This is a genomic window from Myxococcus sp. MISCRS1 (genome assembly GCF_026626605.1).
Classification (GTDB): domain Bacteria; phylum Myxococcota; class Myxococcia; order Myxococcales; family Myxococcaceae; genus Myxococcus; species Myxococcus fulvus.
Window position 1 is genome coordinate 4,889,629 of the sequence record NZ_JAPNKB010000001.1, and the last position, 113,370, is coordinate 5,002,998.

Sequence of the window (113,370 nt, forward strand, 5' to 3'; positions counted from 1 at the left end):
CGTCCACGCGGGCGCGGACGCGCCCACCGTCGCGCTGGACGTGGGCGACGACGGCAGCTCTGAAATCACCAGCCTGGCGCGCTTCCAGGACACGGGGGCCGCGGGCGTGGAGCTGCCCTCCGGACAGTCGCTCCAGGTGGGCGTGCGCACGACCGACAACCAGAAGGTGACGTCCTTCACCGTGCCCGCCCTGCCCTCGCGCGGCGAGGTGTTCGTCATCGCCACGGGCAGGCTGTCCGAGAAGGCGCACGCGCCCGCGGGCTTCGGGCTGCTCGCCGCGGGCGTCGGGCTGGTCCGCCAGAACCCCGTCGTCTACGCGCTGCACGCCTCGCCGGACGCGCCCTCCGTGGACGTCTTCGTCGGCAACGCGGAGCTGGTGGATGACCTGAACTTCGGCGAGCTGTCCGCGCCCATCCAGGTGCCGCCGGGCAGCTACACCCTGGACTTCTTCGCCAGCGCCTCCGGGAGCACGCGCCCCTCGGGCGCCCCCGCCGCCAGCCGGCCCACGCCCGCGCTGGTCGCCGGTGAGCGCTACCTGGTCCTCGCCTCCGGCTTCCTGAGCCCCGCGGCGGACGACCCGGCGGACTCCACCTTCGAGCTGCTCGCCTTCACGGAGGGCTTCACGCCCGACACCGACAGCCTGCGGCTGCGCGTGGTGCACGCCTCGCCGGACGCGCCCGTGGTGGACGTGTCACCGGTGGAGAACGGCGTCGTCCCGGCCAGCGCCGCCTTCGATGACCTCCCCTACCGGCTGGCCACCTCGGTGGAGGGCCGGGAGCTGCCCGGCGCCCAGCTGCTGGTGGGCGTGGCGGCGGCCAACTCCGCCGACCGCTCGCCGGTGGCGCGGTTCCAGTTGGACACCAGCGCGTTCCTGGGCCGGGGCGTCTTCGCGGTGGCCGCGGGCGCGCTGTCGCCCTCGACGGGGAGCGAGGCGGCCTTCCGGTTGGTGCTGGTGGACACGAGCACCACGCCCTGGAGCGCGCTCAACGTGCATCCGCAGCCGTAACGCATTTTCCCGCCGTCCGTCTGCGAGGACATCCAGGCCAGCAAGCTGGCGCCGCGCAAGCCTCGTGCCCGCGGCGCCAGTCGTTCGTTCTGCCGTCGGGAGGGAGGCTCCATGAAGCGCCGCGTCGCGCCCATCCTGCTGCTCCTCACCGCGCTGACGGGCGCGTGCCTGGACCCCATCCGGAGCGCTCCGACGGATGCGTGCGAGGAGGACACCGAGGAGTGTCCGGAACCGGACTCCGAGCCGAGGGGCGTGGCGGAAAAAGTCACGGTGGGACGGCAGCACGCGTGCGCGCTGTTGGAGAGCGGCGGCGTGCGGTGCTGGGGCGGCACGGGACTGGTGGGCGACGGCACACGCGCGCTGCGGGCCTCCGCCGTGGCGGTGAAGGGCCTGTCCACCGGCGTGCTCGGTATCTCCGCGGGCGCGGACCACACCTGCGCGGTGCTGGAGGGCGGCACCGTGCGCTGCTGGGGAGACAACACGTCGGGGCAGCTGGGTCAGGCCTCGCTGTCGTCGTCGCTGGAGCCCCTGGATGTCGGCGGCGTGGGCTCCAACGTGCTGACGGTCGCCTCGGGTGAAGCGCACACCTGCGCGCTGCACGCGGGGGGACAGGTGACGTGCTGGGGCGACAACTCACGACTCCAATTGGGCGCGTCGGAGGTGAGCGAGCGGAGCTACACGCCCGTCGAGGTGCGGGGCCTGCCCGCGAACCTCACGGTGCTCGCGGCGGGCGCGTACCACACCTGCGCGGCCACCACGGCGGGCGAGGCGTGGTGCTGGGGCGACAACGCCTACGGCGAGCTGGGAGATGGGCTCGCGGGCGTGGGACTGAAGTCGCCGCCCGTCCGGGCGCGGAGCCTGGCCCTGCCCGTGAGGGCGCTGACGGCGGGCAAGGGACACACCTGCGCGCGCGTGGGCGACGGGGCAGTGGAGTGCTGGGGCTTCAATGCCTCGGGAGCGCTGGGGGATGACACCGCGCTCGACAGCACGGTGCCGGTGCGCCCGGTGGGGCTGACGGCGGACATGCGCCAGGTGCGCGCGGGCACGGGCTTCACCTGCGCGCTGAGCGCCGAGGGACGGGTGCGCTGCTGGGGCCTGAACGAGGCCGGGCAGCTCGGCGACGGGACGCGGGTGCATCGCGCGGCGCCGGTGGACGTGTCGGGCCTGGCGAACGAGGTGGTGGACCTGGGCACGGGTGTGACGAGCACGTGCACGGTGCTGAGGGATGGGCGCGTGCAGTGCTGGGGCGCCAACGCCGCCGGGCAGCTGGGTGACGGGACACAGACGGAGCGCGCCGGGCCCGTCGAGGTCCAGGGGCTCGAGGCCCCTTGAGGGGAGGACGGCATGTCACTGTTGAGGGACGACCCGCGGTTGCTGCAGGCCTTCCGCCGAGGAGAACCGGAGGCGCTCGCGCGTGTCTATCGGGCCTACTCCGCGCACGTGGCGCGGTTCCTGTCGCGCACGTACATGTCTCATGGGCCCGGGGGCCTGGGACGCGTGGGTCCGTTGGACCTGGAGGCCGCGCACCAGGAGACCTTCGTGCGCGCCTTCCGTGAGCAGGCGCGGCTGGCGTACGACGGCGTGCGTCCGTATTCGACGTGGCTCAACGCGGTGGCGAAGCAGGCGGCGGTGGACGTGCTGCGCTCGGCGGGTCGCATCGCGCGCGAGGCGGTGGCGCTGGATGACACGCCGATGGCGGAGCGGCTGGCGAGCACGTCGCCTTCTCCCGAGGACCGGGCGCTCGAGGGGGAGCTGCGGGAGCTGGTGAGGCGCTTCCTCGCGGGGCTCGACGAGGGGACGCGGAGGTTGGCGGACCTGCGCTTCGTGCAGGGGTTGTCCCAGGAGCGCGCGGGGCTGCTGTTGGGGTGGTCCCGACAGGAGCTGAGGACGCGCGAGATGAAGCTGCGGCGCGCGATGACGGCGTTCCTCGTGGAGGAGGGCTGGCTGATGGCGGAGTCGCCCGATGGGCTGCCTTCCGCCGCGGCCACGGCCGCGATGGTGGCCCTGCTCTTCCCCCTCTTCGTGCCCTGACGAGAGTGAGTTGCCCATGGCCTTGTTCACTCCCCACGTGGACCGACAGCTCGTCCACCTCGCCAACGACGGCACCCTGCCTCCGCGACAGTGGAGCCGGGTGCTGAGCCATGCGCGAGGCTGCGAGCGCTGTGGCGCCCGCTATGCGCAGGTGATGAACCTGCGCCGCGTGTTCTCGCGGGACACCGTCACCGAGCCGACCCCGGGCGAGCTGGAGCGGCTGTCCACCCACGGCCTGCAGGCGGTGCTGGGGGCGCTGGAGCGGCGTGAGGTCTCGGCGTCCGTGGACGTGACGAAGGGCCCGTGGGCGCGCGTGCTCGAGTGGGTGCGCGGGGCGTGGGACATGCCGACGCTCGGGCACGTGGGCACGGCGTGGGTGCTGGCGCTGATGGTGTCCGCCGGGGTGCTGTGGACGGGCGTGCCTGAAGACACGGGAGAGTGGGCGGCGCGCGGCGAGGGCCCCGGCACCGCGGTGCTGCGGCTGTTCTGCGTGCCGTCGGACGCGGAGCTGCGTGAAGTGCGCGGACAGGGCACGTGTCCTTCGGGAGCATCCCTCGCGTTCGCGGCGGGCGTGCGGGCGCCGTACACGCATGTCGCGGTGGTGGTGCGCACGGAGCAGGGCTCGCGCGTGGAGGGGCCGTTCGAGGTGAAGGCGGCTCCGGGCGCGGAGACCGCGCTGGACATCACGCCACGGCTGCCCGCGTCGGGCGAGGTGGAGCTCACCGCGGTCTTCGCGTCGAGCGCGAGCGTCGCGCTCTCGGCCGCGCGCGGAGAGACGGTGCAAGGCGAAGTGGTCCAGGTGCGGCACAGGGTTCGAGTGGGGGGCGGCAAGCCATGACGCACTGGATGGAAGGGGAGCGTGGAGGCGCGCACGAAGGGCCCGGGAGGGAGTCGCCGGGCACGAGGCGGCTCGGGGCATCGCGGCGCATGCGGGAGTCTCGGCGCGGGAGATGGCGCGAAGCATCGCGCCCCCTCCATGAGTGCACCGTCACATCGCAGCGCGTGACGCGCACCTCAGGCCGCATCGAGGTGTGGCAACTCGAAGCCTCATCCATCCAAGAGCGCATCGACACGGAACGAATCGGCACGTCGAGCTGCGTGACGCGCACTCCATGCAGCATGGTGATTCGCTCCCTCTCCAGGTCCCGGGGGCTGCGATGAGTCGAGAGCGCTACGCACTCCTCGGGCGGTCATGGGCGCTGCTGCTCCTGTGCACGGCGACGATGAGCGCCGCGCAGGCCGAGAATCCGGCCTCGCCGGAGCCGTCTCCCGTGCGACGCGCCTTGGTGGTCGCATACAACGGCAGCGACACCCCGGGCATGCCGCCGCTGCGCTACGCGGATGACGACGGCGTGCGCTGGGCCGAGACGCTGCGCCGGCTCGGCGTGGACGTGGTCCTGCTCACCGTCCCCGACGCCGAGACCGCCCAGGCCGAGCGCGAGCGGCTGACCGACGCCCGCCTCCCCACGCTCACGGTGCTCGATGAGACCGTGGACCAGCTCGCGCGTCGCAACGCCGAGGACCGCGCCGCCGGGCGCGCCGTGGACTTCCTCTTCATCTACGTGGGCCATGGCCGCACCGGCGAGTCGGGCCGCGCCTACCTCACGCTCGCCGACGGACAGCTGGACCAGGAGGGCCTCTACTCGCGCGTGGTGGAGAAGCTCGACGCGGACTACGTGCACCTGCTCGTCGACGCGTGCCACGCGGCGGGTGTCGTCGGCAGTCGCGGCGGAGACCCGCTCGTGCTGCGCAGGCTGCGACGCGCGCTGGAACAGGAGCAGCTCGCCGGCCACCCCCGCGTGGGCGCCATCTTCGCGGAGAGCACCGAGGGCGAGACGCACGAATGGTCCCGCATCCGCGCGGGCGTCTTCAGTCACGCGGCGCGCTCGGCGCTGCTCGGCGGCGCGGACGTCAACGGCGATGGTCGCGTCGAGTACAGCGAACTGGACGCCTTCGTCGCCGCCGCCATCCGCGGCGTGAAGTCCCCCCAGGCCCGGCTCGCGGTGCGCACCTTCCCTCCCGCCCTCAGCCCCTCGCGCGCGCTCGTCGGCCCCGCCCCGGAAGGCGCTCGCCTCGACCTCCCCCCAGCCCCCCGAGGCGCACGCATCTCCGTGGAGGACACCTCCGGCGTGCGACTCGTGGACGCGCACCAGGCGGCGGGAGAACCCCTGACGCTCGCGTTGCCGGAGCGCTCGGCGTACTGGCTGCGAACGCCCGGCGGCGAGGCACGCGTGCGTCGCTCGGACCTCAGGTCCGGAGAGCTCCCGCCCTCCTCGCCACCCGAGGTCGCCTCTCGCGGCGCCGCCGAGGAGAGCCTCCTCCAGGGTCTCTTCGCCCTGCCCTTCGGCCGCGACTTCTACGAGGGCTATGTCGCCTCCACCGGCGTGCCCGCCGTCGACTTCTCCACCGCCCTCTCTCCCGGCGAACCCTCCGGCGTCCCGCGCTCACTGGGCCTCGAGGTCGGACTCACGCTGGGCGCGCCACCCCTGGGAGGACGCGGCGTCGCGCGCGGCCTCGCCCTGTCCTGGCGCGCCCCCGGCCCGGGCCTCACCCGATTCGGCGCGCGCGCCACCTACGCGCTGGCCCCCGACGCCTGGGCGGACGACGCCACGCTCCAGCGCATGTCCGTGCTCGCGATGGCGGGCCTGGGAGGACGCGGCACCCTGGCCCCCTTCGCCGAGGTGGGCGCTGGCTGGCTGATGACCGTGGTGGACCGACCGGGCCGCCGCGAAGGTGACGCTCTGGGCCTCTCCGCGCGCGCCGCCGCGGGCCTGCGCTGGAAGACGGGTGACTTCGCGCTGAGGGGCACCCTCGGGCTGGACTGGGACTCGGTCCGCGTGGACGGACACCGGCGGGGACGGTGGATGCCCGGCGTCGAGCTGGGCCTGGAGCGCTGAGCCACCGCCGTCCACCCGGTGCACGGCCGCTGTGAACGGCGTTGACAGTCCTGCCCGCTCGCCCGCCCAAGCTCCTGGAATCAGGCCCGCCCCGCGCTGGCAGGGCGCTTGCGATGGCCCCCTCCCGAAAGGGACGGGCCATGGACACGAGCGACACACGGTGGGGCGAGGCGCGGTGGGACACGGGGAAGCTCGTCCGGTGGAGCGTCCTCCACGTGGCGGCCCTGCTCGGCGGCGCGCGGTACCTCGAGTGGAGCGCCGTGGCGGTGTGGGCCGCACTCACGGGCCTGACGATGTGCCTGGGCGTCTCGGTGGGCATCCACCGCGGCCTCATCCACCGGGCCTTCCGCGCGCCGCTCGCGGTGGAGCGCGCGCTCGGACTGCTGGGCACCCTGGCGGGCCTGGGCGGCGTCCTCGCGATGAGCCGCATGCACCACCTGCGCGACTTCCACCAGAACCAGCCGGAGGCGGACTGCCCCGAGTACTTCGGCTACCGCGACGGCTTCCTGAGCGCGATGAGCCACGCCCTCTTCCGCACGTGGCACCCGAAGAGGCCCACCGCCGCGGCCCCGGTGGAGCCCGCGGTGGCGGACGACGCCTTCTTCCTCGCGCTGGAGCGCTGGGGCCTGTGGCTCCAGGTGCCGCTGGCGCTCGGGCTGTACGCGCTCGGCGGCCCCGCGTGGGTGGCGTGGGGCGTGTTCGTGCGACTGGCGCTCACGCAGGACGGCTTCTGGTTCGTCCACTACGTGAGCCACGTCGAGGGCGAGCAACCCTACGAGCTGCCCGGCTGCGCGGAGCAGGGCCGCAACGCGGGCTGGCTCGCCTTCGTCAGCATGGGGGAGTCGTGGCACAACAACCACCACGCGTGGCCACGCTCGGCGCGGATGGGCCTCGGCTGGCGCCAGCCGGACCCGGGATGGTGGATGGTGCGAGGGCTCGCCGCGCTGGGACTGGTGCACGACGTCAAGACGCCCGCGAACCTCCCGCCGCGCCCCGGCGTGAAGGAGCACCCCGCGCCCCCACGCGGACAGGGCCCCTGCCCCCGAGGCGCGCACGGCGTCGCGCTGTAGCGCCACCGTGTCAGAAGGCCCAGCCCAGGGACACTTGCAGTCGCTCATCGAAGGTCCAGCTCCGCCCCTTCGTGGTGCTGCTCACCTCGCCGCTTGGCAGCACCGGCTGGCGGCTCTCATACCGGTCCGAGGAATGACGTGCACCCACGCCGACCCCCGCCTGCACCGCGAGCCCCTGTCCCAGGATGGCGGTGTAGCCCACCAGGGCCGCGCCCCCGAGCTGCAGGGAGCGGATGCTGCTCTCATTGCCCTCGTCCTCGACGACGAACTGCTCGTACTCGCGCCACTGGTGGATGACCTCCAGCTGCGGTGACACCCAGAGCCCCTCGGGCGCCGTCCCGGACAGGAAGAACCGGGCGCGCGGTACGACGCCCAGTTGGAAGAGGGAGTCCCTCGTCTCCAGTCGCTGCTCCGTCCGCTCCAGGTCCCTGCTGCCATTCGAGACATGGAATCCGACGAGCAGCCCCAACCCCACGCTGACGCGCGGGGCCACCACCCGCTCCCCCTCCAACACCAGCTGTCCCCAGTCCGTGGGATTGACGGCGAGCCCCAGCACCGTCTTGCGAGGCACGGCCTCGGTCGACCCGGTGCTCGACGAATCGGCATGGGCGACGGCGGACGACAGCAACACCAGACACAGCGACGACATGACGCTCATGTGCGGAACTCCCCCTGTGCATGCAACACCCCGGGAGGGTCCTCCCTGGGCATCACGCGCCCACTGCAACGCGCGTGCACAACCCATTTCGAGAGGGAGCCGCGCTCGACGAGGACCGACGCCGAGGACAACCTGTCAGCACTCCGCGTTCCAGGGCCGGACATGCTGACAGCGATTCCGGGATTCGACGCAAGGCATTGCGCAGGAAACCCGCGGCCAGGGTTCTTCCCCGCGTTGACTCTCTCGTATGGGAATGGAGCCCTTCGATGTCGCGTTCGCGTGTGCTGTGGGTGGTGGGGTTGTTGGCGCTTGGCGCGTGTGGGGGTGAGGACCGCGAGCCCCAGGAGGAGCCGGGGAACAGGCCGCCGCCGGGCGGGTCCAATCCTCCCGTCACATATCAGCGCTCCAACGTGACGGGCACCTACGCCGTCACGGGCACGCTGCAGAGCAACGCTCCGGACGGGAGCGGGCACAACATCGCCAACCTCCGGGACTCCATCACCGTCTCGGAGAACACGAGTGGTCTCAACCTGCTGAGCATCAACATCGCCAGCATGAGCTGCGGCGGCGGCATCCGCGCGGCGATGAACGGGGAGCGCACGTTCGACGTCAGCGGAGGCACGTGCCCGGTGGACGTGGAGTCGGGCTGCACCGCGAGCATGAAGGTCAACGACGGGAGCGGCAGCCGTGACGCGGGCGGCGCCTTCCAGCTCGAGCTGCGCGGCGAAGTCTCGATGACGTGCGGGCCGGTCTCCAGCCGCCGGATGTTCGTCATGAGACTGGCGGGCACGTCCTCCGGGCTGTCCGCCCCGGACACGACGTTCGAGAAGCTGTCGCTCGGGACGAGCATCTCCGACACGTTGGAGCTGCTGTCGACGGAAACCGGACACACGCCGTGACACGGACGGACGACGCGCCGTCGCCGTGAATTGCGTGACCGAGACGTCGTAAGAATACTCCGGCCCCAGGATTCCAGTCGGGAGCGGAGGATGTCGATGATGCGGATGCGCGTGGTGACGGCGGCGCTGTTGCTGGGGCTCGGAGCGTGTGGCGGAGGTGACGACGGCGGCGACGACGGCGGGACGGTGGACCATCGCCCCAACGTGACGGGCGCCTACGCCAGCACGGGGACGATGACCCTGGTCATCTTCGGCCAGTCGCAGACCAATGACTTCTCGGACACGATTCGCATCGCCGCGAGCGCGGGCTCCAACAAGTCGGCCCTGAACCTGCGCTCGGATGCCTTCGAGTGCGGAGACGGCTTCCCGGGCACCATGACCGGGGAGCGCGCGTTCTCCGTCCAGCAGACCGAGTGCCAGGTCCACCTGGACGAGCAGAACTGCGACGGGACGTTGACGGTGCGCTCGGGCACCGGCAACCGGGACGAGGCGGGCACGCTCCACCTCTCCATGAAGGGCGACTTCTCCTCGCGCAACTGCGCCCCCATCCCCGTCACCGGCCAGTTCACCATGGAGCTGACCGGCAACCGCACCGGCGAGTAGCCCTTGTGCCACCGCGCGCCCCGACGAGCTTCCGGGGCGCGCGTGGAGCCACGTGGCCAGGTTGCGCTGCCAGGAGTCCTTGGCGCGCTCCTCCGCCGCGTCCCCTGTCAGCCCTCGCCCACCCGCACCGCCGCCGCCACCACGGGCACCAACGCCCACGGCGCCAGCCGCCACGCCTCGCGCGCGAGCCCCCTGGGGCGCAGCTTCTCCAGCAGGCTCACCGAGTCCGCCGCGCTTCGTCCGCTCAGCCGCACCACGAGCGCCTGGGCGATGCCCAGCCGCTGCCGCATGCCTCCTGAACACTCCTTCACCTCGCGCTTCGCCGCGAACGCGAGGTCCAACCGCTCGAGCAGCTCCGCGCACACCTTGGCGGACGATGTCCACGCCCTCCAGCGTCACCTCACCCGACGTGGGCTCCAGCAGGCCGAACATCCCGAGCGGAATCTCCAGGTCCACGCCACGCAGCGCGGACACCGGCCCCGGATACACCTTCACCCGCATGCGAGGGAGAGCATCGCTCCCTCCACGCAGACGACCTCCCGCCATTTCCCCGCCCTGAGGCGAACCGCGACGACGAAGGTCTTCATCTGAAAGGCAATCGGCTGGCGTTGAATCCCCGCTCGGCCCGAAAGCCAGACATCACCTCACGGCGCCGAGCGCACCAGCCGCAATGGCACGCGCGCCCCCGAGGCCGCCGCGGCCGAGGCCGCCAGCAGGGGCACCTCCGGCGACAGCGTCTCCGGCTTGCCGTGCGTGAGGAACTCCACCGCCGGCGCCACCACCTCCGGCGCATACAGGATGCGGTGGTGCCCCAGTCCCTGCGTGCGCGTCAGCCTCGCGCCCGGCCACGCCCTCGCCACCGCCTCCCCCGCGACGAGCGGCACCTCCCGGTCCCCCACGTCGTGGAACACGTGCAGCGGCACCTGCCCCAGCAGCGGCACGAAGTTCGGCAGCGCCAGGTCCTTGAGCCGCACGTGGAAGCGCCGCTCGATGCGCTCCTCCATCCGCATCCACACCCCGTCCGTCAGCCCGAAGGCGCGCGCGAAGGCCTGGATGCCCCCACGCGGGTCCGCTGGCGGCGACACGAACACCGCGCGCCCCACCTTCAGCCCATCCCGCATCGCCACCGCCGTGGCCGCCGCCCCCAGCGAGTGCGCCACCACCGCGTACGGCCCCCCCGTCGCCCTCGCCACGTCCGCCACCACCTCCGCCATCTCCGGCAGCGAGCTGGTCCGCCCCGACGAGCGCCCATGCCCCGGCGCGTCGTACGTCACCACCGAGAACCCCGCCGCCACCAACGGGTCCACGAACGCCGTGAGCTGCCCGCCGTACCCGCTCCACCCATGCACCAGCAGCACCCGCGGCCCCTCGCCCCAGCTCCACACCGCCACCTCCTCGCCACCGAGCGTCAGCATCCTCGGCTGCCCCCGCGCCAGCACCGCCTCCGCCGTCCGGGAGCGGTGCGGCCGCCACGGCGTGCGGAACCGCTCGTCCGCCCACGCCGCCGTCAAGCCGGGCGCCACCGTCCCCGCCCCCAACGCCGCCGCACGCATTCCCCACTTCGCCAGTTTAACGCGAACGTTCGTGCTATTTTCCGCCATGACGAGGTCCTCCTCGGAGGGACACAGAGCCTTTGAAGAAGTCAGGAGCCCGCGGGACGGGCGGCGCGCAGCAGGGCCTCGAAGCCGCGGCGGGCCCAGGTCTCCGCGCGGGGCTCCTTCAGGAGCCGGGCGGCGTGGTGGAAGCCCAACAGCAGGGCGTTCTCGTCGTGGGCGAACTGCTCCACGTCCACGTCCTTGTGGAAGTGCCCCTCGGCCACGGCGATGCGCGCGGCCTGGGCCAGGCAGTCCATCCAGTCGCGCTGCGTCTGCACCAGCCTGTCGCGCGCGGGGCCCGGGGCGTCATCCAGCTCCGTCGCCGCCGCCACGAAGATGCACCCGCCCTCCGGCACCAGCTCCCGCTCCCACGTCAGCCAGTTCTCGAAGAGCGCCCGCACCCGGGGCTCGCCGCGCGGCTGCATCAGCGCCGGACGGATGACCCGCTCGGTGAACAGCGCCGTGGCCGCCTCGAGGATCTCCACCTGGAGCGACGTCTTGGAACGGAAGTGCGCGAACAGGCCGCTCTTGGAGAGCTGCAGCTCCTCCGCCAGCCCGCCGATGCTCAGCCCCTGCAGGCCCACCCGGCTGGCGAGCTGGATGGCCCGCTCGAGAATCGCCTGATGGGTGAGCTCGCCCTTGCGCATGGCGCCTTTCTAAACGCCCGTGCTTTTTTCCGCAAGTCGACGGCGATGCGGAGGCTCAGCCCTCGGTGTTGCGCAGGAAGTCGGCCACCTGGGCGAAGCGCTCGTCCAGGAAGCGGCGCAGGCCGCCCGTCACGCCCCGGGCATCCATGGCGCGCTGCATGGCCCGAAGCCAGGCATCCCGCATGGACAAATCCACCGGCACATGGCCATGGCGCATGCGCAGCCGCGGATGCCCATGGCGCTCCGCGTAATGCTGAGGCCCTCCCAGCCAACCCATGAGGAACAGGCCGAAGCGCTCACGCGTGCCAGGGTTCACCCGGCCGTCCGCATCCAACTCATGCAGCTTCGCCAGGGCGGGCTCGTGGGCATCCATCGCGTCATAGAACGCGCCCGCCAGCGCCATCGCCGCCTCCGCGCCGCCCAGGCGCTGGTACGGCGTGTCCTCCAGCGAGGGAACCCAGTCATCCGAGGCAGGAGCGTTGAGCTCCAAGGGCTTCAAATCAACAGACATGACTTCCTTCAACGGCACGCGGGGCCCGGCGGCTTCCCTCTCGTACTGCTCGTCACGAGCGCTCGCACCGCCGCCATCAGAGGTGTCGAGCGGGCGACAGGTTGGCAGTCCCGCCGTGCGTTGCCCATCGAAGAATTGACCGAGGCGAGAATCGATTGCTAGAGCCTCGCTCCACCCGTGCCCCCCACCGACCCCCGCCTGCCGGACCCGATGCAGGCCGCGCCCCTGGTGTGGGTGCTCGACGACAGCGCCGGAGAGACGGAGGCCATCCTCCGCGCGCTCACGCCCATCTGCCAGGTGGTGACCTTCACGGATGGCGCCGCGCTGCTGGAGGCGCTGGGTCAGGGCCGCACGCCGGACGTGCTCGTGCTGGACTGGTACCTGCCAGGGATGACGGGCCTGGAGGTGTGCCGCTTCGTGCGCCAGGGCTCCACCACCGCGCTGCTGCCGGTGTTGCTGCTCACCGTCAACACCCGCGCGGCCGACGTGGTGGAGGCGATGGCCGCGGGCGCCAATGACTATGTCTTCAAGCCCTTCCGCCCGCTGGAGCTCCAGGCGCGCGTCACGGCCCTGGCCAGCCACGAGCGCAAGCGGCGTCAGCAATTGGAGGACGAGCGCGCGCGGCGGCTGCTCGCGGAGGGCACGCTGACGGAGATGCAGGCGGCCGAGGAGCGCGCGTGGCGCAGCGAGCTGCGCTTCCGGCTGGCCGCCCGGGCCACGCGGGACGCCGTCTGGGAATGGGACCCGCGCACGGGCGCGGTGGATTGGACGAGCGGCCTGCACGAGCAGTTCGGCTACGCCTCCTCCCTCATCCGGGACACGCGTGCCTGGTGGGAGGAGCGGCTGCACCCCGAGGACCGCGAGCGCGTGGTGCGAGGCCTGCGCCTGGCGGTGTCCAGCCAGAGCCACGAGTGGCAGGAGAACTACCGCTTCCAGCGCGGCGACGGCACCTGGGCGCACGTGGTGGACCGCTGCCACATCGTCCGCGACACCGAGGGCATCGCGGTGCAGGTCGTCGGCGCCATGCAGGACGTCACCGAGATGCAGCAGACGGAGTCGGAGCGCCTGCGCCTGCTCGCGGAGGTGCACGCCCAGGCGGACTTCGAGCGGCAGCTCATCGGCATCGTCAGCCACGACTTGCGCAACCCCCTGGGGGCCATCACGCTGGCGGCGTCGCTGCTGGCGCAGACGCCGGACGCGGACGAGCGGCAGCAGCGCAACGTGCAGCGCATCCAGCGCGCGGCGGACCGGGCCACGCGGATGATTCGCGACCTGCTCGACTTCACGCGCGCGCGCCAGGGCCGGGGCCTGCCGGTGTACCCGCGGCTGATGGACCTGCACGAGGTGGTGCACGCGGCGCTGGACGAGTTGCAGGTGGCGTGGCCGGACCGGCGCATCCTCTCCGAGTACACGGGCAACGGCGTGGGCCAGTGGGACCCGGACCGCGTGGCGCAGGTGCTCGGCAACCTGGTGGGCAACGCCATGCAGTACAGCGCGCCGGACACGGTGGTGCGCGTCGTCGCACGGGGCGAGGACTCGGGCGGCGTGGTGCTGGAGGTCCACAACCAGGGCCTGCCCATCCCCCTGGAGCTCAAGTCGCGCATCTTCGAGCCGCTCGAGCGCGGCCTGGAGCGGCCCGAGGACCGGGGCATGCGCAGCATCGGCCTGGGGCTCTACATCGTGCGCAGCATCGTCGTGGCGCACGGCGGGACGGTGGACGTGCGCTCCACGCAGGACGACGGCACCACCTTCACCGTGCGCCTGCCGCGACAGGCGCCCGTCGCCCTCGTGCCCCAGGACGACCGGGGCGACAAGGCCGCGGGCTAGTCCACCCAGCGCTTCGGTCGGCGCTTGAGCGTGGTGACGCCCAGCCTGTCGCAGAGCGCCTCGAACCGCTGGCGAGGCACGCCCGCCCAGGCCACGTCCGCGAGCGTCTTCGTCCCGGGCAGCGGCGCGTCCTCCACCAGCGTGGCGAGCTTGCGGTACAACAGCGCGTCCTCACGGTGGGCGCGCAGCGTGGCGGCCAGCTTGTCCGCGCCGCGCGGCCGCACGGACCAGGTGGAGGCGTCGTCCGGAATCGCCTCCAGCCGGCCATACGCGGACACGAGCGCGGACGCGCCCTTCTCCCCGAAGCCGTCCAGCCCGGGGATTCCGTCGGCGACATCGCCCATCAGCGCCAGGAGGTCCGGCACGCTCGCGGGCGGCACGCCCAGCTTCGCGCGCACCGCGTCCTCGTCCAGCACCTTCTCCTGTCGCCGGTCCACCTGCACCACGCGCTGGCCGCGCACGCACTGGCCCAGGTCCTTGTCCGGCGTGCAGATGCGCACCTGCTCCACCTCGCCGCCAAAGCGCGCCGCCGCCGTGGCCAGCGCGTCGTCCGCCTCGTGCTCCTTCATGGACCACACGCGCACGCCCAGCGACGCCACCGCCTCCTCGGCCAGGTCGAACTGCGCGCGCAACTCCGGCGGCACGCCCTCGTCCCCCTTGTAGTCGGCGAACAGCCTGTTGCGGAACGAGCGGATGGGGTTGTCGAACGCCACCGCCACGTGCGTCACCGCCTCGTCCGCGTCGTGCAGCAGCATGAGCAGCGACGACATCAACCCCACCGTCGCCTTCACGTCCTGGCCATCCGGCGCGGCGTGGCCCGGCCGGGGCGAGAAGTGGGCGCGGTACAGCTCATACGTGCCATCCACCAGGTGCAGACGCATAGGCCCCACGTCCTATCGCTTGCGACGACGGGCGGCCAGCGCGCGCTGCGGCACCGTCACGCGGCTTGGCGAGCGCAACCCCTGCCCGCCCCACCCCGGGGATGCCCGGTCCCTCCCCATGCGGCCTGTGCCCTCGTGGATTGCCGCGCTGTCGGCCCGAGCACACTTCTGGACCTGGGGCGCGACACCCGCGCTCCGTGGACCGACGGCTGGAGGTAGACCGTGCGCCCGAAGCTGCTTGCCGCGATGCTGTGCGCCACCCTGTTGGGGTGCGCCAGTCAGAGCGTGAAACCCACCTCGAACACCCGACGGACGGAGGCGGTGGCCTCCATGCGCGCCGCGGAAGGAGCCGGCGCAGCGCGCATCCCGGAAGCCGCGCGCCATCTGGAGTTCGCCCGCCAGCAAGTCAACCATGGCGAGCAGCTGCTGTTGGACGATGACGCGGAAGGCGCGGAGCTGAGCTTCATGCAGGCGGACGCGGACGCGGACCTCGCGCTGGCGCTCGCACGCGCGCTGCCCATGGAGCAGCAGGCGAAGAGAACCACCCAGCAGGCCGAAGCGCTGCGGCGCGGCCTGCAGTGAGCCCCAGTCCGGGAGGAGACCGTCATGGCAGGCAGCAAACATGGTTGGAAGGCCCTCGTCGGAGCCTCGGCGCTCCTCGTGGCGGGGAGCGCGAGCGCGGCCGCGCCGAAGGAGCTGGTGGAGGCCCGCGCCGCCTATCAACAGCTCGCGGCGAGTCCGCAGGGACGTGAGCGTCCCCGCGACGTGGCCGAGGCCCGCGACGCCCTGCGCGCCGCCGAGCGCGAGTACCAGCGCGACGAGAAGTCCCAGCGCACGCGGGTGCTCTCCTACGTGGCCCTGCGCAAGGCGGAGACGGCGGGCGCCTGGGGCATGGCGGACATCGCCGCGCGCCAGCAGGCCCAGGCGGAGGTCGCGCTGAACCAGGCCCAGGCGCTCCAGGAGCAGCAGCGCCTGGCGCAGGCCCGTCAGCAGGAGGGCGAGCTGCGGCTGTCCGAGGAGGCCGCGCGGCGTCAGCAGGTGGAGCAGGAGGCGCAGCAGCTGCGCGCCCAGAACGAGGAGCTGCAGCGACAGGCGCAGCTGCTCCAGGGCCAGCAGCAGACGCAGAGCCAGGCGGACCAGCAGGCCGCGCAGCAATTGGAGGCCGAGCGTCAGGCGCGCGTGGAGGCCGAGCGACAGGCGGCCGAGGCCATCTCCAAGCTGGACCGGGCCAACAAGGACCTGAAGGTCCGCGAGGAGGCGCGAGGCACGGTGCTGACGTTGTCGGGCAGCGTGCTCTTCGCGTCCGGTGCCTCGGACCTGCTGCCGGTGGCGCGTGACAGGCTGGCGGACGTGGCCCAGGTGCTGAAGGAAGGGGACCGGCCGCTGCTCATCGAGGGACACACGGACTCGCAGGGCTCCGACGCCCTCAACGAGCGGCTGTCCTATCAGCGCGCCGAGCGGGTGAAGGAGTTCCTCATCAACCAGGGCGTGCCCGCCAACCGCATCGAGGCGCGCGGCATGGGTGAGTACCGGCCGGTGGCGTCCAACTCCACCGCGGAGGGCCGCGCGAACAACCGCCGCGTGGAGATCATCCTCGAGCGCGGAGGCTCGCGCGCCGTCGGCGGCAGCGGCCAGGAGCAGCCCGGCACGGGCGGCGGCTCCTCGAGCGGCAATGAGCAGCAGCAGGCGCCGGAGTCGGGCGCGGTGCATGACGAGGACTTGGGGGACGGCCAGCAGCCTGGCACGGGCGGCTCGGGCGACACCTCGGAGAGTGGCGGCCAGCAGGACACGTCCGACGACCACCACCAGTTCCATGGCTCGGGCGACGGTGCGAGTCAGGACGTGCGGCAGTAACGCCTCACCGCTCCCGCTCGGAGAAGACGCTCCGGGCGGGAGCTTTCTTTTCCGGGGGCGTGCGGGACAGCGCGTGGCGCGTTAGCTTCCGCGGCCGCCGACACGCCATGGACTCCGACAAGCCCATCGTCCTGCTCACCACCGAGCGCCTGCGCATCACCCAGCTCCCTCCGGACGGGGCCGCGCGCGTCGTCGCCTACCACGAGGCCAACCGCGAACACCTGGGCCTGGTGTCCCCCTCGCGGCCCGGCAACTTCTACACGCTGACGTACTGGCGCACGCGGCTGGCGCAGGACCTGGAGGACGCGCGCTTCGACCGCTCCCTGCGCCTCGTCGTGCTGCCTCGCGACGCGCCGCCCTCCTCCGCGCCCGTCATCGGCAACATCTCGCTCGCGCACATCCGCCGAGGGCCCTTGCAGGCCACGGACCTGGGCTACGGGCTGGACCATCGCCACGAGGGCAAGGGCTTGATGACGGAGGCCCTGCGCGCCGTCTGCGCCCACGCGTTCCACGGCATGGGCCTGCACCGCATCCAGGCCAACCACCTGCCGGAGAACCTGCGCAGCGCGGCGGTGCTGCGCCGGCTGGGCTTCGTGGTGGAGGGCTACGCCCGCGACTTCCTGGAGATCAACGGCCGCTGGAGGGACCACGTGCTCACCTCCCTCGTCGCCCCCGAGGACAGGCCCGCCGCCCGCTAGCCCCCCCCTCGCGAGACATTCGTCCGCGTCCACCGACCCACGGTCCCAGCCGGAGCGAGGACCCGCTGGCGACGTGGCCCCGGAGCGGCTACGGACAGCAGGGATTGGAGGTCGGCACATGGCGTATCTCTTCCTGCTCGGGGCCATCGCCTTCGAGGTGGCCGCGACGAGCCTGATGAAGTCCACCGAGGGCTTCACCCGGCCGTGGCCCACCGTGGCGTGCCTCACCGGCTACGGCGTGGCCTTCGCGCTGCTCTCGCAGGCGGTGAAGCAGGTGCCCATCGGCGTCGCGTACGCGATGTGGTCCGGGCTGGGTACCGCGGCCATCGTCGTCATCGGCGTCACCTTCCTCGGCGAGGCCATCAACGTCACCAAGGTGGCCGGCATCCTGCTCATCATCGGCGGCGTCGTGCTGCTCAACCTGCGCGGCGCCCACTGAGGCCACGGGCACCGTCTCAGCGGGGCAGGAGCGACGTCCTGGCCGCGCCGCCGGCCGAGCCGGAGGGCAGGTGCGCGTCCATCCACTCCACCGTGCGCCGCATCCGGTCCACCACGTGCTCGGGCTTGCGCAGGGTGTGGCCCTCGTCCGCGTAGACCACGAGCTGCGTCTTCACGCCCAGCTCCTTCAGCGCGCGGTGGAACTCGTGCCCTTGCGTCACGGGCACCTCCAGGTCCCGCTCGCCGTGCAGCACCAGCGTGGGCGTGCGCACGAGCTTCATGGAGTTGATGGGGGAGCTGCGCGTGTAGATTTCCGGCTCGTCGTACAGGGACGCGCCGAAGTACGGCTTCATCCACGCGTCGATGCGGTTGGTGCCGTAGTAGCTCTGCCAGTTGGAGATGCCCGCGCCCGCCACCGCCGCGCGGAAGCGCTGCGTCTGCGTCACCGCCCACATCGCCATGAAGCCGCCGTAGCTCCACCCCGTCACGCCCAGCCGTGCGGGGTCCACCGGCGCGCGCGCCAGCACCGCGTCCACGCCGGACAGGATGTCGCGCAAGTCTCCAAAGCCGAAGTCGCGCCGGTTGGCCTGCGCGAACTGCGCCCCCTGGCCGAAGCTGCCCCGGTAGTTGGGCAGGAACACGTAGTAGCCGCGCGCGGTGAACATCAGCACGTCCGGACGGAAGCCCGGCACGACGCCCGCCGCGGGCCCGCCGTGCACCATCGTCACCATGGGCGCCCGCACACCGGGGGGCGGCATCATCGACGGAGGCGGCGCCACCAGCCAGCCCTGCACCTCCACCCCGTCGCTCTTCCACGTCAAATCCCTCGCCTCGCCCACCAGCGCGCGCAGGTCCTCCTCGCGCCGCGTGACGCGCTCCCACTCCCCCACCGGCCCCACCCAGAGGTTCTGCGCCCTGGAGAACGACTCGCGCACCACCGCGCTCACCTTGCCGTCGCGCGACAGCGACAGCCCCACCTGACCGCGCGCGCTGATGCGCTCGGCCCCCTTCCACAGCACGCGCGGCTCACCCTGCTGCGTCGGGTCCACCGTGGCCACCGCCGACTCGCCCCGCACCTGCGCGCCGAACACCAGCGAGCGCGACGACACCCACTCGAGCGACATCGCCGTCGCCTTCATCCCCGCCGTGAGGTTGCGCGCCTTGCCGCCGTCCAGCGGCACCAGCATCACGTCCCCGCCGTTGGAGCCGTGGTCGCTCATCAGCCCCTCGATGACGGCCACCTGCTTGCCGTCGGGGCTCCAGGTCGGCTCGGTGAGCTGCCACTTCGGCGCGTACAGCACGCGCGAGCGCGCGCTCGCCGTCTCCACCACGTGCAGCTTCGCCAGCCACCAGCTCGCGTCCCCCGGCGGCGGCGCGCCGGTGTACGCCAGCCGCGCCGCGTCCGGGCTCCACGCGAACTCGTAGACGAAGGTCTGCTCCGGCGTGACGAAGCGGTGCGAGCCCTCCGCCACCGACACCACCGCCACCCGCTGCACCGGATGCGACTCGCGCACCACGCCCGTCTCTCGCGCGCCGGGACCGCGGGGCCCCAGGGCCTGCGCCGCGCCCTCGCCCTGCATCACCAGCACCCCCACCGACGCGCCGTCCGGCGACCACCGGGGCGAGGCGATGGGGCTCTCGAAGGACGTCAGCTTCGTCGCGACGCCCTCCTTCAAATCCGCCACGTACACCTGCGTCCTGCCGCGCTGGTGCCCGTCCGACAGGAACAGCAGCCGCCGCCCCTCCGGGCTCCACTGGATGGAGGACTCGTCGCACGTCTTGCCCTCGGGACAGGCGCTCACCAGCAGCGCCTTCGGCTCGCGCGCGCCCAGCTCCATCGCCTGGATGAGCGTGCCGCCCGTCGCCGCCACCTCCACCCACGCCAGCCACTCGCCGTCCGGAGACACCGCCACCTGCTTGAAGCGCGTGGTGCGTCCCATCACACCCAGCAGGCTCTCCACCGACGGCTTGCTCGACTTCGCCGCGCCCCCTCGCGGGACGCTCACCGCCAGGTCGAACGCGGACGGCGCGGGCGCCGACTCCTGCGCGACGACGGGCGCCGCGAATCCCAGCACGGCGACCAGGGCCAGCATTCTCGCCACCATCCGAATCAACACGTCCCCCCACGGGTCAGGAAGAGGGCACCAGACTACATGAGTGGGACGGCGCTTCGCGCCCATTCCCAGCCCCGCCGCATTCGTTGGACCTCGGAAATTTGGGCGTGCGAGCACAATCCCTCACGTCCATCCGCCAACGAAGCACCGGACATCTTCCGCGTCGCGCCCGCGCGGGCGTGGACACTGCCGGCCATGGCACGGACCGAGATGGAGAAGATGCTGGCCGGCGAGCTGTACAACGGCTGGGACGCGCAGCTCACGGCGGCGCGCTCCCGGGCGCGGCGGCTCTTGCGCGCCTACAACGACACGCTCATGGAGGACGAGGACCTGCGCAAGCAGCTGCTCGGACAGCTGCTGGGACAGGTGGGCGAGGGCGTCTACCTGGAGCCGCCGTTCCACTGCGACTACGGCACCTTCATCCAGCTGGGCAAGCGCGTGTACATGAACTTCCAGTGCGTCATCCTGGATTGCAACCGGGTGACGATTGGAGACGACGTGTCCTTCGGCCCCAACGTGCACATCTACGCGGCCACGCACCCGCTCGACGCGGACGAGCGCATCAAGGGCCCGGAGCTGTCCAAGCCCGTCACCATCGGCGCGAAGACGTGGGTGGGCGGCGGCACCCTCATCCTCCCCGGCGTCACCGTCGGGGAGGGCGTCACGCTGGGCGCCGGCAGCGTGGTGACGAAGGACGTGCCGCCCCATGTCCTCGCCGCGGGCAACCCCGCCCGCGTCATCCGCGCGCTGCGCTGACGGACTTCAGCGCTTCGTCATGTCGAACAGCGCGCGCGCCTGCGGCCCCAGGAAGCCGTCGAAGTCCGGCGCGCGCTGCGCAATCTCGAAGTACGCGTAGGGCCAGGGACGACGGCCTCCCTCGCGCAGGGCCACCGACAGCGGGGCCGCCTGGGTGGCCGTCTGCCTTAGCGACGTGCCCGGCGCGCCCTCGATGTCCGCCTTCATGGGCACGCCCGCCTCCCGCATGCGGTGCTGCCACGCCTCCACGTCATCCACGGAGCCGGTGAAGTGGTTCACCTTGCGGCCGAAGGCGAGCAGCCAGGCGCCGTACTGCGACTCCTTCTCCAGCTCCAGCAGCGCGGCCTCCGACGGCGGCGGCGGCGAGCAGAACCACGACGCCAGCGCGTCCACGTCCTCGGGCGGGGGCGGGTCGTCCGGCAGCGTGGCGAGCAGCTCCCGGGCGCGCGGCGACAGCTCCTCCGACTTCAGCTCGGAGATGAAGACGCGCGGCAGCCCCTCCGGGTGCGACAGGTAGATGGCGGACAGGTGCGCGTCGGGGAACGTGTACGCCCCCGCCGGCTTCCAGCCCAGCCGCTCGAAGGGCCGCGAGAACAGCGCGATGCCTCCGCCGGGCCGGGCCAGCGAGCGCAGCGCGACGTGGTCATTGCGGAAGCTGCCCCCGGAGAGCTGCACGAAGGTGCGCGCGTACGGCACCTCCGAGGCATAACGCTCCCAGAGGAGGTCCAACAGTCGGGTGGCCTGTGAGGTCGACATGGCGGAGCAGTCTAATCCGCCAGGAAAAGTGCGGCGGCGCGCGGCCCCGAGCCCTTGGAGGGGATTTCGTTCGGAGACGCGCGCCGCGCGCTAGAGACTCGCCTTGGAGTTTCGAGTCTCTGTGTCCTTGTCCTTGGTATGCATTGACTTCCGTACCGGCCCGCTCCGCACCACTTGAAGTCGTGCGGCCAAATAGGGTGTGACGTTGGAAAACGCCAGCGCGACGCAAGAGTGAGCATCAAAGTCCCATTGCGCCAGCCTGTAGCCCCACTAATTGACACAATTGTGAACGTAAAGTTTCGTCCCCGCTGTGCCCGCACCGCCGGATTGAAACGAAAACCCCCGAGCGAGCCCGCGTGCGCACCACCTTCCGAGAAGGAGAGCGGCGCGGATGACCTCGTCCCCTCTCGATTTCTCGCCGCTCGGAAGGCACATGGCGGCCTGCCCTCGGGGTTGACGCGCCGCTCCATGCGGCGTGGAGCAGGTCAGTGGAGGTGCTCGGGGTACATGGGCAGGCCGTGGAAGAAGCGGCGGCCGGACTCGAAGCGGCGGTGGAAAGAGACGCGGTCCTCCACGTAGAGGCGGGCCATGTCCTCCTCGCCGTAGGCGCGGAAGAAGGCGGCGCGAGCCTCGTCGCAGGCGCCCTCGTACTCGGCGAGCAGGGCCTCCCAGTCCTCGGGGGGCGGCTCGTCGGCGTCGTGCCACACGCCGTCCTCCATGCCGTACTCGCGCTCCATCAGGTCCAGCTCCAGCGCGAGCCGCTGGACGCGCGGCACCTCCGTCAGCGCCTCGTCCGCCATGGCGGTGAGGATGTGGGCCACCAGGAAGAAGCCGGCGTCCGGCGGTACGACGCCCTCCTCGCGCGCGGCGCGAAAGGCCACCAGCAGCTGCGCGTCCATCGCGTCGTCCCCGAGCTCCAGGAGCCGGGCGGCGAGTCCACGCCACTTCTCCTCTGTCTCGCGGGCCTCCTGGAGGGCCCGGCTCAGCTCGGGGTCTCGGGTCTTCTTCATCGCGTACTCCTATCGGGAATGCACCGAAGCTCTCATCCAGGTCTGACGTCCGGCCCCTCGCCTCGCGGACGTGGGGAGCCGGGGGTTGCTTCAATCCGCGTCGTCGGTTGGACGCGGGCGCCTGGCGGCGTGTCGGGTGGTGGACGCCCGGGTGTCCGCGCGTCCATGCTGCCTGGCACCGTGCCGCTCACCTCGCGTCCCCGCGCTCCCTCCGACGACGGCTTCCTCTTCGACCTGTACGCCAGCACGCGTGCGGGCGAGCTGGCGACGTGGGGTTGGACACCCGCGCAGCGCGAGGCGTTCCTGCGCATGCAGTGGTTGGCGCGCGGGCGCGACTGGGCCGTGCGCTATCCGACGGCCGAGGACCGGGTGGTGTTGGTAGCGGGTCAGCCCGCCGGCAGGCTGCTGGTGGACCGAGGTGCGCGGGAGTGGCGATTGGTGGAGATCGCCCTGCTTCCCTCCCACCAGGGCGGTGGACTGGGGACACGGCTCTTGCGTGAGCTGTTGGACGCGGCCACCGAGGCCCGGGTGCCCGTGCGGCTGCACGTGCTGCACGACAGTCCCGCGCGCGAGCTGTACGCCCGGCTGGGCTTCCAGGAGGAGCCTTCCTCACAGCCCCCGGACGCGGGGCCGCCGTATGTCGCCATGCAGTGGAGTCCCGCGCCGCGCGCGGGGTGAGGGCCAGGAGGGCCGTCTCGGGGGAAACGCGCCATGCCTCGAAGGACGAACGGGCCTCGCGCCGATTGCGCGCGAGGCAGCCCGTGCCCTGGAGGCAACGGACCGCCTCGCCTTCGTGGCCCGCGTGATTACCGCGGCCCCCCTCCGACACGAAGGCGAGTCGTTCCGCCCGGCTTCAGACCGCATCCACCGCGACGCCGCGTCATGGGCTCCGTGAGGAGCCGCGCGGCGCGCGCCGGGATGCACCGCCGCCCGGAGGTGGGCCGACCTTCCGGGGTGCAACCTCCGCGGGCGACACGAGGCACCCGCACACGAGGGCCGGGCGTCCTGTCGCTTCCGCGAAGTCCTGCCGAGGCGAAGCCCGCTCGGGCCGCCTCACCGTCAGCATGAACCGCGTGGCTCCGCGCGCCGCCGCGAGGTCCTCACGCCCCCCGAGGAGACCTCGGAGGATGCCGTGCTCCACCGCCGGTCCGGAGGGACCGACGATGGCCGCGACCCACGACCCTCGATGAGACCTCGCGGGAGGAGGCCGCGCACCACCGCCGGTCCGGAGGGACCGACGATGGCCGCAATCGACTCCCTCGAATCAGAGGAAGAGGTTCTCCGGGGTCGGCACCACCGTCTGGATGACGTAGCCATCCGCGCCCGCGCCGGGCTGGGTGGGGGCCGTGATGTTTCCGACACCACCCGAGCCGCCCGCGCCGCCCATGGCGCCACCACCACCGCCCGCCTGGATGACCTGGCTGGTGCCAGTGGGAAGCGCCGTCGTCCCAGCCGCGCCGCCGGTGACGACGAGGCCGCCGGTGATGGTGGGCGCAACGGAGGAGACGACCTGGATGATGCCGCCGCCACCACCGCCGCCGCCGCCCTTGCCCGCGCCGCCCAGGTTGTTGCCGTTCACGCCGGGGCCGCCCTGCGCGCGGACGAAGCCCTGCACGACCACGCCGGCCTTGCCGAGGATGACCACCACGCCACCCGCGCCGCCACCGGCGCCGGGGGTGTTGTCGAGCACATTGCCACCCGACGCGCCCGAGGCATTGATGACGCCCGAGCCCTGGATGCGCACGGTGCCCTGGGACAGGATGACCAGCGAGCCACCGCCGCCGCCGAACGGACCCGCCACGGTGCGCGCGCCCGAGCCGCCGCCCTTGTTGCCGGGCCGCAACAGCTGCGCCGCGTGGACGGGCGACACGCCGAGCCCACCCGAGGGCTCACCCGCCGGAGCGCGGGACAGGCCCGAATCCGCCCCGCCCGGGCCCGTGTCCAACGAGCCTGGGTCGACGATGATGGTGCCGCTGATGGTGACGTCGCCCGTGGCCCGGATGACGGTGCCGCTCGGGACGATGAGCGTGCCGGAGACGTTCACGGTGGTGAACTGCATGTGGTGCCGGCCCGCGAGGGTGGAGAACCCGCTCACCGTGGTCAGGTCGACCGTGTTCGAGACGGTGTACGCACCGGCCGAGCCATCACCGAACACCCCCGTCGAGCCCGCCGGCCCCTGAGGACCCGTGGCGCCCGTGGCACCCGTCGCGCCCGTGGCTCCCACAGGGCCCTGCGCGCCCGTGGCGCCGGTGGCACCCGTCGCGCCCGTCGCGCCAGGCACCCCCTGCGGCCCCTGGGCTCCGTTGCACACGTAGCGCGTCAGCGCCGCGTTGACCTCGCCCGCGTCAAGCACGCCGTTGCCGTTGGCGTCCTGGCCGAACTGCAGCCGCACGCCGCCCGTCGCGCAGTTGGCTCCAGCAGCCTCCGCGGCCGTGGCCGCGACCGAGTGGATGCCCGCGGCGCCCTGCGGCCCCGTCTCGCCGCGCAGGCCCTGAGGCCCCTGGGGACCCTGCGCCCCCGTCTCGCCGCGCGGGCCCTGCTCGCCCTGGGGACCCGTCTCACCTCGCGGGCCCACCGGGCCCACCGCGCCGGTGTCACCGCGAGGCCCCTGCTCACCCCGGGGACCCACCTCGCCTTGAGGACCCACGGGGCCCTGCGCGCCCGTCTCACCCCGCGCGCCCTGCGGACCCTGGGGGCCGTTGCACACGTAGCTGGTGGCATCCACCTCGGCTTCGTCCAGCGTCCCATCGCTGTCGTCGTCGACGCCGGTGTCGATTCTCACGCCGCCCGTCGCGCAGTTGGCGCCAGCGTCCTCCACGGACGTGCGGGCCAGGGATCGCTTGCCCTCGGGCCCTTGAGGACCGGCGGGACCACCCGCGGGGCCCTCTGGCCCCTGCGGCCCCTGCGGCCCCACCGGGCCGACAGCGCCCGTGTCACCCTTCGGTCCAACGTCCCCCTGCGCGCCCGCGGGACCCTGTGCCCCCGCGGGTCCCTGCTCACCGGCAGGCCCCGCGGGTCCTTGCGGTCCCTGCGGCCCCTGGGGCCCCTGCTGACCTTCGTCACAGCCGGTCAGCGACAGCAGCGCCACCACGGGTAGAGCCGTCAGCCACCGCGACCAGGTCGCGGCGCCTTGCCATTTCATCTGAGCCATTGATGCGTCTCCCCTCTTGTCGAACCTCGGCGCGCGAGCCAGAGCAAGTCACGAGCCAGGATGGATTATCGAGCCGTTCGCCACCGACCCACCAGGGCAGGCGTGCTTGTGATTCGAATCCCGTCCGTCAAAGAACGACCGTTCGCGTTCCCTCGGGACGCGGCGCCGTCACACCGGAACGCATGACGCACGCGGACGGGAAATCCCTTCGTGGGCGCCCCTCCTCGTGAAGCAGGGACCGACACACGGCCCTGATTCGTTCCCGACCCAGGAGGAAGGGCTGGCCGATGCTTTGCTCTGGTGTGTGTGACGCGTACTCATTGGCGCGTGAAACACACACACGAAAGGTGTACCCATGTCCGAGCCATACATTGGTGAAATCCGCATGTTCGCGGGCAACTTCGCGCCGCGCGGTTGGGCCTTCTGCCAGGGGCAGATCCTCGCCATCGCGCAGAACACCGCGCTGTTCTCGATTCTGGGCACGACGTATGGCGGCAACGGGCAGACGACGTTCGCGCTGCCGGACCTGCGCGGTCGCTATCCGATGCAGCCGGGCCAGGGGCCGGGGCTGTCGCCGCGGACGCTCGGCGAGCAGGGCGGCAGCGAGACGGTGACGCTGATTTCGAACCAGATGCCGCAGCACACCCACAGCCTCAACGTCAGCTCGCAGCAGGGTGACACGGAGACGCCGGTGGGCACGGTGCTCGCGGCGGACAACAACGGCACCATCTTCAACTACCGCGCGGCGCCCATCGACGGGACCATGAACCCGGCGGCCATCGGCATCGCGGGCGGCAGCCAGCCCCACAACAACATGTCGCCGTTCCTCTGCCTCAACTTCATCATCGCGCTGGAAGGCATCTTCCCCTCGCGCAACTGACGCCTCCCGCGTCACGGCCAGGCGCGTTCCCCTCACGCGCCAGCTGTCGACCCGTGGACAGGCCTCGTGATGGCCGGGCGTCGGGCTGGAGCCCACTCCACAGCCGGGCCGCTCCGGGCATGCGGGCACTGGCGCTCCTGCCCCATCGTGCTTACCGCGACACGGTGAACGGTGAGCCGGGGCCCGGGGGTACGGTGGCGGAGCAGGATGGAGCCAGACAGCGCTCTCAGGTGACACCGAAGACGGTGTTCACCGTGTGTTTCGCGGTGCTGGCGGTGGTGGCGCTCGTGGTGCTCGTGGTGCGCACGCGCGTGGCGCTCACGTTGACGGGCATCGCGGCGCTGATAGCGCTCGCGCTGGAGCACGGCGTGTCGCGGCTGGAGCGCTGGCGGGTGCCGCGCGCGCTGGCCATCGCGTTGATGCTGGCCGGCGCCCTGACGGTGCTGGCGACGCTGGCGCTGCTGGTGATTCCGGCGACGGCGGCGCAGGTGGACGCGCTCGTGGTGCAGTGGCCGCAGCTCTGGCAGGAGGTGCGCGACTCGCGCCCGTTCCGAGGGCTGAACCAGCGGCTCCACAACCTGGGCTGGATTCGCCCGCTCGAGGACGCGACGCCGGAGCTGGCGACGGGGACCTTGCCCTCGCTGCTCATGTACGCGCTGGGCAGCATGGTGGGGCTCGTCGGCGGCGCGCTGAGCGTCTTCTTCCTGGTCGTGTTCATGCTCGTCTTCGGCGGCGGCCTGCTCAAGCGGCTGCTCGACCTGCCCAAGCCCGAGCACCGGCTCCGCTACGTGCGCGTGATGCGCAACGTGTATCGGGCCACGGGCGGCTACCTGACGGGGCTCACGCTCATCTGCACGTTCAACGCGCTGCTCACCTCCGCGGTGCTCGCGGCCATGGGCGTGCCGTACTTCCTGCCGCTGGGCATCATGAGCGGCTTCTCCAGCATGGTGCCCTACGCGGGCCCCGTGGTGGCCGGCGGCTTCATCACCCTGCTGACGTGGGCCACGGGCGGCATGTGGATGGCGCTGGGCGTGCTCGCGTACTTCGTGCTGTACGGACAGCTGGAGGGCAACGTGCTGGCGCCGCTCGTCTTCCGCCGCACGGTGCACGTCAACCCGCTGCTCATCCTGCTCGCGGTGCTCTTCTGCGCGGAGCTGGGCGGCATCGTCGGCGCGGTGGTGGCGGTGCCCGTCGCGGCCACGGTGCAGATCATCTTCCGGGAAATCCTCCTCTTCCGGCAGGAGCGCCGCATCGCCAGGCCCGAGTCTCCACCACCGCCCTCCGTGCTGACCTGAGTCACCCAGGCTGACGCGAGACGGTGGCCGCTCCACGCGGCGGACCTCCGCAGGCACGGCCGCGAGCGACACGCGTCCCGGTGAGACCCGAAGCGGCGAGCGCCTCAGCCGCCCGCCACCTCGCGCAGCGACTCCTCCATGCCGCCCAGCAGTTCATCGAGCGCTGTGTCCGGGATGTTCAGCGCGGGGGCGATGTACACGGTGTCGCCGAGCGGGCGCAGGTACAGCCCCCGCTTGCGCGCGGCCTCGTACACACGCCATCCACCGCTGGCGAGATAACCACCGCCGCCCAGGTCCACCGCGCCCACCATGCCCACGGCGCGCGGGCGCACCAGGCCCGGAATCGTCGCGGCCATCCGCTCGAACGCGGCCTTCACCTTCGGCGCCTTGCGCGCCACCTGCCCCAGCACGTCCTCGTCCCGGTACACCGCGAGCACCTCGCGCGCGATGGCCGCGCCCAGCGGGTTGCCGCAGTACGAGTGCCCGTAATACAGCGCCCGCGACGACGCGCCGAGGAAGCCCGAGAAGATGCGCTCCGACGCGAGCGTCACCGCGAAGGGCATCAGCCCGCCCGACAGCGCCTTCGCGAGGCAGAGCAGGTCCGGCACCACGCCCGCCAGGTCCACCGCGAAGCGCGCGCCCGTGCGCCCCAGGCCGGTGAAGACCTCGTCCGCGATGAGGAACGTGTCCACCCGGCGGGTGGCCTCGCGCACCGCGCGCAGGAAGTCCGGCGAGTACATCTGCATGCCGGAGGCGCCCTGGATGACGGGCTCCACGATGACACCCGCGATGTCCTCCGGGTGCTCGCGCAGCGCGGCCTGCACCTGGGCGAAGGCGCGCTCCCAGCCGCCCTCCTCCGCCGGCGACGGCACGTGCACCACGTCGAACAGCAGCGGGCCGAAGATGTCGCGGAACTCGCGCACGCCGCCCACACTGGTGGAGCCCAGCGTCTCGCCGTGGAACGCGCCCGTCAGCGTGATGAAGCGCGTGCGCTTGGGCTGCCCGTTCTGCGCCCAGTACTGCGCGGCCATCTTGATGGCCACCTCCACCGCGGTGCTCCCGTTGTCCGAGTAGAAGACGCGCGACAGGCGCTCCCCCGAGGGGAGGTCCGCGCGCTGTGCGCCCGGGGCGATGGCGACCAGCTCGGCGGCGAGCGCGGCGGCGGGCTCGTGCGTGATTCCGGCGAGCGAGACATGGGGCAGCCGGCCCGCCTGCTCGACGAGGGTGCGCACCAGCCGAGGGTGACGGTGGCCCAGGGTGGACACCCACCAGGAGCCGTTGGCGTCCAGGTAGCGCCGCCCGTCGACGTCGAAGAGGTAGGCCCCCTCCGAGCGCGCGATGACCAGCGGGTTCGTCCCCGCGATGTACGCCTCCATGGCGGTGTACGGGTGCCAGACGTGCTGCTTGTCCAGCTTGACGATGTCGGCCCGCTCCATGGGTGTTCCCCTTCCCTGCGTGTGACGTGTAGGCGGAGCGCTCCGTACCGGAAACCGGGCCCCTTGCGCCGCGCGTCAACGCGGCGGGCCACACGTTGGACTGATGGGGGCCTGAAGCCGGGGGCCATCCGAGGGTCCACGGGAGGCATCTTCCGGCCCGGGATGACGTGGCCATGACATGGGCGGTGTTGGCTCTCCTGGACACCGAACCGGGAAAAGCGCCATGGCCGTCCTCATCTTCTTCGTCTCGCACTGGCTGCTCTGCGTGTTCTTCCAGAGCTTCTTCCAGCACCGGTACGCCGCGCACCGCATGTACACCATGGGTCCGCGCACGGAGCGGGTGATGCACCTGCTCACCTACCTGGTGCAGGGCTCGTCGTACCTGTCGCCCAAGGCCTACGCGATTCTTCACCGCGAGCACCACGCCTTCTCGGACACGGAGAAGGACCCGCACTCGCCGCACTTCTTCACGGACGTGTTCCGGATGATGCTGCACACGAAGACGCGCTACGACGACTTCGCGTCGGGCAAGGGTGAGACGGAGAAGCGCTTCCTCGGGGGCTATCCCGAGTGGCCGCTGGTGGACGACACGCTGCGCACCTCGTGGGTGGCGACGCTGGGCTGGGTGGCGTTCTATTCCTCGTTCTACGTGCTGTTCGCCACCTCGCCCTGGCAGTTCCTGCTGTTGCCGGTGCACTTCCTGATGGGGCCGGTGCACGGGGCCATCGTGAACTGGTGCGGCCACAAGTACGGCTACCGGAACTTCGACAGCAGCGACAAGTCGCGCAACACGCTGCCGGTGGAGGTGCTGTGCATGGGTGAGCTGTTCCAGAACAACCACCACAAGTACGGCAGCAGCCCGAACTTCGCGGCGCGCAGGTTCGAGGTGGACCCCACGTGGCAGGTGATGCGCGTGCTGGCGAAGCTGGGCGTCATCCGCATTGCCACGCCCCAGCGCGCGGTGTGGCCGGAGCCCCGCGAGGCGGCGCGTGAGGCAGGCGCCGCCCGGGCGGCCTGAGGCCTCTTCCAGATTTCGAAGGACACGTCGCGCCGAGGGGATGACCGTCCCCCCGGCGCGAGTCGTTTCCGGCCGTTACCTCCACCGGAGGCCGGGCGAGCGGGCGGGTGGGCGGCGCGGACGCGGGGCACGCGTTAGAACTGCTCCCCGTGCCTACAGAGACCCCGCTCCGCCTCCGTATCCTCGACGCAGTGACAGACGTCCCGGCCGCTGACTGGGACGCGCTGACCGGCCTGGACGCACCGCCCTTCATCAAGCACGCGTGGCTGGCGGCGATGGAGGAGAGCGGCAGCGCCACCGAGGAGACCGGGTGGGCGCCGCATCACCTGACGCTGTGGCGGGGCGAGAAGCTGGTGGCCGCGGCGCCCGCGTATCGCAAGTTCCACAGCATGGGCGAGTACATCTACGACTTCGGGTGGGCGGACGCGGCGGCCCGGCTCGGCGTGGAGTACTACCCGAAGCTCGTCGTCGGCGGGCCGCTGTCCCCGGCCACGGTGCCGCGCCTGCTGGTGGCCCAGGGCGAGGATGTGCCCGCGCTGCGCAAGGCGCTGCTCGCCGCGGCGGTGGAGAGCGCCGAGGAGGCGGGGTGCTCGTCGGTGCACTTCCTCTACCCGACGGACGACGAGGCGGACTTCCTGGAGGAGCAGGGGCTGGCGCGCCGGGTGACGCTCCAGTTCCATTGGAAGAACCCGGGGTACGGCGGGTACGACGACTATCTCTCGCGGTTCGACTCCAAGCGGCGGAACCAGCTCAAGCGCGAGCGGGCGGCGGCGGCCACGCAGGGAATCCTGCTGCGCACGGTGCGGACCACGGAGCTGACCCCGGCGCACGCGAAGCGCGCGTATGAGTTCTACACGGCCACGTGCGAGCGGCACGCGTGGGGGCAGATACAGCTCACGCCGGGGTTCTTCTCGCGGGTGTTCAAGGCGATGCCGGACCAGGTGGAGATGGTGGAGGCGGTGCGCGAGGGCCGGGTCATCGCGGGGGCCTTCAACCTGGCGACGAAGGAGCGGCTCTATGGCCGCTATTGGGGCAGCACGGAGGAGCACCCGTTCCTGCACTTCCACGTGTGCCTGTACCACTCGGTGGACGACTGCATCCGCGCGGGGCGCAAGGTGTTCGAGCCGGGCGCGGGCGGTGAGCACAAGGTGTCACGAGGCTTCGAGCCCACGGCGGTGCACAGCGCGCACGTCATCTTCGACCGCAGGCTGGACGGCGCGGTGCGCGACTACGTGCGGCGCGAGCGGGCGCGGCTGAACATGGCGGTGGAGGAGGCCGAGCAGATCTGCGGCCTCAAGCCCTGGCCCCTGAAGCCGGCCAGCGGCACCTGACCCAGGCTCGAGTCAGGCCTCAGCCTCCTGCCGCAAGTACGACTCGAGGTCGGGCCACTCCACCCATTCCTGGCTCTCGGCCCGCCGATTTACGACCTTGAAGCCCCGAGGGGTCATCCGGCCATGCCCGATGAGCACCAAGTCCTCGACACCCGGGGGATATCTCCAGTTCCCCTCGCTGGCGGACTTGCGAATCGCAGTGACGTATTCGGCGGTCCGCTCCAGGTTCTGGCAGTAGCCAATCATTACACGCAAGGGCGCATAGCCGACCATGAGCTTCCAGAAGTCCTCCATGAAGGCATCGACGCTCCAGGCATTCTCATGCTCGAGAATCACCTCGGGCTGCGTGTACGAGTCCCAGTCTCGAAACATCGTGTAGTCAAAAAGGAACTCGCGAGCATAGCCCGAATGCAGTGTGGTCTTGCTCCACTCACTGGGCGCCCCACTGCCCGTCGCGCAGACGCCCAGTTTCAGCTCACGCGCCGCCTCGACCAATCTGGCCGCCATGAACTGAGACCAGTTCTTCGTTCCCTCTTCAGGAACACCTCCATCCCAGTCCTTCGGAAGCGCATTGACGAGGGACTGGGCAAACCCCAAGGCATTCACGGCGTCAGGCATGTTCCCCCCACGAGCAGACTCTTCATCCGCGAAACGTGCGCAGGCCAATCGCGCACCCGTTCCGCGCTCAATACCAGAAGCACGCCCAGCCCATCACTCGGCACAGTCGGGTCTGAACAGCACCTGACATCCAGGCCGGTAGAGCCCCGGTTCACCGCACCGGATGCGTCGTCCAGCGCGTCCCATCCACGCTCGATGCGAGCACGTGGCTCCCGGCCAACCACAGCCGGTCCGCGCCGGCGATCAACCGCCCCACCTCCGGCACGTTCCTCGCCACGGACGACTCCGAGGGAACCGCGCGCCGCTCGAACCCCGAGGCCTCCACGCGGTACACCCCCTCCGCGTCCGCGACGTAGAACTCGCCGCCCCACCGCTCCGCCGAGTGGATGAGGCCGACCCGCGCGACCACGCGGCACCCCTCCGCCGTGCCCAGGATGACATCCCCCCGCGTCGTCCCCGCGACCACCTCCCCCGAGGGGAAACACCGCACGAACGACACCTCGCCACTCACGAAGGCGTGGACCTCGCGCCACCCGCCCTCCCCGTGCATCCAGAGGCCCTGGCCCCCCGCGTAGAGCACCCGCCGCCCATCCGCCCCCAGGCAGCTGTCCAGCGCGAGCACCCGCCCCGGCAGCGCCCCCAGGGACCGCGCCCAGCGCATCACTTCGCCCTCGCGAACGAGCAGCCCCACCTCCGCTGGCGAGTCGAGCCCGAACCCCCGGCTCCCCGCCAACACGACCTCTTCCCCACTGAAGCACGCCTGCGTCCCCACGAGCCCCGCGGGCACCCCCGCGTAATGCAGCGCCTCCCACACCCCACCCTCGCGCGCCCGCACGGCCAGGAACCAGGCCGAGCCCCCGTACGAGACCAGCGCACCATGGCGCCCCGCCCCCAACAGGCCCAGCGCCTCGACGGTCCCCGTTTGCGTCACCCGCTCCAGCGTCCACCCACCCGCCGTGCGCACCGCCACCGACTGGTACGAGTCCACCTCGAACGTGGCCTCCTCCCCGCCGTCCCCGTCCTCGTCGTCATCCGAGCCGGAGTCGACCAGGGCCGAGTACGCCTCCGAATCGACGGGCAGGTTCCAGTCCTCGACCGGCCCCGGCCCACCCCCGTGGTCACTGTCCGGATGGGGATGGCTGACCAGCAGCATCAGCTCCTGCTCATCCCGGATGCAGCCTGTCGACACGACGCCTCGAAACGCGTGCTCCACGAACCCCTCCCAGGACGAGGCCCGCTGCCTACACCACGGGAGGCAAGCCGGGCCAGCACCCCCTCCCCAGGCCCCTTTAGGAGGCCGCCCGCTGTCTCCCACCAGCCAGGCGCGCGCCCGGCCCCTCACGGGGAAGTTGAGAAACCGGGGTGACCCTCTAGAGTAGACGCGTCATGAAAGCCCCGGAGAAGGACGAAGACTTCATCCAGTGGTACGAGGACTGCTGGGCGGACCGCGATGAAGTCGAGTACCCCAAGCTGTTCGGCGCCATCGACGAAGGCGTCTTCACGCTCGACCAGACGGACGCCATCCAGGCCTGGATGGAGAGCGAAATCGCGCAGGTAGAAGGTGAACCGGACCCCAACTGGGGCCCCATGGGCGTGCGGGTGGCCAAGCCCAGCCCCGACTACCCCTACTGGACCTACGTCACCAGTGGCCTGTCCAACCCTTTCACCATCGCCCCCGGTGAGGAGATCGCCCCCGACGCCGCCAGCGGCATCGGCTACGAGATGGTCATCCACACGCCGGAGGAGGCCAAGTGGCCCGTGTTCCGGCTGCTGGACATGATGGCCTACAACCTCGTGTGCATGCGCGCGTTCGCGCTCAACCACCGCTACCCCGTCGAGGGCACGCTGGACGGCGGAGACTCCAAGCTCAGCGGCTTCGTCTTCGTCCGGGACCCGTCGCGCCCCGACCACTTCGCCCTGGAGAGCGGCAAGGTGCAGCTGCTCACGCTCGTCGGCGTCACCAAGAACGAGATGGCCTTCGCGCGCTCCAACGGCATGGACAAGCTGATGGAGAAGCTGGTCGCCGCGGGCTCGGGCTACATCACCCGGCCCGAGCGCGACGAAGTGAAGCTGTAGTCACCCTCTTCGCGCCACGCGCGGCAGCGGCTCCAGGGCCCTGTCGCGCGGGGGCGCGCCCTCCACCAGCGCCCTGAGCGTCCCCGGGTCGAACGGCTTCTCGATTCGCGGCAGCGGCACCGACTGGAGGAACGCCCGCGCCCGCTCCGTGAAGGCGCCGCCCGTCATGAAGACGAAGCGCGACAGCAGCTCCGGCCCGCGCGCCGTCAGCTCCGCGTGCAGGTCCATCCCCGTCAGGTCCGCCATCATCAAGTCACAGAAGACGCGGTCGAAGTCCGCGTCGCGCTCGAGCAGCGCCAGCGCCTCGCGGCCGCTGTGCGTCACCACCACCTCGTGGTGTCGTCCCAACAGCCGCCGCAGGAGCGACGCGAGCTGAGGCTCGTCGTCCACCACCAGCACCCGCTTGCGCTCCGGCACGTCCCTGGGCGCGCCCTGGGCCACCGCGTCCGCCACCACCGCCGTCACCGGCAGGCGCACGCGGAACATGCTCCCCGCGCCGGGCGTGGTGTCCACGCTCAGCTCGCCGCGCATGCTGCGCACCATGCCCAGGCTGGTGGACAAGCCCAGTCCGCTGCCCTCGCCCACCGCGCGCGTGGTGAAGAACGGCTCGAAGACGCGCTCGGCGACCTCGGGCGTCATGCCGTGGCCCGTGTCCGCCACCTCCACCACCACCCACGGGCCCTCCAGCCACGTGGACAGCGTGACGCGGTGCCGGGTGAAGTCGCCCTCGGGAATCGCGTGCGCGGCGTTGACGAGCAGGTGCAGGAACACCTGCCCCAGCCGCGCCTCGTGCGCCATCACCGTGGGCACCTGCGAGTATCTCCGCACCACCTCCGCCCGGTAGCGCAGGTGCGGCATCGCCATGGCCAGCCCGAACTCCAGCGCCGCGTGCACGTCCACCGGGGACAGGTGCGGCTCGTCCGCGCGGGCGAACGTCTGCAAATCACGCACGATGACGCGGATGCGCTCGGCGCCCTCGCGGGCCTCGCGCAGCGCATCCAGCGCCTCGGCCAGCGGACCGCCCTGCACCTGGCCCTGCAGCACCGTCTCCATCTGCTCCAGCGCGAACTGGAGGTTGCCGCTGACGTAGGAGAGCGGGTTGTTAATTTCGTGCCCCACGCCCTCGGCGAGCTGGCCCGCCATGGCCAGCTTCTCCGACTGCACCAGTCGCTCGCGCGCGGCCACCAGCTCCTGCGTGCGCTCGCGCACCAGGGCCTCGGCCTCCAGGCGCCCCGAGTGCTCACGCGTCAGGAGCGCGTCCCGCTCCGCCTCCGCGCGCTTCTTGCCGGTGATGTCGCGCGAGAAGACGGAGACGTTCTGCCCCGAGCACCACGCGTGCACCTCGTGCCAGCGCTCCGGCGAGGTGCGCACCTCGAAGATGGTGGACGAGCCCTCGGCCGCCACTCGCCGCAGCTCACGCTCGAACAGCGTGCCCACCAGCTCCGGGCACGCCTGCCACAGAATCTTGCGGAAGACCTGCTCCTGCGTGCGCCCGGTGATTTCAGCGGCCTGGCGGTTCACGTAGGTGATGCGCCACTCGGCGTCCACGGTGAAGAACGCCTCGGGGGTGCTCTCCAGCACGTCGCGCACCCAGTCCAGCGTGTCGCGAAGGCCCTCCTCCATCCGCAGCGCGCTGGTGACGTCGCGCAGGCGCAACAGCACACCGTCGCGCAGCGGCACCGCGGTGCCGAGCAGCCACGCATCACCTTCCGGGAAGCTGTCCGCGGCGGGGCGCCCTGACTCCACCACCTGCTTGAGGATGGCGAGCCGACCGCCGAGGCCCGCCACCGGCGAGATGTCGCCCAATCGCTTGCCGCGCAGCGAATCGGTGCCGTGCCCGAGCGCGCGTGAGGCGGCGGGGTTGGCCCACAGCCACTCGAAGTCGACGATGGCGCCGGACGCGTCGCGCACGGCGCTCAGCACCATGCACCCTTCCGAGTCATGGCGCTCCGCCTCTTCCAGCGCCTCCAAGAGCGTGTCCGCGCCCAGGGCCGGGACTGTCTGTCTCGTGTCCTTCGCCGACATGCCCCGCTCACTCCGGGCATCCGCGCCACCCGGAGGCCAAATCTCCGGAACCCTTCAGCAGGGCCGCAATTCCTGGAAACGTCCGGAGTCCCCGCATGTCGCCATGAAAGGCTCGCAGGCACAAGCCGAGGATGTGAGACCCACATCCGCCTCCCTGACACCTCGGAGCACCGGGTTGAATACGATGAGCCGACCTCTCGCGTGTCCCCTTCTATCCAGGGAGCGGACCAGGATGCCTTCCCGGACATGACGCCCACCCTCATCACCGCCGTCCACTTCGAGCCGTTGGACCTGCCGCTGACGGAGCCGTTCGGCATCGCCACGGGAGCGCAGCACGCGGCCGAGAACGTGTTGGTGAAGCTGACGCTCGCGGACGGCACGGTGGGGTTGGGCGAGGCGGCGCCGTTCCCCGCGGTGAGCGGGGAGACGCAGGCGAGCACGCTCGCGGCGCTGGAGGGGGTGCGTGCGGGACTCATGGGTCGGGACGTGCGCGCGTGGCGACCGTTGTCCGAGTGGCTCGGGGACACACTGGCGTTGGCGCCGGCGGGGCGGGCGGGCGTGGAGATGGCGGTGCTGGACGCGTTGGCGCGGCATCACCGCGTGCCGCTGTACGTGATGCTGGGTGGGGCGGGCACGGTGCTGGACATCGACATGACGGTGACGGTGGGGGACGTCACGCACGCGGCCGAGTCGGCGCGGTCCATCCTGAAGCGCGGCATCACCACGTTGAAGGTGAAGGTCGGCGCGCTCTCTCCGGACCAGGACGCGGCGCGGATGGTGGCCATCCACGAGGTGGCGCCGCGGGCGCGGCTGTTCGCGGATGCGAACGGGGGTTACGACGTGGCGGAGGCGCTCGCGTTCGTGAAGGAGCTGGAGCGGGCGGGGGTGCCGCTGGCGTTGCTGGAGCAGCCGGTGCCGGCGTCCGACGTGGCGGGGATGGCGGAGGTGGCGAGGCGCTCGAAGGTGCGGGTGTGCGCGGACGAGTCGGCGCGCTCGGCGAAGGACGTGCTGCGGCTCATCCGCGAGGGGGCGGCGCACGGCATCAACATCAAGACGATGAAGTGCGGGGTGGTGGAGGCGCTGACGATGTGGAGCCTGGCGCGGGCGGCGGGGTTGGAGTTGATGGTGGGAGGGATGGTGGAGAGCGTGCTGGCGATGAGCGCGTCGGCGCACCTGGCGGCGGGGCTGGGGGGCTTCACGTACGCGGATCTGGACACGCCGTTGTTCATCGCGCGGCATCCGTTCCGAAGCGGGATTCGGTACGAGGGCTCGCGGTTGCACCTGGATGAAGGGGCGATGGGGCACGGTGTCACATTGAGCTGACCCAAGAGGTGGCGCGCGCGCGTTAGGATGGGCGCATGGGTCTGGCCGTCTGTGTGGGTTGCGGCGAAACGAAGGAGGGCGCGTTCGACGTCTGCGACGGGTGCGGTCTGGACCCGGCGCGCGGCGGCACGGACCGGATGCTCCAGGCGCGCAGCCTGTGGTTGTCGGAGCGGTTCTTCTCGGAGCGGGAGCTGGTGGAGCTCGGGCGCAAGCTGAGCACGGGCGAGCCGGTGGCCTATGACACGGGGCAGCTGTCGCAGCTGGTGGACGAGCTGAAGACGCAGAAGCTGCCGGTCATCTCCCAGGCGTCACCGGGGTGCTCCATCGTGACGTGGAGCCTGTTGGGCATGTTGCTGGCATTGGCCGCGGGGCTCGCGTACCTGTATGGCACGTGGAGACACTGAGACTGTTGCATCAGGGTGACGGCGCTGCCGTGGCGGCGACGTCGAGGGCCTTGTCGAGCTGCGGGTCCTTGCCGGAGGCGTAGGGCAGAGTGTCGGGGACCTCGACGTCCACGGGGACGCCGACGCCCTCGAGCAGGACGCCCTCGACTTCGACGGCCTCGACAGCGAGGTAGAGCAGGTCACCGGTGGACAGGCGCAGTGGGGTGCCGGCGAGCACGGCGCCCGCGGTGTGCCCGCCCACGAGGGTGGCGAGCCCGAGTCGCTTCATGGTGAAGGCGACGACTTCCTTCCCGCTGCGGGAGTTGCCGTTGACGAGGAGGACGACGGGCTTTCGCCAGGTGGCGGACCACGGGTTGCGGCGGCCGTCTCGGCCGATGCCGACGAAGCGAGGGACGGCGCGGTTGAAGAGGTTGAGGAAGGTGGGATTGCAGCCGCCCCAGCCGTCGCGGAAGTCGATGACGACGGCGTCCGCCTGGGCGAAGTCGTCGGAGAGGGCGTCCTGGAGCTTCTGTTGATGCTCGGGGCCGGCGCACGAGTAGAGCTGCTGGTAGGCGACGCGGCGGCCCTGGTGGTCGATGACGCGGGTGCTGGCGTGCTGGGCGTCGAGCCACTCGGCCTTGGGGTTCACGAGGCGCGGGGTGATGGTGAGGACGGTGGGCTCGGCGCCAAGGGTGCGCTCGATGGTGAAGCGCGTGGGCTTGTTGACGCGTTGGGTGAGTGAGGCGACGGAGGTGAAGGATTTGCCTTCGACGGAGAGGAGGCGGTCTCCGCGCAGCAGGCCGGCCTTGGCGGCGGGGCCGTGGGCGAAGACGTGGCGGGCGAAGAAGCCTTGTGGGGTCTCCTGGATGTCGGCGCCGATGCTGGGGACCTCGACCTTGGGGAGCTTGAGGTGGCGCTGGAAGATGGCGGAGAGGTCGGCGTGACCGGTGGTACCTCGCGGGTAGAAGGCGGTGTGCGAGGCGTTGAGTTCGGAGAGTGCGGCCTGGGTGCGCCGGGCGAAGTCGTCCGCGCTCGTGGCCGCGGCGCCGTAGCCCTGATGCTTCGTGGCCCAGGCCTCGCCGCGCTTCGCGTCGTAGAAGCGCGTACGGACGTGGTCGACGACTTCGTCACCGGGCTTGAGGAACGGGCTGGCGGCGTGGGCGCTCGTGGCAAGCAGGGCGGCGGCCAGCAGGATGCGGGGATAGAGACGCTTCGACATGGCCGCGGGCTCCTCCTGGTGGACAGTATCAGGCGCGTCATTCCTGGGACGCCCCTGGGTCGTCTGTCAGCGTCGTCTGGTACTGCCTGGGTGTGCCCGCCTCACCGCGGGCCTCTTGCTGGGGACTACCATGACGCTTCGTTGGGTGGTGTTGCTGCTCCTGTCGATGGCCGTTACGGGGTGCGCGACGGGTCGCGTCGTGCGGCTGGAGACCGGGGAGGACACCTTCCTCGTCACCCCTCACGAGGAGCCTGATGCGGAAGTGAGTGCGGCTGAACTCGGAGACGACGAATTCGAGGAGGCCCTCACGGAGCTGGCGCGAGATGTTCCTCTCTCTCGCAACCCCATGCAGGCCGCGCGGGAGCGCTTCGGCGTTCCGTCCCGGAGCGGAGTGTATGGGTATGAGCGTGGTTCAGCGCGACTCATCCCTCAAAGTCGAGGGGATGCGGAGGGTCCCCGGCTGCTGGAGGACTACGCGGACGAGGCACTGACGCGCGCCTACGGCCAGTGGTGTGAACGGAAGGACCGACCTGGGGACTGCTTGCGGCTGCTGGACGAGGGCCCGCTGCTGGCCAGCGACGGCAAGTACACCTGGGCCCTGGCCATCGCCATGGACTCGGTGTTGGAGGAGACGGCCGAAGCCCTGGAGGACATGACGGACCCCCAGGCCGTCGTCGCTGGCATCACCGCCTCCGCGACGATGTACCTGCTCTTGTGGTCGCTGCCCGAACCGGTGAGCAAAGGCGTGGCGGCGACCCTGACAGCATGTCTCATCGCCTACCTGGGCGTGGACACGGTGTGGAGCATGCTGGACGGGTGGTTGACCCTGATGCGCCAGGTGGACCGGGCAACGAGCGTCGAGCAACTCCACGCGGCGGGCGAGGCGTACGGAGAGGTGCTCGGGGAGAACGCGGCGCGCGTCTTCGTGATGCTGGCCACGGTGGCCATCGGGAACACGGCGGGGCTCGCGGCGAAGTCAGTGGGGTTGCCGGGTTCCGCCCAGGCGGCCCTGGCCGTTGAGTCCCAAGTGGGCTTCCAGTACACGGCCGTGGGCAGCGTGAGCGCGGTCTCCTTGACGGCGGAGGGGTTCACCATCGCGCTCGCGCCGAACGCCGTGGCCATGGCGAGCCGGAGAGGGCGCAGCGAGCGTCATCACATCGCCACGAACAAGAACGACGTCTCCACCGCGCGCGGCGGGCCCTGGACGCCAAGGTTCAGGAAGCTATTCGCAGGAGCCGGGATGAAGCTGAAGGACCCCGAGAACGTTGTCGAGGTCGTAGGCCACAAGGGGCCACATCCGCGGAAGTATCACGAGTACGTCCATGATCGACTGGAGCAAGCCTTGGGGGAGTGCCGCAAGGTAGAAGACTGCCGGAAGGCTCTGACGGATACGCTCCGTATTCTCGCTAGAGAAGCGCAGACCCCAGGAACCAGAATCCACAGGCTTTTGACTCGCACCCAGTGAGGACTCTAGGAAGTCCACCATGCCGAATCCGTCCCGATACTTCAGGCTCAGAGAAGACGTTCAGGGTGGGAACTGGTTCCTTGGAGACCCGCTGGATGAGACAGGCAGCGAGGTCGAAGCCATCTGGCAGTTCACCCGCGGGCGGTCCATCCAGCTTGCAGGCCGACTGAAGTTTCCTATCGAGGAGCCCGGAAGGTGGTTGGACTACTGTACGGCCGGCGCCGGTGGCGCTCCTGTTGTCCACGTCCGGGTGGCCAACATCTTCGCCGAACTGGCGCCCGATGATGTGCAGTTGATACCCGTCGATGTCGAAGGTCGCCCGGAACAGCATGTCCTGCTCGTCGCCACGAAGCTGATCCGCTGCATCGATGACGAGGCCTCGGAAGAGGCGACGTACTACCAGCCCGAGGATGATGTGCCGGAGAAGCTCGGCCAGTACAAAGGCATCTACGGGATGCGAATCGACCGCACGAAGGTGGGCAACGCGAAGGTCTTTCGCACCTGGGGATGGGAGATCGCCCTCGTCATCTCCGAGGACATCAAGGTTGCCCTGGAGCGCGCGAAAATCACGGGGGCGAAGTTCGAGGAAGTCTGAGCCGACACACAAACTCCAGGCGTCCCCAGGTGAGACTGCCCCGGCTCCGTGAATCCCCCTGTTCGTGCCCTCTTCCGGCTCGGTGAATCCACCGCCTTCGCGTTCAGCCGTGAGCACTCACGGCGCCAACGCGGGCGGCGCGTGGAGCACCCCGTTATGGAAGAGGTTCCGTGCTGGATGCATCCCTCTCACCCTTGCGTCTCGCGTTGGTCGCGGAGGACCCGCTCGCTCGAGGTGCGCTCTCACGAGTGCTCGGGGACCAGGGGAGCGAGCTGCAACTGTTGGCCTCGGGCACGCAGGTGGAGTTGGAGACCACGCGGGGCGAAGCGCCTGACGTGGTCCTCTGGGACACCGGTCTGCGCCTCGCCGATACAGAGGCGAGAGTGGACGCGCCAGACCTGGGCGCACCGGTGCTCGCGCTGGTCGCGGACGACGCAGCGGGCGAGCTGGCACTCGGCGCGGGAGCCAAGGGACTGTTGTTCCGCGACGTAAGCCCAGGCCCACTCACAGCGGCGCTGTACGCAGTGGCGCGAGGGCTCGCGGTGTTCGACCCGGGGCTCTCCGAGCTGCGGGCCAGCGCGAAGACCACGGCCTCCGTGAGCACGAGCGCTCAAGGACCGGATGCCCTCACGCCAAGAGAGCGCGAGGTGCTCGCGTTGCTGGCGGAGGGCCTGTCGAACAAGGCCATCGCGGACCGACTCGGCATCAGCGAGCACACAGCCAAGTTCCACGTGAACGCGGTGCTCGCCAAGCTGGGTGTCCAGCGACGCACCGAGGCCGTCGTCCGCGCCGCGCGCATGGGCCTCGTCACGCTGTGAGCCAATCGCCTCGTCGATGCTAGGCTCCCCGCCGCATGGCGAACCAGGATTGGGTGTCGCGCCTGCTCTCCGGGCGCGCGTCGGTGGACAAGGGGCTCAACGTCCACCTCTCCGAGCGTGACGGCGGCAGCCTCCACGACAAGATGCGGCAGGCGTACTGGTGGATCACCAACAACGCCGTCATCTGCCCCTACTACGACATCGAGTTCGGCGGCTCCGCCTCTCTCAAGAGCAGCGCCGGGGACGAGCTCCACCTCCCCGAGGACATGAGCTACAGCTCCTTCGTCCTCATCCCCCTGCTCACCCTCTTCACCTGCCGCCGAGCCCTCCTCATCGGCGGACCCGGCCGCGGCAAGACCACCTCCGCCGTCCTCATGGCCCTGCTCTCCGGCATGTCCCGCGAGGACATCCACCGCTCCATCCAACGCGGCCACCCCCAGCTCTCCATCGCCGACCTGCTCGGCGCCCCCCTCCCCTCCGACATGCTCAAGGCGGAGGACCTCTCCGCCGTCAAGGTGAGCTGGCGCAAGTGGATCACCCAACGCGTCAAGATCATCGACGAGTACAACCGCATCCCCACCAAGACCCAGTCCGCCCTGCTCTCCCTCATGGCCGAGGGCTACGCGGAGATGATGGACCAGTACGTCTACGCGGGCCGCTCGTCCTGGTTCCTCACCGCCAATGACGACCAGGGCGGCGGCACCTTCCAGGTCATCGAGGCCCTCAAGGACCGCCTCGACGTCGTCGTGCGCGCCGTCCCCTTCAACTCGAACTTCATCGACACCCTCCTCCAGCGCATCGAAGCCGACAAGTCCCCCGAGGAGCTGCTCCCCAAGGACATCGTCTTCACCCCCGGCGAGCTGGAGCGCGCCTACACCTCCATCCTCGAGGTCGAGGTCCCCCGCGACGTCCTCGAGCGCGTGGCCTTCTTCCTCGGCCAGCTCGACTTCTGCCGCATGGCGTCCCCCCGCTTCGAGTTCAAGCACAAGGACACCCTCAAGCTCGCCGGGCAGACCGTGTCCGCCGTGTGCAACGAGCAGTGCCCGCTCGACAAGAAGGTGCACCTCTGCACGCAGACCGAGAACGGCGTCAGCGTGCGCGCCTACCAGACCATCCTCCACTACGCGAAGGCGCTCGCCTTCTTCCGCGGCCACTCCGTCGTGGAGCTGGAGGACTTCCGTCAAATCGCCCCGTGGGTGCTGCACGAGAAGCTGGTCCCCAACACCCGCAGCGCCTTCTTCGAGGCGAAGGGCCACAAGCTCCTCCTCCAGGACCGCGTCGCGTGGATTCGCCACATGTTCGACATGGCCATGGGGCACCACGAGAAACACGAGCCCATCCGCCGCAAGGTGGGCGTGCTGCGCGAGGAGCTGGACAAGGGCCTGTCCGGCATCGACCTGCGCACCACCGAGAAGCGCCTCACCGCCGTCACCGCGCTGATGAACGAGCTGCTCACCAAGCAGGAGCTCTCCGGCCCCATCTACGAGGACCTCATCCACCTGAAGTCCATGTACAGCCGCTACCGGAACTACGCGACGTGGCTCAAGGAGAACCCGGGCGGCGGAGGTCGACCGTGAGCAGCTACACCGACGAGCTCGAGTCCAGCGCCCGCGCCCGCTACGTCCGCTGGGACGCGGACCTGTGGCGCGAGCTGGTTCAAGGCCCCGCCAGAAAGCTCGGTGACGCCCTCACCCAGTCCGGCACCGCGCCGGAAGAAGCAGAGGAGCTGCTGCGCGCCTACCTGCGCCTGGGCGCCGAAGCCATCGGCCTGGGCTACCTCTACCCCGCCACCGCGGGACGCCAGAACTTCTTCACTCTCGCGTGGTCCGACCTGGTGCCCCGCCTGCTCACCGGCGTCCCCGCCCCCGAGCGCGCCGGGGTGCTCGCGCAGCTCTGGAACGTGGGCGAGAACCTGGAGTCCACGCCTCCGTGGGTGCAGCGCATCTTCTACCGCGTGAGCCAGCGGCTCGGCTCGCTCGCGGGCATCGAGGAGCGCCTGCGCGAGACGGCCGCGCTCGCGATGGAGCCTCCCGCCTCGAAGCTGGGCGACAAGGCCCAGCCCTTCCTCGTCGACCTGTCCCGCGAGGACAGCCGCTTCCTCCCCGGCGCGATGCACTTCCTCGCGCCCACCGTGCTGTGCGTGCACGACCGGCACCGTCACGCGGTGGCCGGACGCGAGGCCGCGACGCAGGGCCTGCTGCTCGCGGACACGCCGATTCCGCTCGGCGCCATGGGCTGCCGCGAGACGCCCGAGGTGACGCACCAGCACACGCCCCACCTGGGCGCCGTGTCGTGGAACGACCCGCGCGTGGACGCGTGGTACGCCACCCTCACCAACGACTGGCGCGCCGCCGGCACGCTGGACACGTCGCAGCACGTGCTGGTGCTCGTGCCCGCATGAGCCCGTCGCGCTTCACGCCCGAGCACATCGAGCAGTGCTGGCATCAAGCGCTGGCGCTGTGGGACGTGCAGGTGCGGCTGAGCCCGCCGGAGCCCCACGTCCCCTTCCAGCCGGACGCGGACCATGCGAACGAGCCGCTCGCGTACATCGACCTCGCCAGGCGACAGGTCTTCGTGCACTTCCAGCTGCTCCAATCCATGGGCGCGGCGGACAGTCTGTTGGCGGTGCTCGCGCATGAAATCGGCCACCACGCGAGGTTCCCCCACACGCTCGGCTGGGACGCGGAGCTGCGCGTCGTGGAGCAGCGGCTGGTCCCCGGACTGAAGCAGTCGCTCACCAACCTCTTCTACGATTTGCAGGTGAACGAGGTGGTGGGCCGCACCCACGCGGAGGACCTGTGCCGCGTGTACCGGGGCTTCCAGCGCACGCGCGGCGACACGCCGACGTCTCCGCTGTTCTTCTTCTACCTCGCCATCTACGAGGAGCTGTGGGGCCGCGCGCCCGGGGACCTGGTGCCCCCCGCGGCGATGGCGCCGATGGAGGCGCAGTTCCCCGGCCTGCGCGCGGAGGCGCGGATGTTCGCGCAGACGTTCTACGCGCTGCCGAACCCACGGCTGCAGTTCCTGTACTTCTGCGCCGCCTTCATCCGCTACCTCGGCAAGCCCGACGAGCTGTCCTACGTCCTGCCGCTCGGCGATGACGTGTCACAGCCGGACGTGGACGACTGGGACGCCGCGCTCCAGAGCGGAGGCCGCTGGGAGGACGTGCTCGACGAGGCGCGGGAGCGCGGGTGGCTCGACGCGGTGCCCGACACGACGGAGCCGGACCTGCTGGACCAGATTCGCCGCATCACCCACCACCTGCCGGGCGTGGGGGATGGGAAGCTGCGCCAGGCGCTCGTCGCGCGGCACTACCGGCGGCTCGTCGACCAGCACCTGGTGAAGCTGCCGTCCGCGCCGTCCCGCCCGGAGCCGTACCTGCGCACCACGCCCCAGGCCTGGGAGCATGGCGACGACCCGTCCGCCATCGACTGGACGTTGACGGTCCTCACGCAGGGACACCTGGCCGCGGTGTCGCCGCTGCGCCGCGAGCTGGAGGCCGACGTGCCGCCTCCGTCCGAGCTCGGCGTGCCCTCGGTGGAGCTCTACCTGGACACCAGCGGCTCCATGCCCGACCCCGCGCAGCAGCTCAACTCGATGACGCTGGCCGCGCAGGTGCTGTCCGCCTCCGCGCTGCGCAAGAAGGCGAAGGTGCGCGGCATCATCTACTCGCATCACGCGCCCGTGGTCTCGCCGTGGATGTACGACGAGGAGCGGGCGCGTGACTTCCTCCTGGGCTACATCGGCGGGGGGACGCAGTACCCCTTCGACATCCTGGATGCGCTGTCCGAGGAGGACCCGGACGCGCTGCGGGTCATCATCTCCGACAGCGACTTCCTGGCGAACGTGACGGAGAAGGGAGCGATGGAGGCGCTGGTGCGCGCGACGAGGCGCTCGCGGCTGCTCGTGGCGTTCCTCGCGTTGGGGGAGGACCTGCGCGCGCGGCAGGTGCTCGGGCCGGTGTTGAAGGAGCGCAACTTCCGCCTGGTGGTGGTGAAATGGCTGTCGGACTTCGGCCAGGCCGCCGCGGCCCTGTCCCAGGCCCTGCTGGAGAAGTGATGGTCTTCGACGTCAAGGACATCCAGAAGCAGCTCACCGCGGCGCCCATCGTGTCGCCGTATCCGCACGACCTGGCGATGGCCATCGTCTGCGACACGTTCCGGCTCGCGGGCCTGAGGCCGCCGTCGCGTGCGGACTGGGAGGACCTGGAGCGGCGCTCGAAGCAGGGGGCGCTCTTCCGGGAGCAGGTGGTGATGCTCGCGTACGCGCTGACGTCGTCCTCGCTGCGGGCGGACACGGTGGCGTCGCTGCGCAAGAACGTCGACACGCCGAGGCTCCTGCGCGGGTTCTTCCTGGAGGTGGAGCCGCTGACGGCGGAGATGATTCGCTCGAACGCGTTCCGCCAGGAGGAGTTCCTGCGCAAGTGGGTGCACGCGGTGGACGGGCAGGTGAAGGACGAGTCGCCGAAGGAGTCCGCCGCGCGGCGCAACCAGCTCGACTACCGCACCGCGCTCCGGGAGATGGAGCGGGCGGAGCAGGCGAGGAAGAAGGAAGCGGACCGGCGCGCGAAGGAACTCCAGGAGGCGGCCCAGCGGGCGACGGACGCGCGAGGGTGGCGCGAGTGACGTTGGGTCTCCCGTCGGACGCGCGCGTGGCGCCTCGCGCGAACATCCGTCGGGACACCGCCTCTCAGCGGCCCCATGTGCCCTGGGCGAAGGCAATCGCCCGCGAGCTGTCGCACTTCGCGTCGCTCGAGGATGAAGCCGAGGCGCGCGCGGCATTGGAGTCGCGCCTGGGTGCGCTGCGGGACACGCTGCTCGCCTCGCCGTACTACACGCGGCGACTGCGGGAGGCCGGGTTGCATCCGGGGGATTTGCAGACGCTCGCGGACCTGGAGCACTTCCCCCTGCTGGAGCGCGAGGTGCTCGCCAGGCACTGGGACGAGGTGCCGCGACCGCTGGAGCCAGCGGACGAGGGCGTGGTGGTGCGCAGCTCCGGCTCCACGGGCGAGCCCGTGAAGGTAGTGCGGGACAGGCGGGACTGCCTGCACATGTGGGCGGTGCTGCGCTTCTGGCTGGAGCGAGCGGGCGCGGTGTTGCCGCCGCGTCCGCGCGTGGTGTTGCTCGACGCGCTGCCTGGAGGGCTGGAGTACTCGGTGCGGCTGCGCCTCCTCGAGGAGGGGGCGCTGCATCGAATCTCGGTGCTGCGGGAGGATGCGAGAGCGCGGCTGTGTCGGGTGCGGCCGACGGTCCTCTTCTCGGACCCGGAGGGATTGCGTTGGTTGGCGGAGCAGCGCGAGGTGCCCACGCCCGCGCTGGTGCTCACATCGGCGCAGCACCTGCCCGAGGACACGCGCGAGGCGCTGGCGCGCGGGGTGCCGGCACCGGTGCTCAACTACTACGCCTCCACGGAGACAGGTCCGCTGGCGTGGGAGTGCCTGCGGGGCGTGGGGCGCTTCCACGTCCTCGCGCCGGATGTGTGGCTGGAGCCGGGGAAGGACGAGGTCGTGGTGACGCGGCTGCGGCCCAGCGTGTTGCCGCTGCTGCGCTATCGCCCCGGGGATTCGGGCTTCGTGCAACGGGATGCGTGTGCCTGCGGCTTCCACGGCTGGACGCTGGAGGGCTTCGGAGGACGAGGTGCCTGTCACTTCACGACACCCACGGGTCGGCGGGTGGACGCGTGGGCGCTGGCGTGGGTGTTCAAGCACCACGCGCTGCGCGCCTTCCGACTGACGCAGGTGGAGGGCACGCGCTTCGAGCTGGAGCTGGCCGACGCGCGAGCGCAGGACGTGCCCGCGCTGTGCGAGCGCCTCTCCGCCGCCCTGCGCAACCTCGGCTGGCGCGAGGCCCCGCGGATTGAAGTGCGTGCAGTGAGCGCCGAGTCCCTGGCCACCGGCACCAAGCCCCTGCCCTTCCGCGTCTTGTGAGCAGCCTCCGAAGCGCTGTCCGAGCGCCTCGGCATGACAGGCCGGGTCGTCAGGAATTGCGCCCCGTGTCAGGGCCTCATCCTCCGCGAGCTGCCAACGCTCCAAGCGAAGTAACCGTGTGCGCAGGTCCGCCGTAATGAGGACACACCGCCCACTTGGAGGTACACGCCATGCTCCAGAAGCTCTCGTCGGCCCTTGCGTCGACGTCCTCGCGCGCCCTCGCGCCGTCCGGTCCGGAGAAGAGCGGCGACTGCTGCCCCTCGAAGAAGGACTTGAAGGAGCGCCAACAGGGCGCCGCCCTGCCCCAGGACTCCTTCCAGCGCATGGACAGGACAGACGACCTGGACCTTCGTCGGATGCGCGCCATGCTGGATGCCCCCATGAATCCTCTCTGACTCATGCGCCGCCGCGCCATACACAAACAACACACCTGAAAGTCTTCATCGCCAGCGTCAGACAACTCCGGGTCAACGGCGCCCCGTCCGACTGGAATGCCGCCGTCCATTGAACACGTTCGTACGGGAGGCACCTCGGCGGAGCACCGAGCGTGTTCATTCAATCACTTGCATCATCTAGGGGAGCGGACACCCCGCCAGTCGTACCATCATGCGAGCCCTGCCTCTCACCGCGAGCGCTTCCCCATCGAGCGCCCACGGTGTCACCCCGTCGTGAGGAGGCCTCTCGCCTTGCCCACGCCCGTCTCGCATCTGGAACCCACGCGTCCGTCCGGCGCCATGCGCGCCCTGGCCCCGCTGTCTCCCGACCCCAGGAAGGCCTGGAGCTGGTTGCAGCGCTCCTGGCTCGGCCGCTACGGCGTCGCGCTGCTCTTCTTCTGCTTCGCGCTGCTGCTCCAACGGGAGCTGTGGCCGCTGATGTCCAACAGCCCCTTCCTCTTCTTCTACGGCGCCGTCATGGTCGCCGGCTGGTGGGGCGGCTGGGGCCCCTCCCTCCTGGTGACGACGCTGTCGCTCATCGCCGTGGACCACTTCTTCCTGCCGCCACGGCTCACCCTCCAGATGCGCTCCGCGGACGTGCTCGCCCTGGGCATCTTCGCCCTGCTCGCCATCTTCATCACCAAGCTCAACGTGTCGCTCAGCCGCGCGCTGGAGGAGCGCGCCAGCCTGCTCGAGCGCGAGCACCAGGCCCGCGCCGCGTCCGAGGCCGCCAGGACACGCCTGCACACCATCTTCATGCAGGCCCCCGCGCAGATCTTCTTCCTGCGCGGCGCCTCGCACGACTTCGACTTCTCCAACGCCCGCAACAGCTCGATGCTCAAGAACCGCGACACCCTGGGCAAGCCCTTCCAGGAGGGCGTGGTGAAGGTGGGCGAGGAGGACGCGCGCGACGTGCTGGACCGCGTCTACGCCACGGGCGAGCCCTTCGTGAGCGGCGCCGTCCCGCTGCGCTTCCTCCAGGCCGACGGCATGGAGAAGGAGACCTTCCACAACCTCGTCTACCAGCCCACGCGCGATGCCCAGGGCCAGGTGGACGGCATCGCCGGCTTCGGCTTCGACGTCACCGACCTGGTGCACGCCCGCCAGCGCGCCGAGGCCCTGGCCACCGAGCTGCGCCAGGCCGAGTTCCGCACCCGCGTGCTCGCCGAGGTCAGCACCGTGCTCGCCTCGTCGCTCGACTACGAGGGCACCATGCGCAACCTGGCGCGGCTGGTGGTGCCCGCGCTCGCGGACTGGTGCTTCGTGGACCTGGCCCAGCCCGACGGCACCTTCCGCCGCCTGGAGGTCGCCCACGCCCGGCCCGAGGACGCCCCCGTCGCCGCGGAGGTCCTCCACTTCAACCTCATGCCCGAGGGCAACCCGCGCCACCCCCCCCACCGCCGCGCTGCTGCGAGGCGAGGCCATCCTCCTGGAGGAGATGACGCCCGCGCACATCAAGCGCAGCGCGCACAACGAGAACCACGCCCGGGTGATGCTGGCCACGGGGCTGCGCTCGTTCATCGCCGTGCCGCTGGTGGTGCGCGGCCACACCATGGGCGTGTTCAGCTTCTTCACCTCGTTCTCCAACCGCCGCTACACGCAGGCGGACCTCGCCTTCGGGCTGGAGCTGGCCTACCGCGCCGCGCTCTCCATGGAGAACGCGCGGCTGTACCGCGAGGCCCAGGAGGCCATCCGCCTGCGCGACGAGTTCCTCTCCATCGCGAGCCACGAGCTGAAGACGCCGCTGACGCCGCTGAGCCTCAAGCTCCAGGCGCTCTCGCGCGAGCTGGAGCGGCACCCGGACAACATCCCCTACGCCGTGGTGAAGGGCTACGTGGACACCGGGGCCCGGCAGGTGAAGAAGCTGGCGGAGCTGGTGGGCGACTTGCTCGACGTGTCGCGCATCGCCGCGGGCAGGCTGGCGCTGGAGCTGGAGGACGTGGACCTGGGCGCGCTCATCCACGAGGTGGCGTCACGGTACGAGGCCCACGCGGCCAGGTCCGGCTCCTCGCTCCAGGTGGAGGGCGGCGAGGCGGGGCTCGTGGGCCGCTGGGACCGGCTGCGGCTGGAGCAGGTGGTCACCAACCTCATCGACAACGCGGTGAAGTACGGCGCGGGCAAGCCCATCGTGTTGAGTCTGGAACAGGGCCCCAGCCGCGCGCGCCTCAAGGTGCGCGACCAGGGCATCGGCATCGCGCCCGAGCACCTGCCCCGGCTGTTCGGCCGCTTCGAGCGCGCCGTGTCGGAGCGGCACTACGGAGGCCTGGGGCTGGGGCTCTACATCACGCGGACGCTGGTGGAGGCCATGGGGGGACGGGTGCGCGTGGAGAGCGAGCAGGGCCGAGGCTCCATCTTCACCGTGGACCTGCCGCGGGAGCGTGTCGTTCCTGTTGACGTGTCGGCGTCCCAGCCGCAGTAAAGGCCCCCTTGGACTCACGGGACGCCGCGCTGGCGGGAGGGATGTCGACATGGAGACACGGACACTCGGCAAGCAGGGCCTGAAGGTGTCGGCCCTGGGCCTGGGCTGCATGGGGATGTCGGACTTCTACGCGGGCCGGGACGACGCGGAGTCGGAGGCCACGCTGCTGCACGCGCTGGACAGGGGCGTCACCTTCTTCGACACCGCGGACATGTACGGCTCCGGCAGCAACGAGGAGCTGGTGGGCCGGGTGCTCAAGCCCCACCGCGCGAAGGTGGTGCTGGCCACCAAGTTCGGCATCGTCCGCGACCCGAACAATCCGCAGGCCCGCGGCATCAACGGCAAGCCCGAGTACGTGAAGCAGGCGTGCGAGGCCAGCCTGCGCCGGCTGGGCGTGGAGGTCATCGACCTGTACTACCTGCACCGCCTGGACGCGACGACGCCCATCGAGGACACGGTGGGCGCGATGGCGCAGTTGGTGCGCGAGGGCAAGGTGCGGCACCTGGGCCTGTCGGAGGTGGACGCGGACACGCTGCGGCGCGCGTCGAAGGTGCACCCCATCACCGCGCTGCAGAGCGAGTACTCGCTGTGGAGCCGCGAGCCGGAGGACGGCGTGCTGCGGGCGTGCCGCGAGCTGGGCATCGGCTTCGTGCCGTACAGCCCGCTGGGGCGCGGCTTCCTCACGGGGCAGCTCAAGCGCTTCGAGGACCTGGCCGCGGATGACTACCGCCGCAACTCGCCGCGCTTCCAGGGGGAGAACTTCACGCGCAACCTGGAGCTGGTGACGAAGGTGGAGGCGCTGGCGAAGCAGAAGGGGTGCTCACCGGCGCAGCTCGCGCTCGCGTGGGTGCTGGCCCAGGGGCAGGACCTGGTCCCCATCCCAGGCACCAAGCGCCGCAAGTACCTGGACGAGAACCTGGGGGCGCTCGCGGTGAAGCTCTCGGAGAAGGACTTGAAGGACATCGACGCCGTCGCGCCTCCGGGTGTCGCCGTGGGCGCGCGCTACCCGACGACGATGCAGAGCACGCTGCCGAAGTCCGGCAAGTAGCCTCAGGCCGGGGCGCCCGTGGGCCTCGCGCGAGGAAGCTGCGCGTGGGGCATCCACGGGCCGCTGGCGCCCAGGCAGTAGCGACAGGTGGCCAGGGGCGTGTCCCGCTCCAGCAGGCCGAGCATGCGCTCCAGCAGGTCCGGGGAGTCCAGGCGCACGCCGTCCACCTCGCCGAGCGCGGGCATCTGCGGATACGCGGGGCCGAGCACGGTGGCCACGTGGGGCGGACGGGTGCACGAGTAGAAGCGGCCCTGCTGGACCAGGTGGCAGCGGACCTTGAGCCAGCAGCGCGCGTGGACCTCGCGGACCTCGGCGTCGGTCGCGAGGGGCGCGTCCGGGGTGATTTGCTGGAAGGCGTCGATGCGCTTCACGGTGAGGTGGACGCGGTGACGCTCGCAGCGCTCGGTGATGCGGGCCAGGGACGCGTCCGTGAGCGGGGCCGAGGAGTAGACGGACAGGGTCATCCGGTCCAGTCGCTCGTAGACGGCGTCCGGGGCGCTCTGGGCGAGCAAGCCGTTGGTGGTGACGGAGAGCTGCTCGGAGATGCCGGAGGCGCGCGCGGCGTCGAGGACGCCTGCGAGGTCGGGGTGGAGGAAGGGCTCGCCGCCGGTGAGCTTGAAGACGTTGGGCTTGAGCACTCGCGCGAGGCGGGTGAGGTCGGCGCCGAGGGTGGCCGGGTCCACCGCCCACGCGGGCAGGTGCGGAGACATGGGGCAGCACTGCACGCAGCGCAGGTTGCAGTGGGTGACGACGTGCGTCTCCAGGGACCAGGTGAGGATTCGACCGTCGTGCAGCTCGTAACGCACGGAGGGGACTATAGCGGGGTTGCCGGCCAGCCCCGCGGCTTGCGACAGTCCCAGCGTGTCCGCGTCCCCCGGCGACCCGAGCGGCCCGCTCGCCATCCTGCCCTCCTACCAGGCCACGTCCGAGAGCACGGAGGACTCCGTGTGGAGGTTGCTCGCACGGCAGCGTGCGGACGCCACGGGTCAGCCTCGTGACGAGCTCGGAGGGCAGGAATCCGAGGTGGGCACCCCAAATGCGCCTCGGCGCGATGAAGGAGGGCTGGAGCCCGCCGCCGTCGCTGCGTTCCTGAACCACGCGCTCATGCCGCACCAGAGCCTGTTCAAGGGAGTCGGACGCGTGGCTCCGCCGCTGCCACGCGTTCATCGGGTTCATCTCCGACAAGAGGACGAGGAGCTCGCGGCAAGCGAGGGACAGGCCCGCGTCACCACGCATCGCGAGGCCCACCCTGAGGACGGACAGGCTCGCGTCGCCACGCATCATGAGGCCCACCAGCCTGAGGAAGGGCTCGCGAGCATCGCCACGCATCGCGAGGCCCAGCGACAGAATGACGGACAGGCCCGCATCGCCACGCATCACGCGGCCCACCGACCTGAGGAGGGACACGCGCGCATCGCCACGCATCACGCGGCCCACCGACCTGAGGAGGGACACGCGCGCATCGCCACGCATCGCGAGGCCCACCGACCTGAGGAGGGACACGCGCGCATCGCCACGCATCGCGAGGCCCACCGGCAGGATGACGGACAGGCCCGCATCGCCACGCATCACGCGGCCCACCGACCTGAGGAGGGACACGCGCGCATCGCCACGCATCGCGAGGCCCACCGGCAGGATGACGGACAGGCCCGCGCGCATCGCACGGCCCACCAACAAGAGGACGGACCGGCCCCTCCCGTTGCTCACGGTGACGACGAGCTCGCCGGGACGCTCCTTTCGGCATGCTCCGATGCCGTCTCCGCGAGGCTGGATGAAGGGGCACGGGACGTCAGCCTGAGCGGCGGCGTGGACAGCGCGGTGCTGTGCATGCTCGCGGCACGCCTCGCGCCGGGCCAGGTTCGCGCCTGGAGCATGGACGTCCACTTCGCCGATGAGACGGAGCGCCGCAACGCGCGCACGGTGGCTCGGCTCGCGGGCGTGGAGCATGTGGACGTGCCCATCCCGGACGCTGTGCTGCCCGAGTTGTTCGAGCAAGCCGTCCTCGCCACTGAGAGCCCCCTCCTCAACGCCCGAGCCATCGCGAGCTTCGCGTTCTACGCGGAGGCGCGACGACACGGCGCCTCGGTGATGCTGAGCGGCGCCGGCGCGGACGAGGTGCTGATGGGCAACCCCGGCGCGCTCGCGGCGGCCATGGCGCGCATCGAGGAGGACCGACGACTCGTTCAAACGGTGCTTCGCGCCTCTGTGGACAACTTGCGGATGGGCAACCCGCGCGCGTCCGCGCCCGGTGCGGCCAGCGTAGCGGAGGACCGACGGCTCGTTCGCACCTCTGTGGATAAGTCACAGATGAGCAGCCTTCGCGCGGCCCCGCCTGGCGGAGTGGAGGAACATCGCCGCCCCCGAACCGACGACGAATCACAGAAGGACAGTCCCCGCGTGTTCTCCCCGCCTCCGGCTCGTGCCGAGGAAGACGGTCGACACACGGGAACGAGGCATCGCGGCGCTGTGGACAACTTGGGGACGGCACCCTGGTCCGTCACGGAAACCTCCGCCTCCGAAGAGGTCCGTTACGCGGCCTGGGTCCTCCGTGAGCTGGTGTTGCCCCCCGAGCTGCGCGGTGCCCGGGCCCACGGCATCACCGTGCACACGCCCTATCTCGACACACGCTGCGCGGACGTGGCGCTCGCGCTCCCCGAGTCCTCACTCCGGCGAGAGGGTGTGGGCAAGTGGCTCTTCCGTCACGCGGTCCGTGGGCTCGTCCCCGATGAAGTCCGCCTCGCTCGCAAGACGCCCCGCTACGGACACACCGCGCTCTCCAGCCCCGTGCGAGCGCGCTGGCTCGAGCTCTATCGTGAGTGGCTGTCCCCCGCGCACATGGAGCCCCTCGGAGTCATCCTCCCGGGGGCTCCGCTCTCGCTCCTGGAGCGCTACATCCGCCTGGAACCCGAGGCGCCGGAGGCGAGCGTCGTGGACCGCCTGTTGATGCGCCTGTGCTCCCTCGCCATGCTCCACGCGCACGCCGTGCGACTCCGCCCATGTCCCGAATCCTGATCGCCACCTCCCCCGAGAAGGGCCACATCAACCCGATGATGGGCGTCGCGCAGTGGCTGCGCCGCCTGGGACACACCGTGGGATGGCTCTGCATCCCCGAGCCGTCGCCCCAGCTCTCCACGCTCGGCGTGGAGGTGCTCCACCTTCCCGCCGCCGCGCACGAAGCCCCCGGCATCGAGACCGGAGGCGAGGCCCTGGCGCGACTGGTGCGCGACGAAGCCACGCTCGGGAGGTGGATTCGCGGACTGCTGCTGGACGCGGTGCCCACGCTGCTCGAGCCCGTGAGCGCCGTCGTCCGGGCCTTCCGTCCGGACGTCATGGCCCTCGATGGAATGCAGTACGCGGCGGTGCTCGCCGCGCATCGCGAAGGCATTCCCTGGGCCGGAGTCTCCTCCGCGCTCTCCCTGCTCGAACCCATGGAGGACTACGGGCTGCGCCGCAACGTGCGAGCCCTCGCGTCCGAGCGCGCCGCGCTCTTCGCCCAGCACGGCTTCGACGCGCGCTTCCGCAACTGCGAGTGCCTCTCGCCGCGCCTCAACATCATCTTCGCCACCGAGGACTTCCTGGGACCCGACGCGGGCCTGCCCCCAGCCACACAGCTGGTCGGTCCGTCGACTCCACCCGAGCCCCGAGGCGACGAGGTGGACTTCCCCTGGGAGCGATTGGGCACGAGGCCCGTGGTGTACGTGTCCTTCGGTAGCCAGATTTCGTGGCAGCCCACGTTGTTCCGCACCATCGCCGAGGCCGCCGCGCCCCTCGGCGTCACCCTGGTCCTCAGCGCCGGAGAGCTGGCCGACACGGACTTCGCACGCTCGCTGCCCGGTGACGTGGTGGCGGTGCCCTACACGCCTCAACGTCAGCTCCTCCCACGCGCCTCCGCCTTCGTCTCGCACGGCGGCGCGAACTCCGTGATGGAAGCGCTCACCGCGGGCGTGCCCCTGTTGCTGCTGCCTGTCTGCAATGACCAGCCCATCCAGGCCCACTTCCTCCAGAAGTCTGGCGCGGGCCTCGCGCTGTCGCCCGACACCTTGAGCGTGGAGGAGTGCCGCGCCGCGCTCCGTCAGCTCCTCGATGCGGGGACGCCCCTGCGCGCGCAGGTGTCCGCCATCTCCAAGGCCTACCAGGCGCGCGACGGCGCGAAGGAAGCCGCCGAGCGCATCGCCGCCCTCGTCGCATGAGCGCACCGAAGCAAGGCTGGCGCCCACGCCGATATCACGCCCCCGGAGTGACTCCGCTGGAGGTGTGGAACCTCCCGGTGCTCGGCCACGAACTGTGGGAACTGCTCAGCACCCCGCGGGTCGAGGCGGACCGGAGCGCCAAAGTCCCCGAGCACGCGCTGGCGACACGCCTGATGCCCGCGCTCGCGAGCGCTCTCGAATCCCTGGTCCATCGGCACAAGGTGGACGCGGTGTGGCTCAGTGGCGGACTCGCGTGCCTCCAGGGTTTCGAGCAGGCCCTCACGACCGCGACGACGAAGCTCGGCCGTCCCGTGGTCCTCGCCGCGTCCCCGCGCTTCGCACCCGTGCATGCGGGCCTCCGGTTGCTGACGTCCTCAGGCTCCGCACACGAAGCGCTGTGCCTCGACGTGGGCCAGACGAGCCTCAAGTGCGCGAGCCCCGAGACCCTCCAGGTCTTCGAGCGGGACACCACGATGCTGCCTCGGCTCTTCATCGGCATGCCTCGCCCCGAGGACGGGCACCACATCATCGCGGCGGTGCGCTTCCTCGCGGGAGCGCTGCGCGCCCTGGCCCCAGACGCCTCGCTGGACGCACTGTGCCTCGCGCTCCCGTGTCCTCTCGATGAGGGACTCGTTCCGGGCGGCTGCACCTACGGCTGGGAGGGACACGCGACGCTCGTGGCCGACATCCTGGCGGAGGCGCGACTGACAGGAAGCGGAGAGGTGCTCGTGCTCAACGACGCGGAGCTCGCGGCGGAGGCCGCGCGCGGCGACGCCCGTCTCGCGAGTCATCGTCGCATCCTGTGCCTCACCCTCGGCTTCGGTCCGGGAGGCGCGCTGCTCCTGCGCGACTGACACATCACCCGGCTCCACGGTCCCTGGGACGACCAGCCCCTCGCGACCGGTCCGTAGCCCTCATCATGATACCGTCCCCCACGCCGCGCGCTCCGAGCACGGCACATGAGTCCCCGAGCAAGCGTCGGCGCTGCCCTTCCCCGGTCCTCGCCATCCAACCCGCCGCCTGCGCTCCGACATGAACCTCCCCTCCCCGCTCCGAGTCCTCACGCTGGCGGTCCTCGTCACCGCCTGCGCCACGTCGCCCAAGCCCCTCCCCGCGTCCAAGCCGGGCGAGCCTCGCTACGTCGTCGGCTTCCTCTCCCTGCGCCCCACCACCCCCGAGGCGGCCGAGGAGGCCCGCGCCCAGGAAGCACGACTCCTCACCGCGCTGACCGAGCTGAGCCGGAACACGCCCATCGACGTGGTGCGCCCCACCGTGGCGGTGCCGGCCTCGCTCGAACAGGCGCCCGGGCTCGCCCGCGAGGCGAAGGTGGACCTGCTGCTCTGGGGTGACGCCACGGTGGACGCGGGCAAGCTCACGGTGAAGCTGAGCGCCTTCGAGACACTGCTGTCCCTGCCCTCGTCGTTCTGGCCCATGGAGTACGCCGCCGGCGACGCGAAGCGACCCGAGGCCCTGTCACTGGACGCCCTGCGCCTCTCGCAGGCGGTGCTCCAGGAGACCCTGCTGCCGATGATGATGCTCGACCAGCCGGCGAACACGCGCGCCGTGCTGGACGCGCTCGTCGTGAATCAGACCAAGGACTGGGTCGACTGGAACATGGACATCATCCAGCGGCGCTGGGGCATGCTGGGTCGGCTCCTGCGTGACGGCGCGCTGACGGAGAAGGGCTACCGGGCCGCGCTCGACAGCGTCCTCGCCTGGCGCAAGGACCACGCGGCCACGCCGAGCTCCGACATCAAGGAAGCCTTCTACAGCGTCGGGCTCGCCCGGGGACTGCTGCTGCAAGGCAAGCCCCAGGCGGTGGTGGACCTGCTCGCGCCCATCGTCGAGCGCATGCCGAGAGACCTCGAGTCCCGCCTGCTGCTCGGCCGCGCCCTGCTCGCCCTGGGCCGCGCGAAGGACGCGGCGGACACCCTGGAGCCGCTCGCCCGCGAGGGCACGTCCATCGGCGCCACCCGCATCTACGTCGCGGCAGTCACTGAGTTGCCCGATGGCCCATCACGCGCGACCACGGCGCTCGACACGTTGGTGGAGAAGAACCCGGAGGACGCCATGGCCCATCTGCTCCGCCACCTCACGGCGCCGGGCACCCGGGACGCCTCCGCGCTGAAGGCCTTCACCGCCACGCATCCCGGCGAGGACTGGCCGCTCCCCCTGGCGCGCCACCTCACGGGCGAGGCCCCGACCTTCGGCGCCAACCCGGACGAGGAGGAGGCGACAGACCACGGCGTACGCCTGCGTCGCATCCAGCTCCACTACTACCTGGGCGAGGCCGCGCTCGCGGGTCGACTCCCAGGCAAGGCAGGCGTCGTCGACCCCACGCTGGCACGACAGCACTTCGAGGCCGCCCTGGCCACGCACGCCTTCCACCATCCCACGTACGACGTGGCGGACTTCCAGCTCGAGCAGCTCGCCCGGGCACCGTCGGCCGAGACGCCCTGAGCGCCGTTGCGCAAGAAGCACGGCTCCGGGGTGATTGCCGTGACGCGGGCTGCGAAGGGAGCACGGATGCGGCTGGGAACGATGGCGACACTCACCGGGCTGCTCTGTGCTTGCGGCACGGGCCTCCAGAGCGCTCCCCCGGACGCGGGGGCGGCTCCGAAGGAGGAGACCCTCCCGCCCATCACGCTGGAAGAAATCGCGGTGACGGACCATGAGGACGGCACCCTCACCGTTCGCGTGCGTGGCGAGGACTTCAGCACGGGCAGCCTCCTGGTGATGACGCGTCGGACACTCGCCACCCAGGTGACGAGCAGCACCGAGCTGCGGGCGACCCTCCCTCCCTCCTTCCTCGAGGAGCGCGAGGGCCTCTATCTCGAAGCGCTGACCGCCTCGCCCCAGTACCCGCATGGCGCCAGGTCCCCGCGGCTCGGGTTCAACCTCCCCGCCCCCGAGCTGACCACCGTGGAGCCCCCAAGCGTCCCCGCGGGCTCGTCCGAGCCCACCACCGTCCTCCTCTACGGAAAGAACTTCGTGAGGAACAGCGTGGTCACCTTTCGTGGGTTGACGTACCCGCTCCACGTGGTCAGCCCCACCAGCGGCGTGGTGAACCTGCCCCCCATGCTCCCCCCCGGCGAAGAGGAGTTCGAGCCCATCCACATCGGCGTCCCCGCGCCGATCTCCGCGGAGACGAACTCCGGATGGCTGACGGTGTCGGCGCCCTCTCCCTGAGGTGAGGGCGCCGGGTCTCACTCCTCCGAAAGGAGGGGTGACCTCCCCGAACAGGCAGGTCCCCTCCCTGCCCGGTCCGCCGATGTGGCGCGCCTTCGAGGCTTTTACCTTCCGCCTCGAAAGGAACACGCCATGTCCACCGACCTCTCCTCCCTCTCCCAATCCCTCGCCTCCGTGGTGGAGCGCACCGCGCGGAGCGTCGTCCGCGTGGACGCCCGCCGTCGTCGCTGCGCCACCGGCATCGTCTGGAGCGCCGACGGGCTCATCCTCACCACCAGCCAGGTCGCCGAGCACGGCAGCCACCTCCAGGTCGGCCTGGGCGACGGGCGCACCCTCCCCGCCGAGCTCATCGGCCGGGACGCCAGCACCGACGTCGCGCTGCTGAAGGTCGACGCCACCGGACTCAATCCGCTCACCCCCACGCCGCTGGACGGCGTGAAGGTGGGGCACCTCGTCGTCACCGTGGCGCGGCCGGGGCGCACGGCGAGGGCCACGCTCGGCATGGTGAGCGCGCACGGCGAGGGCTGGCGCACGCACGCGGGCGGACGCGTGGACCGCTACCTCGAGACGGACGCGGACCTGCCTCCCGGCTTCTCCGGGGGCGCGCTGGTGGATGCGACGGGACAGTTCATCGGAGTGCTCTCCGCGGCCTTCTCTCGCACGTCCGCGGTGGTCATCCCGCACGAGACACTGACGCGGGTGACGTCGTCGCTGCGAGAGCACGGCGGCATCCGCCGGAGCTACCTGGGCGTGGGCGCGTATCCCGTGAAGCTGCCGCAGCACCAGTGGGCGGCGGCCGGAACGGAGGCAGGGCTCATCTTCCTCTCCGTGGACCCTGAGGGCCCCGCGCAGAAGGCCGGGCTGCTGATTGGCGACGTGCTGGTGAGCCTGGATGGACAGTCACTGCACCGCGTGGAGGACCTGCTCGGCTATCTGGGCGACGCGAAGACGGACACCACCATCCAGGCGCGCGTGCTGCGAGCCGGCGAGGTGAAGGAAGTGCCCATCACCCTGGGCCGGCGCTCGTGAGGACGAGGAGCACACGATGAAACTCCTGCAACAGTTCTCGGACGACCTGGAGACGCTCGTCGCGCGCGCCTCGCCCGCGGTGGTGGGCGTGGAGCACGCGCGGGGCCATGGCACGGGGCTCTTCCTCACGCCGGATGGCTACGTGCTCACCAACCGCCACGTCGTCATGCGCGGCTCGCGGAAGCTGACGGTGCAGTTGTCGAACGGAGAGGAGCTGCGCGGCTCGCTGGTGGGAGGCGACGCGCCCACGGACCTGGCAGTGGTGCGAGCGGAGGGGACGGACTTCCCGACACTGCCGCTCGCCGCGCCGGAGACGGTGCGCGTGGGCCAGCTGGTGATGGCCATCGGAAATCCGTTCCGGTTGGAGCAGTCGGTGGCGCTCGGCGTGGTGAGCGCGGTGAACCGGAGCGTCACCCTGCCGGACGGCGTCATCCTGGAGGGCATGCTCCAGACGGACGCGGCCATCAACCCGGGCAACTCCGGCGGGCCGCTCATCAACACGCGGGGCGAGGTGGTCGGGCTCAACACGCTGGTGCTGCCGTACGCACAGGGCATCGGCTTCGCGGTGAGCGCCACCACGGCGGCGTGGGTGGCCAGTCTGCTCATCCAGCGTGGCAAGGTGGAGCGGCGCTTCCTGGGCATCGCGGCGGCGGCGGTGAACCTGGGCGCGGAGCACGTGAGAGACCTGGGGCAGCCCCGGGCCGTGCGGGTCATCAAGGTGCAGGGTGGAACACCGGCGGATGACGCGGGGCTCCAGCCGGAGGACCTGCTGCTCGCCATCAACCGACGGCCGGTGAGCAGCGTGGACGACCTCCAGCGACTGATGGCCCTGGCGACGGATGACGAGGTCTCGCTGGACGTGCTGCGCAAGGGACGGCGAAGGACGGTCGCGGCGCGCACGCGTCCACGCATCGAGCCGGTGGCCGCGTGAGCACAGTGTGGCTCCGGGGCCCTGTGCGCCTCGGAGCCACGGCTGTCATTCCGGCCGGTGCGGACCCGTGGCCTTGACGGGATGACAGACACCGAAGGACGCGAGTCGGTCGGAGCGAGGGGAGGGCCACCTCGGCACGTGGCTTGAAACGCGGGCGGCGATGACCGAATCCATCCCTCGTCGCCCGTTGTCACGAGCACTCCGCCAGGCGGGCCTCGCGCTGCTATGGGTCGCGGGGCTCGGCGTGCTGGTGTTGTTCGCGATGCTCGTGGTCGCATCGGAGGTCTGCGCCGAGGCCTCACGGCGCGACCGTGCGGCCATCGACCTGAGCGCCATCCAGGGGGCACTCCTCATCCACCAGGAGCAGCACCGTCGACTGCCCACGGAGACCGAAGGGCTCAGGCTGCTCGTCGAGCACCAGTCGCTCCAGGCCCTGCCGATGGACCCGTGGCACAACGCCTACGAGTACACGGTGCGCGACGGACAGGTGCGGCTGCGCAGCCTCGGCGCCGATGGAGACCTCGGCGGCGACGGCAGCGACGCGGACATCGAGCTGACCTTCCCCGTGGCGACAGCCCCCGAAGGCGGTCCGACACCATGAGCCCCTCTCCGCATCAGCTCATCACCGGCCTCTGGCTCCACCTCTCGGGCGTCCTGGCGGCGCTGCTGCTGGCGATGCTGCTGGTGGGCTGCTTCGCCAGCCTCTTCCGCGAGGACCGCGACACGCCCTAGACGCGAGAGCCCTCTTCCTGCTCGGGCCTGTCGTCCAGGAAGAGCCGGTCCTCGAAGCACCACACCCACGTCTCACCCGGCTCGAACGACTGCACCACCGGGTGCTTCGTCTGATGGAAGTGCTTCGTCGCGTGCTTGTTCGGCGACGAGTCGCAGCACCCCACGTGCCCGCACTCCAGGCAGCGGCGGAGGTGGACCCACTGGGCATTCATCTTCAGGCACTCCTCGCAGCCGTTGGTCCGCGGCTCGGGGTTGCCCGCCTGCTCGATGTGCTTGCACTCGGTCGCCATCGCTCGTCTCCATTCGAAACACGTTGTCCGCGGACAGGGTGTGCACGGGGCCTTCGCTCCACCATGTGCTGGGCATCCGGGCAGCCAGGCTCACGGCTCCTCGAAGCCCGCCGTGGCACGATGACGATGCACGTCCCACGCTGAAGCGTATGCCTTCCGACACCACGTCCGTGGCCTACGCCAGTCCGCGCGGGCGCGGGGTGCTGCTGGCCAGCGTGCTCGGCAGTGGCATGGCCTTCCTCGACTCCACGGCGGTCAATGTCGCGCTGCCCGCGCTCGGACGCGAGCTGAACACGGGCCTCGCGGGCCTCCAGTGGGCCGTGGATGCCTACCTGCTCACGCTCGGCTCGCTCGTGCTCACGGGCGGCGCGCTCGGTGACGCGTGGGGACAGCGGCGCGTCTTCGTGCTCGGCCTCGTGGCCTTCACGCTCATGTCCGTTCTCTGTGGACTCGCCCCCAACGCCTGGACGCTCGCTCTCTTCCGCGCGGCGCAAGGCATGGGCGCGGCGCTGCTGGTGCCCGCGAGCCTCGCGCTCCTGCGCACCTCCTTCCCCGAGGCGGACCGACAGCGCGCGGTGGCCGCGTGGGCGGGACTCTCGGGTGTCACCACGGCCCTGGGCCCGTTGCTCGGAGGCTGGCTGGTCGACGCCGCGTCCTGGCGCTGGGTGTTCTTCCTCAACATCCCCATCGCCGTGCTCGCCGTCTGGGCGGCCCTCCGCTACGTGCCGGATGACCGGCCCACACGAGACACACGAAGGCTGGACCTCGCCGGCTCCATCACCGCGGCGCTCGGCTTGGGCGGCGTCATCTACGCGCTCATCGAAGGTCCCTCGCGAGGCTGGTCCCTCGCGCCCGTGCTCGCCGCCGTGGGAGGCGTGGCACTCCTGGCCGCGTTCCTCGCCATCGAGGCCCGTGCGAAACATCCGATGCTCCCGCTCGGACTGTTCCGCTCGCGGACGTTCTCCGGCGCCAACCTCACCACGCTCGCGGTGTACTTCGCGCTGGGCGGCGTGAGCTTCCTGCTCATCCTCGCGCTGCAGCAACAGCTCGGCTACTCGGCGCTCGCCGCGGGTGCGTCCCTGCTGCCCATCACCGTGCTGTTGCTCACGCTGTCTCCGCTGGTGGGAAGGCTCGCGGGACGCATCGGCGCGCGTCCGTTGATGACGGCGGGGCCGCTGCTCGCGGGCCTCGGCATGGCGCTGCTCACGCGGCTGCACCGTGGCGGTGGCTACGTGGATACGGTGCTGCCAGGGGTCCTCGTGCTGGGCCTGGGATTGAGCCTCACCGTGGGGCCCCTGACGGCGGTGGTGCTCGGCGCGGTGGAGGACCGACACGCGGGCATCGCCTCGGGCGTGAACAACGCGGTGGCGCGCATCGCGGGCCTGCTCGCGGTGGCGCTGTTGCCGTTGCTCGGTGGGCTCGCGAGCAAGACAGGAGACGCGTTCCTCCAGGGGACACGCGAGGCCCTCTGGGTCTCCGCGGGCCTGTGTGGAGCGGGAGCGCTGTGCTCCCTGCTCCTGCTGCCTCGTGACGTGGGCCAGGTGGAGCCGCCTCAGCGGAAGTAAGGCGAGTTCGCCGCCTCGATGCGCCCCAACAGCTCCAGCGTCCCCCATCGCGCCTCACCGCTGAGCGTCGGCAGCCGCGCGGTCAGCTCGGCGTGCAGCTCCAGCAGCAACCCATAGGCCGCGAGCGTCTGGTGCGCCTTGAGCACCGCCACCATCTCCCGGCGCAGCGAGAAGGGCCTGTGCCCATCGACGTCGAGGAGGATGCCACGCACATCCGAGAACAGGGCCTCGGTATAGGCGGGCGTGCTGGGCGGCGGGTTCGGGAACGCCCAGTAGTAGGGGTCCAGCTCCAGGAAGTAGAAGTCCCCCAGGATGCGCAGGGCCATCGCGTTGGCTCGCGCCACATACGCAGCCCCCTGCCCCGGGGGCACCTGGAGCGGAGGCCGGACCTGCTCCATGAGGAGGTCATAGCCCCGGACCTGCTCCTGCGCCGTGCCTCCCCGCACGTAGTCCTCGACCGTCTGGCGGGAGACGATGAACGGGAACGATTGAGGCGCGCCCGCGAGCACGTCCGCCATCAGCTCGCGTATCACCGGCGTGTGGTAGCGCGTCAGCGGGTCGTCGAAGCGGTCCAGGCTCGCGCACGCTGGCTCCGCGAGGGCGCGTCCCCTCAGCCCCGACGTGCAGAACAGGTCCGTGGGCAGCGCCGAGGACAACCCATACAGATGACGCACGGCCGCCACGTCGAACGAGCCGGGCTTCACCATGTGAATGGTGTCGAGCTCGTGCAGGTGGTCCATGACCGAGCTCGAGCGAGGCGTGGCCGGCGTCCCGTCGTACGTCCGCGAGCCGTTGAGGTTGTGCCTCAGCCCCAGCGTGTGCCCCACCTCATGCACCACGATGTGCGTGAAGTGGCGCTCCATCTTCTCCTTCTTCGTCATCGAGGCCAGCGCGGCACGGTCCGGGTCCGTCAGCGCGGCGAGCGAGCCGTGCGCTCCCATCCGGGACGTATCGAGCTCACAGAGGCGCTCCTGCGCCTCCCCTCCCCAGGACAGCCTGGGACGAGGCGGACGCTCCACGGGCGTGGTGGAGGAGAGCAGCGCCGGGTCATCCGAGAAGAAGAGGTCGGCGTCACGGAACAGGCCCGCGTTGAACACGAAGTGCGCCCGGCGAAGCTCGCCCGTGTTCGGATTGGGCGCGACGTCGGCCCAGGCCCCGGGTGGCTCGAGGACGGGGTGGAAGATGGCGAAGTTCTTGTCGTCCTCGCCGAAGTCCACGGACGCGTCCGCCAGGACCGCCTCGAAGACGGGGAAGCCGAACACCTCGTTCCACGCCTCGATGCCCCGCTTCAGCGCGCCCACCAGGTCCAGGTCGCGGTAGCGTGGGTCCTTCTTCAGCTCCAGCAGGTTGGGCGTCATGTACCAGCGGATGGGCTTCATCCCGGGGTGGATGTTCCACTTGAGGGCCTCCTGCTCCACCTCGCCCGAGGCGGGCAGCAGTCGCCCCGAGTTGAGGAAGTAGTACGGGAGCTCCGGCGGAGGCGTCCGCGTGTAGCCGGGCCCCTCACGGTACTTGCGCAGCGCGAGCGACAGCGTCCCCACCCAACGCGTGTCGTTGTACTCGAGGTACGCGGTCCGGTCCTCGGGGATGGACAGGTGCCCGAGGAAGACCTGCTCGAACATCGCGCCGCCGTCCGAGGCCCGTCGGAAGCGCTGGGCGAAGCTCATCTCCATCCGGAACGTCGCGCCCCCGAACCACCGGTCTCCGACGATGCCGATGCTGTCGCCTCCCGCCGCCGGGTCGATGAGCACGTACTGCTCCGAGCCCGGCAGCCGGTTGAACGGCGCATGGTCCGTGACGATGGGATACGACTCCAACGGGAAGTCGAGCTTCTCGTTGCCCCCGAACAGCAGGCCGTCCTTGGCATTCATGAAGAACAGCCGCCCGTTCTTCTCCCGCATCGTCACCACGTACGTCCGCAGGTTGTGGGGAACGCCCCAGTAGGCGCCGTCCGGGAAGAAGTGTCTCAGCATCCCCGACCAGAACCAGCGCTGGGACAGCTCGCTGCGGCGGATGGCCAGGTAGAACGTCCGCTCGCCATTCCCCACCACGCCATCGACCTCGCCGCGCAGCTTCGACTGCGCCTCGGACAGCGCGCCTCGGGGCACCTCCACCACGTCGCCCTCCAGCACCACGTCCAACTCCAGAGGCTCCGCCACCCGCACGGTCTCCGGGGGCTCTGAACATCCCGAGCCTGGCACCCCGCACAGGATGAACATCACCGCCACGAGGCATCGCTTCGGCAGGCGTCCGCGTCTCACCATGGGTTCGCTCCCTCCGGACGGAAGAGACGCGCGAGTCCGCTTGCAGGGGACATCGACGGCATGGCCCAGAAAAAACGAAGGTCCTCCTCCCGCGAAGGGAAGAGGACCCTGGGGACCACAGGTGGCCAGCGTCTTCAGCTCTTGTACTTCACCGAGCAGCCGTAGGGCGTGGTGGTGGCCGCGGGCACGGGCTTGCCATTGAGCACCGCGTCCACGGCGGTCTGCACGTGGTTGACCTTCTTGTCGTTCTTGCCGCGCGGGTCATCATCGATGGCGCCCGCGTAGCGGACCACGCCCTCGGTGTCGATGATGTACATGTGCGGCGTTGTCTTGGCGCCGTACGCCTTGCCCGTGGCGCCGCTCGCGTCCTGGAGCACCGGGTAGGCGAAGCCCTCCGTCTTCTTCCAGGCCGCGGACTTCTCCGGCGTGTTGTGCGCCGTGGAGTCCACCGCCAGCCACACGACCTTCTGGGCGTCGAAGCCCTTGAGCGTCTTGGTCATCGTGTCCGCCTCGTAGTGGCGCTTCACGAAGGGGCACTCGGGGTTGGTCCACTCCAGCACCACCACCTTGCCCTTGTACTTCGACAGCGAGTGCTCCTTGCCGGCCTCGTCCTTCAGCGTGAAGGCCGGAGCGGGCTTGCCGACCTCGGCATCCGCGAGGGCGGGCATGCCCACGAACAGCGAGCCGAGCGCGAGCGCGGTGAAGACCTGCTTCATGGCGTTCCTCCAGGTTGGGGACTGCATCACATGACTGCGGATGACTTCAGCTGTCTCAAGGCCGCGGGAGCTGCGCGGCGCACAACACCTTCGAGCCGTCCGGACGCGGCGAGCACGCCGACGCGCGCTTCACCGAGTCCACCACCGAATCCACCGTGAGCAGCTCCGGCAGCACCTCCGGCTTGTCCGGCGCGCTCGGGCTCAGCACCAGGTACATGGGGACACCGGCGCGCCCATGGTCCGCCAGCCGCGCGGTGATGCGCGCGTCGCGGCGCGTCCAGTCCGCCACGAAGAAGGCCACCTGGTGCTCGGTGAACGCGGCGCGGACCTCCTCGCGCGACAGCACCGTGCGCTCGTTGAACTTGCAGGTGAGGCACCAGTCCGCGGTGAAGTCGATGAACACCGGCTGCCCCGCCGCCAGCGCGGAGGCCACCGCCTCATCGCTCCACGGCTGCGCCATCGCCACCGTGGAGGACGCCTTCGCCGCCGGCGCCGCCGCCTCGTCGAAGCGCAGCGCCGCGACGCCCGAGCCCACCAGCACCACCGCCGCGATGCCCAGCGACGCCCAGCGCTTGCCGCCCTCCTGCTGCTGCGACTGGCCATACACCCACGTGCCCAGGCCCACCGCCACGAGGAACGCGAGCAGCCGCGCCATGCCGTCCACACCGGCCAGCCCGCCCATCACCCACACCAGCCACACCGTGGTGCCCAGGAGCGCGAAGCCCAGCACCTGCTTGAAGCGCTCCATCCACGCGCCCGGCTTCGGCAGCTTCTGCGCGAGCCCCGGCACCAGCACCAGCAGGCAGAACGGCAGCGCGAGCCCCAGGCCCAGCGCGGTGAACACCGCGAGCACCGTCAGCGGCCCCGCCGCGAAGGCGAAGCCCACCGCCGTGCCCAGCAGCGGCGCCGAGCAGGGCGTGGCCAGCACCACCGCGAGCACACCCTCGCCCGCGCTGTGCATCAGCCCGTGGCTCCGGTCCACCTTGCCCGCGAGCGCCGTGCCATCCAGCCCCACGTTGAAGACCCCGAAGAGGTTGAGCGCGAACGCCACCAGCACCGCGCTCACCGCCGCGACGAAGAGCGGCTCCTGGAACTGGAAGCCCCAGCCCACGCCCGCGCCGCCCGCGCGCACCGCCAGCACCGCGCCCGCGAGCGCCAGCATGCTGGCGATGATTCCGCCCGCGTACGCCGCCGCGTGCGCGCCCACCCGCCCCTGCTCCTGGCGCACCATGCGCGTGAAGCCGTAGGCCTTGAGCGCCAGCACCGGGAACACACACGGCATCAGGTTGAGCAGCGCGCCGCCGAGGAACGCGAACAACAGCGCCATGCCCAGCCCCATGGACGCCTCCTGGGGCGCGGCCGGCGCGGCGCTCGTCACCGGCTTCACCGCCGCGAGCGAGTCCTTGATGGAGGGCGCCTTCGCCACCGCCGTCGGCGCCAGGCCCGGCGCCGCCGCCACGAAGGGCGCCAGGGCCAGGTCCACCTCGAGCGCCTGATAGCCCGTGGCCTTCGTGCCCAGCCGCAGCACGCCCTTGAGGCGCGGCTCGACCTCGGGCGCGTCCGGCTCCGCCTTGCCCTTCAACGCATAGCGGCCCGGGGCCGTCTGCGTGAGCGTCACCTTGTCCACGCCGGGGTTGCGCTCGGGGACGAAGAAGTCCTTCTCCGTCGCGGCTACGCCAGCGCCGCCCGTCAGCGTGACGGTGCCGGTGAACTCCTTGCCCGCGGTGAGCTCCTTCGTGTCCAGCGCGAGCACCGCGCTGTGCCCCGTGTCCTTCGTCGGGCGGGGGACCTGCGCCTTCGCCGCGTCGAATGTGGGCGCGGCCTCGGTGTCCGCCACCGTCGCGGGCCCCACCGGGATGGAGCGCGTGAGCATCAGGTCCGCGGGGATGCAGTGCACCTCGCACACCAGCGCGTTCACCGCGGCCGACAGGTTGAGAGAGCCCGAGGCCTGCTCGGAGGCGCGCGCCTGCGCGAACAGGAGCACCTCACCCTCGTAGCCGTGCGTGGTGATGAAGCCGTCCGGGGTGCGGAAGGTGCTCGGGAACGGCCACTGGAGCGCGCCCACGGTGGAGCCGGGCGTGTCCCACGCGATGTCCGTCTCCAGACCGGAGTCGCCCGGGTTCTTCCAGTAGACATGCCAGCCCGGGTCCAGCCGGAAGCGCACGCCCACGCGGAAGGTGTCGCCCGGCTTCACCTGGGTGGAGTCCACCAGCAGCGCCGCCTCGATGCGCGGGTCGCCCTCGTCGGGCGCGCCCGTGGCCACCGCGGACGGAGGCAGCGCCGCGTGCGCCACCGCCGCCGTCAGCCACAGACCGATACCGCCCACCAGGGCGAACCTCTTGGACACCGAGTGCTTCATGCGCCTCCCGTTAACCCAGCCGAGACGGGCCCGCCAGCATCGGCGCGGGGACCACGTCCGTGCCAGAACCTCCCAGGCGGGCGGACATTCCCCGCGCCCGGCTGTGGTCCAGGGAGGTAACGAGGCACACATTCCAGCGCCAACACGGGGGCGGCCCACCCGGGAGGGGCAGGCGGCCGAGCCTCAATCCTCCGACTTCCAGGGCGCCAGGGCGGGCAGGGGCAGCGCCGGACCGATGCGGCTCAGGGTGATGCGGGACGCCTCCGAGTGCGCGCGGCGCATCACCAGCGCCTGGGGCTGGGCCGCGCGACGCTCGACGATGCGGCGCAGGTCCGCCAGCCGCTCCAGGTGGCGCTGCGGGGGCACCTCGGGCGCGCCCAGCCGCGCGAGCTTGTAGAGGGCCAGGTCCGCGGACTCCAGCGCCTGCTCCGCGGCGGACTGCTGCTTGCGTCCCAGCGACTTCCAGGCGGCGGCCTCGGCGGCCACCAGCTCCAGCTCCGCGGACACCGCGCGCACGAAGCGGCCCGGGTCGCTGTCGGTGTCCACGCGCGTGACGGACACGGGCCCCCGGCGCGTGTCGCTGCCCTCCACGAAGGACGTCGTCACACCCAGGCTCCACTCGGTGGACACCGGACGTCCCGCGAAGAGCACGCGGCGCGGGAAGGACTGGGACACCGAGCCCAAGGACGCGCTCATCGCGTCCCCCTCCACCCGCGCGGGATAGCGGTGCCGGCAGCGCAGCTCCAGGAAGCCCGAGGGCAGCACGTACACGCGCGCGTCCGAGCCCACCTCGCCGAACAGCTCCGCGGACAGCGAGCCCACCGCGTCGGGCAGGCCCTCCGGGTCGTCCACGTGCACGAAGCCCGTGCCGGACGGACTGGTGAGCGCCTCCAGGATGTCGGGCAGGTAGTGGCGCCCCAGCCCCAGCGCGTGGAGGACGACGCCGGACTCGACGACGCGGGCGCCCAGCGTCTTGAACTCGGCGAGGTTCGACACGCCGACGGACGGCTCACCGTCGGTGAGCAGCAGCACCTGGGGCCGCGCGCCGGGGACGAGCACGCGGCGCACGGCGTCCGCGCCCCGCTCCACGGCCTCGTGCAGCGCGGTGCCCTCGCCGGACTCCAGGCGGGAGAGCGCCTTGAGCAGCGCCGCCTTCGCGGGCGCGTCCATCGCGCGCACGGGCAGCACCTGCTCCGGCTCCGCGTCGAAGGTGAGCAGGCCCAGGTAGTCACGGGGGCTGGCGCGCTCCACCAGCGCCTGCGCCGCCTGCACCGCCGCGAGCAGGGGGATGCCGCGCATGGAGGCGCTACGATCCAACACCAGGTTCACCGCCACGGGGGCGCGAGGCGCGTCGACGTCCGCCTCCAGCGTGACGAGCAGCAGCACTTCCCGGCCGTGCTCCGCGTCCCGCTCCACTGCCAAGGCCGTCTGCTTCATCCGCGCTCCCGTGCGAGCCCACGACCCGTCCCGCCCGCGAACCGTCCCAGGCAGACGGCGCCCGCCAAGGCCGGAAGTCTCATGGACCTTCAGGGGGCGCCTCGCGGGGGTGAGGCCAGCCCGTCGAGGATGTCGGCAGTCACACCCCGGACGCAAGAGGGGCCGTCCGCACCCCACGCGGAGCACGACACACGCCGTCGCGATTCGAGTCTTGTCCGGGAAATCCCACCGGCCCGGGAGCCACCAGCAAGGGGCCACCGCGCGAGCCGACCGACGTCTCAGCAATGCCCCCGCGCGTCCACGAGCCGCGGGGGCCGCGTGTCACTCCGCCGCGTTCCAGCCACCCCACGACTCCTCGGCGTAGCCCCACCTGCGGCCACCTGCGGAGCCATCCACGGGCGTCACGCTCTCGCACTCGCCATCTTCCGCGAGGTCCACATACGGCAGCCCCTCATCGTCCATGTACGTGGTGTCATCGTGAACCATGTCCGGCTCCTCCACGGGCGCTCCGCTCGACGAGGTGAACGGCCTTCCGGCTCGCCTCCTCGCAGACGCCCCTTTTTCGGTCCTCGTGGGCCCGCCCCATGCGGTACCCGGCTACGACTCGTTGACCGATTTACTAGCCATGGTGACCATGTCGCTTCGCGTTGTAAAGCCCTTGGGACGTCAAAGTTTCGGGCCCTGCCTCGCTCCGCTGCTCCCCTGCCTGCCCTACAGCCTCGGACTCAACAAATACAGCCAGTTGGAGCAGAATCCGGTGGCGGACAGTCTAGGGAGCCATCGTACAAGGTAGGGCCGACCCTGGCCGGATGGAAGCACACACCTGTCAACACTCGGCCGTTTTCAAGCGGGTGAGCGCTGAGTGCGGGTGTTGGTAAATCGGTGTAGCAAGCCAGCTTGCTCGCCCAGGGCACCGCGCCGTGCTTCAGTCCCGGACACGGCGCCCGCTCGATGCTTGATTCGAGAATCACCCCTGTTAGGGTTGACGGGCACTCAAGTTTTGCCGCATCGCGGCAACGGGCCTACCGCAACATCCCCTGAGAGGTCCCCCGAGTCCCAATGAGCCCCATCATCACCGGCCTTTTGCTCGCCATTGCCATCCCCATCTTCGTGATGACCATGTCCGGTCGCGTGGGCGTGCTGCTCGCGATGAAGAAGGAGGGGCGGCTCGACAACATCCCGTTGCGCATCAAGCGGCTCGTGTTCTTCGGACTCGGGCAGCGGCGCATGGTGGACCCGGAGGAGTTCACGCCCGGGTTGATGCACGTGCTCATCTTCGCGGCGTTCCTGGTGCTGCAGGTGCGCACCCTGATGATGTTCGCGATGGGCTTCTCCACGGGCGCGCTGGAGCTGTTCACCGACTTGAGCCACCCGTTCTGGCTGGAGAACGCCGGGCTGGGGATGCTCTACCGCGTCTACCTGCTGGTGAAGGACGTGGTGGCGGCGCTCGCGCTGGTGGGCTGCGGCTACTACGTGTGGACGCGCTGGAAGGTGAAGCCGGACCGCATGTCCCAGTCCTGGGAGGCGTACCTCATCCTGGGCTTCATCTCCGGGCTGATGGTGTCTGAGTTCCTGTTCGGCGGCAGCCACATGGTGGCCGCGAACGCCGCGGCGCAGGTGCCGGTGGGCGCCACCCAGGTGCCCGCGTCTCCGTCCGCGCTGGTGTGGTGGGAGCCGTTCACCAGCCTGACGGGCCTCTTGATGATGCCGCTGGGCGCCACCGCGGCGCACGTGCTGGGCGTGGCGGGGTTCTGGATCCACCTGGTCATCGTCCTGGCGTTCCTGAACTTCCTGCCCATCGGCAAGCACTTCCACATCATCACCGGCCTGCCCAACGTCTTCTTCCAGCGCACGCACTCCACCGGGAAGCTGTCCACGCCCAACCTCGAGAAGGAGGAGTTCGGCGCGGCGACGGTGACGGACCTGACGTGGAAGCAGGGCCTGGACCTGTACTCCTGCACCGAGTGCGGCCGCTGCCAGACGCACTGCCCCACGTACATCACGGGCAAGCCGCTCACTCACAAGGCCGTCAACCAGGACCTGAAGCACTGGCTCTGGGACCACGAGCAGTGGGTGGAGGAGGGCTACGGCCCCAACCACGTGAAGGAGGCCCTGCCGGAGATCGTCGGCAGCGCGCTCAAGTCGGAGACGGTGTGGGCCTGTACCAGCTGCGGCTGGTGCGAGCAGGCGTGTCCGGTCTTCATCGAGAACGTGCCGCGCCTCATCGACATGCGCCGCTACCAGGTGCAGGTGAAGGCGGACTTCCCGCCCGAAATCCAGCGCGTGTTCGAGGGCATCGAGCGCCAGGGCAACCCCTGGGGTCTGGGCCAGGACCGGCGCGACGAGTGGGCCGAGGACCTGGCGCTGCCCACGTGGGGTGACGACGGCGGCCCGTACGAGTACCTGTTCTTCGTGGGCTGCGCGGGCAGCTACGATGACAAGCAGAAGAAGGTCAGCCGCTCGCTGGTCAAAATCATGCGGGAGGCGGGCGTGAGCTTCGCCACGCTGTCCAAGCAGGAGATGTGCAACGGCGACTCCGCGCGCCGCATGGGCAACGAGTACCTGTACCAGACGATGGCGAAGACGAACGTCGAGTCGTGGAACTCGATGGGCGTCAAGGCGGTCATCACCCAGTGCCCGCACTGCTTCAACACCATCAAGAACGAGTACCCGGAGTTCGGCGGCGAGTACCGCGTCATCAACCACACGGAGCTCATCAACGAGCTGTTGCGTGAGAAGCGCATCAAGCTCTCCGCGGTGATGAACACGAAGCTCACCTACCACGACCCCTGCTACCTGGGCCGGCACAACGGCGTGTACGACGCGCCCCGCGAAGTGCTCAAGGCCATCCCCGGCCTGGAAGTGGTGGAGATGCAGCGCAGCAAGCGCGAGGGCTTCTGCTGCGGCGCCGGTGGCGGCCGCATGTGGATGGAGGAGCACATCGGCACGCGCATCAACCACAACCGGTTGAACGAGGCGGCGCTGACGCTCAAGCACGCGGAGGACCCCACGACGCCGTTCCCGGACGCCGCGGACAAGAAGAAGCCCGGCCAGGTGGGTGACTACAAGGAGAAGGGCGGCACGGGCATCGTCGCCGTCGCGTGTCCCTTCTGCTCCACCATGCTCGGCGACGCGGTCAACGACACCGGCCGCGAGGAGAACATCAAGGTCAAGGACATCACCGAGCTGGTCGCCGACGCGATGGAGACGCGCGGTGGCCCGGCCGGCGGTGTCACCCCTGGCGCCACGCTGAGCGCCAAGCCGGAGTAGCGCCGCAACCGCTTCGAGCGAGGGCCCGGAGGCTTCCTTCAAGGAGCCCCGGGCCTTCGTCGTTTCAAGCGCCCCACGGACGGCTCAGGGCTCCCACTCCAGGAGGTACGTGCAGGAGGGGCCCTCGCGGTGGAGGATGGCGACGCGGGGACCTCGCGCGCCGGAGAGCGTGAGCACCGACTCCAGCACCCCCGCGTAGTAGGTGGGCCGCTCGTTGATGTCGCTGAGCCACAGCTCCACGCGGCCCGGCGCGCTCGCCTTCACCTGGGACGTCACGTAGTTGTCCGCGCCGCGAAAGCCTCGGTTGAGCTGGAACAGCACGAACTGGGGACCCAGCGCGCGCACCCCCACGCCGAGCATCCGTCCCAACACCGTGCCCAACAGCCCCTGCATCACGGTGTGGCCCAGCTGGCGCCACGCCTCGTCCTCCGGGAGGTCCGGCCACACATCCGCGAGCACGATGCGCTGCCAGCACAGCCACTGCGACAGCGGATAGGTGGGCAGCAGGGGCTTGGACAGGTCCAGGCCCGCCTCGCGCAGCGCCTCCCAGCCGTCGGCGGAGAGGCGGTCCTTCAGCGCAATCTGGAACAGTCCGTGGACCGTCCCGCCCTGGACGAGCTTCGGTTCAGGGGTCTCCATGTGGCCGCTCCATAGAGGACCCGACGCGCGGGGTCTCGCTTCACACTTCCAGACCACCGTATGTCCCGCGGGCGGGGTCGGTGACAGCGTCCGGGCGCGCGTGGCCTCTGGTGAACGGCGCGACTGTCGCCGCGCCGACGCGCGCTCAGGGCTTGCGTTGCTTTTGCGAACGCAGCGCCCGCTCCAGCCGCGCGGTGGGGCCGTCATCGCCCAGCTTGCCGGCCACGTACGCGCTGGCCGACGCGAGCTTGTGACGAAACCCCTCGGGTTGGGTGGGCGCCATGGTGCCCGTCCGTCCGGTGGCCAGGTGCGCGCGGGCCATGTCCTGGTCGGCCTGGGAGCCGGAGTCCCACAGCAGGCGGACGCTGTCCGTGTTGCCGTAGGTGGCGGCCAGCACGAGGGCCGTCTCGCCCAGGGCGTTGGTGAGGATGGGGTCCCCGCCCGCCTCCAGCAGCAGCGCCACCAGCTCCGAGTGGCCCTCGCGCGCCGCGACCATCAGCGGCGTGAGCCCCTCGTCATCGAAGGGGTTGGGGTCGGCGCCCGCGGCGAGCTGGGCGCTCAGGGACCTGCTGTCGTTGGCGAGCACGGCGTCGAAGAGGGACATCTGGAAGCCTCCGTGCTCACGAGCATCGCGCCTTTGGGGGCGCGGATGCCACCCGCCCTGGGGACTACAGGGGGCCGTACGAGGGCTCGGCGGCGCTGGGCACCGCGAGCGTGACGGAGTTGGACGGCGCCGCGGCCACCGTGGCGCGGTAGATGCCCGGGTCGCTGCCCGCCGAGTCGGCGAAGAGGAAGCCCACCTGGCTTACGCCCGTCCACATGGGCCACGTCTCCTGGGCGCTCGCGCCGCCGTAGCTCGTCACGCGCCGCAGCGCGCCCAGCCGCCCGTTCGACAGCGACGTCACGTAGGTGCGCACGCTGCCCGAGCCCCCGCGTCCATCCAGCGCCACCTGCGTGCCGTCCGGCGACACCACGACGCGGTTGGCCACCGCGACGACGTCCCCCAGGGACGAGGTGTAGATGATGGAGCCGCCCGTCAACGGCACGTACGCCACCTGGTTGAGCTGCTGCAGGCCGCTGCCCGCGGGCGCCACCAGCGCGCTGCCGTTGGGCACGAACGACGGCGCCCCGTAGGCGATGGTGGTGTTGGGGGTGAGCTCCTGGAAGCCGCTGCCGTCGGTGTTCACCCGGCCCAGCGACGTCAGCGAGCTGTTGCCCGGGGAGAAGACGAAGACGACGCTGCGGCCGTCCGGGCTGAAGGTGGGCGTGCGGAAGTTGGAGCAGCCGCGCGCGCACGCCGGGTCGTTGGCGCCGAACAGCGTGGCCACCGTGCCGCCCGTGGTGGGCACCGTCTGCAGGGCGGTGGCACCGTTGGTGGCGCGCGTCACGAAGACGACGCTGCGGCCATCCCGCGACACGGAGGGCCAGTACGCCCCGCCCGCGCTCGTCAGCCGCTGCGGACTGTTGGGGTCCCCCGCGTCATCCACCACGTAGACGTTGCGGTCGTCCTCCCGCACGAAGGCGAAGCCCCGGCGGAAGTCGACGTCGCCGATGCCACCACCGCCACCCGCGTCGTCGAGCGCCTCGCACCCGCCCAACAACCCCACCGCCAACACGCCCCCGACGAAAACCCGCATGCCCGTCATCACAGTCGTTGCTCCACGTCAGCCGGCCCGGTCCAGAGCCCCGCACTACAGGGCGCACGGGGTCGGACGTCAACGCATCCGACGGCATTCACGGGCAGGCGGGCACGGGGGCCGCGGCCTCAGCGGTTGAGCTTGTTGAGCTCGTTGCGGCACTGGTTGCAGAGCGAGAGCTGCTTGCGGTCGCAGTCCTGCGGCGTCTGCGCGAAGAACATCACGCACCGGGGGTCCTCACAGTAGGACAGCCCGAGCAGGTGACCGGCCTGGTGGATGGCCTCCACCTGGATGCGCCGTCGCAGGTGCTCCCCGTCCGCGCCCTGGCGCAGCCGGAACACGCTCACCACCGCCGTGCGCGACTCCCGGTCCGCCTCTCCGAAGACGAACGGCGAGTCCGGCACGAACAGGTCCACGTCCGTCACCCCCAGCACCAGTTGCTGCCCCGGCTCCATCATCGGCGTGAGCCGCTTCATGATGGCGTTGCAGTGGTACTGCGACCGGTCCTTGTTGAAGGCGTAGGCGGGCGTGGTCAGGACGACCTTCGACACCACCGAGGCGGTCCCCATCTGGGTCGCCAACGGGTCCTGGAGGTCTTTCAACAGGGAAGCGGTCTGGCTTCCCACGGAGACCAGCAGGAGTGTCTTCTGCGGCATCGGGCCACCGTCCTTCATGCACGCGGACGGACGCGCTGGCTACCGCGTCCCCCCGGAGCGGATTGACTGGGGCGCAAGGATTCGAACCTTGATACTCAGAGTCAAAGTCTGATGTCCTGCCATTAGACGACGCCCCAGCAGGTTCGCACGTGTACTTCTGGCGGCCGATTCTACGGCATCTGGACGGCCTCGGGAACCCACTCTGACGTCAGGTTCGACGCGGAGGTGGATCAACCCCGGAAAGAGCCGTCCTCGGGCGCTGAATTCCACCTGGAGTGAATACATCGCTCCGGGTGTATCGGCGGAGCCCGGCGCTGGCCTGCCACCGGGCCCCGTTCCGGGGTGTTTCAGCCCTTGAGGACGGCGATGGGCGTCAGCCGGCGCACCGGGGTGACGAGGTCGGCCTCGTCCTGGAGCACCTCGGCGATGTCCCGGTAGGCGGCGGGGGCTTCCTCCACCAGGGAGTCGGCCTTCCCGGCGTCATGCACCACGCGGCGCAGGGCGTGCTCCAGGGCGGCGGGACGGATGCGGGCCCGCGCCTCCGTCCGGGAGAGGACACGTCCGGCGCCGTGGGAGCAGGAGCGGAACGAGCGGGGCTCGCCCAGGCCCTCCACCACATAGGAGGCGGTGCCCATGGAGCCGGGGATGAGGCCTCGCTGTCTGGCCTCCAGGCCCACCGCGCCCTTGCGGTGGACCCAGAGCGTGCGGCCGAAGTGCTCCTCCGGCGCCACGTGGTTGTGGTGGACGTCCACGGTGGCGTCGGCGTCGGGGGTGATGCCGAGCACGTCGGACAGCACCTCCAGCGCGCGGGCGGCGAGCACGTCGCGGTTGGCACGGGCGAAGCGGCACGCCAGCTGGGTGTCCGCGAGGCACGCGGCGCCCTCGGGGGTGTGCAGGCTCAAGCCCGGCAGCGTGCCCTCCCCGAGCGCCGTGGCGACGCGGAGGTGGTGGTCGGCGATGGTGGCGCCCACGCCCCGCGAGCCGGAGTGCAGGAGCAACCACAGGTCGCCGCCCGCGTCCCGGTCCAGCTCGACGAAGTGGTTGCCTCCGCCGAGCGTGCCCAGGTGCCGGGGCGCCAGTCGCGCCCACTCGCGGCCCAGTCGCTGGGTGGAGAGCGGGGGTGACTCCAGCTCGACGGGCAGCGCGAGCCCCCTGCCCCGGTGCGTGGCGTCTCCCACCGGGATGACCCGGGACAGACGCGTGAGCAGCGACTCCAGCAGGTCTCGACCGAGCAGCGCGGCGGGATACGCGAAGCGGTACGCGCGCACGCCGCAGCCCAGGTCTCCTCCGAGCGCGCCGGGCACGATGTGATGCCCGGTGGCGAACACGGAGCCCACCGCGATGCGCCGCGCGACGTGGAGGTCCGGCATCGCGGCCACGTGCTCGACGACATAGGGCTGGGAGGCGATGAGGCGCAGCTGCTCCTCCGCGCCCGGTGGCAGACGGCGCGTCCACGCGAGGATGGGCACGCCCCCGGGCTCCGCGGGGAGGACGCGCGGGCTCATCGCGCACCTCCCGGCTCCGTGACTCCGATGAACGTGAAGCGCAGCCGTGGGATGCGCTTGAGATTCAGGTGCTCGGCGAGCAGCGAGCGCAGATAGCCGTGGGTCCTGGCCAGCGCGTCCTGCACTTCACGGGGACTGGCCTCGGATTCGGGCGTGAGGGTGTAGCCGATGTGGATGAGGCGACCGTCCGGTGTCAGCTCGAACGACGCGAGCTGGAGTCCCTCGAAACAAGGGTCCGACAGCTCCGAGCGGAAGAGGTGCGCCACCTCATGAGACAGCGAGGACTGCACGCGCAGGTGATGCGCGGAGGGGTTTTCAGAGGACGACGATGAAGCACCCTCACGCCGACGCGGCGCGCGGGAACGACGGTTCCTGGAAGAAGACATGAGTGGACGAAAGGATTCCCAGCCGGGCCACGCGCGACGGGGTGTCGGGGCTCACGCTCCCGAGCACACCCGTGTCACGTCGCCGGATTGCACGGTGACAATGGCTGCGCGCCCTGCCGTCCCGTCCGGGAACCGGCCCGCTTCGTCCCACCTGGCCGCGAGGGCCAACGAGGAAGCGGGGCTCAGTCTCCGAGGGAGGCGCACGACGCGAAGCGACCCGAGACACCGTTGAGCGCAGTCCCCATGGCACACCTCCCGCCGCGCACGGACGCATCCGCCACGGACCTGACTGGGTTCACGTCTCACGCGAGGAGGCGCTCATCGCCTGCCCGCGTTCCACGGCGGACGCGGACGAGGACGTGGCCGCCGTCCTGACAGCGGTGCTCGACATCCTCGCGGGGCGGGGCCGTCGTCTCCTGGCGGACAGCGCACGGCGCGGGACTCCCAAGGGCGCCGCGCGGATGTCCGGTGGTGGCCATCGCTTCTTTCCACCATCCGACGAGGAGCCCCCGGTGGGATTGGCCCACCCGCACCTTGCTGCCTACGCAGCAGGAGCGCGAGGGCGAACACATGGCGGAAGTCTTCGATGTGGTGGTGATTGGTGGTGGGCCCACGGGCGAGAACGCGGGAGCGCGAGCCGCCGCGGCCGGGTTGTCGGTGGCCCTGGTGGAGCACGAGCTGCTCGGCGGTGAGTGCTCGTACTGGGCCTGCATCCCAAGCAAGGCGCTGCTGCGTCCGGCAGACGCGCTGTGGCTGGCGAAGCAGGTGCCCGGCGTGCGGGAGACCCTCAAGGGTCCGCTGGTGGCCAGCGCGGTGCTCGAGCACCGCGACGCGATGGTCGGCTACTACAAGGACGACTCGCAGGTGAAGTGGGCGGAGGGCGCGAAGCTGAAGGTGGTGCGTGGCCACGGCAAGCTCGCGGGCCCGCGCAAGGTGCGCGTGGAGGCGAAGGACGGCGGCGTGCGCGAGCTGGAGGCGAAGCGCGCGGTGGTGCTGGCCACCGGCAGCCGGCCTCGCATCCCGGACATCCCGGGGCTGAAGGAGGCGCGGCCCTGGGACAACCGCGAGGGCACGGCGGCGAAGCAGGTGCCCCAGCGACTGTTGGTGTTGGGCGGCGGCGTGGTCGCGGCGGAGCTGGCGCAGGCATGGCGCTCGCTCGGCGCGGAGGTGACGCTGGTGGAGCGTGGCAAGGCGCTCCTGTCCCGCTTCGAGCCCTTCGTGGGCGAGCAGGTAGAGCATGCGCTGCGCGAGGACGGCGTGAAGGTGGTGAAGGGGGCCACCGTCACGAACGTGAGCCGGCCTGGGGGACAGGGCGAGGTGACGGTGAAGCTGTCGACGGGCGAGGAGCTCCGCGCGGACGCGCTCCTGGTGGGCATGGGCCGCGTGCCCCGCACGGACGAGCTGGGGCTGGAGACGGTGGGGCTGAAGCCCGGCGAGACGGTGCAGGTGGACGACCAGCTTCGCGCGAAGGGCGTGGAGGGAGGGTGGCTCTATGCCTGCGGAGACGTGAACGGGCGAAATCTGCTGACACACATGGGCAAGTACCAGGCGCGCCTGGTGGGCGACGTCATCGCGGGGAAGAAGGCGAGCGCGTGGGCCGACACGAAGGCCACGCCGCAGGTCATCTTCACGCACCCGCAGGTGGCCAGCGTGGGGCTCACCGAGGTGAAGGCCCGCGAGAAGGGGCTGCCCGTGCGCACGGTGCAGTACGATTTGGGCAAGGTGTCGGGCACGTCGCTGCTCGGCGAGAAGCTGGGCGGCACCGCGAAGCTGGTGGTGGACGAGAAGCGGCGCGTCGTCCTGGGCGCGACCTTCACCGGCCCGGAGGTGGGCGAGATGCTGCACGCGGCCACCATCGCCGTCGCGGGTGAGGTGTCGCTCGACACGCTCTGGCACGCGGTGCCGTCGTTCCCCACCATGAGCGAGGTGTGGCTGCGGCTGCTCGAGGAGTACGGGCTGTAGCGTGTCGACGGCGGTCGTCGCCCGCACGCATGTCTGACTTTGCGTCCGGGCGACCCATCCCAGACAACACCCCCGCGCGCCCTCCGCGCGGGCGGGCCGTCATCGCCCGTGAGACATGACGTCGAGCGCCCGCACGCTCCCTGGCCAGGCTCATGTGCCGCCAGGTCAGTGAAACACCTCCCTCCACGCCAGGCCCACACCGCCGGACACCGCGTTCCGGAGATGGCCCCCTGCCCGTGGAGCCCGCCCCCTCCTCCACGCACAGGCCGTTGCCGGGCAGGGCCCCGGCGTGAAATGGTGAACACCTCCCCCGCCCTTCATTCCCGCGATGAACGTCGATGTCCTGGGGCCGTGCCGACACCACGGCCTTCCCCGCCCATGGCCCTCACCTCGCGTGAATGGGCCCGTCCACCCGACCCGGAGCCTGGCCCCGTGACGACCTCGTCCCAGTCCGCGAGTGCGCTCAGCGAGCCCTCCAGCCAGACGACCTACACCACCACCCGGTGGGCCCGCTGGCTGTGGTGGCTGGTGCTCGCCGTGCTCCTCGTCGCCGCCGTCGCCGTGGGCCAGCACCCCCGCCGGGGCGTGGACTTCCGCGTCTACCTCACCGCGGCCGAGCGCTTCATCGAGGGCACCGACCTCTACCGCGTCTCCGACGGCACCATGCCGTTCAAGTACGCGCCCATCACCGCGCCCCTCTTCATCCCCTTCTCCCTGCTGCCCTCGCGCATGGCCGTGGCGCTGTGGAACGTGGGCTCCATCCTCGCGCTCATCGCCGTGGCCCGGCTCACCCGCCGCGCCCCCCACGGCGCAGGCGAAGCGCCCCCCTGGTCCTGGGGGCCCCCGCTCGCCACCATCGCCCTGCTCCCCGCCTTCACCTTCGAGCTGTTCTACGGCCAGGTCGACGTCGTCATGCTCCTGCTCGTCGTCGTCTCGGCCCTGGGCGCCGAGCGCGGACAGGTGTGGCGCCCCGGCGCGGCCTTCGCCGTGGCCTTCCTGCTCAAGCCCCCCGCGGCCCTCATCGGCCTGTTCTTCCTGTGGCGCCGGCACTGGAAGGTCATCGGCGCCACCGCCGTGTTCGGCGCGCTCCTCTGCCTGCCCACCCTGGCGCGCTATGGCTGGGACGGCACGCTCGCCCAGTTCCAGCTGTGGAGCGAGACGCTCGCGCGCACCACGCCGCCCTGGGTGCTCAGCACCAACGCGCAGGGCCTGCCCACGCTGTTCATCTCCCTGTTCTACCCGGGCTCGCTCGAGACGCCCCCCGGCGCCACCATCACCCTGGCGCAGCTGGTCGCCCTCACCGTGTTCCTGGTGGGCGTGGCGTGGGCCCGGCCCGGTCCCGCGGACCTGTTGGCCCTGTGCTGCCTGGGCGTGACGCTCCTGTCACCGTTGGCGTGGCGGGCCAACTACGTGCTCGCGTGGCCCCTGGTGCGCGCGGCCACCGAGGGGCGCGCGCGCGGCAACCTCACCCTGGTCGCGGTGATCGCCTTCATCGGCACCGTGTTCTCCGACAAGGGCCTGGGGTTCGACTGGTCGCATCATGTGATGCTGATGCGCCCCTTCGCCCTCATCTACACCGCGTTGCTGATCGCCACGCTGTGGCAGGTGCGCAAGCAGGGCTCGCTGTCGGCCATGACGCCCGGTGACACTCTCGCCCGTCTGCCGCGCACCCTGCGTGGCATGCGGGCGTCGTGACGCTTCCGTCATCTTCCTGGCCTGAAAGTGTCACGGGGTCCGGACACCCCTGAAACATGGCGTCGCTATATGCGCGTCAGCCATGTTCGAAACGTTCGACAGCGCCTCCGATGTCGCCTCGGCGCGAAGGTTCGCGCTCTCCACTTCGGCGTCCGTCGCCGTCTTCGTGCTCATCGGCGTCGTGGTGGTCTCCGCCGCCGACAAGGTCCGTGAGGTCATCCAGGAGAAGAAGGGCACGGACGTCGTCTTCCGTCCGCCCCCGCCTCCCGTCGTCGAGGTGAAGCCGCCTCCGCCCCCGCCTCCCGCGCCGCCGCCCAAGGCCAAGCTGCCGCCCAAGGCCGCGCCGCCCGCCGTGGCCAAGGCGCCCCCTCCCGCCGCTCCGCTCGTCGCGCCCGCCGCCATCGTCGCGCCGCAGGCGGTGCCGCTCGAGAAGCCGCCCGAGGCCGCCACGGAGACCGTGGCCGCCGCGCCCATCGCCGTCGGAGGCACGGGCGCGCTGGTGCCCGGCGGCGTGGTGGGTGGCACGGGCGCGGGCACGGGACTCGCGGGAGGTGGCGGCCGCGCGGCCCCCATCAACCTGCCCGAGTCGGCCACGCCGCCCGAGCCGCTCGAGTCCAACCTCATCCCCGAATACCCCTCCGACGCGCGCTCACGCGGTCAGGAGGGCATGGTCATCCTCAAGGGCGTCGTCGAGGTGGATGGCCGCGTCACCCAGCTCAAGGTCATGCGCGGTGACGAGCCGTTCGCCAGCGCGGCGATGTCCGCGGTGCGCACGTGGCGCTTCAAGCCCGCCGTCGTCGAGGGCCGCCCCACGGCGGTCTTCCGCATCTTCAAGGTTCCTTTCCGTCTCAAGTCGTAGGTCGTCTGTCTCACCCCGCACCTGCCCCCCAGGAGCACCTCGTCATGAACTTCAATCTTCGGGACATCTACAACCACATGGGCGTGTTCGCCCTGGGCATCGCCTGGACGCTGATGCTCTTCGCCGTCGCGTCCCTGGCGGTGTTCTTCGAGCGTCTGTTCGTCTTCTTCCGCTCACGCGCCAGGTCCCGCGTCTTCGCCGCCCGCGCCGGCCAGCTCCTCCTGCAGCAGCAGCACGAGGCGCTGGTGAAGGAGGCGGAGGGCACGAAGGGCAGCCACCTGGCGATGCTGCTCGGCGGTGGCATGAAGACCTTCCTCGCCAAGTCCAAGCTGCCCGCGGGCAAGCTGGGCCCGGTGGAGCTCACCCGCCGCGAGCTGGTGCGCATCAACGAGCGCGTCAGCGCGGACGTGCGGCGCGGGATGTCCGTGCTCGCCACGGTGGGCTCGGTGGCGCCGTTCGTCGGGCTGCTCGGCACGGTGGTCGGCATCATCGAGGCCTTCTCCGGCATCGCCAAGGAGGGCTCCGGCGGCCTGGGCGCGGTGTCCGCGGGTATCGCCGAGGCGCTCGTCGTCACGGCGCTGGGCCTGCTCGTCGCCATCCCCGCGGTGCTGATGTTCAACTTCCTGTCGACGCGCGCGGACTCGCTCCAGCTGTCGCTGGATGCGGCGCGCAGCGAGCTGATGGACCACCTGGAGGACATGTCCACGGACAAGCGCCCGGGCGCCAACAACGGCGCCGTGGCCACGGGCCCGGAGACGGTGGCGCGCCGGGAGGGGCTCGATGTCCGCCCGGCGTAGCAGCCTCACCCCGGAGATGAACGTCACGCCGCTGGTCGACGTGGTGCTCGTCCTCCTCATCATCTTCATGGTGGTGACGCCGCAGATCGAGTCGGGCGCGTCCGTGGAGCTGCCCGCCGCGACGAACCCGGACAAGGAGAACAAGGAGCTGGAGCCCACCACGGTGAGCCTGGCCACCAACGGGTTCTTCTACCTGGACCGCAAGGAGCTCAAGAAGGACGCGCTCATGGTGGAGCTCAAGGCGCTGCGCGAGAAGAAGCCGGACTCGCCCGTGGTGCTCAAGGCGGACCGCGGCGTGCGCTACTCCGAGGTGCGCGGGCTCTTCAAGAGCATGCAGGAGATGGGCTTTCCGGGCATCAACCTCCAGGTCGTCGAGAAGAAGGGCCCGTAGGAGCACGCCATGGCATTCGACCTCGGTGGAGCCAAGGGCGGCCTTCGCCCCTCGATGAACGTGACGCCGCTGGTGGACGTGGTGCTCGTCCTCCTCATCATCTTCATGGTCGTCACGCCGCTGATGACCAAGCAGATGTGGATGACGGTGCCGGCCAAGCCGGACAAGGAGGACACCACGCCTCCGCCTCCGGACGCGCTGCCGCCGGTGGTGCTCACGGTGGACCGCGCGGGCGTGTTGCGCATCAACCGGGAAGAGGTGCCGAGGGACCAGGTGGTCACCCGGCTCCAGCGCATGCTCAACGCGCGCCCGGACAAAATCGTGTTCTTCGACGCGGGCGACGACGTGCCCTACGGCGCCGCCATGGAAGTGCTGGACCTCGCCCGGGGAGGCAATCTCACCGTGGGCGTGCTGCCTGACAAGCTCGCGGACTGAGTCTTCCGCGCGGCGGCGGGTCGTGACCTCGAGTTTGCGATCCGCCGCCTGAATCGTCACAAGCCATCCATTCCAATGCCATCCGTATCGCGTTGTTTACGGCGCGACCGTTGGCAAGGAGAGTCGTGTTGTCTCCCGCAAGCTTTTCGCGCGCCCTCGTGGCCGCGCTCACCCTCATCACCAGCCCCGCGTTCTCGCGGATGAACGGCCAGGAGCCCGTCGCTCCCGCCGTGGCGGCCCTCGGTCAAACCCCTTCCAGCCCCGGCGGGGAGAGCACGCCGTCCGGGACGGAGACGCAGGTCGTCCCGCCCGTGACGGACCCCAACGCGCCCCCGTCGGAGGAGCTGCGCCCCTCGGCGCCCGGCATGGCGCCCGCGCCCGACGGGACGAAGCAATCACAGACACCTCCGCACTCACCCGCGCCGAACACGCCGCGGTCTGGTGCCACGCAGGCTCCCGCTGCCGCGCAGCCGGGCGCCACGCAGGCCCCCGCCGCCGTGCAGCCCGATGTCTCGCAGCAGGGCTCCACCGCACAGCCGGACGGCTCGCAGCCGGGCGCCACGCAGGCTCCCGGTACGGTGAAGCCGAATGGCTCGCAGCCGGGCGCCATGCAGGCTCCCGGCACGGTGCAGCCGAATGGCTCGCAGCCGGGCGCCACGCAGGCTCCCGCCACCGTGCAGCCTGATGGCTCGCAGGCTCCCGCCACCGTGGCCACGCAGCCCGATGGCGCGCAGCCCCCGGGCGCCGTGCAGCCGGATGGCTCGCAGGCTCCCGCCACCGTGCAGACGCCGGGCGCCGAGGAAGTCCCGACCGAGGGCATCGCGACCGACGAAGCCGTGACGGCCGAGGACGAGGAGATGATGGCCGAGGCCTCCGAGCCCCCCGCGGGCTTCACGGGCGTCTACGGCAAGGTCGTCGACGAGACGAACCAGGAGGGCCTCATCGAGGCCACCGTGAAGGTCGTCACGGGCGCGCAGAAGCAGGCGCTCACGGACCTGGACGGCAACTACCGGCTCGCGCTCCCCCCCGGCAAGTACGACCTGCGCGTCTTCTACGACGTGTACCAGGGCCGCCGAATCACGGGCGTCATCGTCACCCAGGGCAAGGCCACCAAGCTCGACGTCGCGCTCAGCGCCGACGTGGGCGCCGTGCAGGAGGTCGTCGTCGAGGCCCGCGCGGACCGCCGCGCCGAGGGCGCCCTGCTCCAGGAGCGCAAGAAGGCCGCCGCCGTCTCCGACGCCATCAGCGCCCAGGAGATCTCCCGCACCCCCGACTCCAGCGCCTCCGACGCCGTCAAGCGCGTGGTCAGCGCCACCGTCGTCGATGGCCGCTACGTCCTCCTGCGCGGCCTGGGCGGCCGCTACACCACCACCCTGCTCAACGGCGCGCTCCTGCCCAGCCCCGAGCCCGACGAGCCCAGCGTCCCGCTGGACCTCTTCCCCACGTCCCTGCTCGCCAACCTCAACGTGGTCAAGAGCTACACCGCCGACCTGCCCGGCTCCTTCGGCGGCGGCACGCTGCTCATCGAGACCAACACCTACCCCAGCCAGTTCGAGTTCAAGCCGCGCATCACCTTCGGCGGCGACACCGAGTCCACCTTCCAGGGTCGCAACGCCCAGCGCGGCGGCGGCGCCATGGAGTTCCTCGGCTTCCCCGGCGACACCCGCCGCCTGCCCGCAGCCATCCCCACCGACCACGCCCTGGGCAACGGCGGCGAGTCGCGCGAGGAGCTGACCCGCCAGTGGAACAGCTTCAACAACGTGTGGAACGCGCGCCGCACCACCGCGCTGCCGAACATGGGCCTGAGCGCGTCGCTCGGCGACACGCTGCGCTTCGAGAACAAGCGCCTGGGCTACCTGGCCACCGTCAACTACGGGCACCGCGAGAACACCCAGCGCACCCAGTACACCAAGGCCGCGTATGACCTGCGCGGCGACTTCGTCAGCTACGACGACGCCCAGACGCAGCTGGGCACCGAGGTCGCCAACCTGAGCGGCCTGGCCAGCGTGGGCTACCAGTTGGACCGCGACAACGAGCTGACCCTCTTCAGCCTCTACACCCGCGGCACCGAGACGCGCACCACCACCAGCGACGGCGTGGATTCGCTCAAGGGCGACCTCTACCAGGGCAGCCGCCTGCAGTTCATCGTCCGGCAGCTGTCCTTCAACCAGCTGCGCGGCTTCCACCGCATCGGCCTGTTCGGCGACTCGGAGGTGGACTGGCAGGCCAACTTCTCCCGCGTGGACCGCGACGAGCCGGACACCCGCGACTCGCTCTACAGCGACAACCTGGGCAACCCCTCCGGCGGCATGTCCTTCCCCAACCAGGCCAACAGCGGCGAGCGCTTCTTCGCCGACCTGGGCGAGACGTCCTTCGGCGGCAGCCTCAACGTCACCGTGCCCTTCAGCGACGTGCGCGTGAAGGTGGGCGGCCTCACCCAGCTGTCCTTCCGCGACTTCCGCGCCCGCCGCTTCCGCTACAGCCTCAGCCCCAACTCGGACGTGGACCGCTTCCTGCCGCCCGAGGTGCTCTTCAGCAGCGACTACCTGGGCAACGGCATGCGCATCCAGGAGAGCACCCGTCCGGACTCGGACGCGTATGACGCGTCGCTGGGCATCTTCGCCGGCTACGTCACCGCGGACGTCACCCCCACCGAGTCCCTGCGCCTGGTGGGCGGCGTGCGCCTGGAGAGCTCGCGCCAGGAGCTGGTCGCGCTCAACCAGTTCACCGACGTGGAGGCGTCTCGCAACGACGTCAACTACCTGGACTGGCTGCCGTCGCTCAACGCCATCTACGCGCTCACCCCCACGGTGAACCTGCGCGCCGGCTACAGCTACACGCTGGCGCGGCCGTCCTTCCGGGAGCTGGCGCCCTTCTCGTTCTACGACTTCGTGCGCCGCCGCAACATCTCCGGCAACCCGGACCTGGTGCAGACGCGCATCCACAACGTGGACGCCCGCGTCGAGTGGTTCGCCGGGGAGAACGAGGTCCTCGCCGCCAGCGCCTTCTACAAGCGCTTCCAGAACCCCATCGAGCGCGTCATCAACTCCGTGGGCTCCGGCGACATGAACTTCGAGAACACGCCGGCCGCCAACACCTACGGCCTGGAGCTGGAGGCGCGCGCGTCGCTGGGGCGCCTCACCCCCACGCTGCAGCCGGTGAAGGTGGGCGCCAACCTCACGCTCATCCAGTCCGAAATCGATCTGGGCAACGTGCAGGGCCTGCAGACGAACTCCAAGCGCCCGCTGCAGGGCCAGTCGCCCTACGTCATCAACGTCAACCTCGGGTACGAGCGGCAGCAGAGCGGCACGGAAGTGGCGCTGCTCTACAACGTGTACGGCCGCCGCATCGCCGAGGTGGGCACGGACAACCTGCCGGACGTCTACGAGCAGCCCTTCCACCGCGTGGACCTGGCCGTCACGCAGAAGCTCACCGAGTCGACGCAGCTGAAGCTGACCGCGTCCAACCTCCTCAACTCCCGCATCAAGTTGCAGCAGGGCGACATCGCCCTCGTCGAGTTCCGCCCGGGCCTCGCGTTCTCCGCGTCGCTGGGCCTCTCCCTGTAGTTCCCCTCCCGAAAGGAAGTCTCGTCATGAAGCGCTTGTTCGCCTCCCTCTTCATCATGTCCAGCCTGGTGGTTGGTGCCGCCGGCTGCGGCGACGACGACAAGAAGGACCCGCCTCCCACCAACCCGGAGCCCACCAACCCGGAGACGGTGGAGGTCTCCCAGGACATCACCGCGGACACGACCTGGAAGGCGGGCAACACCTACGTGCTGAAGAAGTACGTCTTCGTCAACAGCGGCACGCTCACCATCGAGGCGGGCGCCACGGTGAAGGGTGAGACGGGCAGCGCGCTCATCATCACCCGCAACGCGCGCATCAACGCGGTGGGCACGGCGGACAAGCCCATCGTCTTCACGTCCTCCAAGGCGGAAGGACAGCGCGAGGCGGGCGACTGGGGCGGCGTGGTGCTGCTGGGCAAGGCGCGGCTGAACGTCTCCGGCGGTGAGACCACCGTCGAGGGCTTCTTCGCCACCAGCGGCAACGAGCAGACGAAGTACGGCGGCCAGGACGACGCGCACAGCTGCGGCACGCTGAAGTACGCGCGCATCGAGTTCGCCGGCTTCGAGCTGGCGCCGAACAACGAGCTCAACGGCCTCACCGTGGGCGGCTGCGGCTCCGCGACGGACATCGACTACGTGCAGGTCCACCTGGGCCTGGACGACGGCATCGAGATGTTCGGTGGCACCGCGCCCCTCAAGCACATCGTCATCACGCAGGCGGACGACGACGCGCTGGACTACGACCTGGGCTACACGGGCAAGGTGCAGTTCCTGGTGGTGCAGCAGAGCCCGCGCGTGGGCGACCGCGGCATCGAGGCGTCCAGCCACAAGACGACGCCGACGCAGGAGCCCATCAGCGCGCCGGAGATCTGGAACGCGACGTTCATCGGCTCCAACGCGGACCCGGGTGGCAACCCCTCGCAGGAGGGCCTGGTGTTCAACACCGGCGCCGGCATCCGCCTGCGCAACGCGGTGGTCGCGTACTTCAAGGACCAGGCGGTGGACGTGGACGGCGAGGCCTCCGCGGCGCTGTTCAACGAGGCCGGTGACTCGCGGCTGTCCATCCGCAACACCTTCTTCTGGGACAACGCGAACCTGACGGACACCATCCCGTTCGCGCCGAATCCGAAGGTGGAGGGCGGCGTGACGGTGGACCCGGACGTGAGCCGCTTCAACGAGGCGGAGAAGATCCTGGTCTCCGCCAACGGCGTGAAGGTGCAGGACCCGCAGCTGACGGACGCGACGAACCTGACGGCGCCGAACTTCCTGCCGAAGGCGGGCTCGCCGCTGCTCAACCCGGACAACGCGGCCACGCCGGGCGCGGGCTTCGACACCAGCGCTCGCTTCGTGGGCGCGTTCGGTACGACCAACTGGATGGCTGGCTGGACGGCGTTCCCGCAGAACTGAGTCGTCTCGGGTGTACCCGCCCGGCGTCCGTGCGTTGAGCGCGGAGGTCGGGCGGTCTCGTGGCCCGGCGCGGGTCTCTTCCGGAGGGGGGCTCCGGGAAGGCCTCGCGTCCGGGCCGCGGTTTTTCAAGGCAGTGGGTGCTGCCCTCCTCCGTGTGACGCGACTTCCCTCGCGCTACGCGGAGGGCAGCACGCCGTTGCCCTCGTGGGCGATGGCCAGGGACTCGGCGGTGGCGCCCTCGGAGAAGAGGGACGCGCCCTGCGCGGGACGCGCCTTGGGGGGGCGGCCCCGGCGCTTCGGCGCGTTCTCCTCGTTGCCGTTCGCCGCGGCCACCGGCTCCGAGGTGGCGCCCTCCGACTTCGGCCCCTTGCGCACCGGACGCGGCAGGTGGATGGCGTCCAGCTTCGTGGCCAGCTCCGGGTTCTCCTCGGAGAACACCCGCGCGTAGGCCAGCGCGCGCTGGCCCTTCTGCAGCAGCGCGTCCTGGCTCTCCTGCAGCCCCTGGCGCGCCGCCTCCAGCGCCGCCTGCGCCTGGGCCACCGCCTCCGCCTTCGCTCGCACCTGCGCCGCGGCGTCGTCCAGCACGTCCCCGCTCATGTCCGGGAAGCGCACCTCCGCCAGCTCCGTGGTGAACAGCTCGAGCAGCGCACGCAGCGCCGGGGAAATGGGGTCGTTCTCGTTCGAATCGAACATGGCGGGCCTCCTGGCTCCTCGCGGTAGGGCCGCCATCTGCTCACGTGTTCAGTGTCAGATCAAGAGGGTACGCTGCGAGGCCGGATTGTCGGCCCCGCGCGCGTTTCCTCCCACACACCGCCGGCTGACGCTTCGTTCAGTGCCGACGTTCCGGCGTCAGTCCACGCGCACCAGGGCCGCCTCGCGCAGCCCCTCGTTCGCGCCGACGTCCACCGCGAGGTAGTGACGGCCCACCCCATCGAAGGTCTCCGGAATCGCGCCGCCGCCTCCGGAGATGAAGGCCGGGATGCCCGCGTTGGTGAACGAGTAGTACGAGTGGATGTGGCCATAGAGCGTCAGGTCCACGCCCTCGCGCGCGAGCTTGCCGACCAGGCTCGCGGACTCGCCGCGGTTCGCGAAGCCGCCGCCGCGCAGGCCCACCGGGTCCTGGGGCGGCACGTGCATCGACACCACGTGCGTGCCGTGTCGCGACGACGCGAGCCACCCGTCGAGCTGCTCCTCCACGATGGGGTCCAGCGTGCCATTGCTCGAGTCCACCACGGTGAAGCGCACACCCTGGAAGATGAAGCTCTGGTTGCCCCGGCCCACGAGCGCCGTGTACTCCTCCGCGTCCTTCGAGAAGGTCTCGTGGTTGCCGAGCGTCGCGTACAGCGGGATGGGCGAGCCCGCCTCCAGGCGCTCCTGGAACTCCAGCAGCTGCTCGCGCGTGCCGTTCTCGGTCAGGTCTCCGGAGAAGAGGATGAAGCGCAGCGTGGGGTCCTTCGACAGGCGCGCGTAGATGTCTCCCACCCGAGGCAGCGCCTCCTGTACGTCCGCCAGCGCCGCGAAGCGGAACGGCTCCGCGGAGTCCCAGCCCGGCGGCGCGACGTGCAGCTTCGCCACCGCGCCCGCGCGCAGTTGCACGCGCCAGGTCTTCACCGTGCGAATCGAATGGGGCACGGGCTCCACCGCGAGCAGTTCGCCGTCCTCCAGCTCCGCGACGAGCTGTGCGTCCGGCATCGCGTTGCGGACCGTGATGAGCCAGTTCGTCGTCGCGCTCGCGTCCAGCGTGGCGCGCGCGGTGAAGACCGGGGCGTTGCCCCACAACGTCACGCCTCCGGACTCCACGCCGCGCACCGCCGCGAGCCCGTCCTCCACCACGAGCGAGAGTCCACCGCCCTCCGCCTGCCCGACCTTCAGGTCGCGCATCGCGCGGTTCTCCGCAGGACGCAGACACCCCGCCAGCAACAGCGCCGACACCACGCCCACGCTTCCGAGCCGCATCACAGCGCTCCTCCCTGACCCGACACGCCGACACCACGCGTCCTCGCGCCCTGCTTCGCGGCGCGACTCCCATGCAACGTCAGCGCGGACCTGAGAGACCGACGCCTCGCCACTTCGGTCCTCTCCCGCGTCCGCTCACGACGTCCCGACGCGGAGTCGGTACACATGCGCTCGTGCATCACAGGTCACCTCCGAACGCGTAGATGAGCGACAGGCGTCCGACGAGCGCTCCACCCGCCTGCGCCTCCGCGGCCACGCCCCACGCGTCCGTCAGCAGCACGCGCCCGCGCAGACCGAAGTTGCCCACCACGCCGCCGCCCAACGAGCGCACCCCGCCCGCGAAGTCATCCTTGCGATGGTCGTAGTACAGCATCGCCTCGCCCCTGAACGGCCCGCCTCCGCGCCCCAGCCACACGCCGTAGCCGAACGTGAACAGCAGCTGGGTGTGCAGGTTCCCGTCGTCCACCGGGCCGAAGTACGTGTAGCCCTGCATCGACATGCCCAGGCTCACCTCGGCGAACGAGCCCGCCAGGGACGGGCTCACCCGCGCCATCGCGTAGCGGCCTCGCAGCCCCACGTCTCCGCCGATGACGGCGAAGCCCTCCGTGGGGAAGCGGTGGAACAACCCGACCAGCTCCGCGTCCAGCGAGGACCCGTCCGAGCCTTCGAGCCTGCGCTCCGACACCCCGAGCAACCGATACGCCCCGCCCACCCGCACCTGCGTGTTGCCCTCGTCCGGCGCCAGCCTCGCGGTGGCCCGGAGCTGCACCTCGTCGAAGCGCGCCACCGCGCCCAACGACACGAAGTGGTCGTAGTCGAACGACGTGTCGCTCACGTACTGGTAGCCCATCTCCAGCTCCAGCGGCGGCAACGACGGCGGAGGCACCCCCGGGTCGAACGCCGGCGACGCCACCGAGTACAGGTTCGCGAGCGCCGAGATGCCGAACACGCTGAAGCCCGCCAGCGTCACCGCGTACAGCGGCGCGATGGTCTTCCGCGACGCACCCGTGAGCGCGATGGGCACGCCGCCCAACGCGATGAGCCCCAGCCCCGTGCCCTCCAACGCGAACAGCCGCTTCGCCGTGTGCCCATCCCCCGCCACCGCCGGCGCCAACCCGTGGAACAAGAGCCCCGGCACCACCGACACCACCGCGGGCAGCACCTTGAACTCGCGCGGCCCGGCCGTCGACGACGCGGGCATCAACGTCAACGCGCCCTCGCTCGGCGCCACCGTGGCTCTGCTCGCCAGGTCCCTGTCGGTCAGGACCCTGAGCGGGAAGTCCGACTCGCCTTCGAGGTGCTCGTCCGGGGAGGACGTCTGCGCCTCGGGAGGCTCCACCCCCGGCCGCATCGCGGGCCCCACCGTGACGCGACCTGGCAGGTCCCTCGGGATGTCCGACCCGCCCAGCTCCGGACTCCGGGCGAGCAGATCGAACGCGGAGGGTCTCACCGCCTCCAGCTCCTGCGCCCGCCCACGCATCGGCAACGCGAGCAATGCGCCCATCACCACCAGGGCAAGGGGCCTCGAGCGGGAGGACAGCTCGGACAACATCGGCGTCGCCTCGTTTCTCCGGAAGAAGGCCGACCGCCCTCCACCACCGGCCCGCGCGGCCGTGCCGGCCTACATAACCGCCCTTCCCCCGCGCGCGCCGGACACGTCCGTGAAGAAATGTGAAGCGACCCGACAGTCTCGGGCGCGGCTCCCACAACCCTCCGGAATCACGGCGACTCTTCGCCACAATCCCCCGGACCCCGGATTATCCCCCGACCGCGACGAATCATTCTGAGACCCCCAGCCCCCTCAGTCCGAGAGCTGTCACACCCCCGCGACAGGCCACCCGGGCGAGGTGAGGGATGACTCAGGTCTCGGTTTTCCACCAGGCCCCGAGGCACGGAACACCCTGGTGACGCGTTCGCATGCGACTGGAGCCCGTTCCGGGACTTTCAATGGAACAAGAGTATGCTTGGTGTTTCACGACGACCTGACCTGGCCTTGTAAACGTGGCGGAATCCCCCCCTCAGCAGTTCGGCAAGTACGTCCTTCTTTCGAAGATTGCCGCGGGCGGCATGGCCGTCACCTACCGCGCCCGGATGACGGGGGCCGCGGGCGTCACGAAGCCTTGCGTCATCAAGCAGATCCTCCCCCACTTCGTGGACGAGGCGGACTTCGTCGAGATGTTCATCGGCGAGGCGCGGCTGGTGGCCAGCATGAGCCACAGCAACATCGCGCAGGTCTTCGACTTCGGCGAGGTGGGCGGCCAGTACTTCATCGCCATGGAGCTGGTGCAGGGCCAGCCCTTGTCCAAGGTGCTGCGCCGCGCGCAGCGCGCGGGCATGGGGTTCTTCCCGGAGCCGCTCGCGCTGCATGTGGCCAGCAAGCTGTGTGACGGCCTGGACTACGCGCACCGCCACGTGGGCGAGGACGGCGTGGAGATGGGCCTGGTGCACCGGGACGTCTCGCCCGACAACGTCCTCATCTCCTACGAGGGCGAGGTCAAGGTCATCGACTTCGGCATCGCCAAGGCCACCAGCGCCGTGGAGGCGAAGACGTCTCCGGGCACGCTCAAGGGCAAGTACCCGTACTTCTCCCCGGAGCAGGCGCAGGGCCGGCAGGACCTGGACGCCCGCACGGACGTGTACGCGGCGGGCGTGGTGCTCTACGAGATGGTGTGCGGCAAGCGCCCCTACGAGGGCGAGTTCGTCACCGTCCTGCCGCGCATCCTCACGGGGGACTGTCTGCCGCCGTCGGCGAACAACCCGACGGTGAGCCCGGACTTGGAGACGGTCATCGGCAACGCGATGGCCATCGACCGGGAGGCGCGCTACCAGACGGCGAAGGAGCTGAGCGAGTCGCTGGTGGAGCTGCTCTACCGCGACAACCCGCGCTTCACGCCGACGATGCTGTCGCAGCTCATGGCGTACCTCTTCGCCGAGGAGCTGATGGCGGAGGGGCGCAAGGCGGAGGTGACGCCCGCCTTCAAGGAGCAGGTCGCGCTGTGGCAGGCGGGCATCGTGGAGCCGTCGCAGGGCCGGGCCCGGCCCCTGTCGTCGGGGAGCGTGTCGCGGCCCTCGAGCCCCGGCATGCGCTCCAGGCCCGGCAGCGAGGGAGGCGCGCGGCCCCCGAGTGACGGCGCGCGACGCTCCGCGCCGGGCAGCAACCCCGACATGCGCAAGGTGTCGAGCGCGGGTGGACGCCGTGCGACGAACACCGGCATCCCGCGCGCGGAGACCACCGGCGCGGGCCGCAAGTCCGGCTCCTACGAGCGCCCCGGTCCGCCCGTCCCGGAGCTTCCGGACGAGCCCGCCACGGACGCGGGCATCGACATCCTCAAGACGTACGTGCCCACGGTGGTCCCCGCCGCCGTGGCCGCGATGGGCGACGACCCCCGGGACACGCCGGTGGAAATTCCCGTCGTCACCGCGCAGGCGGTGGCGCCGCAGCCCTCGGGTTCGGCGCGCACGTATACGGGGACGGGGTTCCGCACCGCGGCGGACGAGGCTCGCGAGAAGCTGGCCCGCGAGGAGGCCGAGCGCGGGGCGAAGCGGCAGAAGGACATGCGGACGATGACCCTCTACATGTTCGGGTCCGCCATCGTCCTGCTGTTCGTCGCGCTCTTCTACCACTTCGTCATCAAGTCCGACCCGCCCCCGGAGGCGGTGGCGGTCCACACCACCACGCTGCGAATCACGTCCACGCCCGCGGGCGCCAGCGTGAACCTCAACGGCAAGGACGTGCCGGGCAAGACGCCCGTGACGCTGGACGGCGTGCGCGTGGGCGAGGCCAACACCCTGGCGCTCACGATGCCCGGGTATTCGACGTGGATCCGCCGCTTCACCCCGGCGTCGGTGTTGCTGGAGCCGATGAACGCGGAGCTGGAGGCGCTCAAGCCTCCGGAGCCCGCGCCCGTCGCGGTGGCGCCCGTGGACGACAAGGCGGATGACGACGTCGTGTCCCTCGTCGGGGCCGAGCAGGATGGCGGCGGCGCGGCGACGGACGACGCGGGCACGGTGGCCGTGGCGGCGGAGGGCAAGCCCGCCGAGCAGCCGCAGGCCGCGGTCGAGAAGATGACCGCGTCGCAGCGGGCACTTCATGAGGTGGACTACCCCACGCGGCTGTTGGTGCTGCGGCCCCAGTACAACGCGGCGCCCATCCCCGAGTACTCGACGGCCTCCATCGACCTGAACCCCTCGCTGTCCTACTCGGTGTGGACGCAGGGCAGCGCGTCGCTGGCCGAGGGTCGGGGGACCGCGTCGGGGACGCTGGTGTACTTCATCGAGGGCGAGGGCCCGGCGGACTCGAGCTTCGGGTTGTTGAGCGCGTCCACGCGGACCATCAAGAACGCTCGCAGGCTGCATGTGTTCGCGGTGGATGACAATGGGCCGGAGGACAACAGCGGCACGGTGCGCGTGAACCTCCGGCAGTCCGCGTATGTGCCTCCGCGCTCGCTCACGTTCGACGCGAAGGAGCACGCCCTGCAGCTCAAGCCCGAGCACCAGGTGGTGCTGCGCGGCCTGAATCCGCGCGCGACGTACCTGTTCACGGTGCGCGACGACTTCGCGGAGGTGCGCCCCGGGGCGAATGGGCGCATCCAGCAGATGCTGTGCGTCGAGCGGGGCACGGAGCCGGCCTCGGTGCGCGCCACCCATCGCATCCTCGAGACGGGCAAGCGCTACCAGATCACCGACACCGAGGATCTGCGCTGCTTCTTCCCGGACGTGAAGCGCGAGGACAACCAGGGCGCGCTCGAGGTGGACATCGTCGATGCCACGGCGATGACGCGCAAGGAGCGCGCCGCCGCGCTCAAGGGCTCGCGCCGCTCGGAGCGGTAGTCAGGCCCAGTCGGAACGGACGCTTCTCGCGAGCGGCGTCCTCCTCGTGGCGCCGCCATCCAGGGAGGTCGGCCGCGCGGAGAGGCGGTGGACGCGGACGACAGACACGCGGGCCCCGGCTTCGCTCGCTCACGTGCCCAGGTGCTGGGTCGACCTGCCCCCTCCGCTCTGGGGTAGCAGGCGACGGGGCGAGCCCTCCATGCGCCTCCCGGTCGGCGAGCATGAGCCGGAGCCGTTCATCGGGGGCTCGGCGACATGCGTTCCCGGACCTGGGCGGGGTGCCTAACCTGTCCCTGTCGCACCCCGCATTCAGACGGGGCGCGAGGCGAGATGACAGCTTCCCGCCGTAAGGGCTATCGGGGCCCGTGTCGCACTCGTGGCCCGGCTCGACAAGACGGGAAAGGCACGTGGGCGCGGAGCCGAGGAGGGCACCGGGCCCACGAGTCTATCCAGGCTCCTCGCGTGAGCGCATCAGCGCCGCCAGCTCGCCGTCCCCCGGGAACGGGCTGTGCTCCAGCGCCGAGATGACGGCCTTGCGGTCCGCCTCGCCCTTGTTCTGGCTGAGCTTGAACTTGCCCTCCAGCCGCGTCACCCGGAGCTCGAACGCGACGATGCCGCCGAGCAGCCGGTTCACGTACTCCTGGGATTGCTCCATCGTCCACGGTGGAGCGTTGCCGGCCTCGTAGCGCGCCGCCGTGTCTCGCAGGATGCGCAGCACCTCGTCGCGAGACTCGATGACGCTGGGCCTGCCGTACGCGTGCACCGTGGCGTAGTTCCACGTGGGCACCTGGGAGCCCGTCGTGTACCAGGTGGGTGACACGTAGGCGTGGGGCCCCTGGAAGATGACCAGCGCGTCGCGCTCGGCGGGGAACGCGCGCCACTGCGGGTTCGGCAACGCCATGTGCGCGAGCAGTCGCAGCGCGCCCGCCGCGTCCCGCTCGACGAGGAACGGCAGGTGCGTGGCGAAGGGCGCGCCGTCCTGGTCCATCGTCACCAGCACGGCGAAGGCGTGCCGCGTCATCAGCGACAGGAGACGCTCCGCGTCCCGTTCCTCGAAGTGGCGGGGGATGTACATGCCCCCTTGCGTCCCCCGGGTGGGGCCACCGCGTCAACCGGGGCTTAAGAACTGCGCAAGGTTTGTCCCCTACCTTGGTTCTCGTGCGCGGGGCCGGCGCGCGCTTCGACGTGTGTTGCGGGGAGACACCATGAAGCTCAAGGCAGGCATGTTGGCGGCCGCGCTGGTTGGCGCGGGCTGTGGCGCCCAGAAGACGCAGGACACCACCGAGCAGCAAGCCGTGGTCGCCGTCGCGGGAGCCATCAACGAGGCGCAGTCCGCGGACGTGCCTCTCGGCTCCCGGTTCCTGGAGGGGTTGCCGCTCGAGGTGCGTCGCTGGGAGCACGAGGGCTTCCAGTGCGACGCCGAGCCGGAGACCGCCGAGGTGGAGGTCTGCGGACAGGGCTTCCCCTCCGAGCTCCACCTGTCCTGGACCGACTGCGAGGCGCGCGCACGTGGGCCCCGTGGCGGAGGTTGTGGATGGGAGCGGCCGCCCGCGCCCGGTGGCGACCCCCGGCCCGAGGACTCCGAGCGCGGTGAGGCCACGGGTGTGGTCTCCTCGGGCACGGTGGAGGTGGTGACGGCCATCGCTCCGGTCGAGGCGTGCGGTGAGGACGCGCCGCTGCGCTTCGAGCAGCAGTCCACGCACGACATCACCCACACCCTGGAGGATGGCCGGAGCGCGAAGATGGCGGGCAGCATCGCCTCCACTTCGGTGCGAGTGCCCGGCGCTCGCCAGACGCTGAGCCGCGCTGTCACCGTCGACACGACGCGCACGCACCTCGACGCGGAAGGCGTGGTGCTCGACAGCCTGCACCTCACGGGCTCGCTGGAGGAAAGCTTCGACGCGGAGGCGGACACGCCCACGCGCACCAGCAACGGCACGCTCACCGCCACGCTCGCGGATGGCAGCGCGTCCTCGGTGACGCTCACCGGCATCATCCGGGTGCCACCGTCCGTCTGCGCGTGGCCGCTCGCCGGCACGCAGGTGCGGACGAACGCGGAGGGCTCCACGAACACGCTGGTGTTCGGACCCGAGTGTGGACAGGCCACGCTCGATGGCGAGGCCATCACCCTGCCCGCGCGTCCGCTCGGGCCCCGTGACGGAGGGTTCGGTGGCAAGCCCCCTCGGGGCGGTGGCCCCCGCGGTGGCGGGCGCTGAAGCCTCGGCGTACTCCACCCCAGGCCCCTGAAACGACACGGGGCGCGGCGCCTGCTTCCGGCACCGCGCCCCATGAGTCCGCGCATCCCCGGCCTCAGGCCGGGAGACGCCGCCTCAGATGTCGAGGTTCTGCACGTCCAGCGCGTTGCGCTCGATGAACTCGCGCCGCGGCTCCACCGCCTCGCCCATCAGCAGCGAGAAGATTTCGTCGCTCTCCACCGCGTCCTCCACCCGCACCTGCAGCAGCGTGCGCGTGAGCGGATTCATCGTCGTGTCCCAGAGCTGCTCCGGGTTCATCTCGCCCAGACCCTTGTAGCGCTGCAGGCCCAGGCCCTTCTGCGCGTCCTTGCGCAGCGCCGCGTGGACCTCCTGCACCGAGTACGCCGTCACCGTCCCGGCATCCACCTTCACCTTGTACGGCGCGTCCCCCAGGGACTTGAACGCATCCCGCAGGGCCACCAGCTCCACGTACTCCGGCGACGACAGGAACGCGTGGTCGAACACCGTCGGCCGCATCGCGCCGTTCACGTCCGTGCGGAACACCAGCTTCTTCGTCCCGTTCTCCGTGTCCGTCTCCACCTCGTGCGACACCCGGCCCAGCACGTCCGGCATGCGCCGCTCGAACTCCGCGTACGCGCCCTTCACCGCCGCCGCCAGCGCCGCCTCGTCGCCCAGCACCTCCGACGTCAGCCGCGCGCCCTGCACCACCGCGTCCACCACCCGCGCGTCGCGCCGCTTCGCCTGCTTCTCCAGCCGCTCCTCGTACGTAATCACCTTCTCGAGCAGCGCCTTCAGGTCCGCCCCACCCACCTCCCCCGAGGGCGTCAGCACCCGCCCGTGCTCCGTGGCGATGCCCAGCAGGTACTCGTCCAGCGCGCGCTGGTCCTTGACGTACTTGTCCTTCTTGTTGCGCGTGACTTTGTAGAGCGGCGGCTGCGCGATGTAGAGGTAGCCCTTCTGCAGGAGCTCCGGCATCTGCCGGAAGAAGAACGTCAGCAGCAGCGTGCGGATGTGGCTGCCGTCCACGTCGGCGTCCGTCATCAGGATGATGCGGTGGTAGCGCGACTTCTCCGGGTTGTAGTCCTCCGGCCCGATGCCCGTGCCCAGCGCCGTGATGAGCGTGACGATTTCGGCGCTCGTCAGCATCTTCTCGAAGCGCGCCTTCTCCACGTTCAGAATCTTGCCGCGCAACGGGAGGATGGCCTGGTTGCGCCTGTCCCGCCCCTGCTTCGCGGAGCCACCTGCGGAGTCACCCTCGACGATGTACAGCTCGCTCTCGTGCGGGTCGCGGCTCTGGCAGTCCGCCAGCTTCCCGGGGAGGCCGCCGCCGTCCAGCACGCCCTTGCGGCGCACCGTCTCACGCGCCTTGCGCGCCGCGATGCGCGCCCGGCACGCATCGCCAATCTTGGCGACGATCTTCTTGCCCACCATGGGCGTCTCTTCCAGGAAGGTGGCGAGCTGGTCGTTGACCATCTGCTCGACCAGGCCCTTCACCTCGCTGTTGCCCAGCTTCGTCTTCGTCTGCCCCTCGAACTGGGGGTTGGGCAGCTTCACGGAGATGACCGCGGACAGGCCCTCGCGCGCGTCCTCGCCCGCGGGCGCCTCCTTCAGGTCCTTCCAGAGGCCACCCTTCTCCGCGTAGCTGTTGAGCGTGCGCGTCAGCGCGGCCTTGAAGCCGGACAGGTGGCTGCCACCCTCGTGGGTGTTGATGTTGTTGGCGAAGGTGTAGATGCGCTCGTCGTAGCCGTCGTTCCACTGCATGGCCAGCTCGAGCGACACGCCGTCCTTCTCCACCTGGAAGGCGATGGGCTTGTCGTGCAGCACCTGCTTCGACTTGTTGAGGAACTCCACGAACGAGGAGATGCCTCCGTCGAACTTGAAGTCGTGCTCCTTGTTCGTGCGCTCGTCGCGGATGCTGATGTGCAGCCCCGCGTTGAGGAACGCCAGCTCACGCAGCCGCTGGCTGAGCGTCTCGAAGTTGAAGTCCACCGTCTCCATCACGGTGCTGTCCGGCTTGAACGCGATGAGCGTGCCGCGCTTGTCGGTGGTGCCCACCTCCTGCGGCGCCCCCTGCGAGACGCCTCGGGAGTAGGCCTGCTCGAACACCTTGCCGGCGCGCTGGACGCGGACCTTGAACCACTCCGAGAGGAAGTTCACGCACGTGACGCCCACGCCGTGCAGTCCGCCGGAGACCTTGTAGGCCCCGTTGCCGAACTTGCTGCCGGCGTGCAGCTCCGTGAGGACGACCTCCAGCGTGTCCTTGCCCTTGAACTTGGGGTCGGGGTGAGGACCCACGGGGATGCCGCGCCCGTTGTCCTGGACGCTCAGCGAGCCGTCCACGTGGATGACGACCTCGATGTCCGTGCAGTGGCCCGCGAGCGCCTCGTCCACGGCGTTGTCGACGACCTCGTACACGAGCTTGTGGAGCCCGTAGGTCATCGTGTCGCCGATGTACATGCCAGGGCGCTTGCGAACGGCCTCCAGGCCCTCGAGCTTGGTGATGCTATCGGTCCCATACTCCACGGGCGGCAAAGCGACCTCGGCGCCAGTAGCGGGGGTCTTTTCCATGTGATGCTGTCCTTGGGAAAAGGAGCCTTGCAGAAGGCCTGTGCCTACCATTTAGAGGCACACTGAACAAGAGTAACGAGCCCGCGCAAAGCTGCGTAAATATTCGTGAAAATCGCTTGGCCGCCCCCTCGGGCGGCGGCGCCCCGGGAGCGGGGGTTCAGGCGTCGAACCGCGGCGGCGGCAGGCGCTCCTCCAGCGCGGAGATCAACTCCTCGAAAACAGCTTTGCGGGCGAAGAGATGCCGGGTGACGAGCACCCGTCCCTCTTCCTTGAGGAACAGACCGAGCACGTTCCCCCGCCGACCGAGCCGGCGCACCGAATCAATCTGGCCCCAGTGCAAATCCAGCTCGCTGGCGCTGAAGGGGCGGGCCACGCGCACGCCGCGCGCGTCCAGGGTGACGCCCCAGCCGGTGCGCGGGCGCAGCCGGTGGAGGGCCACGAGGAAGGCGAGCATCAGCCCCGCGCTCACCCCGGCGCGGGCCAGCTCCTGCACGCCGCCGCCGTCCTGGGCGTTGGCCAGGGCCCAGGCCGTCAATACCGCCAGCACGCAGGCGCCCAGGAAGAGCGCGATACGGGGGACGCGAGGGTCGAAGGCGTAGAAGCGCTGGCTCGTCATGAGTGCGGGCGCACCCTACCCGTCCTGGAGGACGGGTGCGCGCTTTTGCGCGGTGCGATGTTCGCCGCCCGGCGCGGGCACCCTAGGCTGGGGGCGTCCCATGACCGATGCCGAACTGAACGACCGCCTCCTCACCAACGTCATCGCCTTCAAGCACCTGCAACGGGAGCGGGGCATGCTGCGCCACTTCGGCGCCCCGGGCCTGGATGCCTTCAGCCTGCCGACCCATCCCGCCGAGTCCCACTTCCAGCAGGCCTGCTTCCGGACGACCCAGGCGCTCGCCGAGGGACTGCCCGCGCTGGAGGACTTCTACCGGCGCCAGGGCATCCCCGCCTGGCGCGTGGCGGTGCTGCCCGGCCAGGACGAAGGGGCCAGGCTGCTGGGCGCGCACGGCTATCGCCCCGACAACCGGCTGCCCGCCATGGGGCTGGCGCTGGCGGACATCCCGGACGAGCGCCCCACCTTCCCCCTCGTGGAGACCGAATCCCAGGAGGAGATGGTGGCGCTCAACATCCGCGTCTGGGGCAAGTGGGACGACCTCCTCTGCGTGTGGAACCAGCCGCCCCGGCTGCCCGTGCACACGCTGGTCGCGCGCGAGCAGGGCCGCGCGCTGGCGTGCGGCTTCAGCCTGGACGTGGACGACACCGCGGGCGTGTACATGGTCGTCACGCTGCCGGAGGCGCGGGGCCGGGGGCTGGCCGCGGAGGTGATGAAGGGCCTGCTCTCCGGGGCCCGCGCCCGGGGCCTCGCCGCCTCCGTGCTCCAGGCCACCGAGCAGGGCCGGAGCGTGTACCGCAAGCTCGGCTACCGCGAGCTGGGGGACTGGGTGAACTGGGCGCGCGTCGCTTGAGGAGAAAGCCTCAGCGCAGCGCCTCCAGCTCCTCCAGGATGGCGAACACCTGCGAGGGCTGGCGCGCCTCGCCGAGCCGCGCGGACAGCCCTCGCGCGGCGAGCCGGGCCACGTGCGCCATGCGCACCAGCCGCACGCGCCCCAGCTCCCCGTCCACCGCCGCCACCACCAGCCGCAGCGGACGGCCGTCGGGCGTGTCCACCGCCAGCCCCTTGGCCAGCGTCACCAGGGCCGCCACGGGGGCTGCGCCCGGCACGAAGACGTGGGGCACGGCCACCTCGCCGCCCACCGCGCACGAGGACGTCATGTCGCGCCGGCGCAGGCTCTCCGCCAGGCGCGGCGCGTCCACGCCGGGCAGCTCCACCGCCAGCCGCCCCGCCACCACGTCCAGCACGTCCTCCCAGCCCTCGCAGGACAGCTGGAGCACCATCCGCTCGGGCGCCAGGAGCGGCGCCAGCGCCGGCACCGGCGCGTCCGCGGCCCCCCGGCGCACCGGGAACTCCGCGTCCAGGAAGTCGCGCACCCGGGCCAGCTGCGTCCCCGACAGCCGGCGCCGCGCCAGCTCCAGGAAGAGCGTCCCGGAGCCCGGCACGTCCTCCAGGTACTCGGACACGTAGGGGCTGACCCGGTTGGCCACGTCCATCAACAGCGCCGGGGGCACATCCAGCTCCCGGGCAATCGCCGTGAGCCGCTCCACCGTGGGCGGCGCGTCCACGCCGTTCTCCACCCGGCTGAGGTACGCGCTCGACACACCGATGCGCCGGGCCAGGTCCCTCAGGGACAGGCCCGCGTCCACCCGCAACAGCCGCAGCGTCGCACCCAGGTGCATGGCGGTGTGCTCAGCTCCTCGAGGCCGCTGTCCGCGGAGAGACCGGCTCCGCGGCGTCGACGGCCTGGGTCACCGGCTCCGAGTCGTGCACCACGAGCAGCGAGCCCGGCGCGTCCCGGATGATGCGCTCGCGGTGCAGCCCGAAGACGCGGTCCTCCAGGCCCCACTGCGCGCCCATGCCCACCACCAGCAGGTCGTAGCCTCCCTGGCGGATCTCCTCGAGCACCGCGTCCTCCGGGGACTCGTGCCGCACCACCTTCAGCCGCACGGCCGAGCCCTCCGCCGCGGGGAACAGCTCCTCCACCTGCGCGCGCGCGTGGGTGTTCTCGTGGGACGTCACGTGCAGCACGGTGACGTCCGCGCCCGCCTGCTTCATCAGCCGCCGCGCCAGCTTCAGCGCCGCGCGGTCATGCCGGCTGCCGATGAAGGGCACCAGCACCCGCTTCACGTCGGACAGGCCCCGGTCCACCAGCACCGCCACCGTGCCGCCGGCCGCGTCCTTCATCACCTCGTGCACCGTGCCGCCCAGCACCGTCTGGCTGAACAGCGGCTTGTGCCAGCCCAGCAGCACCAGGTCCGCGCGCCGGGCCTCGGCCGTGCGGCGGATGTCCTGCGCGGGCTCCGTGGACACGAACGACAGCGGCCGCACCGACAGCCCCAGGCTCCGCGCCCGGCCGAGCAGCGGCGCCAGCGCGCCCTCGCCCTCGGCGGACTCCTCGGACACACCTGCGCGCGGCTCGGCCTCGCGCAGGGACACGCGCTCCGGGTGCACCAGGTGCAGGGCGTGCAGTTGCGTGGCCTCCGTGCCGGAGAGCGCCTTGGCCAGCGTGGCCATGCCCGGCCCGGCCTGCTGATGGGAGACGCACATCAGCATCGTGTAGGGCGTCAGGCCCGGGGCCGTGGCCGGCGCCAGCTCCAGCTTGTCGCGCGCCATCTCCTCCAGCGGGTAGATGAGGCGCAGCAGCGGCGTGGTCATGAACGTGGTCACCAGCGCCATGATGACCATCATGGTGAAGAGCGTGGGCGAGATGACGCCCAGGTCCAGGCCCAGGTTGAGGACGATGAGCTCCATCAACCCGCGCGTGTTCATCAGGATGCCGACGGCGCCCGCCTCGCGCCAGCGCATGCCCGTCAGCCGCGCCGCCACCGCGCTGCCGCCGAACTTGCCCAGGCAGGCCAGCAGGATGATGACCCCGCAGGTCATCCAGGCCTCCGGCGTGTTGAGCAGGCCAATCTGCGTGCGCAGGCCGCTGAAGGCGAAGAACAGGGGCAGGAGCAGCACCACCGCCGTGTCCTCCAGCTTCTCCACCAGCGCCTCGGCCAGCCCCCCTTCCTTGGGGATGACGGCGCCGAAGAGGAACGCGCCGAAGAGCGCGTGGATGCCGATGAGCTCCGTGGCGAGCGCGCTCGCGAGCAGCAACAGCAGCGTGCCCGCCACCACGTTCTGCGTCAGGCCCTCGCGGCTGGCCACGCGCGCGCCCAGCCGGGCGAGGAACGGCCGCACCGCCAGCAGCATGAACGCGATGTAGCCCACCGCGAACGCCGTGGTGAGCGCCGCCTCCGCCAGGCTCGCCGCGCGGACGATGGACACCACGAAGGCCAGCAGGCACCACGCCGTGACGTCATCCACCGCGGCGCACGTAATCGCGATGGCGCCGATGCGCGACTGCAGCAGCCCGCGCTCGGCGAGGATGCGCGCGAGCACCGGGAAGGCCGTGATGCTCATCGCCACGCCCATGAAGAGCACGAACGAGGAGAACGGCACGCTCGGGTCCGACAGCGACTTGTAGAGCCACAGCGCGCCCGCCACCGCGCCCAGGATGAAGGGCACGACGATGCTCGTGTGGCTGATGGCCACCGACGCATGGCCCCGGCCCTTGAGCATCTTCGGGTCCAGCTCCAGGCCGATGAGGAACATGAACAGCACCAGGCCCACCTGGCTCAACATCTTGAGCACGGGCATGGAGCTGGCCGGGAACAGCGCGTCCATCAGGTCCGGCGCCAGCCACCCCAACAGCGACGGCCCCAGCACGATGCCCGCCACCACCTCCGCGATGACCAGCGGTTGGCCCAACCAGCGCGCGCCCCGGCCAATCAACCTCGACACGCCGATGATGACGATGAGCTGCGTGATGAGCAGGGTGAGCGGGTTGAAATGCATCCGGCCTCCTTCGGCAACGCGCCTGTTAAGTGAGCACTTACCAGCCCACCTCGCGAAGCGTCAAACGCACATTGCGCGCGGGGAGGCGACGGACGTCAGGCCGCCTGGTGCCTGCGCACGGCGTCCAGCAGCGTGTCCACGTCCACGGGCTTGCGCAGGTGTCCACACGCGCCAATCTCCTCGGCCACCTGACGGGCGTTGGCGGACGCGGAGAAGACGAGCACGGGGATGTCACGCCACGCGGGCACCTGGCGCATGGCCCGCGCGAAGCCGGCGCCATCCAGCACGGGCATCATCATGTCGAGCAGCACGAGCACGGGCAGCGACGACATGTCCCCGAGGACGTCGAGCGCGTGCTTGCCATTGATGGCCCCCGTCACCGAATAGCCCGCGTCGCGCAGCACCTCCTCCAGTGCCTCGCGCAGGTCCGCGTCGTCGTCCACCACCAGCAACGGCCCAGTCACGCACTCGCCTCCTTCTCTCGACCCCACCACCCGACGGCCTCGAGACTATCTCGCGCCACCCACGCATACGTCACATGTCTCGACGGGAGGCGGGCGCCCCGCCCCAGGCTCGTGTCGTGTTGTCGGCGCGGTGTTGAGCATTGGCCAATACGAGGCAACGGCAGCGTGTGCATCTGGGGATTCCTCGTGAAGCAGTGAAGCGCGCTGGGTGACGAGCGACCGCGCGGACTCTCGGGTGCTGGGAGTCGATACGCGTTCGGGGGCGAACGGGGCCTCACCCCCGAGACCTAAGGGTGCGACATCCTCTGTCTCGGAGACACCGTCCCCGTGTTTCACGACGTGCGCGCGAGAGGGCCCGCCCCCATCTCCTTGCCTCGCCCGCGCGAGGACCGAAGGGGGCCATGGAGGCCCGCCAGCGCGCGCGGACGGAAGCCGGGGGGCACCATGACCGAAGCACTCTCTCGCCGTGCCGCGCTGGGGCACGCCGCCGCCGTCGCGGGGCTGGGCCTGCTCACGGCCACCTCGCGCGCCCACGCCCAGCGAAGCATCAAGGAGGACCTGCCGGTGGTGCGCGCGCTGCTCGCCGCCGAGCGTGACGCCGTCGCGACGCATGACGCCCTGGCCGGCGTGCTCGCGGCCGCGCCCGCCACCGACGCGCTGTTCGCCTTCCGGGGGCTGCTCGAGGCGCTCCTCTCGCGCTTCCGCCAGCAGCACGCGGAGCACGCCGAACGGCTGGTGGACGCGCTCGTCCAGCAGCGAGGCACCGACGACGTGGGCGCGGGCACGGCGAGGCTCCCCGAGGACTTCGCGCCCTGCCTCCAGAACGCGCTCGACCTGCTGACCAACCTGGAGAAGGCGTGCGCGCTCACCTGCACCCAGGCGCAGACCGCCCTGAGGCTCGACGCCAACGGAGGGCTCGCCGCGAGCCTCGGCGCGGTCGCCTCCCAGCGCTTCGTCGTGCTGAACCTGCTCGCGCGCGGCCTCGCCACCCCGCCCGCGGCCACCGAGAACCAGCCCGCGGACGCGCTCGCGAGCCTCGTCGCCGCGTGGGTTCCGCGCACGCTGGCCATCAGCCTGGACGACGGCGCGGGCCTCGACGACGAGACCGGGCTGCCTTTCTACGACGTGACCCGCTGAAGGAGCCCCCCATGATTGCGAACCCGCGCCTCGCCCGCCGCCGCGTCCTCCAATGCCTGGGCCTCGCCACGGGCGCCCACGCGCTCGGGGCCTGTGATGCCCCCATGGAGTACCGGCCGAACCAGGAGGTGAACCCCATCGAGCGCGCCCGGGAGGTGGGCGCCCTCAACACGCTGCTCGCCGCCGAGTACTCGCTCGTCGCGGCCTACGCCCAGGCCACCTCGCGCCTCGTGGCCGCGCGCGATGACCCGGCGCGCCCCCAGGCGGAGCGGGAGCTGGCCGTGCTCGCGCTCGGGCTGGCGCAGGCCTTCCAGCAGCATCACGCCGCGCACGCGGCGCTGCTCGCCCGGACGATGACGGACCTGGGCGCCATCCCCGTGCGCGAGGACACGGTCTCCTACGCGCCGCCCGCGGGCTTCAAGCCCTCCGTCGGCAACGTCCTGAAGCTGTCGGCCAACGAGGAGCGCCGCTCCATCATCGCCTTCACCCGCGTGCTCGCCTCCATCCAGACGCCGAACACGCGCTTCGTGCTCGCCTCCATCCAGGGCATCCACGCGCAGCACTTCGCGGTGCTCACAGCCCTCGTCGAATCGCGCCTGGAGATGGCGCCCGCGCTCGACGCCTCGCGCGTGGTGCCCCGCCCCTTCGTCGCCTCCACCGAGGAGCTGGGCGGCGGCGAGGGGCTGGGCGCGGAGCCCGACCTCGCCGTCGGAGACGCGGGCTGACGAAGAAGCCCTACCGCCAGGACAGCTCGAACTCGCTGTCCAGCAGCGCCACCTGCCGCCCGCTCACGCGCACGTCGCGGGCGCCCACCGCCTCCAGCGCGCCGCGCAGCACGCCCTCGTGGTACGCGGCGGGCATGAAGTCGCGGCGCATGATGAAGCGCGCGCTGCGCTCGCCCGTCCACACCGGGTAGCGCTCCCCGTAGCTCACCGCCATGCGGTACGCGTCACCCAGGGACTCGAGCAGCAGCCGGGGACTGCCCGCCGACTCCGCCAGGAGCTCCCGACCGAACAGCGACGCCAGGAAGTCCACCGTGGCCTGCGCGCCCATGCGCTCGAGCACCTCGTCGAAGCCGCCCTGCCGGGGCGCCAGCAGCCGCGCCGCCGTGGACACCATGCGCAGGTAGCGCGACACCGAGTAGAGCTGGAACGGGTTGATCTCCCACACGCCCGCCACGCCCTTGCACCGCGCGACGGAGCCCTCTCCGCCCAGGAACGCGATGACGTGCAGCGCGCCGCGGAAGAACATCCCGCGCGCCTGGTCGTCCTCGGTCGCGGCCAGCCGACGCTGCTCCAGCTCCCACGCCGCGCCACCACCGCTCACATCCATGCTCACGTACATGGTCGTCTCCCCCGAGGGGCTCGCACTGCCTCGGCTCAGGGGACACGTCCGGCGCTGCTCAGGTCTTTCTGTGTTCGCCGGATTCCCCCCACTTCCTAGGTGCCAACCCTCCCATATTTTTCTACCCCTGTCGAATGGTTCGAGATGGCCCCAGGGTCCGGGCCAGGTTCCGCCAGCGTACGAAACGCCCGGATTCCAGGCACATGGACGTCTCGGAGGCCACGAGCCTGGAGGTCCCCCGGGGTGCGGGGGACCTGGGAGGTGCGGGGAAGGGCCCTTCCCGGGCGGCGCCCGGGTCAGCGGGCGGCGAGCACGGACTCGGCGGCGCGCAGGCCCGCGCCGGCCTCCGCCCGGTGACCGGCGGCGAGCAGGGCGCGCTCCACGGCGCCCACGGTGACGAGCACGTCGCCGGGGCCCACGCGGTTCATGTGGCCCACGCGGAAGTAGCGCGTCTTGAGGTCCGGGTGGAGCCCGCCGGCAATCACCACGCCCTCGGCCTTCACGCGCCCGACGAGCGAGGCGTCCACGCCCTCGGGGTAGTAGACGGCGCTGAGCGTGTTCGCCGTCACCGCCTCCGACACGGGCAAGAGGCGCAGGCCCAGCGCGCTCCACGCGGCGCGGAAGGCGCGGGCCAGGCGCTGGTGACGGGCGAAGCGCGCCTCCATGCCCTCGGCCAGAATCTGCCCCAGGCTCACGTCCAGCGCGCTGACGAGGTTGACGGGCGGCGTGGCGAAGTACGAGGGCTTGCCGCCCGCGTACGCCTCCATGATGGGCAGCCACTCCGCCCAGTCCGAGTACACGCTGGCCACCGGCGCCTTGCGGCCCTTCCACGCCGCCATCGCCTGGGGGCTCGCGGTGACGAGCGCGAGGCCGGGCGGCACGCCCACCGCCTTCTGGCTCGCCGTCAGGTACACGTCCGCGCCCCACGCGTCCTGGTGGAACACCTCGCCCGCGGTGGCGCAGACGCCGTCCACCACCGACAGCACGCCGAGCGCGCGCGCGGCCTTCACCAGCCCCTCCACCGGCGCGAGCACGCCCGTGGACGTATCCACGTGCGTGACGGTCATCACCTTGAAGCCGCCGCGCTCCAGTTGGGACTTCACCTCCGCCACCGAGGGCGCGTCGCCCGGGGAGGCGCGCACGTGCGTCACCTTCGCGCCGTGCCGCTCGAGAATCTTCGCCATCCGGTCACTGAAGTAACCGGTGTTCACCACAAGGGCCGCGTCGCCGGGCTCCACCAGGTTGGCCACGGCCATCTCCATGGCCAGGGTGCCGGAGCCGGAGACGACGAAGGGCTGCGCGGAAGGGGCGAGGCACACCTCGCGCAGCCGCTGCAGCGCCCGGCCGAAGGTGACGATGAAGGCCGGGTCCGTGTGGCTGAGCGAGGGGGCGCCCAGCGCGCGCAGCACCTCTTCCTCGAACTCCACGGGCCCCGGAATCATCAGCAGTTCTCTCATGGCGTCACCACTCCTCAGGGGGCTCGGGGGCTCCGAGCGGTTGGGCGTCACGGTACAGGCACGGGGGACGACGGGCGGGAGCGTGGGCCCCGCCAGCGCACACTCACAGTCTTTCGAGCAGCTCCCACAGGATGGAGAACCCCTGCCGGAAGTCCTGCAGGTGCGCCTGCTCGTTCGGCGCGTGGTAGTACTTCATGTCCCCGAAGCCTGTTATCTGCACGTCGCAGCCCTGGCGCTGCAGGTCCCTCACCAGGGGCAGCGAGCCGGTGAGCGAGAAGGGCTGCGCGTCCACGCCGCGCACGGCCTTCATCGCGTCCTTCAGCGCCTGGAGACCGGGCGAGTCCAGCCGGCACGCGATGCCCTCGGTGCCGCCGCCCTGGAAGCGCAGGGCCAGCCGGCCGCGCCGCCCGTCCTCGGTGCGCGTGCGAGGCCAGCCGGCGGGGACCTCACCGCGCTCCAGCCGCGCGTCCAGCTCCCGCACGAAGTCCTCGGTGGCGCGCCGCACCTCGGCCATGTCGTGGAAGGGCGTCAGGCGGACGTCACCCTTCACCACCACGTCGCCGGGAATCTTGTTCTCCTTGGTGTTGGCCGCCTCCATCACGGTGGCCTTGAGGCTGGAGGTCGCGAGGAAGCCCCAGCGCTTCTCGTCCTCGTTGGGCGGGTAGCGCGCGTGGAACCAGCGGCCCAGCTCCAGCGACGCGGCCATCGCCAGCTCCATCGCGTTCACGCAGTTCTGCGGCATGCCCGAGTGGCCGCCCACGCCCGTCACCTTCAGCTCCCACACGCTGTTGCCCGCGGTGCCCACGGTGGGGCCGAAGTTGGCGCTGTCCAGCCAGTACACCGGCTGGCCCACCAGGTCCTTGAGCCGGCCCTGCTCGGCCACGTAGCTCAGGCCCAGGCCGGGCAAATCCCCCGCCTCCTCGTTGGCGATGAGCACGACCTTGAGCGTGCGGCGCGGGCGCACGTTGGCCTCCGCCAGTTGCGCGAGCAGGTCCGTGGCCACCGCGACGTGGCCCAGGCAGTCGGTGACGCCGCGCCCGTAGAGCACGCCGTCCGGGCCCTCCCACAGCTCGAAGGGGCTGCGCTCCCAGCCCTCGGCGACCTGGTCCGCGGGGACCACGTCGAAGTGCGCGCCCACGAAGCCCACCGCGCCCTCGCCCGTGCCCTTCACGGTGAGCACCAGGCTGACGCGCGACTCGTTGCCCTGGGACGCGAGGGCCTCCGCGTGGATGAAGCCGCTGGCGATGTGCGGGGCCAGCGTGTCCAGCACCACCTGCGCGGCCAGCCGCTCCTGGGGCACCAGCCCCGCCTCCAGGTTGTTCTGCAACCGGGGCGTCAGGGCGATGAGACGGCGGAGCACATCCAGGAAGCGGTCTTCCTTCAACATGAGCGCGGACATGGGCGCGGATTGGAGCCCAGGTGCCGACAGGATGTCACTGAAAACGACGACGCCGGAGCCCCATGCAGAGCCCCGGCGTCGAGACTTCAGCAGGCCGCGCTCAGCGGTAGGTCAGCGCCTGCGAGTCCATGCGGGCCGCCTGGCCCGTGGTGAACGTGTTCATGCAGGAGTCGTCCGTGTAGTCCATGAAGTTGGTGATGGGGTCGTTGCCCGCGGCGGAGCAGGTGTTGCGACCCGTGGGGCAGCCGTACGCGGGCGAGGCCTCCGCTGGCGTGTCGCTGACGGAGTCGTTCGTGGTGGAGCAGCCGCCCTGGAACGTGTGGTACAGGCCCAGCCAGTGGCCGACCTCGTGCGTGCCCGTGTCACCCAGGTTGTACGGCGACGCGCTGCCGCCCGGCACGCTGGAGTACAGAATCACCACGCCGTCCATCGTCGGGTTGCTGGCGTAGCTGGAGGGGAACGTCGCCCAGCCGAGCAGGCCGCCGCTCAGGTTCGCCGAGTAGATGTTGAGCGCGTTCTTGCCGCCCTTGCGCAGCGCCGTCTTCATCGCGCGCTCCGCGGACGAACCCGAGCCCAGGTTGTACCAGGTGCTGTTCGTCGTGCGGTCCGTCGCCGTCAGCGTGAACTTGAACGGCGTGTTCGCGTACGCGGCGTTCAGCACCGCAATCTGGTTGGTAATCATGGCCGTGGTGATGTCGCCGTTCGCCACGCCCGTGCCCTTGTTGATGACGTGGAAGTAGACGGGGATGTTCACCGAGCCGTTCGGACGCGCGAAGGCAGACACCGCGCGCTCCGACTGGAAGCGGCGCTCCATGTCCGCCATCTCCTCGTGCGTCGGGTTCACGCCGCAGCCGCGACCCTCGATGGCCTGCTGACCGGGCTGCTCCTCGGCCGCCGGAGGCGTGGGCTCCGGCTGCTGGGACTCCGGAGCGCTCGAACAGCCGGACAGCAACGTCAGGACACCGATGACCACGGAGAAACGGCCACTGCGACGCGAAACGAAGCTGGACATTCCCGACTCCTCGGAAAATGCGTGGAATACGTACTTTCCACGAAAAGCTGTCTCATAGTCAAACCGTCCCCTGGTGCGACGGCGGGGGGTGGGATTGGAATGTCCGTGGAGGACACACCATGACGCGCAAATCCATTCATCGTCAGCGGGAGCTGTTCATCACGGAGCTGGGGGAGAGGCCGAAGCCGCCCGGGACGGGGAAGCCCGGCGGCCCCAAGCCGATGACGACGATGGCGGTGGGCGAGGAGTCGAAGCCGCCGGACAGCGGCCCGCGCGATTGACGCGGTGCGCGTCCCTGGAGCTCCCACCGAGCATCTGCTTCGCTTCGCGTCCATGACGACTGGCGTGGTGGCACTGGTGGGCTCCCGGGAGGACATCCACATCCAGGAGGTGGGCCGGAGGCTGGAGGCCCTGGGTGTGGCGAGCGTCGTGGTGGACACGCTGACGTTCCCCGACGAGACGCGGATGTCGCTGACCGAGGACCTGGCTGGCATCCGCGTGGACGGGCGCGAGCTGGGGCGCCCCGCCGCGGCGTACCTGCGCGGGCTGCACACGCATCCGTTGGCGCACGGGGTCGACGCCTCGGAGGCGATGGCGGAGGACTGGCGCACCACGCTCACCGTGTTCCGCGAGAAGGCCACGTTCCTGTTGGGGGTGCTGGGCCGGTGGGAGCGGTTGGGGGTGCCGCTGTACAACCCGCCCTCGGCGGACTGGGTGCTCCACAAGCCCGTGCAGCTGGGCGCGCTCGGGGCCGCGGGGCTGCCGGTGCCTCGCACGCTGTGGACGAACGAGCCGGAGGCGGTGCGCCGCTTCGCCTCGGGCGGACGCGTGGCCTACAAGCCCGTCATGGGCGGGGCCGCGACGCAGGAGCTCCTGCCGGAGGACCTCACGGACGCGCGGCTCGCGGCGCTGGC

The 113,370-nt window shown here is 70.9% G+C and carries 99 protein-coding genes, 1 tRNA gene and 2 pseudogenes (2 of these 102 cut by a window edge); 60 read left to right on the forward strand and 42 right to left on the reverse strand.

Annotation, left to right across the window (positions count from 1 at the left end; all coding sequences use genetic code 11):
* The 6 genes from OWM54_RS19220 to OWM54_RS19245 all read left to right on the forward strand — a co-directional run.
* Positions 1-1,006: the 3' portion of a DUF4397 domain-containing protein gene (locus OWM54_RS19220; RefSeq protein WP_267698426.1), read on the forward strand. It extends 461 nt beyond the left edge of the window; 1,006 of the gene's 1,467 nt are visible here — the last part of the coding sequence; its start codon lies beyond the left edge, outside the window; it ends in the stop codon at positions 1,004-1,006.
* Positions 1,007-1,117: 111 nt separating this feature from the next.
* Positions 1,118-2,338 carry an RCC1 domain-containing protein gene (locus OWM54_RS19225; RefSeq protein ID WP_223751445.1) on the forward strand — a complete coding sequence of 407 codons (1,221 nt, stop codon included), beginning with the start codon at positions 1,118-1,120 and terminating at the stop codon, positions 2,336-2,338.
* A 12-nt stretch (positions 2,339-2,350) separates the two neighbouring features.
* Positions 2,351-3,037, forward strand: coding sequence for an RNA polymerase sigma factor (locus OWM54_RS19230; protein WP_267698427.1), 687 nt, complete (start codon positions 2,351-2,353; stop codon positions 3,035-3,037).
* A 16-nt stretch (positions 3,038-3,053) separates the two neighbouring features.
* Positions 3,054-3,875, forward strand: coding sequence for a hypothetical protein (locus tag OWM54_RS19235; RefSeq protein WP_267698428.1), 822 nt, complete (start codon positions 3,054-3,056; stop codon positions 3,873-3,875).
* Positions 3,876-4,308: 433 nt separating this feature from the next.
* Positions 4,309-5,934, forward strand: a complete 1,626-nt coding sequence (locus tag OWM54_RS19240; RefSeq protein ID WP_267698429.1) for a caspase family protein — start codon at positions 4,309-4,311, stop codon at positions 5,932-5,934.
* Between the two features lie 140 nt (positions 5,935-6,074).
* A complete protein-coding gene (locus OWM54_RS19245) occupies positions 6,075-7,004 on the forward strand; it encodes a fatty acid desaturase (RefSeq protein ID WP_267698430.1) in 930 nt (309 codons plus the stop codon).
* 10 nt (positions 7,005-7,014) lie between these two features.
* Here OWM54_RS19245 and OWM54_RS19250 read toward each other — a convergent pair whose 3' ends face one another.
* The gene (locus tag OWM54_RS19250) at positions 7,015-7,662 is read right to left on the reverse strand and encodes a hypothetical protein (RefSeq protein ID WP_223751449.1); all 648 of its coding nucleotides are present in this window, start codon (positions 7,660-7,662) and stop codon (positions 7,015-7,017) included.
* 266 nt (positions 7,663-7,928) lie between these two features.
* On the opposite strand from OWM54_RS19250, the gene OWM54_RS19255 reads away from it, so the two are divergent.
* Positions 7,929-8,561 (forward strand): hypothetical protein, encoded by a 633-nt coding sequence (locus OWM54_RS19255; protein WP_223782196.1) that lies wholly within the window; start codon positions 7,929-7,931, stop codon positions 8,559-8,561.
* 90 nt (positions 8,562-8,651) lie between these two features.
* Positions 8,652-9,164: a hypothetical protein gene (locus OWM54_RS19260; RefSeq protein ID WP_223782195.1), complete on the forward strand. Its 513-nt coding sequence runs from the start codon at positions 8,652-8,654 to the stop codon at positions 9,162-9,164.
* 107 nt (positions 9,165-9,271) lie between these two features.
* Here the strand turns inward: OWM54_RS19260 and OWM54_RS19265 are convergent, their stop codons facing one another.
* The 4 genes from OWM54_RS19265 to OWM54_RS19280 form a co-directional block, all read right to left on the reverse strand.
* Complete coding sequence (locus OWM54_RS19265; protein WP_267698431.1) at positions 9,272-9,529, reverse strand: hypothetical protein; 258 nt, start codon at positions 9,527-9,529, stop codon at positions 9,272-9,274.
* A 279-nt stretch (positions 9,530-9,808) separates the two neighbouring features.
* Complete coding sequence (locus tag OWM54_RS19270) at positions 9,809-10,717, reverse strand: alpha/beta fold hydrolase (protein ID WP_267698432.1); 909 nt, start codon at positions 10,715-10,717, stop codon at positions 9,809-9,811.
* Between the two features lie 89 nt (positions 10,718-10,806).
* Positions 10,807-11,406 carry a TetR/AcrR family transcriptional regulator gene (locus OWM54_RS19275; RefSeq protein WP_267698433.1) on the reverse strand — a complete coding sequence of 200 codons (600 nt, stop codon included), beginning with the start codon at positions 11,404-11,406 and terminating at the stop codon, positions 10,807-10,809.
* 55 nt (positions 11,407-11,461) lie between these two features.
* Positions 11,462-11,917, reverse strand: coding sequence for a cyanoglobin (locus OWM54_RS19280; RefSeq protein ID WP_248545041.1), 456 nt, complete (start codon positions 11,915-11,917; stop codon positions 11,462-11,464).
* A gap of 177 nt (positions 11,918-12,094) precedes the next feature.
* On the opposite strand from OWM54_RS19280, the gene OWM54_RS19285 reads away from it, so the two are divergent.
* A complete protein-coding gene (locus OWM54_RS19285; protein WP_223751455.1) occupies positions 12,095-13,744 on the forward strand; it encodes an ATP-binding protein in 1,650 nt (549 codons plus the stop codon).
* Here OWM54_RS19285 and OWM54_RS19290 read toward each other — a convergent pair.
* Positions 13,741-14,625, reverse strand: coding sequence for a 5'-3' exonuclease (locus OWM54_RS19290; protein ID WP_267698434.1), 885 nt, complete (start codon positions 14,623-14,625; stop codon positions 13,741-13,743). The genes OWM54_RS19285 and OWM54_RS19290 overlap by 4 nt on opposite strands.
* Before the next feature lie 222 nt (positions 14,626-14,847).
* Between OWM54_RS19290 and OWM54_RS19295 the strand changes: the two genes are divergently transcribed.
* From OWM54_RS19295 to OWM54_RS19310, 4 genes are all read left to right on the forward strand, one after another.
* On the forward strand, positions 14,848-15,207 hold the full coding sequence (locus OWM54_RS19295) for a DUF4398 domain-containing protein (protein WP_267698435.1): 360 nt from the start codon (positions 14,848-14,850) through the stop codon (positions 15,205-15,207).
* Positions 15,208-15,231: 24 nt separating this feature from the next.
* On the forward strand, positions 15,232-16,479 hold the full coding sequence (locus tag OWM54_RS19300) for an OmpA family protein (protein WP_267698436.1): 1,248 nt from the start codon (positions 15,232-15,234) through the stop codon (positions 16,477-16,479).
* A 107-nt stretch (positions 16,480-16,586) separates the two neighbouring features.
* Positions 16,587-17,177, forward strand: coding sequence for a GNAT family N-acetyltransferase (locus tag OWM54_RS19305; RefSeq protein WP_267698437.1), 591 nt, complete (start codon positions 16,587-16,589; stop codon positions 17,175-17,177).
* A gap of 118 nt (positions 17,178-17,295) precedes the next feature.
* Complete coding sequence (locus tag OWM54_RS19310) at positions 17,296-17,616, forward strand: DMT family transporter (protein WP_267698438.1); 321 nt, start codon at positions 17,296-17,298, stop codon at positions 17,614-17,616.
* 16 nt (positions 17,617-17,632) lie between these two features.
* On the opposite strand, the gene OWM54_RS19315 is transcribed toward OWM54_RS19310, so the two are convergent.
* A complete protein-coding gene (locus OWM54_RS19315; protein ID WP_267698439.1) occupies positions 17,633-19,708 on the reverse strand; it encodes an alpha/beta hydrolase family protein in 2,076 nt (691 codons plus the stop codon).
* Between the two features lie 216 nt (positions 19,709-19,924).
* Between OWM54_RS19315 and OWM54_RS19320 the strand changes: the two genes are divergently transcribed.
* Positions 19,925-20,485 carry a sugar O-acetyltransferase gene (locus OWM54_RS19320; RefSeq protein ID WP_267698440.1) on the forward strand — a complete coding sequence of 187 codons (561 nt, stop codon included), beginning with the start codon at positions 19,925-19,927 and terminating at the stop codon, positions 20,483-20,485.
* Positions 20,486-20,491: 6 nt separating this feature from the next.
* Here OWM54_RS19320 and OWM54_RS19325 read toward each other — a convergent pair whose 3' ends face one another.
* Both OWM54_RS19325 and OWM54_RS19330 read right to left on the reverse strand, forming a co-directional pair.
* On the reverse strand, positions 20,492-21,241 hold the full coding sequence (locus OWM54_RS19325) for a DUF1338 domain-containing protein (protein ID WP_046710520.1): 750 nt from the start codon (positions 21,239-21,241) through the stop codon (positions 20,492-20,494).
* A gap of 485 nt (positions 21,242-21,726) precedes the next feature.
* Positions 21,727-22,251: a hypothetical protein gene (locus tag OWM54_RS19330; protein ID WP_141329688.1), complete on the reverse strand. Its 525-nt coding sequence runs from the start codon at positions 22,249-22,251 to the stop codon at positions 21,727-21,729.
* 165 nt (positions 22,252-22,416) lie between these two features.
* On the opposite strand from OWM54_RS19330, the gene OWM54_RS19335 reads away from it, so the two are divergent.
* On the forward strand, positions 22,417-22,929 hold the full coding sequence (locus OWM54_RS19335) for a GNAT family N-acetyltransferase (protein ID WP_223751462.1): 513 nt from the start codon (positions 22,417-22,419) through the stop codon (positions 22,927-22,929).
* A gap of 586 nt (positions 22,930-23,515) precedes the next feature.
* On the opposite strand, the gene OWM54_RS19340 is transcribed toward OWM54_RS19335, so the two are convergent.
* Entirely contained in the window at positions 23,516-25,402 is a 1,887-nt protein-coding gene (locus OWM54_RS19340) for a DUF7151 family protein (protein WP_267698441.1), read from the reverse strand.
* A 355-nt stretch (positions 25,403-25,757) separates the two neighbouring features.
* Here OWM54_RS19340 and OWM54_RS19345 point away from each other — a divergent pair, with 355 nt between their 5' ends.
* Positions 25,758-26,282 carry a phage tail protein gene (locus OWM54_RS19345; RefSeq protein ID WP_223751463.1) on the forward strand — a complete coding sequence of 175 codons (525 nt, stop codon included), beginning with the start codon at positions 25,758-25,760 and terminating at the stop codon, positions 26,280-26,282.
* A gap of 245 nt (positions 26,283-26,527) precedes the next feature.
* Entirely contained in the window at positions 26,528-27,577 is a 1,050-nt protein-coding gene (locus OWM54_RS19350; RefSeq protein WP_223751464.1) for an AI-2E family transporter, read from the forward strand.
* A gap of 104 nt (positions 27,578-27,681) precedes the next feature.
* On the opposite strand, the gene bioA is transcribed toward OWM54_RS19350, so the two are convergent.
* Positions 27,682-29,013, reverse strand: coding sequence for an adenosylmethionine--8-amino-7-oxononanoate transaminase (gene bioA, locus OWM54_RS19355; protein WP_223782187.1), 1,332 nt, complete (start codon positions 29,011-29,013; stop codon positions 27,682-27,684).
* Between the two features lie 223 nt (positions 29,014-29,236).
* On the opposite strand from bioA, the gene OWM54_RS19360 reads away from it, so the two are divergent.
* The gene (locus tag OWM54_RS19360; protein ID WP_267698442.1) at positions 29,237-30,031 is read left to right on the forward strand and encodes an acyl-CoA desaturase; all 795 of its coding nucleotides are present in this window, start codon (positions 29,237-29,239) and stop codon (positions 30,029-30,031) included.
* A 149-nt stretch (positions 30,032-30,180) separates the two neighbouring features.
* The gene (locus tag OWM54_RS19365) at positions 30,181-31,362 is read left to right on the forward strand and encodes a GNAT family N-acetyltransferase (RefSeq protein WP_267698443.1); all 1,182 of its coding nucleotides are present in this window, start codon (positions 30,181-30,183) and stop codon (positions 31,360-31,362) included.
* A 12-nt stretch (positions 31,363-31,374) separates the two neighbouring features.
* Here the strand turns inward: OWM54_RS19365 and OWM54_RS19370 are convergent, their stop codons facing one another.
* Together OWM54_RS19370 and OWM54_RS19375 are read right to left on the reverse strand one after the other, a co-directional pair.
* Complete coding sequence (locus tag OWM54_RS19370) at positions 31,375-31,980, reverse strand: hypothetical protein (RefSeq protein ID WP_223782180.1); 606 nt, start codon at positions 31,978-31,980, stop codon at positions 31,375-31,377.
* Between the two features lie 151 nt (positions 31,981-32,131).
* Entirely contained in the window at positions 32,132-33,169 is a 1,038-nt protein-coding gene (locus OWM54_RS19375; protein WP_223782179.1) for a hypothetical protein, read from the reverse strand.
* A 197-nt stretch (positions 33,170-33,366) separates the two neighbouring features.
* Here OWM54_RS19375 and OWM54_RS19380 point away from each other — a divergent pair, with 197 nt between their 5' ends.
* Complete coding sequence (locus OWM54_RS19380; protein WP_223751468.1) at positions 33,367-34,056, forward strand: suppressor of fused domain protein; 690 nt, start codon at positions 33,367-33,369, stop codon at positions 34,054-34,056.
* Here OWM54_RS19380 and OWM54_RS19385 read toward each other — a convergent pair whose 3' ends face one another.
* Complete coding sequence (locus tag OWM54_RS19385) at positions 34,057-36,081, reverse strand: ATP-binding protein (RefSeq protein WP_267698444.1); 2,025 nt, start codon at positions 36,079-36,081, stop codon at positions 34,057-34,059.
* A gap of 246 nt (positions 36,082-36,327) precedes the next feature.
* On the opposite strand from OWM54_RS19385, the gene OWM54_RS19390 reads away from it, so the two are divergent.
* Together OWM54_RS19390 and OWM54_RS19395 are read left to right on the forward strand one after the other, a co-directional pair.
* Positions 36,328-37,404, forward strand: coding sequence for a dipeptide epimerase (locus OWM54_RS19390; protein WP_267698445.1), 1,077 nt, complete (start codon positions 36,328-36,330; stop codon positions 37,402-37,404).
* Between the two features lie 35 nt (positions 37,405-37,439).
* A complete protein-coding gene (locus OWM54_RS19395) occupies positions 37,440-37,808 on the forward strand; it encodes a hypothetical protein (protein WP_141328413.1) in 369 nt (122 codons plus the stop codon).
* Between the two features lie 10 nt (positions 37,809-37,818).
* On the opposite strand, the gene OWM54_RS19400 is transcribed toward OWM54_RS19395, so the two are convergent.
* On the reverse strand, positions 37,819-39,006 hold the full coding sequence (locus OWM54_RS19400) for a S41 family peptidase (protein WP_267698446.1): 1,188 nt from the start codon (positions 39,004-39,006) through the stop codon (positions 37,819-37,821).
* Between the two features lie 130 nt (positions 39,007-39,136).
* On the opposite strand from OWM54_RS19400, the gene OWM54_RS19405 reads away from it, so the two are divergent.
* The 12 genes and pseudogenes from OWM54_RS19405 (at position 39,137) to OWM54_RS19460 (ending at position 51,711) form a co-directional block, all read left to right on the forward strand.
* Positions 39,137-40,471, forward strand: a complete 1,335-nt coding sequence (locus OWM54_RS19405) for an AHH domain-containing protein (protein WP_267698447.1) — start codon at positions 39,137-39,139, stop codon at positions 40,469-40,471.
* Between the two features lie 19 nt (positions 40,472-40,490).
* A complete protein-coding gene (locus tag OWM54_RS19410) occupies positions 40,491-41,066 on the forward strand; it encodes an imm11 family protein (protein WP_267698448.1) in 576 nt (191 codons plus the stop codon).
* 170 nt (positions 41,067-41,236) lie between these two features.
* Positions 41,237-41,884 carry a response regulator transcription factor gene (locus OWM54_RS19415; RefSeq protein ID WP_223751474.1) on the forward strand — a complete coding sequence of 216 codons (648 nt, stop codon included), beginning with the start codon at positions 41,237-41,239 and terminating at the stop codon, positions 41,882-41,884.
* Between the two features lie 35 nt (positions 41,885-41,919).
* Entirely contained in the window at positions 41,920-43,461 is a 1,542-nt protein-coding gene (locus OWM54_RS19420) for an AAA family ATPase (protein WP_223782174.1), read from the forward strand.
* Positions 43,458-44,285, forward strand: coding sequence for a hypothetical protein (locus OWM54_RS19425; protein ID WP_223782173.1), 828 nt, complete (start codon positions 43,458-43,460; stop codon positions 44,283-44,285). Before OWM54_RS19420 ends, OWM54_RS19425 begins: the two co-directional genes overlap by 4 nt.
* Positions 44,282-45,943, forward strand: a complete 1,662-nt coding sequence (locus tag OWM54_RS19430) for a M48 family metalloprotease (RefSeq protein WP_267698449.1) — start codon at positions 44,282-44,284, stop codon at positions 45,941-45,943. Before OWM54_RS19425 ends, OWM54_RS19430 begins: the two co-directional genes overlap by 4 nt.
* Positions 45,943-46,509 (forward strand): hypothetical protein, encoded by a 567-nt coding sequence (locus OWM54_RS19435; RefSeq protein WP_223751478.1) that lies wholly within the window; start codon positions 45,943-45,945, stop codon positions 46,507-46,509. Before OWM54_RS19430 ends, OWM54_RS19435 begins: the two co-directional genes overlap by 1 nt.
* On the forward strand, positions 46,506-47,810 hold the full coding sequence (locus tag OWM54_RS19440) for a phenylacetate--CoA ligase family protein (protein WP_267698450.1): 1,305 nt from the start codon (positions 46,506-46,508) through the stop codon (positions 47,808-47,810). The genes OWM54_RS19435 and OWM54_RS19440 overlap by 4 nt, the downstream gene beginning before the upstream one ends.
* A 170-nt stretch (positions 47,811-47,980) precedes the next feature.
* Positions 47,981-48,205 (forward strand): hypothetical protein, encoded by a 225-nt coding sequence (locus tag OWM54_RS19445; protein WP_267698451.1) that lies wholly within the window; start codon positions 47,981-47,983, stop codon positions 48,203-48,205.
* A gap of 477 nt (positions 48,206-48,682) precedes the next feature.
* Positions 48,683-48,865: pseudogene (locus tag OWM54_RS43245) on the forward strand (DUF4118 domain-containing protein); the annotation flags it as partial.
* 415 nt (positions 48,866-49,280) lie between these two features.
* A complete protein-coding gene (locus OWM54_RS19455; protein WP_267698452.1) occupies positions 49,281-50,663 on the forward strand; it encodes an ATP-binding protein in 1,383 nt (460 codons plus the stop codon).
* A 49-nt stretch (positions 50,664-50,712) separates the two neighbouring features.
* Positions 50,713-51,711 (forward strand): aldo/keto reductase, encoded by a 999-nt coding sequence (locus OWM54_RS19460; RefSeq protein WP_267698453.1) that lies wholly within the window; start codon positions 50,713-50,715, stop codon positions 51,709-51,711.
* Between the two features lie 2 nt (positions 51,712-51,713).
* On the opposite strand, the gene OWM54_RS19465 is transcribed toward OWM54_RS19460, so the two are convergent.
* Complete coding sequence (locus OWM54_RS19465) at positions 51,714-52,517, reverse strand: radical SAM protein (protein ID WP_324289186.1); 804 nt, start codon at positions 52,515-52,517, stop codon at positions 51,714-51,716.
* Positions 52,518-53,403: 886 nt separating this feature from the next.
* Between OWM54_RS19465 and OWM54_RS19470 the strand changes: the two are divergent.
* From OWM54_RS19470 to OWM54_RS19510, 9 genes and pseudogenes are all read left to right on the forward strand, one after another.
* A pseudogene (locus tag OWM54_RS19470) lies at positions 53,404-54,723 on the forward strand (asparagine synthase-related protein); the annotation flags it as partial.
* Positions 54,708-55,901: a glycosyltransferase gene (locus tag OWM54_RS19475; protein ID WP_267698455.1), complete on the forward strand. Its 1,194-nt coding sequence runs from the start codon at positions 54,708-54,710 to the stop codon at positions 55,899-55,901. The pseudogene OWM54_RS19470 and the gene OWM54_RS19475, both read left to right, overlap by 16 nt.
* A 77-nt stretch (positions 55,902-55,978) precedes the next feature.
* Positions 55,979-56,755, forward strand: coding sequence for an ROK family protein (locus OWM54_RS19480; RefSeq protein ID WP_267698456.1), 777 nt, complete (start codon positions 55,979-55,981; stop codon positions 56,753-56,755).
* A 178-nt stretch (positions 56,756-56,933) separates the two neighbouring features.
* Positions 56,934-58,361, forward strand: a complete 1,428-nt coding sequence (locus OWM54_RS19485) for a tetratricopeptide repeat protein (RefSeq protein ID WP_267698457.1) — start codon at positions 56,934-56,936, stop codon at positions 58,359-58,361.
* 66 nt (positions 58,362-58,427) lie between these two features.
* The gene (locus tag OWM54_RS19490; RefSeq protein WP_267698458.1) at positions 58,428-59,090 is read left to right on the forward strand and encodes a hypothetical protein; all 663 of its coding nucleotides are present in this window, start codon (positions 58,428-58,430) and stop codon (positions 59,088-59,090) included.
* 132 nt (positions 59,091-59,222) lie between these two features.
* Positions 59,223-60,119 carry a S1C family serine protease gene (locus OWM54_RS19495; protein ID WP_223751837.1) on the forward strand — a complete coding sequence of 299 codons (897 nt, stop codon included), beginning with the start codon at positions 59,223-59,225 and terminating at the stop codon, positions 60,117-60,119.
* 16 nt (positions 60,120-60,135) lie between these two features.
* Positions 60,136-61,050 carry a S1C family serine protease gene (locus tag OWM54_RS19500; RefSeq protein WP_223751838.1) on the forward strand — a complete coding sequence of 305 codons (915 nt, stop codon included), beginning with the start codon at positions 60,136-60,138 and terminating at the stop codon, positions 61,048-61,050.
* A gap of 160 nt (positions 61,051-61,210) precedes the next feature.
* Positions 61,211-61,651, forward strand: a complete 441-nt coding sequence (locus OWM54_RS19505; protein ID WP_267698459.1) for a type II secretion system protein GspG — start codon at positions 61,211-61,213, stop codon at positions 61,649-61,651.
* Positions 61,648-61,782 carry a hypothetical protein gene (locus tag OWM54_RS19510; RefSeq protein WP_255653851.1) on the forward strand — a complete coding sequence of 45 codons (135 nt, stop codon included), beginning with the start codon at positions 61,648-61,650 and terminating at the stop codon, positions 61,780-61,782. Before OWM54_RS19505 ends, OWM54_RS19510 begins: the two co-directional genes overlap by 4 nt.
* On the opposite strand, the gene OWM54_RS19515 is transcribed toward OWM54_RS19510, so the two are convergent.
* The gene (locus OWM54_RS19515) at positions 61,779-62,072 is read right to left on the reverse strand and encodes a UBP-type zinc finger domain-containing protein (RefSeq protein WP_046710489.1); all 294 of its coding nucleotides are present in this window, start codon (positions 62,070-62,072) and stop codon (positions 61,779-61,781) included. The genes OWM54_RS19510 and OWM54_RS19515 overlap by 4 nt on opposite strands.
* A 149-nt stretch (positions 62,073-62,221) precedes the next feature.
* Between OWM54_RS19515 and OWM54_RS19520 the strand changes: the two genes are divergently transcribed.
* Positions 62,222-63,637 carry a DHA2 family efflux MFS transporter permease subunit gene (locus OWM54_RS19520; RefSeq protein WP_267698460.1) on the forward strand — a complete coding sequence of 472 codons (1,416 nt, stop codon included), beginning with the start codon at positions 62,222-62,224 and terminating at the stop codon, positions 63,635-63,637.
* Here OWM54_RS19520 and OWM54_RS19525 read toward each other — a convergent pair.
* The 5 genes from OWM54_RS19525 to OWM54_RS19545 form a co-directional block, all read right to left on the reverse strand.
* Positions 63,625-65,796, reverse strand: coding sequence for a zinc-dependent metalloprotease (locus tag OWM54_RS19525; protein WP_267698461.1), 2,172 nt, complete (start codon positions 65,794-65,796; stop codon positions 63,625-63,627). The genes OWM54_RS19520 and OWM54_RS19525 overlap by 13 nt on opposite strands.
* A 239-nt stretch (positions 65,797-66,035) precedes the next feature.
* Positions 66,036-66,617, reverse strand: coding sequence for a thioredoxin family protein (locus OWM54_RS19530; RefSeq protein WP_223751842.1), 582 nt, complete (start codon positions 66,615-66,617; stop codon positions 66,036-66,038).
* 55 nt (positions 66,618-66,672) lie between these two features.
* Positions 66,673-68,976: a protein-disulfide reductase DsbD family protein gene (locus OWM54_RS19535; RefSeq protein ID WP_267698462.1), complete on the reverse strand. Its 2,304-nt coding sequence runs from the start codon at positions 68,974-68,976 to the stop codon at positions 66,673-66,675.
* Positions 68,977-69,159: 183 nt separating this feature from the next.
* Positions 69,160-70,413: a vWA domain-containing protein gene (locus tag OWM54_RS19540; protein WP_141331093.1), complete on the reverse strand. Its 1,254-nt coding sequence runs from the start codon at positions 70,411-70,413 to the stop codon at positions 69,160-69,162.
* Between the two features lie 321 nt (positions 70,414-70,734).
* Positions 70,735-70,899: a hypothetical protein gene (locus OWM54_RS19545; RefSeq protein ID WP_170300443.1), complete on the reverse strand. Its 165-nt coding sequence runs from the start codon at positions 70,897-70,899 to the stop codon at positions 70,735-70,737.
* Between the two features lie 573 nt (positions 70,900-71,472).
* Between OWM54_RS19545 and OWM54_RS19550 the strand changes: the two genes are divergently transcribed.
* Positions 71,473-73,683, forward strand: coding sequence for a (Fe-S)-binding protein (locus OWM54_RS19550; RefSeq protein WP_223751844.1), 2,211 nt, complete (start codon positions 71,473-71,475; stop codon positions 73,681-73,683).
* 84 nt (positions 73,684-73,767) lie between these two features.
* On the opposite strand, the gene OWM54_RS19555 is transcribed toward OWM54_RS19550, so the two are convergent.
* The 7 genes from OWM54_RS19555 to OWM54_RS19585 all read right to left on the reverse strand — a co-directional run bounded on the left by OWM54_RS19555 (position 73,768) and on the right by OWM54_RS19585 (position 78,506).
* A complete protein-coding gene (locus OWM54_RS19555) occupies positions 73,768-74,322 on the reverse strand; it encodes a DUF2378 family protein (protein ID WP_267698463.1) in 555 nt (184 codons plus the stop codon).
* A 145-nt stretch (positions 74,323-74,467) separates the two neighbouring features.
* Positions 74,468-74,926, reverse strand: a complete 459-nt coding sequence (locus OWM54_RS19560) for an ankyrin repeat domain-containing protein (RefSeq protein WP_267698464.1) — start codon at positions 74,924-74,926, stop codon at positions 74,468-74,470.
* Between the two features lie 64 nt (positions 74,927-74,990).
* Positions 74,991-75,968, reverse strand: coding sequence for a TolB family protein (locus tag OWM54_RS19565; protein WP_223751847.1), 978 nt, complete (start codon positions 75,966-75,968; stop codon positions 74,991-74,993).
* 119 nt (positions 75,969-76,087) lie between these two features.
* A complete protein-coding gene (locus tag OWM54_RS19570; RefSeq protein WP_046710478.1) occupies positions 76,088-76,615 on the reverse strand; it encodes a non-proteolytic archaemetzincin-like protein in 528 nt (175 codons plus the stop codon).
* A gap of 66 nt (positions 76,616-76,681) precedes the next feature.
* Positions 76,682-76,752: transfer RNA gene (locus OWM54_RS19575), tRNA-Gln, on the reverse strand.
* A gap of 210 nt (positions 76,753-76,962) precedes the next feature.
* Positions 76,963-78,120 (reverse strand): RtcB family protein, encoded by a 1,158-nt coding sequence (locus OWM54_RS19580; protein ID WP_267698465.1) that lies wholly within the window; start codon positions 78,118-78,120, stop codon positions 76,963-76,965.
* Positions 78,117-78,506 (reverse strand): ribosome-binding factor A, encoded by a 390-nt coding sequence (locus tag OWM54_RS19585; protein WP_267698466.1) that lies wholly within the window; start codon positions 78,504-78,506, stop codon positions 78,117-78,119. Before OWM54_RS19585 ends, OWM54_RS19580 begins: the two co-directional genes overlap by 4 nt.
* 570 nt (positions 78,507-79,076) lie before the next feature.
* Between OWM54_RS19585 and OWM54_RS19590 the strand changes: the two genes are divergently transcribed.
* From OWM54_RS19590 to OWM54_RS19625, 8 genes are all read left to right on the forward strand, one after another.
* Positions 79,077-80,468 (forward strand): dihydrolipoyl dehydrogenase family protein, encoded by a 1,392-nt coding sequence (locus tag OWM54_RS19590; protein WP_223751850.1) that lies wholly within the window; start codon positions 79,077-79,079, stop codon positions 80,466-80,468.
* Positions 80,469-80,900: 432 nt separating this feature from the next.
* Positions 80,901-82,163 carry a glycosyltransferase family 87 protein gene (locus OWM54_RS19595; RefSeq protein WP_223751851.1) on the forward strand — a complete coding sequence of 421 codons (1,263 nt, stop codon included), beginning with the start codon at positions 80,901-80,903 and terminating at the stop codon, positions 82,161-82,163.
* Positions 82,164-82,245: 82 nt separating this feature from the next.
* Positions 82,246-83,022 carry an energy transducer TonB gene (locus OWM54_RS19600; RefSeq protein ID WP_267698467.1) on the forward strand — a complete coding sequence of 259 codons (777 nt, stop codon included), beginning with the start codon at positions 82,246-82,248 and terminating at the stop codon, positions 83,020-83,022.
* A 44-nt stretch (positions 83,023-83,066) separates the two neighbouring features.
* Complete coding sequence (locus OWM54_RS19605; RefSeq protein ID WP_267698468.1) at positions 83,067-83,819, forward strand: MotA/TolQ/ExbB proton channel family protein; 753 nt, start codon at positions 83,067-83,069, stop codon at positions 83,817-83,819.
* Complete coding sequence (locus tag OWM54_RS19610; protein WP_046710473.1) at positions 83,803-84,210, forward strand: ExbD/TolR family protein; 408 nt, start codon at positions 83,803-83,805, stop codon at positions 84,208-84,210. The genes OWM54_RS19605 and OWM54_RS19610 overlap by 17 nt, the downstream gene beginning before the upstream one ends.
* Positions 84,211-84,219: 9 nt before the next feature.
* A complete protein-coding gene (locus OWM54_RS19615) occupies positions 84,220-84,645 on the forward strand; it encodes an ExbD/TolR family protein (protein WP_141324143.1) in 426 nt (141 codons plus the stop codon).
* A gap of 365 nt (positions 84,646-85,010) precedes the next feature.
* Positions 85,011-88,211, forward strand: coding sequence for a TonB-dependent receptor domain-containing protein (locus OWM54_RS19620; protein ID WP_420715381.1), 3,201 nt, complete (start codon positions 85,011-85,013; stop codon positions 88,209-88,211).
* A 26-nt stretch (positions 88,212-88,237) separates the two neighbouring features.
* Complete coding sequence (locus tag OWM54_RS19625; RefSeq protein ID WP_267698469.1) at positions 88,238-89,617, forward strand: hypothetical protein; 1,380 nt, start codon at positions 88,238-88,240, stop codon at positions 89,615-89,617.
* Positions 89,618-89,791: 174 nt separating this feature from the next.
* Here the strand turns inward: OWM54_RS19625 and OWM54_RS19630 are convergent, their stop codons facing one another.
* The 3 genes from OWM54_RS19630 to OWM54_RS19640 form a co-directional block, all read right to left on the reverse strand.
* Entirely contained in the window at positions 89,792-90,310 is a 519-nt protein-coding gene (locus OWM54_RS19630; RefSeq protein WP_223751853.1) for a hypothetical protein, read from the reverse strand.
* A gap of 156 nt (positions 90,311-90,466) precedes the next feature.
* On the reverse strand, positions 90,467-91,573 hold the full coding sequence (locus OWM54_RS19635) for a metallophosphoesterase family protein (protein ID WP_267698470.1): 1,107 nt from the start codon (positions 91,571-91,573) through the stop codon (positions 90,467-90,469).
* A 178-nt stretch (positions 91,574-91,751) separates the two neighbouring features.
* The gene (locus tag OWM54_RS19640) at positions 91,752-93,125 is read right to left on the reverse strand and encodes a hypothetical protein (protein WP_223751855.1); all 1,374 of its coding nucleotides are present in this window, start codon (positions 93,123-93,125) and stop codon (positions 91,752-91,754) included.
* A gap of 449 nt (positions 93,126-93,574) precedes the next feature.
* On the opposite strand from OWM54_RS19640, the gene OWM54_RS19645 reads away from it, so the two are divergent.
* Positions 93,575-96,403: a protein kinase domain-containing protein gene (locus tag OWM54_RS19645; RefSeq protein WP_267698471.1), complete on the forward strand. Its 2,829-nt coding sequence runs from the start codon at positions 93,575-93,577 to the stop codon at positions 96,401-96,403.
* A gap of 445 nt (positions 96,404-96,848) precedes the next feature.
* On the opposite strand, the gene OWM54_RS19650 is transcribed toward OWM54_RS19645, so the two are convergent.
* Positions 96,849-97,478, reverse strand: coding sequence for an FMN-binding negative transcriptional regulator (locus tag OWM54_RS19650; protein ID WP_223751857.1), 630 nt, complete (start codon positions 97,476-97,478; stop codon positions 96,849-96,851).
* Positions 97,479-97,608: 130 nt separating this feature from the next.
* On the opposite strand from OWM54_RS19650, the gene OWM54_RS19655 reads away from it, so the two are divergent.
* A complete protein-coding gene (locus OWM54_RS19655) occupies positions 97,609-98,619 on the forward strand; it encodes a hypothetical protein (RefSeq protein WP_267698472.1) in 1,011 nt (336 codons plus the stop codon).
* Positions 98,620-98,733: 114 nt separating this feature from the next.
* On the opposite strand, the gene gyrB is transcribed toward OWM54_RS19655, so the two are convergent.
* On the reverse strand, positions 98,734-101,187 hold the full coding sequence (gyrB, locus tag OWM54_RS19660; RefSeq protein WP_223751859.1) for a DNA topoisomerase (ATP-hydrolyzing) subunit B: 2,454 nt from the start codon (positions 101,185-101,187) through the stop codon (positions 98,734-98,736).
* Positions 101,188-101,344: 157 nt separating this feature from the next.
* Positions 101,345-101,803 carry a hypothetical protein gene (locus OWM54_RS19665; protein WP_223782143.1) on the reverse strand — a complete coding sequence of 153 codons (459 nt, stop codon included), beginning with the start codon at positions 101,801-101,803 and terminating at the stop codon, positions 101,345-101,347.
* Between the two features lie 100 nt (positions 101,804-101,903).
* Between OWM54_RS19665 and OWM54_RS19670 the strand changes: the two genes are divergently transcribed.
* On the forward strand, positions 101,904-102,653 hold the full coding sequence (locus tag OWM54_RS19670) for a GNAT family N-acetyltransferase (protein ID WP_267698473.1): 750 nt from the start codon (positions 101,904-101,906) through the stop codon (positions 102,651-102,653).
* Positions 102,654-102,663: 10 nt separating this feature from the next.
* Here the strand turns inward: OWM54_RS19670 and OWM54_RS19675 are convergent, their stop codons facing one another.
* The 3 genes from OWM54_RS19675 to OWM54_RS19685 form a co-directional block, all read right to left on the reverse strand.
* On the reverse strand, positions 102,664-103,482 hold the full coding sequence (locus OWM54_RS19675) for a helix-turn-helix domain-containing protein (protein WP_267698474.1): 819 nt from the start codon (positions 103,480-103,482) through the stop codon (positions 102,664-102,666).
* Positions 103,483-103,492: 10 nt separating this feature from the next.
* Positions 103,493-105,643: a cation:proton antiporter gene (locus OWM54_RS19680; protein ID WP_267698475.1), complete on the reverse strand. Its 2,151-nt coding sequence runs from the start codon at positions 105,641-105,643 to the stop codon at positions 103,493-103,495.
* A gap of 95 nt (positions 105,644-105,738) precedes the next feature.
* Positions 105,739-106,107, reverse strand: coding sequence for a response regulator (locus OWM54_RS19685; RefSeq protein ID WP_141324131.1), 369 nt, complete (start codon positions 106,105-106,107; stop codon positions 105,739-105,741).
* Between the two features lie 444 nt (positions 106,108-106,551).
* On the opposite strand from OWM54_RS19685, the gene OWM54_RS19690 reads away from it, so the two are divergent.
* Both OWM54_RS19690 and OWM54_RS19695 read left to right on the forward strand, forming a co-directional pair.
* On the forward strand, positions 106,552-107,244 hold the full coding sequence (locus OWM54_RS19690; RefSeq protein WP_267698476.1) for a hypothetical protein: 693 nt from the start codon (positions 106,552-106,554) through the stop codon (positions 107,242-107,244).
* Between the two features lie 11 nt (positions 107,245-107,255).
* Positions 107,256-107,969, forward strand: a complete 714-nt coding sequence (locus OWM54_RS19695) for a ferritin-like domain-containing protein (RefSeq protein ID WP_223782139.1) — start codon at positions 107,256-107,258, stop codon at positions 107,967-107,969.
* Between the two features lie 10 nt (positions 107,970-107,979).
* Here the strand turns inward: OWM54_RS19695 and OWM54_RS19700 are convergent, their stop codons facing one another.
* The 4 genes from OWM54_RS19700 to OWM54_RS19715 all read right to left on the reverse strand — a co-directional run bounded on the left by OWM54_RS19700 (position 107,980) and on the right by OWM54_RS19715 (position 112,456).
* A complete protein-coding gene (locus OWM54_RS19700) occupies positions 107,980-108,588 on the reverse strand; it encodes a TIGR02265 family protein (RefSeq protein WP_223751866.1) in 609 nt (202 codons plus the stop codon).
* Positions 108,589-108,884: 296 nt separating this feature from the next.
* On the reverse strand, positions 108,885-110,045 hold the full coding sequence (locus tag OWM54_RS19705) for a pyridoxal-phosphate-dependent aminotransferase family protein (protein WP_267698477.1): 1,161 nt from the start codon (positions 110,043-110,045) through the stop codon (positions 108,885-108,887).
* A 103-nt stretch (positions 110,046-110,148) separates the two neighbouring features.
* Complete coding sequence (locus tag OWM54_RS19710; RefSeq protein ID WP_267698478.1) at positions 110,149-111,444, reverse strand: M20/M25/M40 family metallo-hydrolase; 1,296 nt, start codon at positions 111,442-111,444, stop codon at positions 110,149-110,151.
* Positions 111,445-111,544: 100 nt separating this feature from the next.
* A complete protein-coding gene (locus tag OWM54_RS19715; RefSeq protein ID WP_267698479.1) occupies positions 111,545-112,456 on the reverse strand; it encodes a zinc metalloprotease in 912 nt (303 codons plus the stop codon).
* A 119-nt stretch (positions 112,457-112,575) separates the two neighbouring features.
* Between OWM54_RS19715 and OWM54_RS19720 the strand changes: the two genes are divergently transcribed.
* Positions 112,576-112,737 (forward strand): hypothetical protein, encoded by a 162-nt coding sequence (locus OWM54_RS19720; protein WP_267698480.1) that lies wholly within the window; start codon positions 112,576-112,578, stop codon positions 112,735-112,737.
* A 52-nt stretch (positions 112,738-112,789) separates the two neighbouring features.
* Positions 112,790-113,370: the 5' portion of an ATP-grasp domain-containing protein gene (locus OWM54_RS19725; protein ID WP_267698481.1), read on the forward strand. Its footprint extends 358 nt past the window's final position; 581 of the gene's 939 nt are visible here — the first part of the coding sequence; it begins with the start codon at positions 112,790-112,792; the stop codon falls past the right edge of the window.

Bases quoted from the DNA above. Each gene is read 5' to 3' on its own strand.
- OWM54_RS19260 (WP_223782195.1), top strand. From the start codon at position 8,652: ATGTCGATGATGCGGATGCGCGTGGTGACGGCGGCGCTGTTGCTGGGG.
- OWM54_RS19475 (WP_267698455.1), top strand. From the start codon at position 54,708: ATGTCCCGAATCCTGATCGCCACCTCCCCCGAGAAGGGCCACATCAAC.
- OWM54_RS19580 (WP_267698465.1), bottom strand. From the start codon at position 78,120: ATGAGCCCGCGCGTCCTCCCCGCGGAGCCCGGGGGCGTGCCCATCCTC.
- OWM54_RS19495 (WP_223751837.1), top strand. From the start codon at position 59,223: ATGTCCACCGACCTCTCCTCCCTCTCCCAATCCCTCGCCTCCGTGGTG.
- OWM54_RS19700 (WP_223751866.1), bottom strand. From the start codon at position 108,588: ATGTACGTGAGCATGGATGTGAGCGGTGGTGGCGCGGCGTGGGAGCTG.
- OWM54_RS19705 (WP_267698477.1), bottom strand. From the start codon at position 110,045: ATGAGAGAACTGCTGATGATTCCGGGGCCCGTGGAGTTCGAGGAAGAG.
- bioA (WP_223782187.1), bottom strand. From the start codon at position 29,013: ATGGAGCGGGCCGACATCGTCAAGCTGGACAAGCAGCACGTCTGGCAC.
- OWM54_RS19400 (WP_267698446.1), bottom strand. From the start codon at position 39,006: ATGTCGAAGCGTCTCTATCCCCGCATCCTGCTGGCCGCCGCCCTGCTT.
- OWM54_RS19225 (WP_223751445.1), top strand. From the start codon at position 1,118: ATGAAGCGCCGCGTCGCGCCCATCCTGCTGCTCCTCACCGCGCTGACG.
- OWM54_RS19590 (WP_223751850.1), top strand. From the start codon at position 79,077: ATGGCGGAAGTCTTCGATGTGGTGGTGATTGGTGGTGGGCCCACGGGC.
- OWM54_RS19280 (WP_248545041.1), bottom strand. From the start codon at position 11,917: ATGTCTGTTGATTTGAAGCCCTTGGAGCTCAACGCTCCTGCCTCGGAT.
- OWM54_RS19385 (WP_267698444.1), bottom strand. From the start codon at position 36,081: ATGTCGGCGAAGGACACGAGACAGACAGTCCCGGCCCTGGGCGCGGAC.
- OWM54_RS19610 (WP_046710473.1), top strand. From the start codon at position 83,803: ATGTCCGCCCGGCGTAGCAGCCTCACCCCGGAGATGAACGTCACGCCG.
- OWM54_RS19430 (WP_267698449.1), top strand. From the start codon at position 44,282: ATGAGCCCGTCGCGCTTCACGCCCGAGCACATCGAGCAGTGCTGGCAT.
- OWM54_RS19555 (WP_267698463.1), bottom strand. From the start codon at position 74,322: ATGGAGACCCCTGAACCGAAGCTCGTCCAGGGCGGGACGGTCCACGGA.
- OWM54_RS19250 (WP_223751449.1), bottom strand. From the start codon at position 7,662: ATGAGCGTCATGTCGTCGCTGTGTCTGGTGTTGCTGTCGTCCGCCGTC.
- OWM54_RS19585 (WP_267698466.1), bottom strand. From the start codon at position 78,506: ATGTCTTCTTCCAGGAACCGTCGTTCCCGCGCGCCGCGTCGGCGTGAG.
- OWM54_RS19320 (WP_267698440.1), top strand. From the start codon at position 19,925: ATGGCACGGACCGAGATGGAGAAGATGCTGGCCGGCGAGCTGTACAAC.
- OWM54_RS19420 (WP_223782174.1), top strand. From the start codon at position 41,920: ATGGCGAACCAGGATTGGGTGTCGCGCCTGCTCTCCGGGCGCGCGTCG.
- OWM54_RS19545 (WP_170300443.1), bottom strand. From the start codon at position 70,899: ATGGTTCACGATGACACCACGTACATGGACGATGAGGGGCTGCCGTAT.
- OWM54_RS19620 (WP_420715381.1), top strand. From the start codon at position 85,011: ATGGCGCCCGCGCCCGACGGGACGAAGCAATCACAGACACCTCCGCAC.
- OWM54_RS19275 (WP_267698433.1), bottom strand. From the start codon at position 11,406: ATGCGCAAGGGCGAGCTCACCCATCAGGCGATTCTCGAGCGGGCCATC.
- OWM54_RS19540 (WP_141331093.1), bottom strand. From the start codon at position 70,413: ATGAAGCAGACGGCCTTGGCAGTGGAGCGGGACGCGGAGCACGGCCGG.
- OWM54_RS19335 (WP_223751462.1), top strand. From the start codon at position 22,417: ATGCTGCCTGGCACCGTGCCGCTCACCTCGCGTCCCCGCGCTCCCTCC.
- OWM54_RS19530 (WP_223751842.1), bottom strand. From the start codon at position 66,617: ATGAAGCAGGTCTTCACCGCGCTCGCGCTCGGCTCGCTGTTCGTGGGC.
- OWM54_RS19670 (WP_267698473.1), top strand. From the start codon at position 101,904: ATGACCGATGCCGAACTGAACGACCGCCTCCTCACCAACGTCATCGCC.
- OWM54_RS19675 (WP_267698474.1), bottom strand. From the start codon at position 103,482: ATGCACCTGGGTGCGACGCTGCGGCTGTTGCGGGTGGACGCGGGCCTG.
- OWM54_RS19510 (WP_255653851.1), top strand. From the start codon at position 61,648: ATGAGCCCCTCTCCGCATCAGCTCATCACCGGCCTCTGGCTCCACCTC.
- OWM54_RS19460 (WP_267698453.1), top strand. From the start codon at position 50,713: ATGGAGACACGGACACTCGGCAAGCAGGGCCTGAAGGTGTCGGCCCTG.
- OWM54_RS19630 (WP_223751853.1), bottom strand. From the start codon at position 90,310: ATGTTCGATTCGAACGAGAACGACCCCATTTCCCCGGCGCTGCGTGCG.
- OWM54_RS19690 (WP_267698476.1), top strand. From the start codon at position 106,552: ATGACCGAAGCACTCTCTCGCCGTGCCGCGCTGGGGCACGCCGCCGCC.
- OWM54_RS19560 (WP_267698464.1), bottom strand. From the start codon at position 74,926: ATGTCCCTCTTCGACGCCGTGCTCGCCAACGACAGCAGGTCCCTGAGC.
- OWM54_RS19715 (WP_267698479.1), bottom strand. From the start codon at position 112,456: ATGTCCAGCTTCGTTTCGCGTCGCAGTGGCCGTTTCTCCGTGGTCATC.
- OWM54_RS19290 (WP_267698434.1), bottom strand. From the start codon at position 14,625: ATGCGTCTGCACCTGGTGGATGGCACGTATGAGCTGTACCGCGCCCAC.
- OWM54_RS19665 (WP_223782143.1), bottom strand. From the start codon at position 101,803: ATGACGAGCCAGCGCTTCTACGCCTTCGACCCTCGCGTCCCCCGTATC.
- OWM54_RS19345 (WP_223751463.1), top strand. From the start codon at position 25,758: ATGTCCGAGCCATACATTGGTGAAATCCGCATGTTCGCGGGCAACTTC.
- OWM54_RS19625 (WP_267698469.1), top strand. From the start codon at position 88,238: ATGAAGCGCTTGTTCGCCTCCCTCTTCATCATGTCCAGCCTGGTGGTT.
- OWM54_RS19230 (WP_267698427.1), top strand. From the start codon at position 2,351: ATGTCACTGTTGAGGGACGACCCGCGGTTGCTGCAGGCCTTCCGCCGA.
- OWM54_RS19635 (WP_267698470.1), bottom strand. From the start codon at position 91,573: ATGCGGCTCGGAAGCGTGGGCGTGGTGTCGGCGCTGTTGCTGGCGGGG.
- OWM54_RS19370 (WP_223782180.1), bottom strand. From the start codon at position 31,980: ATGCCTGACGCCGTGAATGCCTTGGGGTTTGCCCAGTCCCTCGTCAAT.
- OWM54_RS19310 (WP_267698438.1), top strand. From the start codon at position 17,296: ATGGCGTATCTCTTCCTGCTCGGGGCCATCGCCTTCGAGGTGGCCGCG.
- OWM54_RS19490 (WP_267698458.1), top strand. From the start codon at position 58,428: ATGCGGCTGGGAACGATGGCGACACTCACCGGGCTGCTCTGTGCTTGC.
- OWM54_RS19570 (WP_046710478.1), bottom strand. From the start codon at position 76,615: ATGCCGCAGAAGACACTCCTGCTGGTCTCCGTGGGAAGCCAGACCGCT.
- OWM54_RS19305 (WP_267698437.1), top strand. From the start codon at position 16,587: ATGGACTCCGACAAGCCCATCGTCCTGCTCACCACCGAGCGCCTGCGC.
- OWM54_RS19315 (WP_267698439.1), bottom strand. From the start codon at position 19,708: ATGCTGGCCCTGGTCGCCGTGCTGGGATTCGCGGCGCCCGTCGTCGCG.
- gyrB (WP_223751859.1), bottom strand. From the start codon at position 101,187: ATGGAAAAGACCCCCGCTACTGGCGCCGAGGTCGCTTTGCCGCCCGTG.
- OWM54_RS19330 (WP_141329688.1), bottom strand. From the start codon at position 22,251: ATGAAGAAGACCCGAGACCCCGAGCTGAGCCGGGCCCTCCAGGAGGCC.
- OWM54_RS19360 (WP_267698442.1), top strand. From the start codon at position 29,237: ATGGCCGTCCTCATCTTCTTCGTCTCGCACTGGCTGCTCTGCGTGTTC.
- OWM54_RS19650 (WP_223751857.1), bottom strand. From the start codon at position 97,478: ATGTACATCCCCCGCCACTTCGAGGAACGGGACGCGGAGCGTCTCCTG.
- OWM54_RS19655 (WP_267698472.1), top strand. From the start codon at position 97,609: ATGAAGCTCAAGGCAGGCATGTTGGCGGCCGCGCTGGTTGGCGCGGGC.
- OWM54_RS19515 (WP_046710489.1), bottom strand. From the start codon at position 62,072: ATGGCGACCGAGTGCAAGCACATCGAGCAGGCGGGCAACCCCGAGCCG.
- OWM54_RS19390 (WP_267698445.1), top strand. From the start codon at position 36,328: ATGACGCCCACCCTCATCACCGCCGTCCACTTCGAGCCGTTGGACCTG.
- OWM54_RS19410 (WP_267698448.1), top strand. From the start codon at position 40,491: ATGCCGAATCCGTCCCGATACTTCAGGCTCAGAGAAGACGTTCAGGGT.
- OWM54_RS19255 (WP_223782196.1), top strand. From the start codon at position 7,929: ATGTCGCGTTCGCGTGTGCTGTGGGTGGTGGGGTTGTTGGCGCTTGGC.
- OWM54_RS19485 (WP_267698457.1), top strand. From the start codon at position 56,934: ATGAACCTCCCCTCCCCGCTCCGAGTCCTCACGCTGGCGGTCCTCGTC.
- OWM54_RS19300 (WP_267698436.1), top strand. From the start codon at position 15,232: ATGGCAGGCAGCAAACATGGTTGGAAGGCCCTCGTCGGAGCCTCGGCG.
- OWM54_RS19710 (WP_267698478.1), bottom strand. From the start codon at position 111,444: ATGTCCGCGCTCATGTTGAAGGAAGACCGCTTCCTGGATGTGCTCCGC.
- OWM54_RS19550 (WP_223751844.1), top strand. From the start codon at position 71,473: ATGAGCCCCATCATCACCGGCCTTTTGCTCGCCATTGCCATCCCCATC.
- OWM54_RS19380 (WP_223751468.1), top strand. From the start codon at position 33,367: ATGAAAGCCCCGGAGAAGGACGAAGACTTCATCCAGTGGTACGAGGAC.
- OWM54_RS19405 (WP_267698447.1), top strand. From the start codon at position 39,137: ATGACGCTTCGTTGGGTGGTGTTGCTGCTCCTGTCGATGGCCGTTACG.
- OWM54_RS19720 (WP_267698480.1), top strand. From the start codon at position 112,576: ATGACGCGCAAATCCATTCATCGTCAGCGGGAGCTGTTCATCACGGAG.
- OWM54_RS19245 (WP_267698430.1), top strand. From the start codon at position 6,075: ATGGACACGAGCGACACACGGTGGGGCGAGGCGCGGTGGGACACGGGG.
- OWM54_RS19500 (WP_223751838.1), top strand. From the start codon at position 60,136: ATGAAACTCCTGCAACAGTTCTCGGACGACCTGGAGACGCTCGTCGCG.
- OWM54_RS19600 (WP_267698467.1), top strand. From the start codon at position 82,246: ATGTTCGAAACGTTCGACAGCGCCTCCGATGTCGCCTCGGCGCGAAGG.
- OWM54_RS19505 (WP_267698459.1), top strand. From the start codon at position 61,211: ATGACCGAATCCATCCCTCGTCGCCCGTTGTCACGAGCACTCCGCCAG.
- OWM54_RS19640 (WP_223751855.1), bottom strand. From the start codon at position 93,125: ATGTTGTCCGAGCTGTCCTCCCGCTCGAGGCCCCTTGCCCTGGTGGTG.
- OWM54_RS19605 (WP_267698468.1), top strand. From the start codon at position 83,067: ATGAACTTCAATCTTCGGGACATCTACAACCACATGGGCGTGTTCGCC.
- OWM54_RS19395 (WP_141328413.1), top strand. From the start codon at position 37,440: ATGGGTCTGGCCGTCTGTGTGGGTTGCGGCGAAACGAAGGAGGGCGCG.
- OWM54_RS19435 (WP_223751478.1), top strand. From the start codon at position 45,943: ATGGTCTTCGACGTCAAGGACATCCAGAAGCAGCTCACCGCGGCGCCC.
- OWM54_RS19565 (WP_223751847.1), bottom strand. From the start codon at position 75,968: ATGACGGGCATGCGGGTTTTCGTCGGGGGCGTGTTGGCGGTGGGGTTG.
- OWM54_RS19325 (WP_046710520.1), bottom strand. From the start codon at position 21,241: ATGTCGACCTCACAGGCCACCCGACTGTTGGACCTCCTCTGGGAGCGT.
- OWM54_RS19520 (WP_267698460.1), top strand. From the start codon at position 62,222: ATGCCTTCCGACACCACGTCCGTGGCCTACGCCAGTCCGCGCGGGCGC.
- OWM54_RS19445 (WP_267698451.1), top strand. From the start codon at position 47,981: ATGCTCCAGAAGCTCTCGTCGGCCCTTGCGTCGACGTCCTCGCGCGCC.
- OWM54_RS19455 (WP_267698452.1), top strand. From the start codon at position 49,281: ATGCCCAGGGCCAGGTGGACGGCATCGCCGGCTTCGGCTTCGACGTCA.
- OWM54_RS19535 (WP_267698462.1), bottom strand. From the start codon at position 68,976: ATGAAGCACTCGGTGTCCAAGAGGTTCGCCCTGGTGGGCGGTATCGGT.
- OWM54_RS19270 (WP_267698432.1), bottom strand. From the start codon at position 10,717: ATGCGTGCGGCGGCGTTGGGGGCGGGGACGGTGGCGCCCGGCTTGACG.
- OWM54_RS19235 (WP_267698428.1), top strand. From the start codon at position 3,054: ATGGCCTTGTTCACTCCCCACGTGGACCGACAGCTCGTCCACCTCGCC.
- OWM54_RS19340 (WP_267698441.1), bottom strand. From the start codon at position 25,402: ATGGCTCAGATGAAATGGCAAGGCGCCGCGACCTGGTCGCGGTGGCTG.
- OWM54_RS19695 (WP_223782139.1), top strand. From the start codon at position 107,256: ATGATTGCGAACCCGCGCCTCGCCCGCCGCCGCGTCCTCCAATGCCTG.
- OWM54_RS19615 (WP_141324143.1), top strand. From the start codon at position 84,220: ATGGCATTCGACCTCGGTGGAGCCAAGGGCGGCCTTCGCCCCTCGATG.
- OWM54_RS19680 (WP_267698475.1), bottom strand. From the start codon at position 105,643: ATGCATTTCAACCCGCTCACCCTGCTCATCACGCAGCTCATCGTCATC.